General features: G+C 65.6%; 100 protein-coding genes and 1 riboswitch (1 of these 101 cut by a window edge). Of the genes, 37 read left to right on the plus strand and 63 right to left on the minus strand.

Translation table 11 applies throughout. The annotated features are described in order from the left end of the window. Positions 1 to 111 precede the first annotated feature (111 nt). The 14 genes from repB to hutI all read right to left on the minus strand — a co-directional run bounded on the left by repB (position 112) and on the right by hutI (position 15266). Complete coding sequence (repB, locus tag NOF55_RS08905) at positions 112 to 1095, minus strand: plasmid partitioning protein RepB (protein ID WP_306411015.1); 984 nt, start codon at positions 1093 to 1095, stop codon at positions 112 to 114. A gap of 74 nt (positions 1096 to 1169) precedes the next feature. Beyond that, entirely contained in the window at positions 1170 to 2357 is a 1188-nt protein-coding gene (repA, locus tag NOF55_RS08910; protein WP_306411016.1) for a plasmid partitioning protein RepA, read from the minus strand. 337 nt (positions 2358 to 2694) lie between these two features. Then, positions 2695 to 2943 (minus strand): WGR domain-containing protein, encoded by a 249-nt coding sequence (locus tag NOF55_RS08915; RefSeq protein ID WP_306411017.1) that lies wholly within the window; start codon positions 2941 to 2943, stop codon positions 2695 to 2697. A gap of 264 nt (positions 2944 to 3207) precedes the next feature. Further along, positions 3208 to 3789, minus strand: coding sequence for an IMPACT family protein (locus NOF55_RS08920; RefSeq protein ID WP_306411018.1), 582 nt, complete (start codon positions 3787 to 3789; stop codon positions 3208 to 3210). A 101-nt stretch (positions 3790 to 3890) separates the two neighbouring features. Beyond that, positions 3891 to 5750, minus strand: a complete 1860-nt coding sequence (gene recQ, locus NOF55_RS08925) for a DNA helicase RecQ (RefSeq protein ID WP_306411019.1) — start codon at positions 5748 to 5750, stop codon at positions 3891 to 3893. A gap of 81 nt (positions 5751 to 5831) precedes the next feature. Beyond that, a complete protein-coding gene (hutC, locus tag NOF55_RS08930; protein ID WP_306411020.1) occupies positions 5832 to 6593 on the minus strand; it encodes a histidine utilization transcriptional repressor HutC in 762 nt (253 codons plus the stop codon). 131 nt (positions 6594 to 6724) lie between these two features. Beyond that, entirely contained in the window at positions 6725 to 7513 is a 789-nt protein-coding gene (locus NOF55_RS08935) for an ABC transporter ATP-binding protein (RefSeq protein WP_306411021.1), read from the minus strand. Further along, positions 7510 to 8283 carry an ABC transporter permease gene (locus tag NOF55_RS08940; protein ID WP_306411022.1) on the minus strand — a complete coding sequence of 258 codons (774 nt, stop codon included), beginning with the start codon at positions 8281 to 8283 and terminating at the stop codon, positions 7510 to 7512. The genes NOF55_RS08935 and NOF55_RS08940 overlap by 4 nt, the downstream gene beginning before the upstream one ends. 72 nt (positions 8284 to 8355) lie before the next feature. Then, positions 8356 to 9300, minus strand: coding sequence for an ABC transporter substrate-binding protein (locus NOF55_RS08945; protein WP_306411023.1), 945 nt, complete (start codon positions 9298 to 9300; stop codon positions 8356 to 8358). A 105-nt stretch (positions 9301 to 9405) separates the two neighbouring features. Then, positions 9406 to 9960, minus strand: a complete 555-nt coding sequence (locus NOF55_RS08950) for a HutD/Ves family protein (protein ID WP_306411024.1) — start codon at positions 9958 to 9960, stop codon at positions 9406 to 9408. A gap of 32 nt (positions 9961 to 9992) precedes the next feature. Next, on the minus strand, positions 9993 to 11666 hold the full coding sequence (gene hutU, locus NOF55_RS08955; protein WP_306411025.1) for a urocanate hydratase: 1674 nt from the start codon (positions 11664 to 11666) through the stop codon (positions 9993 to 9995). Between the two features lie 12 nt (positions 11667 to 11678). Beyond that, positions 11679 to 12479 carry an N-formylglutamate deformylase gene (hutG, locus tag NOF55_RS08960; RefSeq protein WP_306411026.1) on the minus strand — a complete coding sequence of 267 codons (801 nt, stop codon included), beginning with the start codon at positions 12477 to 12479 and terminating at the stop codon, positions 11679 to 11681. A 1-nt stretch (position 12480) separates the two neighbouring features. Then, the gene (gene hutH / locus NOF55_RS08965; protein WP_306411027.1) at positions 12481 to 14016 is read right to left on the minus strand and encodes a histidine ammonia-lyase; all 1536 of its coding nucleotides are present in this window, start codon (positions 14014 to 14016) and stop codon (positions 12481 to 12483) included. Further along, entirely contained in the window at positions 14013 to 15266 is a 1254-nt protein-coding gene (gene hutI / locus NOF55_RS08970) for an imidazolonepropionase (protein ID WP_306411028.1), read from the minus strand. The genes hutH and hutI overlap by 4 nt, the downstream gene beginning before the upstream one ends. A gap of 80 nt (positions 15267 to 15346) precedes the next feature. On the opposite strand from hutI, the gene NOF55_RS08975 reads away from it, so the two are divergent. Next, entirely contained in the window at positions 15347 to 16693 is a 1347-nt protein-coding gene (locus NOF55_RS08975; RefSeq protein ID WP_306411029.1) for a formimidoylglutamate deiminase, read from the plus strand. A gap of 92 nt (positions 16694 to 16785) precedes the next feature. Then, positions 16786 to 17658: a glutathione-dependent disulfide-bond oxidoreductase gene (gene yghU / locus NOF55_RS08980; protein WP_306411030.1), complete on the plus strand. Its 873-nt coding sequence runs from the start codon at positions 16786 to 16788 to the stop codon at positions 17656 to 17658. 7 nt (positions 17659 to 17665) lie between these two features. On the opposite strand, the gene NOF55_RS08985 is transcribed toward yghU, so the two are convergent. After that, positions 17666 to 18586, minus strand: coding sequence for a LysR family transcriptional regulator (locus tag NOF55_RS08985; protein ID WP_306411031.1), 921 nt, complete (start codon positions 18584 to 18586; stop codon positions 17666 to 17668). Between the two features lie 74 nt (positions 18587 to 18660). On the opposite strand from NOF55_RS08985, the gene NOF55_RS08990 reads away from it, so the two are divergent. The 7 genes from NOF55_RS08990 to NOF55_RS09020 all read left to right on the plus strand — a co-directional run bounded on the left by NOF55_RS08990 (position 18661) and on the right by NOF55_RS09020 (position 26369). Then, entirely contained in the window at positions 18661 to 21501 is a 2841-nt protein-coding gene (locus NOF55_RS08990; protein ID WP_306411032.1) for an FAD-binding and (Fe-S)-binding domain-containing protein, read from the plus strand. Positions 21502 to 21815: 314 nt separating this feature from the next. Beyond that, positions 21816 to 22805, plus strand: coding sequence for a siderophore ABC transporter substrate-binding protein (locus NOF55_RS08995; RefSeq protein WP_306411033.1), 990 nt, complete (start codon positions 21816 to 21818; stop codon positions 22803 to 22805). 84 nt (positions 22806 to 22889) lie between these two features. Then, positions 22890 to 23846, plus strand: a complete 957-nt coding sequence (locus NOF55_RS09000; protein WP_370868961.1) for an ABC transporter permease — start codon at positions 22890 to 22892, stop codon at positions 23844 to 23846. Beyond that, positions 23836 to 24804, plus strand: coding sequence for an iron chelate uptake ABC transporter family permease subunit (locus tag NOF55_RS09005; protein WP_306411035.1), 969 nt, complete (start codon positions 23836 to 23838; stop codon positions 24802 to 24804). Before NOF55_RS09000 ends, NOF55_RS09005 begins: the two co-directional genes overlap by 11 nt. Beyond that, on the plus strand, positions 24801 to 25556 hold the full coding sequence (locus NOF55_RS09010) for an iron ABC transporter ATP-binding protein (RefSeq protein WP_306411036.1): 756 nt from the start codon (positions 24801 to 24803) through the stop codon (positions 25554 to 25556). Before NOF55_RS09005 ends, NOF55_RS09010 begins: the two co-directional genes overlap by 4 nt. A 154-nt stretch (positions 25557 to 25710) precedes the next feature. After that, positions 25711 to 25959: a type II toxin-antitoxin system VapB family antitoxin gene (locus tag NOF55_RS09015; RefSeq protein WP_306411037.1), complete on the plus strand. Its 249-nt coding sequence runs from the start codon at positions 25711 to 25713 to the stop codon at positions 25957 to 25959. Continuing rightward, on the plus strand, positions 25956 to 26369 hold the full coding sequence (locus NOF55_RS09020; protein WP_306411038.1) for a type II toxin-antitoxin system VapC family toxin: 414 nt from the start codon (positions 25956 to 25958) through the stop codon (positions 26367 to 26369). The genes NOF55_RS09015 and NOF55_RS09020 overlap by 4 nt, the downstream gene beginning before the upstream one ends. Before the next feature lie 87 nt (positions 26370 to 26456). Here the strand turns inward: NOF55_RS09020 and secD are convergent, their stop codons facing one another. Further along, positions 26457 to 28979, minus strand: a complete 2523-nt coding sequence (gene secD / locus NOF55_RS09025) for a protein translocase subunit SecD (RefSeq protein ID WP_306411039.1) — start codon at positions 28977 to 28979, stop codon at positions 26457 to 26459. A gap of 84 nt (positions 28980 to 29063) precedes the next feature. After that, positions 29064 to 29402 (minus strand): hypothetical protein, encoded by a 339-nt coding sequence (locus tag NOF55_RS09030; protein ID WP_306411040.1) that lies wholly within the window; start codon positions 29400 to 29402, stop codon positions 29064 to 29066. A 316-nt stretch (positions 29403 to 29718) separates the two neighbouring features. On the opposite strand from NOF55_RS09030, the gene hpxO reads away from it, so the two are divergent. Beyond that, entirely contained in the window at positions 29719 to 30876 is a 1158-nt protein-coding gene (gene hpxO / locus NOF55_RS09035; RefSeq protein ID WP_306411041.1) for an FAD-dependent urate hydroxylase HpxO, read from the plus strand. Positions 30877 to 30895: 19 nt separating this feature from the next. On the opposite strand, the gene NOF55_RS09040 is transcribed toward hpxO, so the two are convergent. From NOF55_RS09040 to NOF55_RS09075, 8 genes are all read right to left on the minus strand, one after another. Beyond that, positions 30896 to 31873 (minus strand): HesA/MoeB/ThiF family protein, encoded by a 978-nt coding sequence (locus NOF55_RS09040; RefSeq protein WP_306411042.1) that lies wholly within the window; start codon positions 31871 to 31873, stop codon positions 30896 to 30898. Further along, entirely contained in the window at positions 31870 to 32481 is a 612-nt protein-coding gene (locus NOF55_RS09045) for a thiamine phosphate synthase (RefSeq protein ID WP_306411674.1), read from the minus strand. Before NOF55_RS09045 ends, NOF55_RS09040 begins: the two co-directional genes overlap by 4 nt. Next, complete coding sequence (locus NOF55_RS09050) at positions 32478 to 33248, minus strand: thiazole synthase (RefSeq protein ID WP_306411043.1); 771 nt, start codon at positions 33246 to 33248, stop codon at positions 32478 to 32480. Before NOF55_RS09050 ends, NOF55_RS09045 begins: the two co-directional genes overlap by 4 nt. A 2-nt stretch (positions 33249 to 33250) precedes the next feature. Beyond that, complete coding sequence (thiS, locus tag NOF55_RS09055) at positions 33251 to 33448, minus strand: sulfur carrier protein ThiS (RefSeq protein ID WP_306411044.1); 198 nt, start codon at positions 33446 to 33448, stop codon at positions 33251 to 33253. Then, on the minus strand, positions 33445 to 34437 hold the full coding sequence (gene thiO, locus NOF55_RS09060; RefSeq protein ID WP_306411045.1) for a glycine oxidase ThiO: 993 nt from the start codon (positions 34435 to 34437) through the stop codon (positions 33445 to 33447). Before thiO ends, thiS begins: the two co-directional genes overlap by 4 nt. 168 nt (positions 34438 to 34605) lie before the next feature. Then, a riboswitch (TPP riboswitch) is annotated at positions 34606 to 34706 on the minus strand. An 88-nt stretch (positions 34707 to 34794) separates the two neighbouring features. Next, positions 34795 to 35559, minus strand: a complete 765-nt coding sequence (locus NOF55_RS09065) for an IclR family transcriptional regulator (RefSeq protein WP_306411046.1) — start codon at positions 35557 to 35559, stop codon at positions 34795 to 34797. Positions 35560 to 35732: 173 nt separating this feature from the next. Then, complete coding sequence (locus tag NOF55_RS09070; RefSeq protein ID WP_306411047.1) at positions 35733 to 37382, minus strand: hydantoinase B/oxoprolinase family protein; 1650 nt, start codon at positions 37380 to 37382, stop codon at positions 35733 to 35735. Next, positions 37382 to 39433 carry a hydantoinase/oxoprolinase family protein gene (locus NOF55_RS09075; RefSeq protein WP_306411048.1) on the minus strand — a complete coding sequence of 684 codons (2052 nt, stop codon included), beginning with the start codon at positions 39431 to 39433 and terminating at the stop codon, positions 37382 to 37384. Before NOF55_RS09075 ends, NOF55_RS09070 begins: the two co-directional genes overlap by 1 nt. Before the next feature lie 474 nt (positions 39434 to 39907). Between NOF55_RS09075 and NOF55_RS09080 the strand changes: the two genes are divergently transcribed. The 4 genes from NOF55_RS09080 to NOF55_RS09095 all read left to right on the plus strand — a co-directional run bounded on the left by NOF55_RS09080 (position 39908) and on the right by NOF55_RS09095 (position 45204). Continuing rightward, positions 39908 to 41437: an ABC transporter substrate-binding protein gene (locus NOF55_RS09080; RefSeq protein ID WP_306411049.1), complete on the plus strand. Its 1530-nt coding sequence runs from the start codon at positions 39908 to 39910 to the stop codon at positions 41435 to 41437. Between the two features lie 133 nt (positions 41438 to 41570). Next, positions 41571 to 42518 (plus strand): ABC transporter permease, encoded by a 948-nt coding sequence (locus NOF55_RS09085; RefSeq protein WP_306411050.1) that lies wholly within the window; start codon positions 41571 to 41573, stop codon positions 42516 to 42518. Continuing rightward, the gene (locus NOF55_RS09090; RefSeq protein ID WP_306411051.1) at positions 42515 to 43354 is read left to right on the plus strand and encodes an ABC transporter permease; all 840 of its coding nucleotides are present in this window, start codon (positions 42515 to 42517) and stop codon (positions 43352 to 43354) included. The genes NOF55_RS09085 and NOF55_RS09090 overlap by 4 nt, the downstream gene beginning before the upstream one ends. A gap of 17 nt (positions 43355 to 43371) precedes the next feature. After that, positions 43372 to 45204: an ABC transporter ATP-binding protein gene (locus NOF55_RS09095; protein WP_306411052.1), complete on the plus strand. Its 1833-nt coding sequence runs from the start codon at positions 43372 to 43374 to the stop codon at positions 45202 to 45204. Positions 45205 to 45207: 3 nt separating this feature from the next. Here NOF55_RS09095 and NOF55_RS09100 read toward each other — a convergent pair whose 3' ends face one another. The 9 genes from NOF55_RS09100 to NOF55_RS09140 all read right to left on the minus strand — a co-directional run bounded on the left by NOF55_RS09100 (position 45208) and on the right by NOF55_RS09140 (position 54164). Then, complete coding sequence (locus NOF55_RS09100) at positions 45208 to 46023, minus strand: DeoR/GlpR family DNA-binding transcription regulator (RefSeq protein WP_306411053.1); 816 nt, start codon at positions 46021 to 46023, stop codon at positions 45208 to 45210. Positions 46024 to 46214: 191 nt separating this feature from the next. After that, complete coding sequence (locus NOF55_RS09105; protein ID WP_306411054.1) at positions 46215 to 46640, minus strand: RidA family protein; 426 nt, start codon at positions 46638 to 46640, stop codon at positions 46215 to 46217. Between the two features lie 33 nt (positions 46641 to 46673). Then, on the minus strand, positions 46674 to 47990 hold the full coding sequence (locus tag NOF55_RS09110) for an NAD(P)/FAD-dependent oxidoreductase (RefSeq protein ID WP_306411055.1): 1317 nt from the start codon (positions 47988 to 47990) through the stop codon (positions 46674 to 46676). Positions 47991 to 48149: 159 nt separating this feature from the next. After that, positions 48150 to 49637 (minus strand): aspartate ammonia-lyase, encoded by a 1488-nt coding sequence (locus tag NOF55_RS09115; RefSeq protein WP_306411056.1) that lies wholly within the window; start codon positions 49635 to 49637, stop codon positions 48150 to 48152. Between the two features lies 1 nt (position 49638). Further along, on the minus strand, positions 49639 to 50955 hold the full coding sequence (locus tag NOF55_RS09120; RefSeq protein WP_306411057.1) for an NAD(P)/FAD-dependent oxidoreductase: 1317 nt from the start codon (positions 50953 to 50955) through the stop codon (positions 49639 to 49641). A gap of 124 nt (positions 50956 to 51079) precedes the next feature. Beyond that, positions 51080 to 51826: an amino acid ABC transporter ATP-binding protein gene (locus tag NOF55_RS09125; protein WP_306411058.1), complete on the minus strand. Its 747-nt coding sequence runs from the start codon at positions 51824 to 51826 to the stop codon at positions 51080 to 51082. Further along, positions 51823 to 52635 (minus strand): amino acid ABC transporter permease, encoded by an 813-nt coding sequence (locus NOF55_RS09130; protein WP_306411059.1) that lies wholly within the window; start codon positions 52633 to 52635, stop codon positions 51823 to 51825. The genes NOF55_RS09125 and NOF55_RS09130 overlap by 4 nt, the downstream gene beginning before the upstream one ends. A 2-nt stretch (positions 52636 to 52637) precedes the next feature. Beyond that, positions 52638 to 53354 (minus strand): amino acid ABC transporter permease, encoded by a 717-nt coding sequence (locus NOF55_RS09135; RefSeq protein WP_306411060.1) that lies wholly within the window; start codon positions 53352 to 53354, stop codon positions 52638 to 52640. Between the two features lie 18 nt (positions 53355 to 53372). Continuing rightward, on the minus strand, positions 53373 to 54164 hold the full coding sequence (locus NOF55_RS09140; protein WP_503128509.1) for a transporter substrate-binding domain-containing protein: 792 nt from the start codon (positions 54162 to 54164) through the stop codon (positions 53373 to 53375). 238 nt (positions 54165 to 54402) lie between these two features. Here NOF55_RS09140 and NOF55_RS09145 point away from each other — a divergent pair, with 238 nt between their 5' ends. After that, positions 54403 to 55173, plus strand: a complete 771-nt coding sequence (locus tag NOF55_RS09145) for an IclR family transcriptional regulator (protein WP_306411062.1) — start codon at positions 54403 to 54405, stop codon at positions 55171 to 55173. Here the strand turns inward: NOF55_RS09145 and NOF55_RS09150 are convergent. Then, complete coding sequence (locus NOF55_RS09150; RefSeq protein ID WP_306411063.1) at positions 55167 to 55868, minus strand: SDR family NAD(P)-dependent oxidoreductase; 702 nt, start codon at positions 55866 to 55868, stop codon at positions 55167 to 55169. The two genes, NOF55_RS09145 and NOF55_RS09150, sit on opposite strands and share 7 nt — an antisense overlap. Before the next feature lie 19 nt (positions 55869 to 55887). Next, positions 55888 to 57207, minus strand: coding sequence for an NAD(P)/FAD-dependent oxidoreductase (locus NOF55_RS09155; RefSeq protein ID WP_306411064.1), 1320 nt, complete (start codon positions 57205 to 57207; stop codon positions 55888 to 55890). A 509-nt stretch (positions 57208 to 57716) separates the two neighbouring features. Between NOF55_RS09155 and NOF55_RS09160 the strand changes: the two genes are divergently transcribed. The 4 genes from NOF55_RS09160 to NOF55_RS09175 all read left to right on the plus strand — a co-directional run bounded on the left by NOF55_RS09160 (position 57717) and on the right by NOF55_RS09175 (position 66637). Beyond that, positions 57717 to 63212, plus strand: a complete 5496-nt coding sequence (locus NOF55_RS09160) for a glutamate synthase-related protein (RefSeq protein ID WP_306411065.1) — start codon at positions 57717 to 57719, stop codon at positions 63210 to 63212. A 10-nt stretch (positions 63213 to 63222) separates the two neighbouring features. Then, on the plus strand, positions 63223 to 64983 hold the full coding sequence (locus NOF55_RS09165; protein ID WP_306411066.1) for a sulfite reductase subunit alpha: 1761 nt from the start codon (positions 63223 to 63225) through the stop codon (positions 64981 to 64983). Further along, entirely contained in the window at positions 64973 to 65623 is a 651-nt protein-coding gene (locus NOF55_RS09170; protein WP_306411067.1) for a hypothetical protein, read from the plus strand. Before NOF55_RS09165 ends, NOF55_RS09170 begins: the two co-directional genes overlap by 11 nt. Positions 65624 to 65815: 192 nt before the next feature. Further along, positions 65816 to 66637: a MetQ/NlpA family ABC transporter substrate-binding protein gene (locus NOF55_RS09175; RefSeq protein ID WP_306411068.1), complete on the plus strand. Its 822-nt coding sequence runs from the start codon at positions 65816 to 65818 to the stop codon at positions 66635 to 66637. A 7-nt stretch (positions 66638 to 66644) separates the two neighbouring features. Here NOF55_RS09175 and NOF55_RS09180 read toward each other — a convergent pair whose 3' ends face one another. Together NOF55_RS09180 and exaC are read right to left on the minus strand one after the other, a co-directional pair. Continuing rightward, the gene (locus tag NOF55_RS09180; protein ID WP_306411069.1) at positions 66645 to 67916 is read right to left on the minus strand and encodes an NAD(P)/FAD-dependent oxidoreductase; all 1272 of its coding nucleotides are present in this window, start codon (positions 67914 to 67916) and stop codon (positions 66645 to 66647) included. Positions 67917 to 68005: 89 nt separating this feature from the next. Beyond that, entirely contained in the window at positions 68006 to 69523 is a 1518-nt protein-coding gene (gene exaC / locus NOF55_RS09185; RefSeq protein ID WP_306411070.1) for an acetaldehyde dehydrogenase ExaC, read from the minus strand. A 431-nt stretch (positions 69524 to 69954) separates the two neighbouring features. On the opposite strand from exaC, the gene NOF55_RS09190 reads away from it, so the two are divergent. The 4 genes from NOF55_RS09190 to amyA all read left to right on the plus strand — a co-directional run bounded on the left by NOF55_RS09190 (position 69955) and on the right by amyA (position 75203). Beyond that, positions 69955 to 71136, plus strand: a complete 1182-nt coding sequence (locus NOF55_RS09190) for a cell surface protein (RefSeq protein ID WP_306411071.1) — start codon at positions 69955 to 69957, stop codon at positions 71134 to 71136. Between the two features lie 16 nt (positions 71137 to 71152). Next, the gene (locus NOF55_RS09195) at positions 71153 to 72094 is read left to right on the plus strand and encodes a DUF6384 family protein (RefSeq protein WP_306411072.1); all 942 of its coding nucleotides are present in this window, start codon (positions 71153 to 71155) and stop codon (positions 72092 to 72094) included. A 7-nt stretch (positions 72095 to 72101) separates the two neighbouring features. Next, a complete protein-coding gene (locus NOF55_RS09200; RefSeq protein WP_306411073.1) occupies positions 72102 to 73499 on the plus strand; it encodes a coiled-coil domain-containing protein in 1398 nt (465 codons plus the stop codon). 216 nt (positions 73500 to 73715) lie between these two features. Continuing rightward, positions 73716 to 75203, plus strand: a complete 1488-nt coding sequence (amyA, locus tag NOF55_RS09205) for an alpha-amylase (RefSeq protein WP_306411074.1) — start codon at positions 73716 to 73718, stop codon at positions 75201 to 75203. Positions 75204 to 75227: 24 nt separating this feature from the next. Here amyA and NOF55_RS09210 read toward each other — a convergent pair whose 3' ends face one another. After that, entirely contained in the window at positions 75228 to 76259 is a 1032-nt protein-coding gene (locus tag NOF55_RS09210; RefSeq protein WP_306411075.1) for an L-idonate 5-dehydrogenase, read from the minus strand. Between the two features lie 12 nt (positions 76260 to 76271). Then, positions 76272 to 77219, minus strand: a complete 948-nt coding sequence (locus NOF55_RS09215) for a 2-hydroxyacid dehydrogenase (RefSeq protein WP_306411076.1) — start codon at positions 77217 to 77219, stop codon at positions 76272 to 76274. 84 nt (positions 77220 to 77303) lie between these two features. Here NOF55_RS09215 and NOF55_RS09220 point away from each other — a divergent pair, with 84 nt between their 5' ends. Beyond that, positions 77304 to 78059 (plus strand): SDR family oxidoreductase, encoded by a 756-nt coding sequence (locus tag NOF55_RS09220; protein ID WP_306411077.1) that lies wholly within the window; start codon positions 77304 to 77306, stop codon positions 78057 to 78059. 89 nt (positions 78060 to 78148) lie between these two features. Continuing rightward, positions 78149 to 79159, plus strand: a complete 1011-nt coding sequence (locus NOF55_RS09225; RefSeq protein WP_306411078.1) for a LacI family DNA-binding transcriptional regulator — start codon at positions 78149 to 78151, stop codon at positions 79157 to 79159. 79 nt (positions 79160 to 79238) lie between these two features. On the opposite strand, the gene NOF55_RS09230 is transcribed toward NOF55_RS09225, so the two are convergent. The 6 genes from NOF55_RS09230 to NOF55_RS09255 form a co-directional block, all read right to left on the minus strand. Continuing rightward, on the minus strand, positions 79239 to 79913 hold the full coding sequence (locus NOF55_RS09230) for a 4-carboxy-4-hydroxy-2-oxoadipate aldolase/oxaloacetate decarboxylase (protein WP_306411079.1): 675 nt from the start codon (positions 79911 to 79913) through the stop codon (positions 79239 to 79241). 83 nt (positions 79914 to 79996) lie between these two features. After that, positions 79997 to 80833 carry an ABC transporter substrate-binding protein gene (locus NOF55_RS09235; protein WP_306411080.1) on the minus strand — a complete coding sequence of 279 codons (837 nt, stop codon included), beginning with the start codon at positions 80831 to 80833 and terminating at the stop codon, positions 79997 to 79999. Positions 80834 to 80879: 46 nt separating this feature from the next. After that, entirely contained in the window at positions 80880 to 81647 is a 768-nt protein-coding gene (locus NOF55_RS09240; protein WP_306411081.1) for an amino acid ABC transporter ATP-binding protein, read from the minus strand. Beyond that, on the minus strand, positions 81644 to 82402 hold the full coding sequence (locus NOF55_RS09245) for an amino acid ABC transporter permease (protein WP_306411082.1): 759 nt from the start codon (positions 82400 to 82402) through the stop codon (positions 81644 to 81646). The genes NOF55_RS09240 and NOF55_RS09245 overlap by 4 nt, the downstream gene beginning before the upstream one ends. After that, positions 82402 to 83106, minus strand: a complete 705-nt coding sequence (locus NOF55_RS09250; protein WP_306411083.1) for an amino acid ABC transporter permease — start codon at positions 83104 to 83106, stop codon at positions 82402 to 82404. Before NOF55_RS09250 ends, NOF55_RS09245 begins: the two co-directional genes overlap by 1 nt. After that, complete coding sequence (locus NOF55_RS09255; protein WP_306411084.1) at positions 83103 to 83870, minus strand: SDR family oxidoreductase; 768 nt, start codon at positions 83868 to 83870, stop codon at positions 83103 to 83105. The genes NOF55_RS09250 and NOF55_RS09255 overlap by 4 nt, the downstream gene beginning before the upstream one ends. 261 nt (positions 83871 to 84131) lie before the next feature. Here NOF55_RS09255 and nac point away from each other — a divergent pair, with 261 nt between their 5' ends. Continuing rightward, positions 84132 to 85037: a nitrogen assimilation transcriptional regulator NAC gene (gene nac / locus NOF55_RS09260; protein WP_306411085.1), complete on the plus strand. Its 906-nt coding sequence runs from the start codon at positions 84132 to 84134 to the stop codon at positions 85035 to 85037. Positions 85038 to 85050: 13 nt separating this feature from the next. Here the strand turns inward: nac and NOF55_RS09265 are convergent, their stop codons facing one another. The 14 genes from NOF55_RS09265 to NOF55_RS09330 form a co-directional block, all read right to left on the minus strand. Then, positions 85051 to 86253, minus strand: coding sequence for a pyridoxal phosphate-dependent aminotransferase (locus NOF55_RS09265; RefSeq protein WP_306411086.1), 1203 nt, complete (start codon positions 86251 to 86253; stop codon positions 85051 to 85053). Between the two features lie 52 nt (positions 86254 to 86305). Beyond that, on the minus strand, positions 86306 to 87073 hold the full coding sequence (locus tag NOF55_RS09270; protein WP_306411087.1) for a LamB/YcsF family protein: 768 nt from the start codon (positions 87071 to 87073) through the stop codon (positions 86306 to 86308). A gap of 29 nt (positions 87074 to 87102) precedes the next feature. Further along, complete coding sequence (locus NOF55_RS09275; RefSeq protein WP_306411088.1) at positions 87103 to 88095, minus strand: 5-oxoprolinase subunit C family protein; 993 nt, start codon at positions 88093 to 88095, stop codon at positions 87103 to 87105. Then, positions 88092 to 88802: a 5-oxoprolinase subunit PxpB gene (gene pxpB / locus NOF55_RS09280; RefSeq protein ID WP_306411089.1), complete on the minus strand. Its 711-nt coding sequence runs from the start codon at positions 88800 to 88802 to the stop codon at positions 88092 to 88094. Before pxpB ends, NOF55_RS09275 begins: the two co-directional genes overlap by 4 nt. Next, positions 88799 to 89269, minus strand: a complete 471-nt coding sequence (locus tag NOF55_RS09285; protein WP_306411090.1) for a hypothetical protein — start codon at positions 89267 to 89269, stop codon at positions 88799 to 88801. Before NOF55_RS09285 ends, pxpB begins: the two co-directional genes overlap by 4 nt. Further along, entirely contained in the window at positions 89256 to 90653 is a 1398-nt protein-coding gene (locus NOF55_RS09290) for an acetyl-CoA carboxylase biotin carboxylase subunit (RefSeq protein ID WP_306411091.1), read from the minus strand. Before NOF55_RS09290 ends, NOF55_RS09285 begins: the two co-directional genes overlap by 14 nt. Next, positions 90653 to 91030 carry an acetyl-CoA carboxylase biotin carboxyl carrier protein gene (locus NOF55_RS09295; protein ID WP_306411092.1) on the minus strand — a complete coding sequence of 126 codons (378 nt, stop codon included), beginning with the start codon at positions 91028 to 91030 and terminating at the stop codon, positions 90653 to 90655. Before NOF55_RS09295 ends, NOF55_RS09290 begins: the two co-directional genes overlap by 1 nt. A 276-nt stretch (positions 91031 to 91306) precedes the next feature. Next, complete coding sequence (locus NOF55_RS09300; RefSeq protein ID WP_306411093.1) at positions 91307 to 92812, minus strand: ABC transporter substrate-binding protein; 1506 nt, start codon at positions 92810 to 92812, stop codon at positions 91307 to 91309. Positions 92813 to 92843: 31 nt separating this feature from the next. Then, on the minus strand, positions 92844 to 93752 hold the full coding sequence (locus tag NOF55_RS09305) for an ABC transporter ATP-binding protein (RefSeq protein WP_306411094.1): 909 nt from the start codon (positions 93750 to 93752) through the stop codon (positions 92844 to 92846). Then, entirely contained in the window at positions 93749 to 94765 is a 1017-nt protein-coding gene (locus tag NOF55_RS09310) for an ABC transporter ATP-binding protein (protein ID WP_306411095.1), read from the minus strand. Before NOF55_RS09310 ends, NOF55_RS09305 begins: the two co-directional genes overlap by 4 nt. After that, positions 94765 to 95619: an ABC transporter permease gene (locus NOF55_RS09315; RefSeq protein WP_306411096.1), complete on the minus strand. Its 855-nt coding sequence runs from the start codon at positions 95617 to 95619 to the stop codon at positions 94765 to 94767. Before NOF55_RS09315 ends, NOF55_RS09310 begins: the two co-directional genes overlap by 1 nt. Positions 95620 to 95629: 10 nt before the next feature. Beyond that, on the minus strand, positions 95630 to 96550 hold the full coding sequence (locus tag NOF55_RS09320) for an ABC transporter permease (RefSeq protein ID WP_306411097.1): 921 nt from the start codon (positions 96548 to 96550) through the stop codon (positions 95630 to 95632). A 17-nt stretch (positions 96551 to 96567) separates the two neighbouring features. Beyond that, positions 96568 to 97407 (minus strand): alpha/beta fold hydrolase, encoded by an 840-nt coding sequence (locus NOF55_RS09325; protein WP_306411098.1) that lies wholly within the window; start codon positions 97405 to 97407, stop codon positions 96568 to 96570. A 177-nt stretch (positions 97408 to 97584) separates the two neighbouring features. After that, positions 97585 to 98217 (minus strand): GntR family transcriptional regulator, encoded by a 633-nt coding sequence (locus NOF55_RS09330; RefSeq protein ID WP_306411099.1) that lies wholly within the window; start codon positions 98215 to 98217, stop codon positions 97585 to 97587. A gap of 159 nt (positions 98218 to 98376) precedes the next feature. Here NOF55_RS09330 and NOF55_RS09335 point away from each other — a divergent pair, with 159 nt between their 5' ends. The 3 genes from NOF55_RS09335 to NOF55_RS09345 are packed head-to-tail and all read left to right on the plus strand — an operon-like array spanning position 98377 to position 103221. Then, positions 98377 to 100467 (plus strand): hydantoinase/oxoprolinase family protein, encoded by a 2091-nt coding sequence (locus NOF55_RS09335; protein ID WP_306411100.1) that lies wholly within the window; start codon positions 98377 to 98379, stop codon positions 100465 to 100467. Continuing rightward, a complete protein-coding gene (locus NOF55_RS09340; RefSeq protein WP_306411101.1) occupies positions 100464 to 102128 on the plus strand; it encodes a hydantoinase B/oxoprolinase family protein in 1665 nt (554 codons plus the stop codon). The genes NOF55_RS09335 and NOF55_RS09340 overlap by 4 nt, the downstream gene beginning before the upstream one ends. Positions 102129 to 102174: 46 nt before the next feature. After that, positions 102175 to 103221: an NAD/NADP octopine/nopaline dehydrogenase family protein gene (locus tag NOF55_RS09345; RefSeq protein WP_306411102.1), complete on the plus strand. Its 1047-nt coding sequence runs from the start codon at positions 102175 to 102177 to the stop codon at positions 103219 to 103221. 21 nt (positions 103222 to 103242) lie between these two features. Here NOF55_RS09345 and NOF55_RS09350 read toward each other — a convergent pair whose 3' ends face one another. Continuing rightward, positions 103243 to 104094 carry a GNAT family N-acetyltransferase gene (locus tag NOF55_RS09350; protein ID WP_306411675.1) on the minus strand — a complete coding sequence of 284 codons (852 nt, stop codon included), beginning with the start codon at positions 104092 to 104094 and terminating at the stop codon, positions 103243 to 103245. A gap of 281 nt (positions 104095 to 104375) precedes the next feature. Here NOF55_RS09350 and argE point away from each other — a divergent pair, with 281 nt between their 5' ends. From argE to NOF55_RS09370, 4 genes are all read left to right on the plus strand, one after another. After that, positions 104376 to 105500 (plus strand): acetylornithine deacetylase, encoded by a 1125-nt coding sequence (gene argE, locus NOF55_RS09355; RefSeq protein ID WP_306411103.1) that lies wholly within the window; start codon positions 104376 to 104378, stop codon positions 105498 to 105500. A 23-nt stretch (positions 105501 to 105523) separates the two neighbouring features. Further along, positions 105524 to 106450 (plus strand): 2-hydroxyacid dehydrogenase, encoded by a 927-nt coding sequence (locus NOF55_RS09360; RefSeq protein ID WP_306411104.1) that lies wholly within the window; start codon positions 105524 to 105526, stop codon positions 106448 to 106450. A 273-nt stretch (positions 106451 to 106723) separates the two neighbouring features. Further along, positions 106724 to 107764 carry a tartrate dehydrogenase gene (locus NOF55_RS09365; RefSeq protein WP_306411105.1) on the plus strand — a complete coding sequence of 347 codons (1041 nt, stop codon included), beginning with the start codon at positions 106724 to 106726 and terminating at the stop codon, positions 107762 to 107764. A 16-nt stretch (positions 107765 to 107780) separates the two neighbouring features. After that, positions 107781 to 109238, plus strand: coding sequence for an NAD-dependent succinate-semialdehyde dehydrogenase (locus tag NOF55_RS09370; protein WP_306411106.1), 1458 nt, complete (start codon positions 107781 to 107783; stop codon positions 109236 to 109238). A gap of 139 nt (positions 109239 to 109377) precedes the next feature. Here NOF55_RS09370 and NOF55_RS09375 read toward each other — a convergent pair whose 3' ends face one another. Both NOF55_RS09375 and NOF55_RS09380 read right to left on the minus strand, forming a co-directional pair. Further along, positions 109378 to 110652 carry an NAD(P)/FAD-dependent oxidoreductase gene (locus tag NOF55_RS09375; RefSeq protein WP_306411107.1) on the minus strand — a complete coding sequence of 425 codons (1275 nt, stop codon included), beginning with the start codon at positions 110650 to 110652 and terminating at the stop codon, positions 109378 to 109380. A 14-nt stretch (positions 110653 to 110666) separates the two neighbouring features. Beyond that, the gene (locus tag NOF55_RS09380) at positions 110667 to 111335 is read right to left on the minus strand and encodes a haloacid dehalogenase type II (RefSeq protein ID WP_306411108.1); all 669 of its coding nucleotides are present in this window, start codon (positions 111333 to 111335) and stop codon (positions 110667 to 110669) included. Between the two features lie 303 nt (positions 111336 to 111638). On the opposite strand from NOF55_RS09380, the gene NOF55_RS09385 reads away from it, so the two are divergent. The 4 genes from NOF55_RS09385 to NOF55_RS09400 form a co-directional block, all read left to right on the plus strand. Further along, positions 111639 to 112475: a GNAT family N-acetyltransferase gene (locus tag NOF55_RS09385; RefSeq protein WP_306411109.1), complete on the plus strand. Its 837-nt coding sequence runs from the start codon at positions 111639 to 111641 to the stop codon at positions 112473 to 112475. A gap of 15 nt (positions 112476 to 112490) precedes the next feature. Beyond that, complete coding sequence (locus tag NOF55_RS09390; protein WP_306411110.1) at positions 112491 to 113864, plus strand: aspartate aminotransferase family protein; 1374 nt, start codon at positions 112491 to 112493, stop codon at positions 113862 to 113864. Between the two features lie 277 nt (positions 113865 to 114141). Then, positions 114142 to 114825: an HAD-IA family hydrolase gene (locus NOF55_RS09395; protein WP_370868962.1), complete on the plus strand. Its 684-nt coding sequence runs from the start codon at positions 114142 to 114144 to the stop codon at positions 114823 to 114825. 81 nt (positions 114826 to 114906) lie between these two features. Continuing rightward, a protein-coding gene (locus tag NOF55_RS09400) for an ABC transporter substrate-binding protein (RefSeq protein ID WP_306411112.1) crosses the window boundary here: on the plus strand, positions 114907 to 115343 show its 5' end (the start). Its footprint extends 1177 nt past the window's final position; the window shows 437 of its 1614 coding nt (coding positions 1-437); it begins with the start codon at positions 114907 to 114909; its stop codon lies beyond the right edge, outside the window.

The following is a 115343-nucleotide window of genomic DNA, read 5'->3' on the forward strand; positions in this document are numbered from 1 at the left end:
AAACGATGCCAAAAACGCTTGACGGGGAATCCGGGAAATGCGATTCTCTAGCTGCTACACACGAGAAGGGCTTCCGGAACGGAAACGTTTTGGGGGCCTTTTCTTTTGCGTTCAGTCTCCTTGACGGTTGGTAGTCTTGAACTCTTCGTACAGCCGTTCGAGATTGGCGCTGATGTAGCGGCCGAACTTCACGGCATCCTTGGATTTCAACGCGATCGAATAGCTTTTCCCCGCGCCCTTGAACTCGGCGGCAACGGCCTGGTCCTCGGCCGCCCATGTGCCCGGGGCCGGCGAACGGCGAGCCGGCTTGCTCGCCTGCCTGACCTCCCTGACGAGGCACTCGAAGCGCGCATCCGAAGCCAGCGCGCCGAACCCCTCTTTCCCGATGGCGGCCAATGCCACTGCACGGTTGCCGGGGTGTTCGACCAGTTGCGCAAGCTCCGTCCAGCGATCGCGGCCGACGGTCTTGGCCGTGCCTATGGCCTCGATCACAGCCGCCGGAATGCGCGACGTGACCGAAAGCATGCGGGTCAGCATCGGCGCATCGACGGAAAGCGCCTGCTGGATGGTGCGCCGCTCATGGCCGAGGTCGGAAAGCCGCTGGGCGAAGGCCGCCCGCTCGATGAAGGAAAGATTCTCGCGGGCCGAGTTTTCCTGGCCTTGGGCGATGACGTGATCGACGTCGGAAACGGGTTTGATGACGGCACGGACAGGCCGTTCGAGCAGGGCGGCAGCCCGAACGCGACGATGGCCGAACACGATCTGGTAGCGCCCTTCCGCCCGCGGGTGCGGCCGGACCAGAACGGGTGTATCCTGCCCCCGTTCGCGGATCGCCTCCACCAGTGCGCCGAAGGCCTCGGGATCGTCTTCCATGCGATCGCTGACGAAGGATGCATCGATACTGGCCGGGTCGAGATCGACGACCGCCTCCCCGCTCAGCGCCTGATCGACCAGCGCCGCCTTCTCCGCCAGTTCGCTCAGCGAATTGATCATCGAGCGCGACGCACCGCGCGTCGCATAGCCCGGAATGGTCTTGCGTTCCGGCTGGGCATTGTCCGCCGAGGTAATATTCGCGAAAATACCCTTACGCGCCATCCCGTTGTCCTCCGTTACCCGTCAAGGCAATGAATTCATTCGAAAAAATTGCAATATGTACGGCTGACAACACCTCACGCATGGCGCCGCCCCCAGGCCTTCTGCATCAGCTCGATGACCTCCCCGTTGACGGCGTCCATCGCCTCGCGGGCGCGGTCGTAGGTCGCAGGGGTGAACTGGGCGCGCTCCACCTCATAAAGTGTCTGCTTGGTCAGGCCGGCGTCGGAAACCGCGGTCGACTTGACCATGTGGCTCTTCATCATCTGCTGCGCGAACATCGACTGCATGAAGCCGACCATCTGCTGCTGGGGAATATCCATCGGCTCATACCGCGTGATGAGATAGCGGAACCAGTCGAGGCTGACATTGATACCGGCGCCTTCGACGCTCTTCAGGATATCGCCGAGCATCAGCAGGAACTGCGACATGGACATGATATCGAGCATCTGCGGATGAACGGTGATGAGAACGGAGGTCGCCGCCGTCAAGGCCGTCAGCGTCAGATAGCCGAGCTGGGGAGGGCAATCGACGACGACGACATCATAGCGGTCGTCGACCTCGGCCAGCGCACTGCCGATGCGCGTGTAGAAAAGCTTGCCATCCGACGTATCCTTGCGCTGCATGGCGAGCGGCGTCTCGTATTCGTATTCCTGCAATTCGAGATTGGCCGGAATGACGTCGAGGTTCGGAAAATTCGTCGGCTGGATCACGGACGTGATCGACTTGCGCTGGTCGTCGTAGCGCAGCGATTCGTAGAGCGAGGGTTTTTCATCCAGCTCCGGTTGAATGCCGTAGAGTGCCGTCATCGACGCCTGCGGGTCGAGATCCACCGCCAGGACACGATAGCCTTTCAGCGCCATGAATTGCGCCAGATGCGCGGAGGTGGTCGTCTTGCCGGAGCCACCCTTGAAGTTGACGACGGCGATCACCTGCAATTTCTCGCCGGGCTTGCGGTGGGGCACGCGGTCGAGCAGATGGCGCAGTTCGTTCATCTGCTCGGCGGTGTAATACCGCCGGCCGGTGGAGGTGACGCTGGGCTCGACACCCTTGCCGGAAAGATGCAGCTTCTTCAGATAGCTCTGGGAGACCCCGACGAAATCGGCCACTTCGGCCAGCGAGAACTGCCGCAGCGTCTTCTGGGCATTGGGAGGGAACTTCTCGATCCGCAGCATGTCGAGCTTGGCCGAAATTTCGCCACCCTGTTCAAGGATGACGTCGGCAAAACTCACCACTGCCTCCGATACCGCCCTTTTCACGTTCATGCCCGCCAGAACCTCTTGTCACGATATTTTCCGCAAAACGGAATAATTATCGGGAATGTGCGCCGATTCCCGATGGCTGGCAAGAGAAATAGGGTTAACACAATGCTAATAGCCGGTCGCGAGCGTTGGCAAAATGACAATGAATTAGAATCGCTTAGCGAATCCAGACCCTTGCCCTGTGAATCATTCGCCGCCACTGCAAAAGGCGCGCTCCTCGCCGAATGAGCGTGCCCGGCAGCATGAACGTCCCGAACAGCCGAAAGGCGCCGAATCATCGGGTTGACGGCGGGGGAGGGGAGCGGCGCGATCATGTGAACATATTCACGGCGAGGCACGTTCACACCGTGTCGATATAACCACGCCCCCGCTTGATACGGGTCAGTCGCTCGAGCGCGTGCCGCGCCGCGCATTCGTCGGCAAACGTTTCCGTCATCGACCGGCCTTGCGTGCCGATGCGGCCCCAATGGCGGGTCAGCGACATTTCGCCGAAGAGCGTCGGCTGAAGTGTCAGCGTATAGAAGCGCCGCATGTTGAGCGAACGCTCGATGCGGCGCAGATGCAGGGGAGGGGAGACGTCGTTCGGCATGACCGGGAGTTTCCGATGTCCGGCCTCTCCCGTCCAACGACTATTGTGAATCGATCCCGGCCGACCGATTCACAAAGCTTATAGTTCCGTCCCCGCCGACAGTTGCGCCACCCAGGGCGGGTTTGCACCGGCCCGGGACACGATCACGGTGGCCACCTGCGCGCCGAAGGCCAGGGCGTCTTGCAGCTCCTTTATCAGCAGGCCCTGGCACAGCAGGCTTGTAAGCACGCCGCACGGCAAAGAAGGGGAAAGGCGGGCGACAAATCAGATCGAGACCCGGGCGCGGCCGCTCGTCATGTCCGCGACTGTGCGGAGGATCCGCTCGGCCTGTTCGGCGGGAAGGCGGAAGGAAAGCTCGGCGCCCGTTTCCGTGAAGGTCTCGCCCTCCGCCGTGACGTCCGGAAGAGCCAGAAGCCGGGCCTTGACCCGCGCCAGATCGGAGAAGACGCAGGCGATCCGCACCGCAACGGAAGGAACTATCGCCGTTTTCTCCGCTTGCGAAAGACAAGCGGCCGCCGCGCCGCCATAGGCGCGGACAAGGCCGCCGCTGCCCAGAAGAATGCCACCGAACCAGCGCGTGACGACGACCGCCACCCGATCCAGTTCCTGCCCGTCGATCGCCTGAAGGATGGGCCGTCCCGCCGTGCCCGAGGGCTCCCCGTCATCGCTGAAACGAAAGGCCTGCCCGATCCGCCACGCCCAGCAATTGTGATTGGCCGAAGGTTCCGATTGCGCCGTCAGGAAGGCCCGCACCTCGGCTTCGTCGGCCACGGCCGCGGCGGTCGCCCGAAAGCAGCTCTTCTTGATGTCCTGCGAAAAGGTCTCTGTACGGTTCAGGCTGAACATGCGCGGACCCTATGCCGGAACGCGGCAAGGAGCAATATATCGCACGGAACGAGGAAGCTTGTTCCATTTCCCCCAAGGGCGAAAGCTCGACCACCCCGGCCTCACCGTTCGTGTTGGCGGATGACCTCCAGAAACGCCTCGCCGAAGCGCTCCAGCTTGGAACGCCCGACGCCGGAAATGTCGAGCATCGCTTCGGGGCTCGTCGGACGCTCGGTGGCGAAGGCCACCAGCGTCGTGTCCGGAAAGACCATGTAGGGCGGGATCGAAAGCTCGCGCGCCAGCTCCAGGCGCACGGCGCGCAAGGCCTCGAACAGTTCCCCGTCAGCGGTTTCCAGCGCGGACCGGGTCTGGACAGCCCGGGCGGACGAGTTGCGGGAAGCCTTGCCCTTGGTCGGACGGTCCTTGCGGAAACGCACCTCGCGCTCGTGCTTGAACACCGCACGCGCTTCCGGCTCCAGTTTCAGCGCGCCATAGGCCTCGTGATCGACACGTACGAAACCGGCGGCGAGGAGCTGGCGGTAGACCGATTGCCACGTCTTGGCCGGCAGGTCGCGCCCCACGCCGAAGACCGGCATGTCGGCATGGCCGAAGCGCCGGGTCCGCTCGTTTTCATTGCCGAGCAGCACGTCGATCAGATGGCCGGCGCCGAAGCGCTCGCCGGTACGGTAGACCGCCGCCAGCGCCTTGATCGCCGCCTCGGTGCCGTCCCAGGTCTCGACGGGCTTGAGGCAGGTATCGCAATTGCCGCATTGTCCGGGATGCGCCTCGCCGAAATGGGCCAGAATCGCCTGCCTGCGGCACCCCGGCGTCTCGCAGATGGCGAGCAGCGCATTCAGCTTGGCGCGCTCGACGCGCTTCACGTCGTCGCTGGACGTGCCGCCGTCGATCATCCGCCCGCGCTGGATGACATCGGCCATGCCATAGGCCATCCACACCTCGGAAGGCAGGCCGTCGCGCCCGGCGCGGCCCGTTTCCTGATAATAGGCTTCCACCGACCCCGGCAGGTCGAGATGGGCGACATAGCGCACGTTCGGCTTGTCGATACCCATGCCGAAGGCCACCGTAGCGACGAGGCACAGCCCTTCCTCCTTCAGGAAGGCATCCTGGTTCGCGTCGCGCTTCTCGCGCTCCATGCCGGCATGATAGGGAAGGGCCCGCACGCCCTGCGCGTTCAGCCATTCTGCCGTGTCCTCCACCTTGGCGCGGGAGAGACAATAGACGATGCCGCTCTCGCCCTCATGGCGGGTCAGAAACCGCAGGAGCTGCTGGCGCGGCTGGTCCCGCTCGACGATCTCGTAGGAGATATTCGGACGGTCGAAGGAAGTGGTGAACACCGCCGCACCGTGCAGCCCCAGCCGGTCGATGATGTCGTCGCGGGTATGCGGATCGGCGGTCGCCGTCAGCGCCATGCGCGGCACACCCGGATAGAGGGTGGCCAGCTGGCCAAGCTCGCGATATTCGGGCCGGAAATCGTGCCCCCACTGGGAGACGCAATGCGCCTCGTCGATGGCGAAGAGCGCAAGCCGCGTATCGCCGATCATCTCTTTGAAAGCAGGCGTGACGATACGTTCCGGGGTGACATAGAGCAGGTCGAGTTCGCCGCGTGCCAGCGCCCGGCGTACCTCTGCGAATTCCTCCCGCGTCAGCGTGGAATTGAGCCCGGCGGCCCGCACACCGAGCTGTTTCAGCGCCTCGACCTGATCGCGCATCAGCGCGATGAGCGGCGAAACGACGATGCCGACGCCGGCGCGGCACAGGGCGGGGATCTGATAGCAGAGCGACTTGCCGGCCCCGGTCGGAAACAGCACCACCGCATCGCCGCCGCCGACCACCTGCTCGACCACCGCCGCCTGTTTGCCCCGGAAGGAGGAATAGCCGTAAACCCGCTTGAGAACGGCGAGCGGGTTCTCAGCGCCTTCGCTGTCGAAAAAGGGATCGATACGGTTCTGGTTCTGCGGCATGGAATCGCTTTCGTGGAATGGCCGGCATTATGCACGGATCGGCCAGCGACGGCGAGCCTTTACCGGCTCTTCGCCGCTTCCTCAGGATTGCGACGGCGTGAAGGCGGCCACGAGTTCATGCCTGTCGCCGGGATAGGTCAGGCGCACCTGCGTGACGTGCAGGTCGGAAATCCAGGTGCGGCGCTCGATGACGAGACAGGCCGTACCCGGCGCAATCCCCAGCAGGGCCGCCACGTCGGGCTCGGCGGCCACCGCCCGGATACGGTTCTCGGCGGCGTTCCACGGCACCTGCTGAAGAAGCCAGGTGCCCGGGCCGACATTATCGTCGAACGCCTGGTTTTCCGCATCGGGAACCGCCGTCAGGTTGATCAGCCTGTCTTCGTGGCAGAAGGGCTGGCGGCCGGCATAATGACAGCCGGTGATGGCAACCACGCGGGCGCGCGCCGGCAGATCGAGCCGCTTGCGGTCGTCGCTGCGCGCACCGCGCGCCGCGCGGCTTTCCGTCCGCCAGGCATAGGTGAGGCCGAGCGCTTCCACCTCCTGGCGGATATCGTGAACCTGAAGAACGGCGGACTGCACCTGCGGGTGGGCGACGAAGCTGCCGGAACGGCGGCGGCGCTCGATCAACCCTCGCCGGACCAGATCGCCCAGCGCCTTGCTGACCGTCATGCGCGAACAGCCATATTGGCGTGTCAACTCGTGCTCGAAGGGAATACGGTGCCCGGGCGGCCATTCGCCGGACAAGATATGACCTTCGATATCGGCGAGAATCCGCTGGTGCAGCGTTGCGTCCGGCGTCTTCTCCACCCGCTCGTCCATTGCTCGTCCTTTGCGTGACGCCATTCCGGACGGTTCTTCCCCTCCGGAATGGCTCTAGAGCATTTCCGCTTTTCCCCGAATCGCGGAAATGCTCTAACGATTTGTCTTACGCATTTCCGGACGCAAAACCGGTTCCCACTTTTGCTGGAAATGCTTTAGCCGTCCGTCGCCGCCGCTATCGCCTCGGACCGGATTTCCTCGGTCAGCTTCAACCGGAGGGCCGAGAATTCCGGGCTCGATTTCACCGTATAATGACGCGGATGCGGCAGGTCTACGGGCGTGATCGATTTGATGCGCCCCGGCCGCGCCGTCATGGTCACAACGCGCGAGGCCATGAACACCGCCTCCTCGATGTCGTGGGTGACGAAAATCACCGTCTTGACCTCGCGCTCCCAGATGCCGAGCAGCAGTTCCTGCATCAGGCCGCGCGTCTGATTGTCGAGGGCGCCGAAGGGTTCGTCGAGCAGCAGGATACGCGGATTGTTGGCGAGCGCGCGGGCGATCGCCGTTCGCTGCTGCATGCCGCCGGAAAGCTGCTTCGGCCAATGGTTCTCGAAACCGCGCAGGCCCACTTTGTCGATATAGCTGTTGACGATCTCCCGCTTTTCCTTCTCGGCCATGCCCTTTTCGCGCAGGCCGAAGGCGACGTTCTCGCGGATCGTCAGCCAGGGAAACAGCGTGTAGGACTGGAAGACCATGCCGCGGTCGGCCCCCGGGCCCGTAACCGGCTTGCCGGCGAGCGTCACGCTGCCGGTCGTCGGCTTATCGAGACCGGCGACGATGCGCAGCAGCGTCGATTTTCCGCAGCCGGAGGGGCCGAGGATCGTCACGAAATCGTTGCGCGGAATGTTGAGATCAGTCGGCTGGAGCGCCGTCACCGGCGCACCGCCGTTGACGCCGGGAAAAACGCGCGACACGTTGGAAATGACGAGTTCCGCGCTCATGCCAGCCTCCAGGCGAAGAGGCGGCGGTTGACCGCCTTGAACAGGAAATCGGAGACGAGGCCGATGAGGCCGATGACGATGATGCCGAAGATGATCTGGCCGGTGGCCATCAGCGCCTGCGAATTGATGATCATGTAGCCGATGCCCGACGACGCCCCGATCAGTTCGGCGACGATGACATAAGTCCAGGCCCAGCCGAGCACGAGGCGCAGCGTCTCGGCGATGTCCGGAGCGTTTGCCGGGATGAGCACGCGGCGGATGACGCCACTGTCCCCGGCGCCCAGCGTATAGGCGGCCTCGACCAGATCGCGGCGGGTGTGCGCGACGCCGACCGCGATCATCAGGATGATCTGGAAGACGGAGCCGATGAAGATGACGAGCAGCTTCTGCATTTCGCCTATGCCTGCCCAGAGAATGAGCAGCGGCACGAAGGCGGAGGCCGGCAGGTAGCGGGCAAAAGAGACGAAGGGTTCAAGCAGCGCCTCGACCGGCTTGTAGGCTCCCATCGCGATGCCGACCGGAACCGCCACAGCCGCCGCCAGCGCGAAGCCGCCGACCACGCGCCAGACGGTCATGCCGATATCGGTCAGAAAGCCCTGCTGCGTGAGCAGATATATGCCGTCCTTCACCATCGTGACCGGATCGGCCAGGAAGGTGGGCGATACGAAGCCGCCGAGCGTCGCGACGCTCCACGCTGCAAAAAAAAGCACGAAAAAGCTTATGCCGAGCACGATGCGCGTGCCGCGGCCGATGGGCTGCAAAGGATGCATATGTCCGGTCCGGTTCCGTTGATTCCGGTCAAGAAGGGGAGGGCGGCAGCAAACCGCCGCCCGCCGGGAACATTATTCGATGAAGGACGTATCCGCCAGCGCATCGAGGTCCGGCTTCTGCCGGATGACGCCGATTTCGAGCAGCAGATCGGCGGCTTCCGCCGTGAAGGTCTTGAACTCACCTTCGAAGAAGGCCTTGTTCGCAGCCTGGTCCTGCCATTCCAGGAACTTCGCGGAACCGGCGAAGGCCTCAGCCGACTGGTTCACGTCCGCGCCCATGATGCCGTAGGACTTTTCCGGCTCCGCCTTGATCAGCTCGAGCGCCTCGAAATAGGAGGCCGCAAGTGCCTTGGCCGCGTCCGGATTGTCGGCCAGGAAAGCCGGCGTGCAGCCGAACGTATCCATGACGGCCGGGTAATCGAGCGTGGTGGCGATGATCTTGCCCTTGTCGGCCGCCTCGCGAACCGTCGAAAGATAGGGCTCGTAGGTCATGGCGGCATCGTTCTGGCCGGCCACGAAGGCCTGCGCGGCCGGGCCGGGCTCCATGTTGACGACCGTGACGTCCTTGAGCGTCAGGCCGTTCTTCTTGAGAATCCAGGCGAGAAAGAAATAGGGCGAGGTGCCAGGCGCGGAGGCGGCGACCGTCTTGCCCTTCAGGTCCTCGATCTTCTCGACATCCGGACGGACGACCATGCCGTCGGCGCCGTGCGACTTGTCCATCTGGAAGATCTGCGTGGCGGCAACGCCATTGGCATTCCACACCACCCAGGTCTCGACCGTGGTGGCGGCACACTGGATGTCGCCGGAAGCGAGCGCCAGATGGCGGCTGGCCTGCGGAACCTTCTTGATATCGACGTCGAGGCCGTTCTTCTTGAAGATGCCGGCTTCCTTGGCGAGCGTCAGCGGCGCAAAGCCCGTCCACCCCGAAATGCCGATGGAAACGGCGGTCTCTGCCCTGGCCGCGCCGGTCGCGGCAAGAAGGGCACAGAGAGCACCGGCAAGAATGGATGATTTCATGGTCGTTCCCCTTATCGATCCGGTTGGTGTTTTTAACGCTGGATCGCGGTATACTAGGCAGCCTGTTTGTATTTGTCTATACAAAAAAGCCGCATAAAAAGGCAATCATCTCCGCTGCAAAAGAACAAGGCAGAAGGCAGCATCCCCCTCGATGGCTACGGCTCCGCGCTCCAGTCGCGCCACGTCGAATTTGGAAACGGTTTCGCCTCCGATGCGCGCCTCGCCGTGCCGGCAAAACAGCAGGCCGGTCTCCGTCTCGACGCCCACCTCGCGATGGCCGTTCACGGAAAACGGCTCGACACGATGGGAAAACCGTCCGCGCCGGGTCATGACGTTCAGGTCGCGGACCGGACCGTCGACCAGCGTGGCCCGCACCGCGACGTCGCCCGGAAAGGCCAGCGGCGGCGAGCCGGAATCGAGAACGATCCGCTCCCGCCCCTCGATATCCAGCGCCATACCGGCGCCGGACAGAAGGGTCAGCGTCCGGTCTATGCCCGAAAAGATCGAGAAGGGACCGTCGGAGACCACATCCGCCATGCTCAGCCGCCAATCGAAGCCGTCCATCGAGGCGCCTTCGGGAAAGGCGGCGATTTCAGCCGTCAGGCCGCCGCCGTTCTTCCACGGCACCTGCCTGTGTTCCGCCGCCCGGATGATCCTCATGCCTTCATGATCTCCGCAGGACCCTTGCCGGGTCAGTTTCCGAGAATACCGGGCAGGCGCAGGCCCATCTTCTTCGCGTGGTCGATGGCGATATCGTAACCCGCATCGGCATGGCGCATGACGCCGGTCGCCGGGTCGTTCCACAGCACCCGCTCGATGCGCCGTGCCGCGTCGTCCGTGCCGTCGCAGCAGATGACCATGCCGGAATGCTGCGAGAAGCCCATGCCGACGCCGCCGCCGTGGTGCAGCGACACCCAGGTCGCACCAGACGCGGTGTTGAGCAGCGCATTGAGCAGCGGCCAGTCGGACACGGCATCGGAACCGTCCTTCATCGCCTCCGTCTCTCGGTTCGGCGAGGCGACCGAGCCCGAGTCGAGATGATCGCGGCCGATGACGATCGGCGCCTTCAGCTCGCCGCTCGCCACCATTTCATTGAAGGCAAGGCCGAGGCGGTGGCGGTCGCCGAGACCGACCCAGCAGATGCGGGCGGGGAGCCCTTGGAAGGAAATGCGTTCCCTCGCCATATCCAGCCAGTTGTGCAGGTGGGCGTTGTCCGGCAGCAGTTCCTTCACCTTGGCGTCGGTCCTGTAGATGTCTTCCGGATCACCGGAAAGAGCGGCCCAGCGGAACGGGCCAACGCCGCGGCAGAACAGCGGACGGATATAGGCCGGCACGAAGCCGGGGAAGACGAAGGCGTCTTCCAGCCCCTCCTCAAGCGCCATCTGGCGGATATTGTTGCCGTAATCGAAGGTCGGAACGCCTGCGTTCCAGAAATCGACCATCGCCTGGACATGCACCTTCATCGAGGCGCGGGCGGCCTTTTCCACTGCCTTGGGGTCGGTATCCTGCTTCGCCCGCCATTCGGCGACCGTCCAGCCAGAAGGCAGGTAGCCGTGGATGGGATCGTGCGCAGAGGTCTGGTCGGTGACCATATCGGGGCGCACGCCGCGCTTCACCAGTTCCGGGAAGATATCAGCGGCATTGGCGATCAGCGCAATAGACTTGGCCTCGCCCGCCTTGGTCCATTCGGCTATCTTTTCCAGCGCCGCGTCGAGGCTGTGGGTCTTCTCATCCACATAGCGGGTGCGCAGGCGGAAATCGGCGCGCGTCTCGTCGCATTCGACGGCGAGGCAACAGGCCCCGGCCATCACCGCCGCCAGCGGCTGGGCGCCGCCCATGCCGCCGAGGCCGCCGGTGAGAATCCACTTGCCCTTGAGGTCGCCGCCATAATGCTGGCGGCCCGCTTCCACGAAGGTCTCGTAGGTGCCCTGCACGATGCCCTGCGCGCCGATATAGATCCACGAGCCGGCGGTCATCTGGCCATACATGGCCAGTCCCTTTTTATCCAGTTCGTTGAAGTGGTCCCAGGTCGCCCAGTGCGGCACGAGGTTGGAATTGGCGATCAGCACGCGCGGCGCATCCTTGTGGGTGCGGAACACGCCGACCGGCTTGCCGGATTGCACCAGCAGCGTCTCATCCTCGTTCAGGTCCTTCAGCGTCGCGACGATGCGGTCGAAATCGGCCCAGGTGCGGGCGGCGCGGCCGATGCCGCCATAGACGACCAGCTCGTGCGGGCGCTCGGCCACGTCCGGGTCGAGATTGTTCATCAGCATGCGCAGCGGTGCTTCGGTCAACCAGCTTTTCGCATTGAGTTCGCTGCCCGTCGGGGCATGGATTTCGCGGGCGTTATGGCGCGGATCGGACATCGGATTTTCCCCTTATTTCTTGTTGGAAAGCGCAAAGGCTTCGATACGGGTGAGAATGGCCTTGAGATGGGCGCGAAGCCTTTCCGCCTTCGCCTCGTCATAGGCAAACGGCAGGTCCTCGGTCGCAAGATGGGTGGATTGCGCCAGTTCCATCTGGATGGCATGGACGCCGGTTTCGGGCCTGCCGTAATGGCGCGTCGTCCAGCCGCCCTTGAAACGGCCGTTGAGGATGGACGTGTAGCCTTCGGCCTTCGCCGTCACGTCGACGGCAATCGCCTCGATCTCCGGCGCGCAGGTTCTGCCGCCATCCGTGCCGATGTTGAAATCCGGCAGCGTGCCCTCGAACAGGAAGGGGATATGCGAGCGAATGGAATGGCAGTCGTAGAGAACGACGAAGCCGTGCAGCGCCTTCACCCGCGCGATCTCGGCGGCCAGCGCCGCGTGATAGGGCGTGTGAAACGCCGCCAGCCGTTCGGCGATATCCGCCTCGTTCGGTTCGCTGCCGTCCTTCCAGATCGCCGCGCCGTCGAAATCGGTGTCCGGGATCAGGCCGGTGGTGTTCTGGCCGGGGTAAAGACTGCCGCCCGCCGGATCGCGGTTGGCGTCGATGACGTAGCGATGGAAGGTGGCGCGCACCGTGGTCGCATCGGAAAGCAACCCGTCATAGAGCCTGTGGATATGCCAGTCGGTATCGGCGAGCTTGCGGCCGTTGTCGTTCAGCCGCGCCCAGATTGCCGGCGGAACCTCGGTTCCGGTGTGCGGAAGGCCGAGAATGACGGGCGAGGTGCCCTGTTCGACTTCGAAGACAGCCATTTCACCCCTCCAGTTCGGGCAGAAGGCCGCCGGACACCGCACCCGTCAGCGCGCCGGACGAAACCAGCGCGGCGGCGCTCTTGAGATCATCCGCCATGTAGCGGTCTTCCTCCAGCGGCGGCACGGCGGCGCGGATCGTAGCAAGCGCCTTCAGAAGCTCCGTGCCGGTCTTCAGCGGACCGCGCAGTTCCACACCCTGCGCGCCGGCCAGAGCCTCGATGCCGAGAATGGCGAACAGGTTTTCCGTCATCGCCAGCAGGCGGCGCGCGCCGTGGCAGGCCATCGAAACGTGGTCCTCCTGGTTGGCGGAGGTCGGCGTCGAATCCACCGAGGCGGGATGCGCCATCTGCTTGTTCTCGCTCATCAGCGCCGCCGAGGTGACTTCGGCGATCATCAGGCCGGAATTCAGCCCCGGCTTCTTCGACAGGAAGGCAGGCAGGCCGTAGGAGAGCGCCGGATCGACCAGAAGCGCCACGCGCCGCTGGGCGATCGCGCCGATCTCGCAGACGGCAAGGGCGATCTGGTCGGCAGCGAAGGCGACCGGCTCGGCGTGGAAATTGCCGCCGGAAACGACCGAATTGTCGGACAGCACCAGCGGATTGTCCGTCACCGCATTGGCCTCGATTTGCAAGGTACGGGCCACCGAGCGCAGGAGATCGAGGCAGGCGCCGTCGACCTGCGGCTGGCAGCGGATGCAGTAGGGGTCCTGCACGCGCTCGTCGCCCTCGATGTGGCTCTTGCGGATTTCCGAGCCGTCCAGCAGCTCGCGCAGCGCCCGGGCCGTGTCGATCTGGCCCTGATGGCCGCGCAGCGTGTGGATATCCGGGTGAAACGGCGCGGAAGACCCCATCGCCGCATCGGTCGAAAGCGCACCGGTGACGAGCGCGGCCTGAAGCGCGCGGTGGGCGCGGAACAGCCCCGCCAGCGCCAGCGCCGTGGAGGTCTGCGTGCCGTTGATCAGCGCCAACCCCTCCTTGGCGGCAAGTACGACCGGCGTGAGCCCGGCCTTTTCGAGCGCTACCCGGCCGGAAAGGCGTTCGCCGGCGAAAAAGGCCTCGCCTTCGCCCATCATCACCGCCGCCATGTGGGCGAGCGGTGCGAGGTCGCCGGAGGCCCCGACCGAGCCCTTTTCCGGAATGACCGGAATGACGCCCTTTTCCAGCATCGCTTCGATCAGCCGCACCAGTTCGAGCCGCACCCCCGAGGCGCCGCGCCCGAGCGAGATCAGCTTCAGCGCCAGGATGAGCCGCACCACGTTTTCCGGCAGCGCCTCGCCCACGCCGCAGCAATGGGAAAGGATGAGGTTGCGCTGGAGGGTGGCCACATCCGCGGCGTCGATCCGGATCGAGGCGAGTTTGCCGAAGCCGGTGTTGATGCCGTAGACCGGCGCGTTTCCGGCGGCGATCTCCGCGATGCGCGCCGCGCCCTTTTCGATGGCGGCGTCGAAGGCCGGGTCGAGCCGGGCGGAACCATTGTTCCAGTAAAGATCGGCAAGGACCGAAAGCGGCACATGGCCGGGAGTGAGAAGCACGGTCATGCGGACACAATCTTTCCCTTGAAGATACGGGCATGCAGCGGGTTGAAGCCGATGCGATAGACAAGCTCGGCGGGGCGTTCGATGTCCCAGAGTGCGAAATCGGCGGATTTTCCGGCTTCCAGCGTGCCGGTCTCGCCGAGAAGGCCGAGTGCCCGGGCCGCCTCACGGGTCGCCCCGGCCAGGCATTCCTCGACGGTCAACCCGAACAGCGTCGCGCCCATGTTCAGCGTCAGAAGCAGCGAGGTGAGGGGCGAGGTGCCGGGATTGCAATCCGTCGAAAGCGCGATGCGGGTGCCCGCAGCGCGCAGCGCCGCGACCGGCGGCGCCTGCTTTTCCCGCAGGGTATAGAACGCGCCCGGCAGCAGGACGGCGACCGTTCCGGCCTCCGCCATGATCCTTGCACCCTCGGCATCGAGATATTCGAGATGATCGGCGGAGAGCGCACCATAGGAGGCGGCCATCTTCGCGCCACCGAGATCGGAAAGCTGTTCGGCATGCAGCTTCATCGGCAGGCCGAGCGCCAAAGCCCTGTCGAAGACGAGACGCATCTCCGTGACCGAGAAGGCGATGCCCTCGCAGAAGCCGTCCACCGCGTCCACAAGACCTTCGGCATGGGCCTTTTCCAGCCCCGGCAGGACGACCTCTTCGATGTAATCGCCGTTGCGGCCCTTGTATTCGGCCGGCGTCGCATGGGCGGCAAGGTAGCTCGTCACCACCCGCACCGGACGGATATCGCCCAGCCGCCGCGCAGCCCGCAACATGTTGAGTTCGGTCTCGATATCGAGGCCGTAGCCGGACTTGATTTCCACCGTCGCGACGCCCTCGGAAAGCAGCGTGTCGAGGCGCGGCAGGCTGGCGGCCACCAGTTCCTCCACCGACAGCGCCCGCGTCGCCGAAACCGTGGAGACGATGCCGCCACCGGCGCGGGCGATCTCCTCGTAGGTCGCGCCTTGAAGCCGCATTTCGAATTCCATTGCGCGGTCGCCGCCGAAGACGAGATGCGTGTGGCAATCGATCAGGGCTGGCGTCATCCAGCGCCCGCCGCAATCCGTCGCCGGCCAGCCGGCGAATTCCGGCGGCAGCGCATCCTGCGGCCCGACATAGGCGATCCGCCCATCCCGCACGGCGACGGCGCCGTCCTCTATCACGCCCATTCCAGTCGCCCCGGCGGCGAAAGTCGCAATACGCGCATTGCGCCAGAGGCCGAACGACGCTTCACTCGATCCGGACAAGGAATTGTTCCCGCTCATCGTCTTTTGCCTTTCCTTTGTCATCAATATGTATATACATAATAGCAAAGCTGACAAGTCCAAAAATGCGGGGAACGACGATGAAGACGACGCTTTACGCCAAGACGGCGCTCACCTCCGGGGGATGGCTGGCGGATGTGCTTCTGACCCTTGAGGGCGGGCGGATCGTAAGCATCCGCGCCGGTGTCGACGGCAGCCTTGCCGACGAGCGTCACGACGTCCTTCTTCCGGCCATGCCGAACCTGCACAGCCATGCCTTCCAGCGGGCGATGGCGGGGCTGACCGAGGTTCGCGGCGCGGGCGACGATTCATTTTGGAGCTGGCGCACGCTGATGTACCGCTTCGCACTGTCCATGACGCCCGATCAGGTCGAGGCCGTGGCGGCGCAGCTTTACATGGAAATGCTGGAGGCCGGTTTCGGCCGTGTCGGCGAGTTTCACTACCTGCATCACGACAAGGACGGCAAAGCCTACGCCAACATAGCCGAAATGGCGGAGCGGATCGCGGCGGCGGCCTCCGACACCGGCATCGGCCTGACGCTGCTGCCGGTTTTCTACGCCCATTCCGGTTTCGGCGCCGCCGCACCGGGCGAAGGCCAGCGCCGCTTCATCAATTCCACCGAAAGTTTCGGCCGGCTGATGGAAGGAGCCGCAAAAGCCATCGCCCCGCTGCCGCAAGGCCGGCTCGGCATCGCACCCCATTCGCTACGCGCCGCGACCATCGAGGAGATTACCGAAATCCTGCCGCTGGCAAAGGACGGCCCGGTTCACATCCACGTCGCCGAGCAGGTGAAGGAGGTGCAGGATTGCCTCGCCTTTTCCGGCGCCCGTCCCGTCGAATATCTCCAGGCGAACGCGCCGGTGAATGAGCGCTGGTGCCTGATCCATGCCACGCATATGACGGAGAGCGAAACCGTGGCAATGGCCAAAAGCGGCGCGGTGGCCGGTCTCTGCCCGGTCACGGAGGCCAATCTGGGCGACGGCATCTTTCCTGCCGCGGCATTTCTGAAGGCGGGCGGCGCTTTCGGCGTCGGCTCGGATTCGAACGTTCTGATCGGCCTTGGCGACGAACTGCGCCAGCTGGAATATTCACAGCGGCTGGAACAGCGCGCGCGCAACGTCATCGCCCCCGCCAACGCCTCCACGGGCCGGGCGCTGTTCGACGGCGCGCTGGCCGGTGGCAACCGGGCCCTGTCATCCGACGCGGGCCTCCGTGAAGGTGCCGCGGCCGATCTCGTCTCGCTCGATCTCTCCTCGCATCCCTGGCTCGCGGGCGATGCGATCCTCGACCACCTGATCTTCGCCGGCACGCCGAAGCCGGATTGCGTCTGGACGAACGGCATCCGGCAGGTCAGTGCCGGCCATCACCGCAACCGCGACCGGATCGAGGCGCGGTTCAGGGAAACGATGCGGGCGCTTCTGGCCTGACGGGCCGCGCCTCCGCGCCCAAAGAGAGCAATTGCGTTCTTGACAGGCGGCAAATCCTGACGAGATTACCGGAAGCAATCTGGAGATCCGACATGACAGAGACGCCCGAATACACGCCCCCGAAGGTCTGGACGTGGAACAAGCAGAGCGGCGGCCGGTTCGCGGCCATCAACCGGCCGATTGCCGGGCCGACCCACGAGAAAGAACTGCCGGTCGGCAAGCATCCCTTGCAGCTCTATTCGCTGGCGACGCCCAACGGCCAGAAGGTGACGATCCTGCTCGAGGAGTTGCTGGCACTCGGGCACGAAGGCGCGGAATACGATGCCTGGCTGATCAGGATCGGCGATGGCGACCAGTTCGGCAGCGGTTTCGTCGAGGTCAATCCCAATTCGAAGATTCCGGCCCTTCTCGACCGCTCCGGCCCGGAGCCGATCCGCGTGTTCGAGTCCGGTTCCATCCTGCTCTATCTCGCCGAGAAGTTCGCAGCCTTCCTGCCGACCGGCCTGAAGGAACGCACGGAGTGCCTGTCCTGGCTGTTCTGGCAGATGGGAAGCGCCCCCTATCTCGGCGGCGGCTTCGGCCATTTCTACGCCTATGCTCCGGTGAAGATCGAATATGCCATCGACCGCTTCGCAATGGAAGTGAAGCGCCAGCTCGACGTGCTCGACCGCCGGCTGGCCGAAACCGAGTATCTGGCCGGCAACGACTACACGATCGCCGATATCGCCGTCTTTCCGTGGTATGGCGGGCTGGTGAAGGGCTGGCAGTATGAGGCGGGGCAGTTCCTTTCCGTCGAGGATTATACAAACGTGCGGCGCTGGGCCGATACGATCCTGGCCCGTCCCGCCGTGGTGCGCGGACGCATGGTGAACCGCCTTTCCGGCGACCCGTCGGAGCAGCTTCACGAGCGCCATGATGCGAGCGACTTCGAGACGAAGACGCAGGACAAGCTCGCCGGGGGCTGAGCCGCGGCTACCCCTGCCCGGCGGGCGCGCCGTGGAGTAGCGCCACGAACCGCTCCGCCACATGCGACAGGGCCCGGCGGGCGGGCAGAAGCAGATAGAGATGCCGGTTCAGGCTGAGGTCGGCAATCTCCAGGAAGCTCAGTTGCGGATCGTTGAAAAGCAGAACGGCGTTGCGCGGCAGCAGGCCGACGCCGATGCCGGCACGGATGAGGCAGAGCTGCCCGACGGTCGAATGGGCCCGCAAGGTGCCGTTGCGCATCGCATCGGGCAAGGCGCTGCAACCGGCGAGAAGCCGCGCCGTGCCGGTATTGCCGTCGAGGTGGACGAGGTGCGACGGATCGATGTCCGCAAGCCGGACCGGCCGCCCGAGCCTCGCCAGCGGATGGTCGGCGCGGCATGCCAGCCCGAACGGATCGCTGCCGATCTCCGTCTGGCTGATATCGGGCGAAGTGCCAGCCCGGCCCGCAATGGCGATATCGAGCCGCCCTTCCGAAACCAGCGCCGCCAGCCGTTCGGCGATATCGTCGTGCAAGGTGATCGCTACGCCCGGATAGGACTGCCTGAACGCGGCGAGCGCCGGCGCGAGACGCCCGGAAATCGCAGAGGGAGACGCGCCGATGTTCAGCGCGCCGCGCGCCAGATCGCCATTTTCCCGCAATCTCCCGAACGCCCGGTCGAGCCCTTCGACCAGAGGCCGCGTCTCATCCAGGAATTCGAGGCCCAGCGGCGTGGGGCGCGGCGGCCTGAGACGCCTGTCGAACAGCGTCACGCCGGCGATCTCCTCGAGTTGCCGGATCGTTTCCGTCAGCGCGGAAGGAACCACGCCCAGCCGCTCGGCGGCGCGCGAAAACGACCCCTCCCGCCAGACGGCATGGGCGGCCCTGAGATGGCGCAGGTTCAGATTCGTATTTTCCGAATTTAATTTCATATCTTTCTAATTCTACGAATTTGAAAAACGTGGTTCAAGCAGAAAAGCAATCACGCCGCAGAGGACATCCGTTCATGCAGATCAAAGCCCCGGAAGCCATCCATCGCCTTGCCGATGCCCTCGCCGCGGAAGGTTTTGGCGGCGAGATCGAGACGAACAGCGCGTTGCGCGCCGCCATGTCGACCGACAATTCGGTCTACCAGATTTTCCCGGACCTGATCGTTTCACCGCGCGGCGCCGCCGATCTGGTGACGCTTCTCGCCGTGCTGGAACGGCCCGAATTCGACGGCATAGGCCTGACGGCGCGCGGCGGCGGCACCGGCACCAACGGCCAGAGCCTCAATCGCGGTGTCATCGTCGACATGCGCCGGCACATGAACCGGCTGATCGCCGTCGACGTCGCCGGGCAATGGGCTGAGGTAGAGCCGGGCATCGTCCTCGACGATCTCAACGAGCAGCTTCGCCCGCACGGGCTTTTCTTCGCCCCGGAAACCTCGACCTCCACGCGCTGCACGGTCGGCGGCATGGTCTCGACCGACGCGTCGGGGAAGGGGTCGCGCGTCTACGGCAAGACGTCCGACAACATCGCGGGCATGGAGATCGCCCGGCCCGAAGGCCTGCTTGCCAGTTTCGAACCCGCGCCCGCCTGGGCCGCGCCCATGCTGGAGGCCGCCGAAGCGTCGGCGCGGGCCGGGCGCGACGCCTTCATCGCCAATACGCCGAGGCTCAACCGCCGCTTCACCGGCTATGATCTGGAGCGCGCCTGTCGCGAGAACGGCGACTTCGAATGGTGGCGTCTCTTCCTCGGGGCCGAGGGCACGCTCGGCCTGATGAGCCGCATCCGCGTGAAGCTGCGTCGCATCGAGGCCGAAAAGCGGCTGATCGTCGCCGGCTTTTCCTCCTTCCGCGAGGCGCTCGCATCCGCCACCCCGCTTCTGGCCGACGGACCCACCGCCATCGAGGTAATGGACGAATGGGTGCAGAAGATCGCCGGAGAGGCCGGCATCCTCTCGCGCCTGCCGCCGGCCCTGCGTCCGGAAGGCGGCGCCCGTGTGGCCTATGTGTTCATCGAGTTCAACGGCGACGACGCAGCGCTTCTGGAACGCCGGCTCGCCGCCTGCCGCGACCGGCTGGCCACGCTTCCCGGCATCGGTGCGATCCATGTGGCGCAGGACCTTGCGGAAATCCGCGAGCTCTGGGCGATCCGCTCGGCCGGCGTCGGCCTGCTCGGCAAGGTGGACGGCCGGGCCCGGCCGGTCGCCTTCGTCGAGGATTGCGTGGTGCCGCCGGAAAACCTCCCGGCCTTTCTCGACGAATTCCTCGCGGTGCTGACGGCGCACGGGCTCGGCTTCGGCATCTACGGCCATGTGGATGTCGGCTGCCTGCATATCCGTCCGGCGCTCGACATCGATGCCGAGGCCGACCGGGCCAAGCTGGTCTCCGTATCCGATGCCGTCTACGGGCTGACGCGCAAGTATGGCGGCATCTTCTGGGGCGAGCACGGCAAGGGCGTGCGCGGCGCCTATCTGGCCGACTGGATCGGCCCGGACGCCTATCGCGCGCTTCAGGGCGTCAAGGCCGCCTTCGATCCCCGCGGCCGCTTCAACCCCGGCAAGCTGGTCAGCCCGCGCGACGACATCATGGGCATCGCCACCACGAATTTCCGGCCGTTCAATGGCGCTGCCGGCGATGCGCTGGAAAAGGCCTTTCGCTGCAACGGCAATGCGCAATGTCTGAGCTATGCGGCGGCCACGCCGATGTGCCCCTCCTTCAAGGCTTCGGCCGACGTGCGCCATTCGCCGAAAGGCCGCGCCGATGCGCTTCGCGCTTGGAAGGCCGAACGCGACGGGGGCACGGCGGGCGTGGACGAGGCCGACCTGCTCGGCACGCTCGACACCTGCCTCGGCTGCAAGGCCTGTGCCTCGACCTGTCCCGTGCAGGTGGACATTCCGCAGATGCGGACTGCCTTCTACGCCGATTACTATGCCCGCAACGCCCGTCCCTTCGCCGACCGCATCACGCTTCTGGCCGAGCGGTTGAGCCCGCTTCAGGTGATGCTCGCGCCGCTTGCCCGCCCGGTCTGGCCGCTGCTGCGCGCCCTGTCGCAATGGCTGATGGACGCGGTGGACCTGCCGGATGCGATCGCCCAGCCCCTGCCGGCCTCCGCCCGCATCGCCGCAGCCGACCTTGGCCGCGCACCCCTTCCGGACAATGCCGTGCTGGTCTGGCAGGACTGGTTCACCGCCCTGTTCGACGAGGCCGTGCAGCGCGACGCCCTGTCCGGCCTGACCGCGCTTGGCTACAGGCCGCTGTTCGTCGAGATGCTGCCCGCCGGAAAGGCAGCGCTGAACTTCGGCGACCTTGCCGGTTTCAGGCGACTGGCCACCCCGCTGGCCGACGCGCTGAAGCGCGGGGCGGCCACCGGCGCGCCGATGATCGGTCTCGACCCCGCCTTCGTCATGATGCTGCGGCAGGATTACCCGAAGGCCGGCCAGCCGGTGCCGGAGGTTCTGCTGCCGCAGGAATTCCTCGTCCGCGACCTGAAGAACGGCCGGACATGGCCCAAGGCCGGGAACGGCGTATCCGCACGGCTTCTCAGCCATTGCACCGAAGCGACGGCGCAGCCGAAGGCGGGTGCGATGTGGGCGGAGGTCTTCGCCGCGCTCGGCGTCACGCTTTCGACGCCGGCAACGGGATGTTGCGGAATGGCCGGTCTCTTCGGCCACCAGAAGCGGCACCAGACGGTGTCGCTCCGGCTGTTCGACCTGTCGTGGAAAAAGCATGCGGACGCAGGCGCGGAACCGCTCCTCGCCACCGGTTTTTCCTGCCGCTGCCAGACGGAACGCCTTGCGGACCGGGAGGCCCGCCATCCGCTCGGCCTGATCGGCAGCCTGCTGACAATCACGGAAAAATGAACCGGATAAATTCCCCGGGGTTTTCTTCACGGTTGAAGCAATTGTGGCAGATGTCCGAAGCGGCTTTCCGCCCCCAATTGCGTGAAAACAAAAGCATAGAGCTTTTTCGCAATTCGCGGCAATGCGCCATTGCTCCGCCGTGCCGCGACCGGCCCGCGACATGGCGCGGCGGCGGCGGCCGGAGCGGTTTCGAAGGTTGACGATGCGAAAACCTGCCAATAAGTATGGCGTCACACTCAGGTTTAGCCGTGGCCAGCGGGGTTTTCGCCCCGTCCAGACCCGGCGGATCGTCGTCAACAGGGACACCGTTCACCATGTTCACCACAGGAATGAAAGCCGCGCTCATCGGGTTTGCGGCAGCGCTCGTCACCTTGCCCGCGTTCGCCGCGGACATCACCGTCAGGCATGCCCAGGGTGAAACGGCCGTTCCGGAAAATCCGGCCAAGATCGTCGTTTTCGATCTCGCCTCCCTCGACACGCTGACCGCGCTTGGCGTCTCGGGCATCGTCGGCGTTCCCTCCGGCAACAAGCCGGACTATCTCGCCGATTTCGCGGGCGGCAAGGTGCAGGAAGTCGGCACGCTGTTCGAACCCGATTTCGAGGCGGTCGCAGCCGCTGAACCGGACCTGATCATCGTCGGTGGCCGCTCCTCGGCGAAATATGGCGACCTGTCCAAGATCGCCCCGACCATCGACATGTCGATCGACAATACCGACTTCCTGAAGAGCGCCGAGGGCAATGCCCGCACGCTGGCGACGCTGTTCGGCAAGCAGCACGAAGCCGATGCGCTGATCGAAAAGCTCAACACCACGACGGCCGAACTCAAGGAAAAGGCGCCCTCCGCCGGCAAGACGCTTTTCCTCCTGACGACCGGCGGGCGCATGAGCGCCTTCGGCCCCGGATCGCGCTTCGGCCTGATCTTCACCGATTTCGGCTTCGAGCCGGTGGCTCTGCCCGCACGCGGGGAGGGGGAACGCCCGCAGGGCGGGCAGCGTCCCCAAGGAGGTCAGCAGGCCGCGGGTGGCGCCCGCCCGGCGAACCACGGCCAGCCGATGTCCTTCGAATTCATCCTCGAAACCAACCCGGACACGATCGTTGTCCTCGACCGCGATGCCGCCATCGGCCAGCAGGCCGGCGAAGCCGCAGCCAAGCTTCTCGACAACGAGATCGTGCGCCAGACCGCGGCTTCGAAGAACGGCAAGATCGTCTATGTCGACAGCGTGCTCTGGTATATCGCTCCCGGCGGCCTGACGTCGATGCAGAAGACGGTCGACGAACTGACCGAAGCATTGAACGAGGGCTGATCGCGAAACGCATCGATTTTCCGGCCTGTTGCAGCCGCGCGAGACCCGCGTGGCTGCATTGCCGTTATGGAGACCCCAGAACCCGTGCGCCTCCTGCTGTTCATCGTCGTCGTCCTTCTGCCGCTGGCCGTCGCCAGCCTGTTTACCGGCGTCAGCAGCGTTTCGCTGTCGACGCTGCTGAACGGCGACGCCCGGGCGGCGATGATACTGGTGGAAAGCCGGGTGCCGCGCACCGTCGCGCTGATCTTCGCGGGTTCCGGCATGGCTGTCGCCGGAACGATCATGCAGATGCTCGCCCGCAACCGCTTCGTCGAGCCCTCGACCGCCGGCACGGTGGAATCGGCGGGCCTCGGCATCCTGACCGTCCTTCTCCTCGCTCCCGGCCTGCCGGTCTTTCTGAAAATGCTGGTCGCGGCCGCCTTCGCGCTGGCCGGCACGCTGCTGTTTCTCGCCATCCTCCGCCGCATTCCCCTGCGGTCGGTCCTCATGGTGCCGTTGATCGGCATCATGCTCGGCGGGGTCATTTCCGCCATCACGACCTTCTTCGCCTATCGCTACAACATGCAGCAATCGCTCGGCGCATGGATGACCGGGGACTTCTCCGCCGTGCTGCGCGGCCGCTACGAACTTCTCTGGTTCTCCTTCGCCATGACGGTGATGGCCTACATCGCCGCCGACCGCTTCACCGTCGCCGGTCTCGGCGAGGATTTCTCCACCAATCTCGGCCTGAACTACACGCGGGTCATGGCGCTCGGCCTCGGCATCGTCTCGATGGTCACGGCCTCCGTCGTCGTCAGCGCGGGCATGGTGCCCTTCCTCGGCCTGATCGTGCCCAATGTGGTCAGCATGATCATGGGCGACGCCCTGCGACGCACGCTGCCGTGGATCGCGCTTTCCGGCGCGGCCCTCGTGCTGGCCTGCGATATCGTCGGCCGCACGGTCAACGCGCCCTACGAGATTCCGGTGGGCACCGTGCTTGGCGTCATCGGCAGCGGCTTCTTCCTCTATCTGCTGTTGAGGAAACAATCCCGTGCGGCATGATGCGAAATCCCGGTCGCCGCTTTTCGTGCTGGCCCTGCTTGCCGTTCTGGCGCTGATTGCGATCGCCTGTTTCATGACGCTCGGCGCGCGGGGAAGCTGGAGCTTCGTGCTGTCCTTCCGCGGACAGAAACTGGCCGCTCTCGTCCTCATCGCAACGGCCATCGCCGTTTCGACGGTTCTGTTCCAGACCATCACCGGCAACCGCATCCTCACCCCCTCGATCATGGGGTTCGACGCGCTTTACGCGCTGGTGCAGACCGTCATCGTCTTCCTGATCGGGGCAGCAGCCGCATCCGCCGTCGATCCGCGCCTGATGTTCGCCGGCAACGTCGTCCTGATGGTGCTGTTCTCGCTCGTTCTCTACCGCCTCCTGTTTTCGGGAGGAACGCGCAGCCTTCATCTTCTCATGCTGGTCGGCGTCGTGTTCGGCGTCTTCTTCCGCAGCATCTCGGGCTTCCTCCAGCGCATCATCGATCCCAACGATTTCGTGGTGCTGCAAGACACGCTCTTCGCAAGCTTCAACGCGGTCGATACGAGCCTGCTCGGCATCGCCACGCTGGGAATGGCCGCCGTGGCGCTGGCCATGACGCGCTATTTCCATACGTTCGACGTCCTCTCGCTGGGACGCGAGGCGGCCATCGGCCTCGGGGTGGACTACAGGCACGTCACCACCGCCATCCTCGTCATGGTGGCCATTCTCGTCTCGATCTCCACGGCGCTGGTCGGGCCCGTCACGTTCTTCGGCCTGCTCGTCGCCAATCTCGCCTATCTCGTCATGCCCAGCGGCCGGCACCGGCATGTACTGCCCGCCGCCGTCCTGATCGCCGTCATCACCCTGGTCGGCGGCCAGGTCGTACTGGAGCGTGTCTTCGCCTTCGATACGGCCCTTTCCATCGTCATCGAATTCGCCGGCGGACTGTTCTTTATCCTCTACCTCATCAAGGGAGGGTCCCGATGATCGAAATCTCCAACGTCAGCAAGACCTACGGCAACAAGCCCGTTGTCGACGGCGTGACGCTGAACCTGCCCCGCGGCGGGCTGACCTCGATCGTCGGTCCGAACGGCGCCGGAAAGTCCACGCTGCTGTCGATGATCGCGCGCCTCATGCCGATGTCGGCCGGCAGCGTCACCGTCGACGGCCTCGACGTGACGAAGACGCCCGGCGACGTGCTGGCGCGGCGCCTGTCGATCCTCAGGCAGGACAATCACGTCGCCGCCCGGCTCACCGTCCGCGATCTCGTTTCCTTCGGGCGCTATCCGCATTCCAGGGGACGGCTGACCGCGCAGGACCTGCGCCACGTCGACGACGCCATCGACTATCTCGGCCTCGGCGCGCTTTCCGAACGCTTTCTCGACGAACTCTCCGGCGGCCAGCGGCAGCGGGCTTTCGTCGCGATGGTGCTCTGTCAGGATACGGATTACGTTCTGTTCGACGAACCGCTGAACAATCTCGACATGAAGCATGCCGTCTCGATGATGCGGCTTCTCGCCCGCGCCGCCAGCGATCTGGGCAAGACGGTGGTCGTGGTCATCCACGATATCAATTTCGCCGCCGTCTATTCCAACTACATCGTCGCCATGCAGGACGGCAAGGTGATCCGCCAGGGCGCTCCCGACGAAATCGTCCAGCCCGACGTGCTGGAGGAAATCTTCGGAACACCCTTCGAGGTCCACACCTTCGGTGGACGCCGCATCGCCACCTTCTACTAGAATCTGCGCCAGACCGTCTTGCGTCCGGAATGCTTTCGGCAGGCCGCGTAAAAATCCGCGGCGCTTTTCTATGTTTTCACACAAGCCATCACCTGCCATCTTGATGGCGCCGCATTCCCGGCCTATCTTGCCATGAAAAGCAAAGGAGGCCGGGATGGCAGAACCTCAACTTTCCGTCCGCAGCGCGCGTGCGCGCGATCTGGCCCATCGTCTCGCCCGGCGGGAAAACCGCTCGATCGCGGATATCGTCGAGAGGGCGCTTGAAGTCTACGAGGCGCGGGAAACGGGCCGCGAGCCCGCCGCCAGCTTCTACCGCCGCGTTTCGCGGAGCTTCGGCGAGGAAATCGATCTCGAAGCGGCGATTCGGGAAGGCAGAAAACCGCATTCGGGGCCGGACCTGTGATCTTCCTCGACACGAACGTCATTTCGGAAACCCTGAAGAAGGCGCCGTCCGAAAATGTCATTGCCTGGCTGGTCCGCTTCGACCCGGAGCTTGCGCTGTCGACTGTGGTCATCGCCGAAATCGCCTTCGGCATTCGCAAGATCCGCGCCGACCAGAGAGCCGTGCGGCTGGAGCAGGGTCTCGACGAATGGCGCCGACGCTTCGCCGGCCGGGTTTTCGGACTGACGGAAGAAGCGGCCCTGGCCTATGGCGACATCATGGGGAAAGCCGTTCTGGAAGGCCGCCCCATGTCGGCGCAGGATGGAATGATCGCCGCTGTCGCCCAAGTGAACGGCGGCCGGCTGGCCACCCGCAACATGAAGGATTTTGCCGGCACCGGATTGACGCTGATCGATCCGTGGGAGTTCTGATCCCGGATTCCGAAGGCCTGGTTCCCCGGCCGCCGGAATGGCCGGGACGGGCCGCAGCCCGTCCCTCCATCGTGCAATCCATCCGTCCTACCGGACCGCGGCATCGACCACCAGTTCGCCGTTCGCGGCCTGCTTCTTGCGGTGGCGTGCCCGCCAGTCGCCGAGGAACAACAGGATCGGCGCGGCGATGAAGACCGACGAGGAGGCCGCGATGAAGATGCCGAACACCATCGGAACGGCGAAGCTTTCCACCGCGCTTCCGCCCCAGATCGCCATCGGCAGCATGGCGAGGAAGGCGGTTGCCGATGTGTAGAGGCTTCGGGCCAGCGTTTCGTTGATCGACAGGTTGATCAGGTCGCGGAACGGCATGCTCTTGTAAAGACGCATGTTTTCCCGCATCCGGTCGTAGACCACCACCTTGTCGTTGACCGAATAGCCGACAAGCGTCAGCAGGGCCGCAATCGCGGTCAGGTTGAAGTCGAGCCCGGTCAGCGCGAAGAAGCCGATGGTTTTCGTCACGTCGAGAACAAGGGTCGCGATCGCGCCCACGGCGAAGGGCCAGTCGAAACGGAACCAGATGTAGGCGAGCATGGCAAGGCTTGCGAGCACGACGGACAGGATACCGGCGGTCGCCAGCTCACTGCTGACCTTCGGGCCGACCACTTCCGTGCGCTCGATCTTTGCGCTCGCGTCGATTTCCGCGATCTTGGCCCTGACCTTGGAGACGGCTTCGGTCTGGGCCGTTTCCGGACCCGGCTGCCGTTCGAGACGCAGCAGCATATGGCTGCTGTCGCCGAATTCCTGCAACGCGACCTCCCCGAGGCCGAGGCTTTCGAGGCCGGCGCGGAAACGGCCGAGATCGGCGGGCTCCCCGGTCGAAACCTCGATCTGGATGCCGCCCTTGAAATCGACCCCGTAATTCAGGCCGGGCGTGATGAACAGGATGATCGAGGAGATCGACAGGAAGGCCGAGACGCCGATGCCGAACATCCGGGCCTTCATGAAGTCGATCTTCGTTCCGTCGCGGATCAGGCTGAAGGGAAGAAGAGGGCGGATGTTGATGGTCTTCAGCCGGCGTCGTGTAGCGATGGCGACCATCGCCACGCGCACGACGGACACGGCGGTGAACATCGAGATCGCAATGCCGAGCCCCATCGTCACGGCAAAGCCGCGCACCGGACCGGAGCCGAACCAGAAGAGCAGGACCGTGGCGATGAGCGCGGTGACATTGCTGTCGATGATGGTCGAATAGGCCTTGTTGAAGCCGAGGTCGATGGCGGCGAACGCGCCCCTGCCTTTGCGGGTCTCCTCCCGGATGCGTTCGTTGATCAGCACGTTGGCGTCGACCGCCAACCCGATGCCGAGGACGATACCGGCGATGCCGGGCAGGGTCAGCGTCGCTCCGATCAGCGTCAGCCCGGCGAAGGTCAGGATGACGTTCAGGGTGAGCGCGATGACGGCCAGCGTTCCCCATGCGCCGTAAAGCGCGATGATGAAGACGACCACCAGCGCGAAGCCGACGAGGCCGGACATAATCCCCATCTCGATGGCGTCGCTGCCGAGATCGGCGCCGACGGTGCGTTCCTCGATGACCGTCAGCTTGGCGGGCAGGGCGCCGGCGCGCAGCAGGGCGGCCAGCGTGGTGGCCTCCTCGGCGGTGAAGGAGCCGGATATCTGCCCGGAGCCGCCGGTGATCGGCTCGCGGATGACCGGCGCGCTCAGCACTTTTCCGTCGAGGACGATGGCGAACGGCTGGCCGACATTTTCCCGCGTGATCTGGGCGAAGCGTGTCGCACCGGTCTGGTCGAAGCGGAAATTGACCACCGGCTGGCTGGTCTGCGGATCGAATGCGACGCGCGCATCCGTCAGCCGGTCGCCGGACAGCAGGACGCGGTCCTGGATCGGATAGGTGTGGCCCTGGTTATCCGGCAGGAGACGAACGCCGGGCTGGCCCTCCACGCCCAACATATGGAAGCTCATCTTCGCGGTGGAGCCGAGCAGCGCGCGCAGGCTGGAAGGGTCCTGCTCGCCCGGAAGCTGGACGAGAACGCGGTCTCCGCCGACACGCTGGATCGTGGGTTCCGCGACGCCGACCTGGTCGACGCGCTGGCGGATGATCTCGAGGCTCTGCTGGACGGCATTGCTCATGCGGTAGGTGATGCCCGCTTCGGAGGGACGCAGCGTGATCCTGTCGGCGGCCGGCGTTGCGATCGTCAGCTCGTTCGCCGTCGTCACGCCGGACTGGACCGGATTGCCGAGTTTTTCCAGTTCCAGCCGTGCGGCGTCGCGCTTGGCCGGGTCGATCACCGTCACCACGACCATGCCGCCCTGGCGCTGCACGGACCGGGTCTCGATGCCCGCCTCGCGCAGGCTCGAGCGCGCGTCCTGCGTCAGGCTTTGCAGCCATTCGTTCTCAAGCGACGGGCGGTCCACCTCGAGGACGAGATGCGATCCGCCGCGCAGGTCAAGGCCGAGCGAAACCTTCTGGTGCGGCAGCCAGCCGGGCAGGGCCTCCAGCGTCCGGTCGGAAAGGATATTGGGGAGCGCCACCAGCACTCCGACGAGGATGATGACCGCATAGGTCAGCACCTTCCAGGGGGAATTCTTCAATGTCGTTCATCCAAGTGGGCGGTGCCGGTGGACAGGCGCGCGAACCGGTCTGCCGCGTTGACTGCGGGCCGTAGGGGCCGGGTTTTATGTCAGGGCAGGCGGCGCCGGAGGGGCGCGGGGATGAAAGACACTGGAACTGGCGGCATGAACGATCTCGCCCGAGCGGGTGGCAACCGTGTTGCCCCACGCCGGCTCGGGCAATTCGGGGCCGCTGGCGCCGGCAAAGGCGTCGGGCATGTCGAAGGCCCGCACCTTGTTGCTCTGCTGCACTTCGGCGGTGAGAACCACCCGCACGGCATCGCGCGTTCCGAAGATGAGCGAGGAATTTGCGCCCGATGCGGCGGAGGCCGACTGCACGCGGGTCGTATCGGCGCTCTGCCATCCGCCATAGGATGCCAGAAGCATGAGGACGGCAAGCCACAATGAAAACACGCCCGAAGCGGCCGCAACCGTCAGGCTATACTGTCCTTCACCATGATTTTCCGGTGCGTTGCGGATTTTGCAGTCCTCTCGTTTCGACCATTATCGCACATCCGGTTGTAAAGCGCCATCCGGCATATGGTGCCGCGCACCATCCCTGCCTGTGGATGAGCGGTTCCAAAAGGGGATCGCACCGATACGGTCTTGTGCGACGCGAAAAATAACGGAAAACTGCGGGCATGAAACGGTTGCCGACATGGACGCCGGCCACCACGCCCTTTTCGGCGGATATCGTGTTTGGCAGCCAGGTTAGCGACACATGAAAGTGATCATCATCGGTGCGGGTATCGGCGGTCTCAGCGCGGGCATTGCCCTGAAGCGCATCGGTCACGAGGTGCGGATCTACGAGCAGGTCCGGGAGATCCGGCCGGTGGGCGCGGCCATTTCCGTCTGGTCCAACGGCATCAAGTGCCTGAACTATCTCGGGCTTGAAAAACAGGTGGCCAAAATCGGCGGATGGCTGGACGCGATGGCCTATGTCGACGGACTGAGCGGCGAAACCATGACCGGGTTCAGCCTCCGGCCGCTGATCGAGCAGGTCGGCCAGCGTCCCTATCCGGTGTCGCGTGCCGAGCTGCAACTGATGCTGATGCGCGAATTCGGCCTCGAGGACATCAGCCTCGGCACGAAGCTCGTCGATCTGGAGGACGACGGCGAACGGGTGACGGCGCGCTTCGAGGACGGCACGTCCGATACGGGCGCGCTGCTGATCGGCGCCGACGGGGCGCATTCCATCGTCCGCCGCCATATTCTCGGCGCGGCTCCCGAGCGTCGCTATGCAGGCTACGTCAACTGGAACGGCCTCGTCGCGATAGACGAGGCGCTGGCGCCGAAGGGCCAGTGGACGACCTTCGTGGGCGAGGGCAAGCGCGTCTCCCTCATGCCGATTGCGGGCAACCGCTTCTATTTCTTCTTCGACGTTCCCCTGCCGAGCGGGCTTCCCAACGAACGGGCGCACTACAAATCGCTTCTCGGCGGTTATTTCGCGGGATGGGCGCCGCCCGTCCATCGCCTGATCGAGCGGCTCGACCCGGACACCACCAACCGGGTGGAGATCCATGACATCGACCCGTTCATGACCTGGGCGAAGGGACGCGTGGCGCTGCTCGGCGATTCTGCCCACAACACCACGCCGGATATCGGGCAGGGCGGCTGCATGGCGATGGAGGATGCCGTGGTTCTGGCCATAACGCTCCAGACCAACACGCTTGGCATCGAGGATGCGCTGGTGCGCTACCAGAACCGCCGTAACGAGCGCGCCCGAGAACTGGTGCTGCGGGCCCGCAAGCGTTGCGACGTGACCCATGCGAAGGACATCGCGGCGACGCAGGCATGGTATGACGAGCTGCGCCGGGAAGATGGCAGCGGCATCATCCGCGGCATCGCCTCCAACATCGAATCCGGGCCCCTCGGCTGAGGCCTGCTAGCCGGGCCGTTCAGGCCGCGTCCCCGGCGGCGAGAAGGGCGAGGGGGCCGTCGCGATGGGGGCGGAGCGCCTTCGCCGCGCGCCAGGCGCGCAGCCCGGAGCGGCAGCAGAGCACGACCCGTTTTGCATCCGGCAGCGATACGGGACCGGCCTGGAAATCCGCGACCGTGAGCCGCAAGGCATCGGGGCGCAGGCTGTGCGGCGCTTCCCGTTCGTCCCGCAGCTCGATCAGAAGGTCGCCCGGCGAAAGCTCCGTCCGCGCGATGAAAGGAAATATGCCGTCTTCCGGCTCCTTCGCCCTGTCGAAGCGGAAGGAGCGGAAGCCATAACCTTCGAGGTCGAGCGTCACGAGCTGACCGAGCGGCGAGGGCGTCATGCCGGTGACGACGGCGACCGCCATCTGGGCCTGCAATGCGCCGAGCGTGCCGACGAGGGGGCCGAGCACGCCGGCCGTGGCACAGGTGGTGACATTGTTCGGCAGATCGGGAAAGATCGCCCGCACGGATGGCGCCGTGCCGCAATAGCCGCCGACATAGCCCGTCAGGCCAAGGGCGGATGCGGAAATCAGCGGCTTGCCGAGCGCCTTGCACGTATCGGACAGCGTGTAGGTGACGGCGAAGCTGTCGGCGCAATCCAGCACGACATCGGCATCGGCGACGAGCCGGGGTGCATTGGCCGCATCCAGCGCTTCCGCGACCGGAACGGTTTCCACGTCGGGGTTCAGGTCGCGCAGCCGGTCGCGGGCCGCTTCGGCCTTGAGGCGGCCGATATCGCTTTCGCCGTAGAGCGGCTGGCGGTGGAGATTGGAGCGCTCCACCCGGTCGGCATCGACCAGAACGATCCGTCCGGCGCCGGCACCGGCAAGATAGAGAAGGGCCGGGCAGCCGAGGCCGCCGAGACCGACGACGAGCAGGCGGGCCGAGCGCAGGGCGGCCTGGGCTTTTTCGCCCATCTGCGGGGCGAGCATCTGGCGGTCGTAACGGGTCATGTCGCATACTCCCGTGTTGCCGCGATCCACGCCCGGACGCGGGCTTCCGGATCGGTGTTCAGCGTGATGTCGGTGACGGCGGAGACGATGTCGGCACCGGCCGCCAGCACGCCCGCGGCGCGTTCGAGGCTGATGCCGCCGATCCCGACGAGCGGCACGTCGCCCACCCGCCGCTTCCATTCGCCGACACGCTCCAGACCCTGCGGCGCCCAGGGCATCTTCTTCAGGATCGTCGGATAGACGGGGCCGAGTGCCACATAGTCCGGCCCGACGGCGAGCGCGCGACTAAGTTCGCCGTCGTCATGGGTGCTGACGCCGAGTTTCAGCCCCGCCCGGCGGATCGCCCCGAGATCGGCCGCGTCCAGATCCTCCTGGCCGAGATGGATGAAGTCGCAGCCTTCCTCGATCGCGAGCCGCCAATAGTCGTTGACGACGAGCTGGCAGTCATGGGCGGCGCACAGATCGCGCGCCGTGCGGATGTCCGCCCGCAGGACCTCCTCCGGCCTGTCCTTGATGCGCAGTTGCACCAGACGGATGCCGAGCGGCACGAGGCGCTCCAGCCATGCGGCGGAATCGAGGATCGGATAGAAGGGATCGAGCCTCATCAGACGAAAGCCCTCCCGATGACCGGGGTCGACGGGGCGGCCATGTCCCGCGCCTCGATGGGATCGGCCTCGAACCCCTCACGGCCGGCCTCGATGGCCAGTGCGAAGGCCCGCGCCATGCGGGCCGGGTCGCCCGATTTGGCGACGGCGGTATTGACGAGAACGGCGTCATAGCCCAGTTCCATCGCCGCCGCCGCATGCGACGGCGTTCCGATTCCGGCATCGACGATCAGCGGCACGTCGGGAAAGTGGGCGCGCATGGTTTTCAGCGCATAGGGATTGTTGAGGCCGCGGCCCGAGCCGATCGGCGCGCCCCAGGGCATCAGCACCCTGCATCCCGCCGCCAGCAGCCTGTCGGCAACGACGAGATCGTCGTTCATATAGGGAAACACCTCGAACCCCTCGTCGCTCAGGACGCGGGCGGCCTCCACCAGCCCGAACGGATCGGGTTGCAGCGTATCGTGCTCGCCGATCACTTCCAGCTTGATCCAGTTGGTGGCGAACACCTCGCGCGCCATGCGGGCGGTGGTGATCGCCTCCCGGGCCGTATGACAGCCGGCGGTGTTGGGAAGAATGCGCGCGCCGAGATCCCTGATGAGTTCCCAGAAGTCCTGGCCCGCGCGGGCGCTGCCGCTTTCCCGGCGCAGCGAGACGGTGACGATCCCCGCGCCGGACGCTTTCACGCTTTCCGCGAGGATCGCCGGCGAGGGGTATTGCGCCGTGCCCAGCAGCAGGCGGCTTGCGAGCCTTTGGCCGTAAAGTTCGAGCATGGTCAGCCTCCCTGCATGGGGGCGAGAACCTCGATCTGGTCGCCCGGCTGGAGTGTCGTTTGCGGCCGCTCCTCGGCGGCCACGAATTCACCGTTCACGGCAGTGGCGACCACTGCATCGGCCAGGTCGATTTCGGCCAGCAGCGCGTCGAGCGCAGCTGCCGCGGTTTCGTGCGGGTCGCCGTTGAGGATCACTCTCATGCGGGCACCTCCATCAGTTCGGAAAGGGTTTCGGGTTGTTCGACGGCCTCCGCCACCATGCGGGCGAGCGCGGGCGAGAGCAGGAAGCCGTGACGATAAAGGCCGTTGGCATAAAGCGTCGAACCCCGCCGGATAAGGCGCGGCAGGTTGTCAGCGAAGGCGGGCCTGCGGTCGGCGGCGGTTTCGAGGATTTCGGCCTCCGCGAAGGCGGGATGCAGCGCATAGGCCGCATTGAGCAGTTCCAGCGTCGAGCGCACGCTGATGCCGCCTTTTTCGTCGCTTTCGATCATGGTCGCGCCAATCATGTGAACGCCGTCGCCGCGCGGAACGACATAAAGCGGAATCCGCGGATGCAGCAGACGGACGGGCCGGCTGAAGTGGATGTCGCGCGACCGCACCACGAGCATCTCCCCGCGCACGCCGCGCAGGCCGGCAACATCGCCGCGCGCCGCAAGACCGCGGCAATCGACCGTCATGTCCGCACCGGTCTCCACCGCACCGGCCTCCGTCCCGAGGTGAAAGACGGCGCCTTTCATGCGCAACCGTTCGGCAAGCCGTTTCAGGGCATGGCGGGGGTCGAGGTGGCCTTCGCCGGAGAAGAACAGCCCCTGTCGGAAACGGCCCTCCATATCCGGCTCGCACCCGGCGATCCCTTCGGCATCCAGCGTCTCGAAATGGCTCGTACGGCGGGCGAAACGGCGCAGTTCGGCGGCATCGCGGTCATGGGCGACGACCAGCGTGCCCTCGCGCACCACGCCGTCGATATGCCTGTCCCACCAGTCGAGCGCTTCCTGCCCCAGCCGGACGACGGGCTCTTCCGCGCTTTCGCCCTCGCACCAGGGCGCAAGCATGCCGCCCGCAAACCACGAGCAGGCATCCATGCCGATCTCCGGGCTGCGGGCGACGATCGTCACCGCATGGCCGCGGTCGGCAAGCTCGGTGGCAACCGCAAGCCCGGCCACGCCGGCGCCGACAACGGTGATGCGCATGGCTCAGCCTCCTTGCGAAAGCAGGAGGGCGGATGGGGTGAACGGGCGGGTTTCGTATCGATGGTTCGTCATGTCGTCTCTCTTTCCGAACGGAAATCGAAACGTCGCGAACGGGGGGAAGGCGAGGGGGCCTTCACGGGCCGGAACACGCTGGCGTGTCCCTTTCACAACGTACCAGATTCCGTTTCCTACGCAGGTATTACCCGGTTCAGGTTCAATGGGTTGACGCGCACGCATCTCTCAGCCGGAAGGCACCCCAACGAAATGGTCGCTTAAAGGCTTAGACCCTTTGGGCAGGGCCGGTCAAGGGCGGGGAGGGGAGAGTTGATCGCCCCGCCGGGCTTTACGGCGACGGCGTCACGCCTTGAAGCCGAACCACTTGTAGGGCAGGGCCTCGGTCATCAGCGTGAGGCACCGTTGCGATTCCTCGTCCGAAACGCTGTTGGCGAGCGCCAGAAGCGAAACGGCAGTCTCGCCGTAGCGGTTGTCGCCGGGAGCGGCCGCCAGGCACAGCGTCCACACCTCGTGGCCGGCCGCCTTTCGCGTGCCGATCACATGGCCCTTGTCCAGAAACATCTCGATCTCCGCGCGGATCGTGTCCTGTTCGACCTGCCATTGCTCGTAATGCGGCGCGTTGATCTCGATGATGCGCTCCCGCGATTCCTTGTCCATCCGCGCCATCATGCATACGCCGGCATGGCCGACGCCGAGCGGCAGACGTCCGCCGACGCCCGAAAGCAGCGGCTGGACCGGCGAGGCGCCGAGCTGAAAATCGAGGCAGACGGATTCGAAGCCCGAGCGCGCCATCAGGAAGCTGGAAATGCCGGTTCCCGCCGTGATCGAAATCAGCGCCGGCCGGAACAGATCGATCAGATCGCCGATGCCGGGCATGCGCTGTGCCAGCGCATAGATCGCGCTTCCGAGCCTGTAATTGCCGCGCCGGCCGCTCTGCTCGACAAAACCGTAATGGGCAAGGCCCGTCAGCGCCCGGTGCACGGCGGATTTGGCGTCGCCGATCGCCTCGGCGATGTCCGCAAGGCTCATGCCGCCCATGCCGGCATTGCCGAGCGCCAGAAGGATTTCCGCGCCGCGTTCGACATTGCTGGACGATTGTCTTGCCATGCTGCCCCCGTCGCCTGCGGTGAAACGCGGCATCCGAATTAATCCGATAATCGGAACCGCATTACGCAAGGCAGGTCCCACCGTCAAGAGGCCGTCACCGTCCGGCTCGCCCTGCGGACATACCCAAAAAAGGCCCGGCTTCCGTCATGCCGGAAACCGGGCCAGCTGGGGAATCAGGCACCGTAGACGGTTTTCGCCGCCTCGGCGGAAATACGCCCGTCGCGGATGTCTGCGGCAATGGCGGCCGGGTCGCGGTCCGCCGGCTTGCCGTAGCCACCCGCTCCGGGGGTGACGATTTCGAGAATATCGCCCTTGAAGATATCGCCGGCACCGTTCGCCAGCCGCTCGGGCGCACCGACAATGACGAAGGAACCGCGACCGCCCGGCAGGCCGCCGTCCAGCCCCCAGGGACGGGAGACGAAGCGCGAACCGCCGATGGAGACGCGGCAATCGGCCTCGGCGCGATAGACGCGGCGAAGCCCCATGCCGCCACGGAACCGTCCCGCCCCGCCGGAGCCGTCGACCAGCTCGTAGGCGATCAGCGTCAGCGGATATTCGGTTTCGAGCGATTCCAGCGGCAGGTTGGAGGTATTGGTCATATGCACATGCACGCCATCCAGCCCGTCCTTATTATATCGTGCGCCGAAACCGCCGCCGATGGTTTCGAGATAGACCCACAAGCCTCCGTCGGCCCGCGCGCCGGAGAAGCTGGCGACCGCCACCGAACCGTTGCTGGCCGCGGTGACGCGATGCGGCACGACCTGCGCCAGCGCGCCGTGGATCAGATCGACCACCCGCTGGCAGGCGGCGATGCGCCCGTCGACGGCGGCCGGATGGGCGCAATTCAGCAGCGTGCCCTTTTCCGCCGTCACATGGATCGGCCGGGCGAGACCGGCATTCGGCAGCACGGTCGGATCGACCACGGTCTTCACCGCATAGTAGACGGTGGACAGCAGCGCCGTATAGACGACGTTGAGGCCGGCGCGGACCTGTGGCGGACTGACGAAGTCCAGCGCCATCTCGTCGCCGCGCACGGTGATGGTGACAGAGAATTCCAGCTCCTGCGCCAGCGATTCCGCATCGAACAGGTCGGTGAAGGAATAGGTGCCATCCGGAATGGAGGCGATGCCGGCGCGCATCTTGCGCTCGGCATAGCCCATCAGCTCGCGGCCGGCGGCGAGAACCGTGTCGGTCGAATACTTGTCGCACAGTTCCTTGAGCCGGGTGACGCCGAGGCGGTTCGCCGCCATCTGGGCACGCAGGTCGGACAGGCGCTCATGCGGCACCTGGCAATTGAGCAGGAACAGCTTCTGGATATCCTCCTGGAGAATGCCCTTGCGGTAGAGCCTGACGGGCGGAATGCGCAGGCCCTCCTGATAGATATGGGCATGGCCGCGGTCGGCGAAGTCGGAATGGTGGGCGGTGTTGATCGCCCAGGCGATCAGCCGCCCGTCATGGAAGATCGGCTCGGCCAGAACGATGTCCGGCAGGTGGGTGCCGCCGCCCTCATAGGCGTCGTTGCCGATGAAGACGTCGCCCGCCGCGATGCTTTCGGCCCCCACATGTTCCAGTATATAAGGAATGAAGCCGATGAAGGAGCCGAGGTGCATCGGGATGTGCTCGGCCTGGCAGAGCATCGAGCCCGTGGCGTCGAACAGCGCCGTCGAGCAGTCGCGGCGCTCCTTGATGTTGGTGGAGTAGCTGGCGCGGACGAGTGCCTCGCCCATCTCCTCGACGGTGGAGGCGAAAGCGCTGCCGATGACCTCGACCGTGATCGGGTTGAGCGCCACGGCGGGGCCGGGTGCGATTGCGGCGTTGGTCATCACTTTTCCTCCACGATGAGGTTGAGATAGGCATCAACCGTCGCGACATGACCGGGCGGCAGAACGGTGGTCGAATCCATCTGGTCGATGATGGCCGGGCCGGCGACGACATTGCCCGGCTTTAGCAGATCGCGGTCATAGAGCGTCGCCGGGGTGAAGCCGCCGGCTTCCGCCATCCAGACATCGCGCTTGCCGGAGATGGCGGCGGACGAATCCTCGCCCTCGATTTCGCGCGCCTTGAAAGCGGCCTTTTCCACCACGCCGCTCGCCGTCAGGCGATAGGTGACGAGCTGCACCGGCTCGCCCTCGGCGATGAAGCCGTAGAGCTGGCGGTGCGCCTGTTCGAAGCTTTCCTTGACCACGCGGAAAGTTTCTTCCGTGACCGGGCCATCCGGCAGGGCGACGGCGATCTCGTAGTTCTGGCCGGCATAGCGGCAATCGACCGTGCGGGCCGTGACACGGGCCCCCGGTGCGATCTTCTCGCGCTCGAACCACACCGCCGCCTGTTCTTCCAGACCGGCATAGAGTACCGCGATGGTTTCCGGCGACACCTGATCGAGCCGGTGCAGCACGGTGGCGGAGAAATCGGTGCGCAGGTCGGTCATCAGCAGACCCAGCGCGCAGAGCACGCCCGGCGTCTTCGGCACGATGATGCGCTTCATGCCGAGTTCACGGGCAAGCCGCACGGCATGGACCGGGCCGGCGCCGCCGAAGGCGACGAGTGCGTAGTCGCGCGGGTCGTGGCCGCGCTGCACGGAAATCACCCGGATCGCCTTGGCCATGTTGGCGGTGACGATGTCGAGAATGCCGTTCGCGGTTTCCAGAACGCCCATGCCGAGCCTTTCGGCCAGCCGCTCCACCGCCTTGACGGACAGCGAACGGTCGATCTTCATGCGGCCGTTGAGCAGGTATTCCGGGTTCTGGGTCTGGAGCACGACATTGGCGTCGGTCACGGTCGGCTCCCCGTTGCCGAGGCCGTAGCAGGCCGGGCCGGGATTGGCGCCGGCCGAGCGCGGGCCGACCTTCAGGTGATTGCCCGAGTCGATATAGGCGATGGAGCCGCCGCCCGCACCGACCGTGTGGATATCGAGCATCGGCGCCTTGATCGGATAGCCATGCACGACCGATTCCGAAACAACGCGGCACTGGCCCTCGGCGAGCAGCGCGACGTCGGAGCTGGTGCCGCCCATGTCGAAGGTGATGAGGTTGTCGATGCCGGTCATGCGGCCGACCGCCTGCGCCGCGACGACGCCGGTGGAAGGGCCGGACAGCACGGTGCGCACCGGCATTTCCGCCGCCGCGTCGAAGCCGATCACCCCGCCGTTCGACTGGGTGAGCTGCGGCGCGACCGTGATGCCGAGATCGGTGAGCTTGGCCGAGAGCGCCTTGACATAGCCCTGCATGACCGGGCCGAGATAGGCGTTGACGACCGTGGTGGAAAGCCGTTCGAACTCGCGGAACTCCGGCGCGATGCGGTGCGACAGCGAATGGAAGGCTTCCGGGAATTCCTCTTCGAGGATGCGGGCGGCGATCTTCTCGTGCTCGGCGTGCATGAAGGAATAAAGGAAGCTGACCGCGACGGCCTTGACGCCCTCGGCCTTCAGCGCCCGCACCGCCTGCCGCAGCGCGTCCTCGTCCAGCGGCGTCTCCACCGTGCCGTTGGCGAGAACCCGCTCGTCCACGCCGAAACGCAGGTGGCGTTCCACCAGAAGCTCCGGCTTGTCGGCCTGAAGATCGTAGAGATCGGGGCGCTTCTGGCGGCCGATTTCGAGCAGGTCGCGGAAACCGCCGGTGGTCAGAAGCCCGGTCTTCACGCCGCGGCCCTGGATGAGCGCGTTGGTGGCGACCGTGGTGCCGTGGCCGACATAGGAAACCGCATCCGCCGTCGTGCCGACCCGCTCGATACCGTCGGCCACGCCCTGCGTGATGCCGCGCGACGGATCGTCGGGAGTCGAGGAAACCTTCCAGATCACGACCTCGCCGGTTTCATCCTCGAACAGGCAAACGTCGGTGAATGTGCCACCGGAATCCACGCCAATCCGCCATGCCATGACAGTTCCTTCCTAATCGATCTCGTTCGGGGAAGCGCAGCCGGCCGGAGGGGCAGCGCCACCTGATGCACAGGGCCGGCCCGCGGGAAAGCATCGCTTGCCGCTACGGGAACACGGCGGCCGGTCAATCCCGGCTGCTGGACGGACTGTATGACCGGCTTTGTCGGACTGTCAATCACAATTCCAATATTACGATCAAATTACATTTGATATTCTATTTATAAGAATAAAACAGCAAAAAGACGCAAATTTCCGCGAAATCGCTCATTTATTCCTATATTTGAAATTAAAATATTTCAATGGATCAATTAATGGAATTTTTCTTGACACCTGGAAAAAGCGCTCATTATTGTTTCGTGAGCGACGGGACAGCCCGTGCCCTTGCGAGGTGACGAAATCGTCTTCCGCAGCCGGCACGCCGGATCGTCCCTGCCGGCTGGCAAGCATGTATCAACACATAATGGGGAACAAACCATGATACTCGATCGCCGTACCCTTCTGAAACTGACTGCCGCCTCCGGCGCAGCGCTGGCGATGGGCGCGCGCGCTTCCTTCGCCCAGGCCCCGGCCGACACGCTGCGCATCGGGCTTTCCACCTACCCGCCGCACCTCAGGCCGTGGGTGAATGTCGGCTATGCCGGCCAGCTCGTCTCCTCCCTCATCAACCGCTCGCTGATGACCTACACGCCGGAAGGCGAACTTGTCGGCGAACTGGCCGAAAGCTTCGAGCGCGACGGCGATCTCGCCTGGGTCGTCAAGCTGAAGGACGCGAAGTTCTCCAACGACGCCCCCGTCACCGCCGCCGATGTCGAATGGAACATCGAGACAATCAAGGCCGAGGGCTCCGGCGCCTATACCCGCGACGCCATGCTGGAAGTCGAGAAGGTCGAGATCGTCGACGAGAAAACCCTCAAGCTTCTCACCAAATCGGCGAATGCTGCGTTGCCGGCGCTCTTCGCCAACCCCTTCCTGCCGATCGTCGCCAGGGATTCGACCGCCACGCAGGATCATGGCATCGGCGCCGGGCCGTTCACGCTCGCCAATGCCGAACGCGGCGTCGCGCTCGATTTCGAAGCCTCGCCCCACTATTTCAAGGAGGGTCTTCCGACATTCGCCAAGGTGCGCGTCGTCGCCTATGCCGACGAGAACCTGCGCGTGGCGGCGATCACCGCCGGCGATGTCGACGTGATCGACTACGTGCCGTGGAGCGCGATGGACCAGCTCGACCAGGATGCGAACGTGGCGCTCGAAACCGTCGCCAGCGGCGCCTTCATGTTCCTGTCCTTCAACGGGTCCGGCGCCTTCAAGGATCATCGCCTGCGCCGTGCGGTCTCGCTCGCCATCCGCCGCGAGGAGATCGTCAACGGTGTGTTCTTCGGCCGCGGCGCGCCGCTCGAAGGCGTTCCCCGCTCCGCGGCGACGCCCTATTACGACGCCGATCTCGCCAAGGGCCAGACCTACGATCCGGACCGCGCCAAGGCGCTGATCCAGGAAGCCGGGGCCGAGGGCGTGACCGTCAACCTGCTTTCGACCGCCCAGTACGGCATGCACCGCGACACCGCCGTCATCGTCCAGGGCCATCTCGCCGAAGTCGGCATCAACGTGACGCTGACCATGCCCGACTGGTCGACGCGCGTGACGATGGGCAATCGCGGCCAGGGCGATTTCGCCGTGCAGGGGCTCGGCCTCGACACGTTCGACCCGGATGCGGTCAGCGCCCTCATCGACCCGACGCTTTCGCCGTCCTTCTTCCGCTCGCGCGGCTTCGAGGTGCCTGGCCTGACGGAGCTGATCGCCAGGGGGCGCGCCGAGTTCGACCTCGAAAAGCGCAAGGCGATCTATACCGAGATCGACAAGCTCGTCATCGAATACACTCCCTTCTGCGGCCTGTCCTATCGCGCCACCGGCTTTGCCCGGCTCCAGCGCGTCGGCAACTTCCGCATGCTTCCGGATCAGATCTCACCCTTTTCTGGACGCCTTTTCGACGAACTGTCGCTGTCGTAACATCTGGAATTCACCCGGGTGGCAACCACACCGCCGCCCGGGTGCCCGTTTCTCGTCTTCCATGCGGAAGAGGCCTGAAAGGCGCTTGCTTTCAGGTTGACGATGCATGGCCGGCCGCCGGAGGGCTGTCTTCATGTTCTGGTTCCTGCAGCGAGTAGCCATTTCCCTCGCGCTGCTCTGGGTCGTCACCAGCCTCGTCTTTCTGTCCATCTACATGGTGCCCGGCGATCCGGCGGAACTTCTGCTTTCCGGCGAGGGCACGACGCCCGATCCCGCCTCCGTGGCGCAGCTGCGCGCCGAACTCGGCCTCGACCGCCCCGTTCTGGCGCAATATGCCGAGCGCATGGCCGGCCTCGCGCGCTTCGACCTCGGCAACTCGATGATCGACGGCTCCCCCGTCGCCTCCGAAATCGCCAGCCGCCTGCCGCGCACGCTGGAGCTGGTCGCCGCCGCCGCGATCCTCAGCCTCATCGCCGGCATTCCGGCCGGCGTCGTCGCCGCGCTGCGCCAGGGCGGCCGCTTCGACCGCGCCGCGAACTTTCTTGCCGGCTTCTCGCAGGGCATTCCCGTCTTCGTCGCCGGCACGCTGATCATTCTCCTCTTCGCGCAGATCTGGAGGCTGGTGCCGGCCGGCGGCTATGCCAATTTCACCGATGCCCCCGGCCGGCACCTGATCCTGCTTTCCATGCCGGCCGGCGCCATCGCCATCGGCCTTGCCGCCATCGTCTTCCGCATCGCGCGGGCCTCCGTGCTCGACGTGCTGCCGCTCGACTATGTCCGCACCGCCCGCGCCAAGGGGCTGCCGCAGGGCCGCATCGTCGCCCGCCACATCCTGCGCAATGCGCTGATGCCGGTCATTACCGTCTTCGCGCTCAATCTCGGCGGCCTGTTCGGCGGCACGGTGCTGGTCGAATACGTGTTCAACTGGCCGGGCCTCTCCGGCATGCTGGTCAGCGCCGTCAACTCGCGCGACTACCCGACCGTGACCGCCGTCATTCTGGTCATTTCGGCCCTGTTCATCACGCTCAACCTCGTCGTCGACATTCTCTACGGCATCACCGATCCGAGGGTCCGCAAATGAAGCTCTCGCTCCGCCTCCTCTGGCCGCTGCTGCTCGCCCTCATCGTGCTGGTCTGCCTGCTGGCGCCGGTCCTGCCGTTTGCCGAGCCGCTGAAGATGAACATGGGCCAGCGGTTTGCCGCACCGTCGGCCGCCTTCCCGCTCGGCCAGGACGAAATGGGCCGCGACATCCTCTCGCGCCTGGTCTTCGGTGTCCGCATCTCGCTGTTCATAGCGCTCTCGACCGCTGTCCTGTCCGCCCTCATCGGTACGGCGCTCGGCATCATCGGCGGTTATATGCGGGGTTTCAGCGAAATCCTGACGCTGAGGGCGATGGATGTCGTCCTGTGCTTCCCGCCGCTGCTGCTCGCCATGCTGGCCGTGACGCTCTACGGTCCCGGCCCGATGACGCTGATCCCGGTGCTGTCCGTGGTCTTCGTGCCCGGCTTCACCCGCATCGCCTATTCCAGCGTCCTGACCGTGCGGTCGCAGGATTACGTCGAGGCCGTCCGGGCGATGGGCGCGAGCAACGGCCGCATCATGCTCAGGACCATCCTGCCGAACATCATGGGGCCGCTTCTGGTGCAGGTCAGCTTCGTCACCGCCGCCGCCGTCGTGCTGGAATCGGGGCTCTCCTTCCTCGGCCTCGGCGTCGTTCCGCCCTCGCCTTCCCTCGGGCTGATGATCGGAACGGGCCGCGCGGCAATCGCGCATCAGCCCATGCTGCTCGTCTGGCCGTGCCTGGCGCTCGTGGCGATGATCCTCGTGCTGAACGGCGTCTGCGACCTCCTGCGCGACTGGCTCGACCCGCGCTCGGCGGCGGGGGCAGCACTTTCGAGAAGCAGCAGCGGCGCATGAGACAGGAAAGCGAAACGATGACAGAAACCGCTGAAACGTCCCGCACGCCGGTCGTCTCCATCCGCAACCTCAAGGTTTCCTTCCTGCGCGGCGGTACGTTCCACACCGTCGTGCGCGATCTGAACCTCGACATCCACGCCGGAGAGACGCTTGCCATCGTCGGCGAAAGCGGCTCCGGCAAAAGCGTCACCGCCCTGTCCGTCATGCAGCTTCTGCCGGACGGGACGAGCCGCATCGAAGGTTCGGTCAGGCTGAACGGCGAGGAGCTCATCGGCGCCTCGCCCGCCCGCATGCGCGAAATCCGCGGCGACCGCGTGGCGATGATCTTCCAGGAACCCATGACCAGCCTCAATCCGGTGCTGACCGTGGGCGAACAGATCGCGGAATCGCTGATCGCCCATCGCGGCATTTCGAAGCGCGAAGCGCGGGCGGAGACGCTGAAGCTGATGGAGAAGGTGCGCATTCCCGCCGCGACCACGCGTATCGACGATTATCCGCACCAGTTTTCCGGCGGCATGCGCCAGCGCGTGATGATCGCCATCGCCCTTGCCTGCCGCCCGGCCCTGCTGATCGCCGACGAGCCGACGACTGCGCTCGACGTGACCATACAGGCCCAGATCCTCGACCTCATCAAGACATTGCAGGAAGAGGAAGGCACCGCCGTCCTGTTCATCACCCACGACATGGGCGTCGTGGCCGAAATCGCCGACCGCACGCTGGTCATGTTCCGGGGCGACCCGATCGAAACCGGCGCGACGCCCGATATCTTCGCGCATCCCGAAAAGCCCTACACGCGCGCCCTGCTGTCGGCCGTGCCCGAACTCGGTTCGGCGGGCGAAGGCGGACCGCGCCCCTTCCCCGTGATCGACATGGAAACGGGCAAGCCCCTGCCCGTGCCGCCGCGCCGCGATACCGTCGACACGAGCGCAACGCCGCTTCTGGAGGTGAAGAACCTTTCCGCCCGCTTCGAGATCCGCTCGCCCTACACGCGGATGGTGCAGGCACGGGTGCATGCCGTCGAGGACATCAGCTTCTCGCTGGCGCGCGGCGAAACGCTGGCGCTGGTGGGCGAATCCGGCTGCGGAAAATCGACGACGGGCCGCCTGCTCGCCGGCCTCAACAAGCCGCATTCCGGCTCCATCCGCATTCACGGCACCGATGTCGGCGCCTTCGCCCGCGCGGATCTGGCCCGCCGGGTGCAGATGATCTTCCAGGATCCGTTCGCCAGCCTCAACCCGCGGCTGACGGTGGAAAACGCGATTGCCGAGCCGCTTCTGATCCACGGGCTGGAAAGTCCGAAGCGCGCGCGCAAGCTGGCCCGCGACCTGCTCGGCGAGGTCGGCCTTTCCGGCGAGATGGGCAGCCGTTATCCGCACGAGTTTTCCGGCGGGCAGCGCCAGCGCATCTGCATCGCCCGGGCGCTGGCGCTCGAACCCGGCCTCATCGTCGCCGACGAGGCGGTTTCGGCGCTCGACGTCTCGGTGAAGGCGCAAGTGGTGAACCTGATGCTGGATCTTCAGGAGCGGCTCAGGCTCGGCTTCCTGTTCATTTCCCACGACATGGCCGTGGTGGAGCGCATCAGCCACAGGATCGCCGTGATGTATCTCGGCGAAATCGTCGAAACGGGGCCGCGCGAGGCCGTCTTCGCCCATCCGCAGCATCCCTATACCCGCCGGCTGCTGTCGGCCGTGCCCCTGCCCGATCCGTCACGCCGGCGCCTGAAGCGGCAGTTCGCCGACACGGAACTGCGCAGCCCGGTCCGCGACCGGCATTTCACGCCGCCTGCGCGCGAATACCGCGAGGTGTCCCCCGGCCATGTCGTGCAGGTGTGGGGCGAGGAATGGGCGTGACGCTCAGGCTTCCGGCACGGGAACGGTGACGAGATTGGCGCCGCGATCGAGGAAGCGCTGGCGCTCCTCCTCGTCCAGCCCGTCATCCGTCAGGATCGTGTCGACCCGCTCCATAGACGCCACGCGATAAAGCGCACGGGCGCCGAAACGGCTCGAATCCGCCATCAGCACGGTGGAGGCCGCGGCCTCGATCATGGCGCGCTTCGCCTGCACCAGCTCCCAGGACGTGTCCGAAACGCATTCGCTGTCGATTGCCTGCGAACACAGGAAGAACCGGTCGCAGCGTATGTCCTTCAGGAAGGAAAGCCCCGGCTCGCCGAGCAGCGTGAAGGCCCCTGCCCGGCAATGGCCGCCCGGAACGATCAGCCGGATATGGCCCTTGTTCGCCAGCGTACCGGCGACGAAAAGATCGCTGGTGATCACGGTGAGCGGCAGGGTGAGCCCGGCCACGACCTGCGCGAACTGGTGCAGCGTGGAACCGGTATCGACCAGGATGCTCATCTCCGGTTCGAGAAGTCCGGCCGCCGCCTCGGCGATGGCGCGCTTTTCCTCCATCGCCGTCTGCCGGGCCTGATCGGTCGTCGGTTCGAATGCCGCCTTTCGCCGCGCCCTGACGGCACCGCCATGCGTGCGGCGCACCAGACCCTGGCTGTCGAGCTGGTCGAGATCGCGGCGGATGGTGGAGATCGAGGCGCCGACGAGCCGGGCAAGTTCCTGATTGCTCGCCGCGACGTTCGCATCGAACCAGTCGAGAATCCGCTGCCGCCGCTCGGCGGGCAGCATGTCCTCGCTGTTCTGGACCTCGGGTTCCTGCTGCATCGCTTCCTCCTGCCGCACGAAAAGCGCTTCACGTCTGCTGCACGATTTTATCGGCCGATCCGGGAAATCCTGCGGCAGCGGCTGTCATGCCATCGCGAACGGCCCGTGGCAACGCGGGCAAACGAAAAAGCGGGCGAAAATGCGCTTCGCCCGCTTCATCTCGCCAGTCGGCGAAAACGCCGGACATTCGATCAGATATCGATGCGAACGTATCTGGCCTGCGCCTTGCCGACGCCGCGATGGGCCGTAACCTCGATCTCGACGCGATACTCGCCGGCAAGCGGCGTCGCGGTGATGGTCGAGGCCGGATCGATGCCGCGGAACTTCTCGCCGAGCACCGCCATCACGGCCTCCCGGTCCTCGGCGCGGGGAATCGCGACGCGCGAACGGACGACATCTGCAAGTCCCGCCCCGACGGACGCCAGCGCCGCCTCGATGTTGCGGAAACACTGGAGCGTCTGCTCGCGCGGATCGGGCGACATGACGCGCGTCTTGTAATCGATGCCGGCGGTGTTGGCGACGAAGATCATGTCGCCGACCATCGTGACGCGGGAATAGCTCACCTTCTCCTCGTAAGGGCTGCCGGTCTTGATCTTGACGACCTCGAGTTCACTCATACTGCTTTCCTTTTGCTGGCGGGATCTTAAAAATCAGGCGGTCTTCCGCAGACGGCGGAAGCGGTCCATGCGGAAGGGAGCGGGATCGACGCACGGGGTCGTACCCGTAATGAGATCGGCCATCAGCGCGCCCGCACCGGGGCCGATGCCGAAACCGTGGCCGGAAAAGCCGGTGGCGAGATAGAAGCCGGGCACGGAGCCCACCGGCGCGATGACCGGCACGGCATCCGGCGTGACATCCATCAGCCCGGCCCACATATGCGTCAGCTTCGCCTCCCGGAACACCGGGAAGGCCTTGCGCAGATGGTCGATGCCGCCACGCACGAAACGCAGCGACGGATCGGGGTCGAGAATGCGGGTCTGCTCGAAGGGCGTGATCTCGTCGCTCTTCCAGCTTCGCGGCATCTTCCATTCGCGGACGAACTGACCGCCAATGCGCAGGGTCAGTTCCTTCCAGCTCTTGATCAGGGTCGGCGTGTAATCGGCGAAAAGACGGAAACTGTCGGGCGTGACCGGCGCGATATTGGCATTGCGCTGGGCAACGGTGAAGCCGCCGTCCAGCCGGCGCCGGAAGGAGAAGTTTCCGGCTCCCACGGCCATGTCGGGAACGCCTTGCACCGGCGACACGCGGGCGACGCTGCCCAGAATCTTCAGCACCGGCAGGTCGATTCCCATGTTGCCGGCAAACAGGCGCGACCAGGCGCCCCCGGCGAGAACGACCGAGGAGCAGCGAATTTCACCGCGTTCGGTGACGACAGCGCTCACCCGGCCCGCCGTGCGCTCGATGGCGCGGACCGCGCAGCCGGTCAGGATATGCGCGCCCCTGGCGGCGGCCCCGCGCGCAATCGCCGGGGCGGCGAGAAACGGCTCGGCCTTGGCGTCGCTCGGCGTGTAGAGCGCGGCACGGAAGGGCTTCGCCATGCCGGGAACGAGGGCCTGAAGCGCCTCGCCCGTCACCAGCCGGGAGTCGAGGCCGAGGGGTGCGGCATGCTTCAGCCAATCCTCGTAGAGGGCGACATCGGCGTCCGTGTCGCACAGATAGGTAATCCCCGTCTGCCTGAAACCGGTCTCGCCGCCAACACGCTCGTTCATGCCGTGCCACAGCCGCAGGCTTTCGATGGCCAGCGGCAGTTCCGCCGGGTCGCGTCCCATCTGGCGCACCCAGCCCCAGTTGCGGGCGGATTGTTCCGCCCCGATCAGGCCCTTCTCGCACAGCGCGACCCGCACGCCCCGCTCGACGAGCGACAGGGCCGTCGAGACGCCGACGATACCGCCGCCGATGACGACGACATCGACCTCGGCCGGCAGATCCTGCGGTGTGACGACCGGATCGGGAAGAATTCTGGACATGGCACTCTCCTGCGCGAGGGCGGTGGAACTTCATGAACGTTATTGACGTTTTTTGCGCCTCTATGCGCCGTTTTGCAATATGAAAAATCAGGAAATGGCAGAAATGGAGGCTTTGGCAGCAAAACATGCCATATCCGCGCAGGAACGAGCGGATACCACTCAAACGCGCGGCATGTGCCCGTTGCAGGCCGGCAGGTGTCTGCCCTGCTTCAGGACGCGGAACCGGGCGATCAGGTCCTCGGCCCGTGCCGGATCGGCAAAGGCTGCGATATCGGCGAAAAGGGCTTGCGCTTCATCGACCGTCATCAAACCTTGGGCCACGGCCGCATCGCGAACCGAGATTCCCTGCTCGGCCGCGTGTTTCGCGACGGCGGAAGCGGTGGGATAGTCGTAGAGCGCGGCGAGCACCGTCGACAGCGCCAGCGAGCCGGACGCATCGGCAAGGCATCGCTCGGCATTCGCGCGAATGCCGGCGACACAGTTCGCGGCAAAGAGCGGAATGGCCCGGGCCATCAGCCGGACGGATTCGCTGACCGCCTCGAGGATGATCGATTCCCAGACATTGAGATCGAGTTCGCCTTCCGCCGCCCGCGTGACCGTCGCATCGTTGCCGATGACCCGGAAGGCGACCTGCATCATCATCTCCGGCAAGACCGGATTGACCTTGCCGGGCATGATGGAGGAGCCCGGCTGCACCGCGGGCAATTCGATCTCGCCAAGGCCGGCGCGCGGACCGGACGACATCAGGCGCAGGTCCGCCGAAAACTTCGACAGCGTCAGTGCAACGCTTTTCAGCCCGGAGGAGACGCGCACCCAGAAATCGGCGTTCTGAAGCGCATCGAAAAGATTGTCTTCTGCGTGATAGGCCTTGCCGGTGATGGCGGAGAGTTCCTCGAACACCGCGCCCCGGTAATCGGCGGAGGCGCCGAAACAGGTTCCGACCGCGGTCGCGCCGAGCGGCAGGCCGAGGCAGGCAGCCTCGAGCGCGACCAGATCCGCGGCCTGACGCTCGAAAGCGGCCCGGTATCCGGAAAATTGCTGCGCAAGGGTGATCGGCAGCGCATCCTGCAGGCAGGTCCTTGCCAGCTTCACCACATCCGCAAACGCGGCTTCGCGCCCACGCAGCGCCTCGATCAGTTCGGCCAAGGCGGCGCGAAGCGTCGCAAGCTGGCCACCCACGGCCATCTTCATCGCCGACGGAATCACGTCGTTGGTGGATTGCCCCATGTTCACATGGGTATTCGGGTGAACGGGAGCCGGTCCGCGAATGCCGCACAGCAATTCGCTCGCCCGGTTCGCCAGCACCTCGTTGACGTTCATGTTGGCGGCCGTCCCGCCGCCGCCGTGATAGATGTCGACGGGGAAATCTCCCGCCGGCGGATCGCAGAGATAGTCCGATGCGGCCCAGTCAATGGCCCCGGCAATCGCCGCGTCGAGACCGCCGGTGCGCCGGTGGGCGCGGGCAGCCGCCTGCTTGATGGTGACGATCGCCGGCACAAACCCCTCGATGCCGGCGATGGTGCGGCCGGAAATCGAGAAGTTCTCGACCGCCCTCGCCGTCTGGATGCCGTAGGCGACATCCGCCGGCAGAAGCCGGGCGCCCAGCGCGTCCGTCTCTTCGCGGAAAGGAAGACCGGGCCCGCCCATGTCAGCGGCCCGGACGGTCGATGAAATCGCGCAGACGATACCAGGTCGTGAAGAACGGCAGGAACCACGGCTTGCCCGAATAGAAGGGAACGGCAGCGAACCGTTCCCGGTCGAAGGCGGACGGCATGTTCTGCTCGCCGAGGATCTTGCGGGCCGTCTGATAGCCGAGATAGGTCATCAGCGCGACGCCGTTGCCGTTGCAGCCGACGGCGAAATCCGTGCCGTCGCGTTCGCCCATATGGGCGATCTTGTCGACGGTCATGGCCACGCGCCCGCTCCAGGCGTGGGTGATCTTCACGCCGGCAAGCTGCGGCCAGATCGTGATCATGCGCGCATAAAGCCGTTTGGCGGCGAGCTTGTCGGGCATGTCGAACACGCCGGGGCGCGAGCCGAACAGCAGGCGGCTGCCATCCGGCGAAGGGCGCGCGTAGATGAGATCGCGGCGCGTATCGGACACCATGCGGGCCTGCGGAATGAGCTCGGCCAGAAGGTCCGCCGGCAGGGGCTCGGTGGCGATCTGGTAGCTTTTGACCGGCACCACGCGGCTGGCGAGACCCGGCGTCGCATCGGCGGCGGTGTAGCCGTTCGTCGCCGCCACGACATGCGCCGCGCGGATTTTGCCGCGCGCCGTCGGCACGATCTTCTCGCCGTTCACGCCGTCCTGCACGATGCCGGCGCGCGCGTGGGAGCGCAGCATGACGCCCGCCGCCCGCGCCCGGTCGCGCAGGGCCTTGTGATACTTGCCCGGATGCAGGCCGCCATATTCGTCGATGACCATGCCGCCGCGGTAGTAATCCGAACCGATGACCTCCCGCTGGCCGGCACGATCGAAGAAATGCACGTTCACGCCGGTCTTTTCGGCCAGAAGCGCGCCATGTCGCTTCAGCGTGTCGAAGTCGCCGGCGGCGTGGGCACCGAAGAAGCGGCCCGTGAGCGCGAGGCCGGCATCCAGATTTTCCGTCCGGACCAGCATCTTCAGATAGTCGAAGCTCTCGTTGCTCTCTCCGATCAGCCGCGAGAAGAGCTGCGGATCGATGCCCTTGATCGCCCCGCCGACCACCAGCTTCTGGCCGCTCGAAACCATGCCGCCGGAACGGGTCGAGCCGCCCTCGCCGATCCGGTCGCCATCGACGACCACGACCGAGCGGCCGGCGCGCGCCAGATGCGTCGCGGCGTTCAGCCCCGCATAGCCGGAGCCGATGACCACGACGTCGGCCCGCTCGGGCAGCGGATCGAGGTTGGTTTCCGGCTCGGCAGCTTCCCACCAGTAGGGCGCTTCCTTGAAGTCCCTTGCATAGATATCGTCAAAACGGGGCATGGCACCATCGAGCCTTGCGGCTCACCTTTCTGCAACGGGGGACTGCGGCGCCGCGCAGCGCACGGCCTGTCCCGGCAAGTCGAATGCGCCGGGCCGGGAACGACGCCCCGGCCCGGTGGCGCGATCAGAGAACCTGGCCGAGGAATTCGCGGGTGCGCGGATCCTGCGGATTATCGAACAGTTCGGCAGGCGGGGCGCTTTCGACGATCAGTCCGCGGTCGGTGAAGCAGACACGCTGCGAGACGTCGCGCGCGAACTTCATCTCATGGGTCACGAGAATGCAGGTCAGCCCGTCCTCCACCAGTTCGCGGATGGTGAAGAGCACCTCCTTCACCGTTTCCGGGTCAAGCGCCGCCGTCACCTCGTCGAACAGGATGACTTCCGGCTGCATGGCGAGCGCCCGGGCGATGGCCACGCGCTGCTGCTGGCCACCGGAAAGCTGGCCCGGATAGCTGTCGGCCTTTTCGGAGAGCCGCACCTTCTTCAGAAGCTTGCGGGCCCGGTCCTCGACCTCGGCCCGGTCATGCCCGAGCACCTGGACGGGCGCCATCATGATGTTCTCGAGCGCGGTACGGTGCGGAAAGAGATTGTACTGCTGGAACACCATCGCCACCTGGTGGCGCAGCGGCCGCATCTGCTTTTCGGTCTTCAGCTCGTGGACACGGTGTTCGCCCACGCGGATGAAGCCCTCGTCGATGGGGATCAGCCCGTTGATGCAGCGCAGGATGGTCGATTTTCCCGATCCCGAGGGGCCGATGATGCAGACCGCCTCGCCCTTCTGCACGGACAGCGAGATGCCCTTGAGAACCTGGAAGTCGCCGAAGGATTTGCGGATGGTGTCGATCTCGATCAGAGCGTCGGAACGGTTCATAGATTGTCTCCTTTGACTGCCCGCTCCAGACGGCGCGCGAAAAGCGCGATGGGATAGCAGTAGGCGAAGAACAGGAAGAGGATGGTGAGGTAGAAGTAGACGATGACCCGCTCGCTCTCCATCGCAAGCGATGTGTTGAGAATGGTCAGCACGTCCTGGATGCCGGTCACGGTGGCGAGCGCCGTGGCGATCATCAGCAGCGCGTAGAGGTTCATCCAGCCGGGAATCATCCGGCGCAGCGCCTGCGGCATGATCACATGGCGGTAGATCTGGCCGGTCGTGTAGCCGAGCGACCGGGCCGCCTCCCACTGGCCGCTGTGGATGGACTGCACCGCGCCGCGGATGACCTCGGAGAAATTCGCCGCGGTCGGCAGGGCGAGCCCGATCACCGCCTTCACGAAGGGCGGGAAAGGAACGACGAAGCCGAAGATCCGCATCTGGAACGGCAGGATGTAGAGCATCGCGAAGAGCAGCACGAGCCAGGGCGAATTGCGCAGGAAGTTCATCACCAGGAAGGCGGGCGTGCGCACGATTGCCGACCGGGCGAGCGTCGCCAGGCCCATGAGGGTGCCAAGCGCCGTGGCGAGCGCCATCGAGGCGATGGAAAGCAGAATATTGAGCGCAAAACCGCCGGTGATCGGCCAGCCCGAGCCTTCGCCGGTCAGAAGCAGCGGCAGGCGGACCAGAACCCGCTGCCAGTGCGCCGAACCGCCGGCGACCGCATCGACCGCCACCCAGACGGCGACGAGCAGGGCGATGAACAGCAGAACCACCCGTTTCTTGTCTTCATAAGTCAGCAGGGAACCCATGATCAGTGCCCCTTTCCATAGCCGGGGAAGGCCATGAAGGCCTCGAGCCTGGCCATCGCGAAGGTCAGGATGGACACGAGCGTCACATAGATGACCAGCACGAGGATCATGACCTCCAGCGTGCGGAACGTGTCGTTGTAGATCTGCCCGGCGTAGTACATCAGCTCCGGCACGGTGATGACCGAGGCCTGCGACGTCGTCTTGAACAGGTTCGACAGAATGTTCGTCAGCGCCGGCAGGCAGATGCGCGAGGCGATCGGCGCCTCGATGCGCCAGAACCGCGACCAGCGCCCGTAGCCGAGCGACCGCGCCGCCTCGATGATCGAGCGCGGCATGGTTTCGATCCCCGACCGGAAGGCCTCTATGGCAAGCGCGCCGCCGAACAGGCTGAGCGAGATCGCCGCGCAGGCAAATGCGCTGAGCAGCGGCACCGACAGGCCCGTGGAGGGATCGGTGACTTTCAGCCCGAGCGTCGACAGGGTGAAATAGGCGAACAGCATCTGCAAGAGCGGCGGCGTGTTGCGGAACACCTCGACGAAAAGCTCGATGAGGGCATCGAGCCAGAAGAGGCGCAGCGTCAGGCCGAGCGCACCCAGCAGGCCGATCAGCACGGCGGCGATCGAGGAGATCGCCGCCAGCTTCAACGTGTTGACGACACCGGTAAGCAGCCATTGCTGGTAGGCAGGGTCCGCTAGCCAGGAATAATCGAGACCAAACAAAGGCCGCTCCCGTGTCCGTTAGTTCTTCTTGGCGGCGGCCGCCTTGGCGCGCTCGGCGATGTAATCGGAGGCGGGCATGCCGAATTCGGCTTCCCATGCGATGAGCTTGCCTTCGCCTTCGGCCTTGGTGATGGCTTTGTCGACGGCCTCGCGGAATTCGGTGTCGCCCTCGCGGATGCCGCCGGCCATCGGCAGGAACTCGTAAGGGGCGACGGCGACCTTGTAGCCCGACCAGTCCGCTTCCTTGATCTTCTGCTGAAGGGTCATATCGTCGAAGACGAAACCGATGCAGCGGTTGTCCCTCAGCGCGCGATAGGCTTCCGGCTGCGTCTTGAAGGCGACGAGGTTGATGCCGAATTCCTCGGTCATCTTCTTGTTGTAGTAGGAGCCCTGGATACCGCAGACCGGCTTGCCCTTGAGTTCCTCCCACTCGGAGATCGTCGCTTCCTTGGCCATCAGGACCGAGGGACCGGCGGCGGAAACATATTCGGTCGTGAAGTCGATGACCTTGTCGCGTTCGGGGGTCACGCCGAGCGTGGCGAAGATCGCGTCGATGCGACCGGCGGTCAGGAACTCGATGCGGTTGGAAGCGACGACCGGAACGAGTTCGATCTTGTCCGGCGAGCCGAGCAGTTCGCCTGCGATATATTTGGCCAGCTCGATCTCGAAGCCGACGATCTCGCCCTTGTCGTTCAGATAGCCATAGGGTGCGTAGTCGTTCTTGACGCCGACGATCAGCTTGTCGCGCGCCTTGATGTCATCGAGCGTGCCGGCCATCGCGGATGTGCCGGCCATCAAGGCGGCCAGCATCAGGGCGGAAGCGGTCAGTTTTTTGACTATTGTCATTTTTGTTCCCCTGTCCAGGAATGCGCCTTCCGGCGCTGTTACACGAAGCAGCGTTGCTTCAGCTTTCGGTTTTTGCGGAAGCGAAGATCAAATCGACCAAAAAATGCACAAAGTGCTTTTTCGATCTAATTTTCAGCATTGATGCCGGAAATTTCTCATTATACAAGTTACCGAGAAACATTTTTTCATAATGTGAGATTATATGACCAAAACCATCCCATCACCGTCTGGCGGGGCGCAATTGCTGGACCGGGCCGTCATTCTCCTCGACCTGGTGGCCGATGGCCGCGTGGAGGGCGTGACGCTCAAGGAACTGACGGCGCGTTCCGGCCTCAACACCGCCACCTGCCACCGCATCCTCAACACCCTTGTCGGCCACAAGCTGCTGGCGCGCGACGACAGGAAGCGCTGCTACCGGCTGGGTGCGCGCATGACGATCTACGGAGCGCGCGCGGCGCGGGGGCCCGGCATCGTCAGCCGCTGCGAAATCGCGCTCACGCGCCTGCGCCGCCGCACCGGCGACACGGTGCATCTCATGGCGCGCTTCAACCACGATTCCGTCTGTCTCGACCGGCGCGACGGCGAATGCGTCGTGCCGACGCTGACCGGCTCGATCGGCGGGTCCGTGCCGCTGGGCGCCGGTCCCGGCTCGATCTCGATGCTCGCCTTTCTCGACGAGGACGAGCAGGATTTCATCATCCGCGCCAATCTCGAACGATACGCCCCCTATCGCAGCCTCACGCCCGACAAGGTGCGCCGGCTGCTCGCGGACACGCGCGAGCGCGGCTATGCCGTCGATGTCGGCGAACTCATACCCGGCATCGCCGGCGTGGCGATGCCGATCATCACCGACGGGGAAAAGCCCGGCGCCTCGCTGGGCTTCACCCTGCTCTGCGCCAAGCTGGCCCCCGGCGTGATCGAGCAGTACGCCGCCCTGCTGCGGGAGGAGATCGACGCGATCGTCGGTCAGTAGGAATCGTCGAGCAGGCAATTCACCCAGAATTCCGAAACGCTGGCGCGGTTCGGCAGATTGACGATGTGAACGATGGAACTGGCGACGTCCTCCGGCTGGGTCAGCGCATCCGCCGGCGTCGATGCCGCCAGCGGCAGGCCCATATCCGTGGCGACGAATCCGGGGCAGACGGCGGTGGCCCGCACGCCCTTGTCGAAGCCCGCATGGCGGATGGCATGGGAAAGGCCGAGCGCGGCGAATTTCGACACCGAGTAGGAACCCGACGCCGCCGATTTGACCCTCTTGCCGGATAGCGACGCGACGATGACGACCCGGCCGGAGCCGCAGGCGACCAGTTGCGCCCAGCAGGCCCTGACCAGCCGGCGGGGACCGTTGACGTTCACATCCATGAGGGACGCGAATTCCGCGTCAGTGGCCTCCACCGCGGTCTTGCGGATCGAGATTCCCGCATTGGCGACCACGGCGTCGATCCGTCCGAAGCGCTCGACAGCGGCCGCGGCCCATGCGTCGGGTGCTACGGGGTCCACCGCATCATAGGCATGGACGTGAACCGCCTCCGGCCTCGCCCAGTCCGGCATCGCCGGCGTGCGCATGCCGAGCGACACGCTCCAGCCGGCCTCCATGAAGGCTCGGGCGGTGGCGGCACCGATCCCCCGATTGCCGCCGGAAATCAGCACGGTCTTGTTGGTTGTCACGGATCAAACTCCTTGAGGTTCAGGCGTGCGGGGGAAGCACGGCGCCCTCCTTGCGGGCGGCGCGCGTGTCCTGGTAACGGAAATAGCGAAGCCTGAGCTTCGGGGCCACGGACATGAAAAAGGAAGCCCTGTGCAGCGGCTCCATTCGCAGCGAAAGATCCTTTTCCGGCGTGCCGAGCGCCCATTCCGAAAGAATGCCGCCCAGCATCGAGCCGGTCGGCACGCCGCGGCCGGACAGGCCGGTGCAGGCGATGACGCCGGGCGCTAGATCGTAGAGGCGCGGAATGGTGCGCATCTGCATGTCGAGTTCGCCGAACCAGAAATACTCCCAGCGCAGCGGCTCCCTGATCTGCGGATGCAGGAACGTCAGCCGGTCGGTCATGACCTGGCGGGTATAGGCAGGGTCCGCCCCGCGCCTGCCCATCGGAAACATCGAGGCGACGATGCGGCCTTCGCGATTGTACTTGTAGACGTAGATGTCGCCGCGCCCGTCGTGCATCGTGGTGTTGCGCGGCAGGACCTGCCGGCGGGTTTCCGGATCGAGCGGCTGCGTGGCCGCGACGAACACCCTCATGATGCGGAAGCTTTTGTCGAGGTTCTTCCAGCCGCCCACCGTATAGGCGCCGGTCGCGAAGATCACCTTCTCGGCCAGCACGCTGCCGGCCGGCGTGCGGACCGACCACCTGCCGCCTTCCGGCTGCACATCCTCCACCGGCGAACCGGTATAGACCTTGCCGCCTTCCTGCATCACGGCCCTCGCCAGTCCGCGCGCGTAGGACAGCGGGTTCATGTGGCCGCCTTCCTCGTGATACCAGGCGCCGTAGAAGCGCGGACTGCCCGTCATGGCCTCCACCTCGTGCCTGTCGATGATGCGGCAACGGGCGCCGGCGGCCGCATAGGCGTCGGCCTTGGCCTGAAGCACCGGCATGGCGCCCGGACGCAACGCACCCATGACATAACCGTTCTGCACCCATTCGCAGTCGATATCGTAGGCCGAGATCATTTCCTTGACGCGGTCATTGGCGCGCGTCTGGCGCCCGATGATCCGCTCCGCCCAGGGCTCGCCGAGCATCTTGCGCAGCGCCGGCAGGCCGTAATAGCTGAAGGTGGGCGTGCAATGGCCCGCATTGCGGCCCGAGCCGCCGAATCCGGCCTGCTGGGCCTCCAGCAAGACGACGCTGACGCCCTTGCGGGCAAGCTCGAGCGCCGTCGTCAGGCCGGTATAGCCCGCGCCGACCACGCAGACATCCGCCTCGATCCGGCCATCGAGCCGGTGCGTTTCGGGTGCCGGGGTCGCGGTCGCAAACCACAGCGTCGTATCGAACGGAGAAAATCGCATTACGGTTTCAAACCCACTGACGACCGGCATCACCCCGGAAATCGCGGATTTCCAGGTCTTCCCGGTCACGATTGCAATGAATGGACGGCGGTGTGCCGTTTTTTATGCGTGCCAGAATGTCTGGCAAATCGTCAATTCAAATCTCACAATACGACGATCAGGGAGAATGAATTTTACATAATGAGATTTTATCTACACCAAACGGCGAACCGCGCTACAACCTTGCCTATCCATCCTTTCGCAGCCCGTCGCCATCCGTCGACCAGATCGAGCATTGTGAACGGCCGATAAAGTCTCGAAAATATCGCAGGAAAATTGCCCGGATGCGACGATCCGTCCGGCCGCGTCTCTACCCCGCAAATAGCTGATCGGCATCATCTTTTCACCCATCCGGATGAAATCTCCGCTCAGACCGAGACATCGGAACGGCTCCTTTGGCGCGGATAAAACTTGACTTTTTTAATCTTGTTAATATAGGGCAGCATTACTGACTTTTTTCGGGAGGTTGCATGCGCGCTCACGACAAGCCTTTTGGTCTCTACGATCCCGCCGACGAGCGGAGCAGCTGCGGCGTCGGCTTCATCACGCGAAAGGACGGCGTGCAGACCCACGACGTCCTTCGCAGGGGCCATGAGGCGCTATGCGCCGTGCCGCACCGCGGCGGCATGTCGGCGGAGGGCGTGGGCGACGGGGCCGGCGTCTCGGTCGACCTGTCGCTGTCCTTCTTCCGCAAGCTCACGGGGCGGGAGGATCTGCGCGCCCGCCGCTTCGGTGTCGGCAACTTCTTCCTGCCGAACGATCCCGGCTTCCATGCCGAGGCGGAGCACGTCATCGCCCGGGCGCTGGCGGAACAGGGCTTTTCCATTCTCCTGAAGCGGGACGTGCCGGTGAACGATGCGGCCATCCGGCCGGCGGCGGCACGCTATCAGCTGCCGATCCGCCAGTGGGTTTTCGCCTGTCACGGCGAGACCGCCACCCAGGCGGAGTTCGATTTCCGCATCCACAAGGCCCTGCTCGCCATCGAGGCGCTGGCCTATACGCGGCCCGAACTGGCCGGCCTCTATCCGATATCGCTCAGCGCCCGGACGCAGGTCTTCAAGGGCCGGCTGAACTCGCACGAGGTCATCCCCTACTTCCGCGACCTCACGGACCCGGATCATGCGATCCACACCATGTATTTCCACACGCGGTTCTCGACCAACACCGACCCGCATCCCTCAATGGCGCAGCCCTTCCGGCTGATGGCCCATAACGGCGAACTCAACACCGACCGCAAGAACCGTCTTTCCGAGGCGGCCATCGCATCCGCGAAGAACGCCTCCATCGTCCGTCCCAAGGGCCAGTCGGACAGTTGCCGCCTCGACCAGACGCTGCAATCGCGCGTGCAGGAAGACGGCCTCGATCTGGTGACGGCGGTCGTCTCCATGATGCCGCCCGCCTGGGAGAACGACGATACGCTGTCGCCCGACGTCGTGGCGATGCTCGAATATTTCTCGCTCTACGAGGAGAAGAACGACGGTCCTGCCGCGCTGATCTTCGGCAATGGCGATCTCGTCGGCGCACGTCTCGACCGGCTTGGCCTCAGGCCGCTGCGCACCGTCGAGACGAAAGACTATCTTTGCGTCATGTCCGAGGCCGGGCAGATCGCCTTCCCGCCGGAAACCGTCCTGCGCCGCGGCCGCATCGAGGCAGGCGGCATGCTGGTTTACGACCATGTGGAAAAGCGGGCCTACGGCACCGTGGAGGCGCTGGAAATGCTCGCCGGCCGCCGCCCCTACCGCGATCTTCTCGAAGAGGCCCGGGTGAGGCTGGCCGACCTGCCGGACATTCCGGCGGAGGCGCAAGGCTCGCCGCTGCGCTACAACGGCGATCTGGAACGCCACCAGCGCTACGTCGCCTATTCGCTCAACCAGGAAAGCTTCAAGTTCCTGATGGACCCGATGCTGGCGACCGGCGCGGAGAAGATTTCCGCGATGGGTTACGGCAACGCCATCAACGCCCTGTCCGATCAGGAAGGCGGTGTCGCCAAGTATTTCTCGCAGCGTTTCGCGCAGGTGACGAACCCGCCGCTCGATTCCATCCGCGAGGCGGACGGCATGACGCTGCGCATCACGCTCGGGGCCAAGCCCAATATCGGTGCGAAGGCGGCCCGCCAGATCGTCGTCCCCTCGCCCGTCCTGACCCATCTCGACATGCTGAAGCTGCGCGAGCAGACGGAAACGCCGCTGCGGCGGTTCGAAATGCTCTACACGCCCGTCTTCGACGACGCGGACGCCAACGCGCAGGCGCTGGAAGCGGCCATCGACCGGCTTTGCGAGGCCGTCGCCGCCTTCGCCCGCGAGGAAGGCGGCATCGCGGTCGTCACCGACCGGCATGTGGCGCGCGACCGGGCGGCGCTGCCCATGATCCTGGTCGTTTCCGCCATCAACCAGAAGCTCATCGAGGAAGGCGCCCGCCTGCGGGCCTCGCTCGTCGTCGAAAGCGGGCAGATCACCTCGTCCCACCACGTCGCCGCCGCCCTCGGCTTCGGCGCCTCGGCCGTCTATCCGCTCGGCGTGCAGTTCCGCGCCGAGGAGAAGTTCGGCGCCGATGCCGACAAGGCCTTCAGGCGCTTCGCCAAGGCGGCGGAAAAGGCGCTGATGAAGACGATGGGCAAGGTCGGGCTGTGCACGGCGGAAAGCTATGTCGGCGGCGAGTTCTTCGAGCCCAACTTCCTCGATACGGACGATCCGGTCCTCCGGCGCTATTTCCCCAACGTCAGGACGCCGGTCGGCGGCGTCAACTTCAGGGTCATCGCGCAGGCGGTGGCCGACTGGCACGCCCGGGCGCTGACGGTGAAGGGCGAGAACGACATTCCCCTGCTCGGCCTGTTCAAGGAACGGGCGGAAGGTGCCGGCCATTCCTTCGGCACGACCGCCGTGCGCGGCTTTGTCGACATGACCGAGGAGAAGGTGGCCTTCACCGCCCCGGACGGCGAGGAGGACCCGTTCCTGCGCCTTCTCACCCTCAACCGGCTGGGCGACGCCTTCGGCATCGACGATGCCGCCTATGCCAACAGCGGCTACGACCGCCTGACGCCGGAAGCCATCGACCGCTTCACGATCACCCCCGGCTACCGCGCCTTCGTGCGGATGATGACGGAGGAGCGCGCCCGCCGCCCGGCCGCCCTGCGCGACGTGCTCGCCTTCCCGGCGGATGTGACGCACGCCGCCTCGCCGGAGGATTTCCGCAAGGAGATGCGCCGCTTCTCCCGCAAGGGCAACAACGGCTTCAGGGTGCGCGGGCTGACCTGCGAGCCCCTGCCCGACGACACGTTCCGGCTGACGCTCACCGGCGCCCCCGGCGGCGATCTGGCCCGGCTCGGGGCGCTCGGCCAATCGCTCGTCATGCGTTTCGGCAGCGATATTCTCGGCCACTGGCTGGAAGGCGGTGCCCTGCTCGTGCATGCGGCCGGCCAGGCACTCGCCTATCTGCGGCTCGTCCGCACGGCGCCGGATGGCATCCCGCTGGAAGAGGTGCAGAAGGCCAGCCAGATCACGCCGCTGCTCGCTTCCGGCGCCATGAGCCACGGCGCGCTGGTCGCCAACGCCCACGAGGCCGTCGCCCACGGCACCAACATGGTCGGCGGCATGTCGAATTCCGGCGAAGGCGGCGAGCACATCTCCCGCTACGGCACGATCCGCGCCTCGCGCATCAAGCAGTTCGCCTCCGGCCGCTTCGGCATCTGGGCCGGCTATCTGGCCGACCCGATGCTGGAGGAGCTGGAAATCAAGATCGGCCAGGGGGCGAAGCCCGGCGAAGGCGGCCAGCTTCCGGCGCAGAAGGTGACGGTGGAGATCGCCGCCGCCCGCGGCGGCACGCCGGGCGTCGAACTGGTCTCGCCGCCGCCGCACCACGACACCTATTCCATCGAGGATCTGGCCCAGCTCATCCACGACTGCAAGGCCGCAAGGGTGCGCGTCGTCGTCAAGCTGGTCTCCTCGGAAGGCATCGGCACCATCGCGGTCGGCGTCGCCAAGGCCGGCGCGGACGTCATCAACGTCGCCGGCAACACCGGCGGCACGGGGGCGGCGGCCGTCACCAGCCTGAAATATACCGGCCGCGCCGCCGAGATCGGCATCGCCGAGGTGCATCAGGCGCTGTGCGCCAACGGGTTGCGGCAGAAGGTGCTGCTGCGCTGCTCGGGCGCGCACCAGACGGCCAGCGACGTGGTGAAGTCGGCGCTTCTCGGCGGCGACAGCTTCGAATTCGGCACCACGGCGCTGATGATGCTGAAATGCGTGATGGCCAAGAACTGCAACGTCAAGTGCCCGGCGGGCCTCACGACGAACGCGGAAGTGTTCGACGGCGATCCGCGCGCACTGGCGCAATATCTTCTCAACATCGCCCATGAAACACGGGAAATCCTCGCATCGCTCGGTCTCCGGTCTCTCCGCGAGGCGCGGGGCCGCAGCGATCTCCTTCACCTTCTCGACCATCCTGCCAGCGTCGGGCAACTCGACCTCCGGGCGATGTTGCAGGTCGTCGAGGAGGTGAAGGTTGCCGACCCCGTCTACATGGAAAAGGATTACGGCCTCGATGACGCCTTCATCGACATGGTGCGTTCGGCCATCGTCGACGGCAGGCAGCCTTTCATCGAACTCGGGGCGAACCGCCACCTGAACAATTGCAACAAGAGCGTCGGCGGCCAGCTCGCCGTCGATATCGAGCGCATGCTGAACCACGAACTGACCGCGGAGCAGACTCGGCGCCTGCCCGCCGTGCGGCAGGACCATCGCGGCCGCCGCTTCCTCGATGCCGGCAGCGTGCGGATTTCCACCTCCGGCTCGGCGGGACAATCCTTCGGCGCCTTCTGCAACGACGGCATGATGCTGACCCACACCGGCACCTGCAACGACGGCGTCGGCAAGAGCGCCGGCGGCGGCACGATCACCGTGCGGTCGCCCGGCGGCGGCTCCGACGAGGCCGGCGGCAATGTGCTGATCGGCAATTTCGCCCTGTTCGGCGCGACCGGCGGGCGGCTGTTCGTGGAAGGACAGGCGGGCGACCGGTTCGCGGTGCGCAATTCCGGTTCGACCGCCGTGGTGGAAGGCGTCGGCGATTTCTGCTGCGAATACATGACCAACGGCGCGGTGCTGAACCTCGGAGCGTTCGGCAAGGGCTTCGGCAACGGCATGAGCGGCGGCTTCGCCTACCAGTACGATCCCTATGGCGACCTGCCGAAGAAGATGAGCCACGATTCCATCCTCATCGGCTCCATCGCCGACGAGGACGACCCGCACGCCGCCTTCCATGCCGACGCGATCCGCATGATGCTTTCGTGGCACCTCGAGGCGACCGGGTCGGAAAAGGCGCGATGGCTGCTCGAAAACTGGGAGAGCGAGCGGCAGAATTTCGTCTACGGCCTGCCCCGCGCCCTGCTGCTCTATCAGGACAGCGACGCCATCCTGAAGGCCAAAAGCCGCAAGGATCTGGTCGAGGAGCTTTCGACCGCGCTCGCCGCGCATCAGGTGCGCAAGTTCAAGCTCGCCTATCGCGACCGCCGTGCCATCCTCAACGGCAGCGTTCCGGGCTACGGCGAAACCGACACCGAGGACATGTTCGCGCTGCTGAACAACTACACCGTCCTGTCCATGGCGCAGTCGCTCGCCATGAGCCGCGTGCCCGGCGCGCGCGGCCCCTCCGATCCGGCGGTGGAAAAGGCGGTGCGCAACCTCGTCCTGACGGAGGATTTCGCCCTGATGCAGAGGCTTTCCCGCTATGCCCGCGACGCGATCGCCGATTACGACGACGAGGCGCTGGCGGTGATGGTTTCGGCCAAGCGGCTCGGCGACTACCGGCAGGCGCTTTCGGGCCGCAACACGCTCTCCATCGACAGTCCCGGCACCTATGGCTGGATCATCCAGCAGACCGCCCGGAACGTCGAGCGCATCGGCCGCATCCCGAGCTTCGAGGAACTTTTCGCGCGACAGGCCCTCTCCGGCCTCACCCCCGCCAGACAGTGAGACGCAGACGATGAAGATCCCCTATATTCCGGAGGACGCCCCCTTCAACGCCGACCAGCGGGCCTGGCTCGCCGGCTTTCTGGCCGGTCTCCACTCGCGCATCGCGATGGGCGGCGAAAGCACAGCCGCAACGGCGGCTGCCCCTTCGGCCGCGCCCGCGCAACCGCTTCACATTCTCTACGGCACGCAGACCGGCAATGCCGAGCGCGTGGCGATGGACGCAGCGGCCTCGGCCCGCGGGCTCGGCCTCGCCCCGGAGGTTCTCGGCCTCGACGATGTGAGCATGGAGCAGCTGGCCGCCATGCGCCATGTCGTCGTCGTCACCTCCACCTATGGCGAAGGCGAGATGCCGGACAATGCCCAGCTTTTCTGGGAAGCCCTTTCCGCCGGAGCAGCGCCGCGGCTGGAAGGCCTGCGCTTCGCCGTTCTGGCGCTCGGCGATACCGGCTATGACGGCTTCTGCCAGGCCGGCAAGCTGATCGACACGCGTCTCGAACAGCTCGGCGCGACGCGCATCGCCACCCGCCGCGACTGCGACATCGACTACGAGGACGCCGCCGCCGCATGGCTCGGCGAAACCCTGCCGCTGGCTGCCGAGAAGCAAGGCGACGGTGTGCCGCCTGCCGCCGTTCCCGCGCCCGTGACGACCTCCGTGACCGGCGGATGGAGCCGCAAGAACCCCTATTCCGCCATGCTTGCAGTCAACCGCCGCCTTTCCGGCCCGTCCTCGGCCAAGGAAATCCGCCATTACGAGTTCGATCTCGGCGACAGCGGCCTTGCCTACGAGGCCGGCGACGCGCTCGGCGTCATGCCCGTCAACGATCCGGCGCTCGTCGGCCTGTTCCTCGAAAGGCTGGGCGCCGGAGCGGAAACCGACGTCGGCGGCACCGCGCTCGGCACGCTTCTGACCACGGCGCTCGAAATCTCCACACCCTCCCGCGACCTGATCGCGGAAGTCGAGCGCCGCGCCGGCAACGAGGAATTGAGCCACGTCCTGCGCAACGGCGACAAGGAAGCGCTCGACGCCTTTCTGTGGGGCAAGGACAGTCTCGACCTTCTGGCGCTCGCGCCGCAAGGGGCGTTCACTGTGGCGGAATTCGTCGGCCTGCTGAAGCCGCTCCAGCACCGGGCCTATTCCATCTCGTCGAGCCCGAAGACGGCGGCCGGCCGGGTGCATCTGACGGTCGCGAGCGTGCGCTACAATGCCAGCGGCCGCGAACGCGGCGGCGTCTGCTCGACCTGGCTGGCGGATCGCGTGGCGGAGGGCGGCAAGGCCGGCATCTTCGTTTCCCAGAATAAAGCCTTCCGCGTGCCGGCCGATGACGATGCGCCGATGATCATGGTCGGGCCGGGCACGGGCATCGCGCCCTTCCGGGCCTTCCTTCAGGAACGCGGCGCGCGCGGCGCAAAGGGCCGCAACTGGCTGTTCTTCGGCGACCAGCGCCGCGAAAACGACTTCATCTACGAGGACGAGCTTTCGCGGATGAGCCGCGACGGGCTGCTGACGCGCCTCGACCTCGCCTTCTCCCGCGATCAGGAGGCGAAGATCTATGTGCAGACCCGCATGAAGGAAAACGGCAAGGCGCTCTACGCCTGGCTGGAGGAAGGCGCCTCCTTCTACGTCTGCGGCGACGCCAGCCGCATGGCGCGCGACGTCGATGCCGCGCTCGGCGACATCATCGCCGAACAGGGCGGCATGGACGCCGAGAAGGCCGCCGAATACATCGCCGGCCTGAAGCGCGAGAAGCGGTATCTGCGGGATGTCTACTAGCGAAATCGAAAGGCTGCTGGACATCGGGCGTCGGGCGCCCTCCGTTCCCGCGGGGCTTGCCGCCGGCTATCTGCCGTCCTTCGAAAGCGTGGTCGCCGTCACCTCCAGCACGGCGGCCGTCATGACGACGGTCGGCGTTTACGAAAGCGCCCGCCTTTCCCCGAAAACCGGCCAGCAACGGCGCGGGCTGCACGTCCATTTCAATCAGGACCGGACGGCGGAGGCGGTCATCGCCCATACCGACCGTGAAGCGCGGCTGCCCCCAGCCATCCGGTTTCTCGATCATGCCGGCGGCGTCGGGCACACGACCTATCTCACATCCCCGTCGGACCTGTGGGCGCTCGGCTGCCTCTCGCTCTCGGCAACGACGCCCCGTGCTCTTCCCCGCGAAACCGTCGCGATGCAAGTTCCACCGTCAGGCGCCCGCAAGGCGCCGCGGAGCGTGGACCGGCAGGTCGTTCCGCACGTGCTTGCCTATCTCGCGGCGCTCCGGTTTCCCCTGGCGATCGTTCTCAGCAACGCAAGCTGCATTCATTGCGACGACGGGCCGCTGGAAGACGTGTCGCAGGCCGGCGACCTCGTTTTCGTGCGCATGGCGAGGACCACGCTTTCCTTCGATCCCGTCCTGATCGGCGGGTGAAATATCCGCCGCTCGGAAACGGAAAGGGACCGCATGATCCTCGAAGCCGTATGCCCGCAAAACAGACGGCAATTCCATATAACCGGCGGGCCGCGGGATTGTGGTAATCTGCGCGAATCCTGGGAGGCCGTCTTGAGGTCGCTTCCCCTCACCCGCACGTCACACCCATAAGAATATCCAAAGGGACGAAACATGCCGCAGAGTGCAATACAGACCTGGAGCCGCCGCGCCGTTCTGGCCGCAGGCATCGCCGCGATGGTTCCGATGGCCGCTGGCCCGCTTTCGGCGCAATCGGACGAAGCGCCGCTGCGCATCGCGCTCGCCACCAGCATTTCCAACCAGGCGGCGGAAATCGCCGCCAGCGAAGCCGAGGCGCAGGGGCTGAAGGTCGAGCTGATCGAGTTCAACGACTGGAACACACCCAATATGGCGGTAGCCGACAAGGAAGTGGACGCGAACCTCTTCCAGCACATCCCCTTCCTCGAATTCACCAACCACAATCGCGGCTACGATCTGGTCGCCGTGGCGCCGGCCTTCAGCACGCCCTTCGGCCTCTATTCGAAAAAATACAGGACGCTGGAGGAACTGCCGGAAAACGCCCGCATCGTCTTTTCGGGAGATGCGGTGAACACGGCCCGGTCACTGCTTCTGCTGCAAAAGGCCGGCCTTGTCGAACTGAAGCCCGGCGCCGACCATCGCGCCACGCTCGAAGACGTGGTGACGTGGGTCAAACCCCTCGACATCATCCAGCTCGACGGGCCGCAGATCGCCCGGGCGCTGGAGGAGGTCGACGCCGCCGCGACCTACCCGACCTTCGCCAGGCTGGCCGGCCTCGACGCGTCCTCCGCGCTTATCTTCGAAAACGACCCCGTCTACGCTTTCCAGTTCGTCACCCGCCCCGAAATGCGCGACGATCCGCGTCTGACGCGCTTCATCGACATCTACCGCAATTCGCAGGCCGCGAAGGAAAAGCTGATAGAGCTTTACGGCGACATGGTTTCCTTCCCGCGCTGACGGGTTTTCAGGGCGCGCTGTCGTCCTTCAGCGTTTCCTTCTGGGTGATCAGCCGCGCGGAGTGCTGGCCGCTCAGGAAGATCCACAGCCAGCTCATCGCCACGGCGAGGCGGCTGCGCGTGCCGATCAGGAAATAGATGTGGGCAAGGCCCCACACCCACCAGGCCAGCGCCCCTTTCAGCTTGATCCGGCCGAGATCGACCACCGCCGCGCTGCGGCCGATGGTGGCCAGATTACCCTGATGCCTGTAGGAAAAGCCGGTCGGCGCCGGTTTCCCCGCCAGACGGCTGGCGACGACCTTCGCCACATACGCACCCTGCTGCTTGGCGGCAGGCGCGACGCCGGGCACCGGCTTTCCGTCTTCCGTCACGACCGCGGCCGTATCGCCGATCACGAAGATCTCCGGCGATCCCGGCACCGTCAGGTCCCTGCCGACGATGGCCCTGCCCGCCCGGTCCGCATCGGCGCCGAGCCACGCGGCGGCCTTCGACGCCTGCACGCCGGCCGCCCAGATCAGCGTGCGGGCCGCGACGAATTCCTCGCCGATCCTGACGCCTTCGGGGCCGCATTCCGTCACCGGCGTGCCGGTGCGAACCTCCACGCCGAGCTTCTCCAGCGCCTGCCTGCCGTAGTCCGACAATTCCTGCGTGAAGACCGGAAGAATGCGCGGGCCGGCCTCGATCAGCATGATCCGCGCGGCGCGGGTATCGATGGCGCGGAACTCGCTGACCAGCGTCCGGTGCGCCAGTTCCGCGATGATGCCGGCCAGTTCCACCCCGGTCGGGCCGCCGCCGATGATGGCGAAGGTCAGAAGCGCCTTGCGCGTTTCGGGATCGTCCTCCAGCTCCGCCCGCTCGAAGGCCAGCAGGATGCGCCGGCGGATGGTCGTCGCGTCCTCCAGCGTCTTGAGACCGGGGGCGACGCCTTCCCATTCGTCATGGCCGAAATAGGCATGCCGCGCGCCGGTGGCGAGCACCAGCGTATCGTAGGGGATCGACTGGCCGTCCTTCAGCGCCACGCTCTTCCGCTCGCGGTCGACGGCGACGGCCTCGCCGAGCAGGGTGCGGACTTCGGGACGGTTGCGGAACAGGCGGCGGATCGGCCAGGCGATCTCGGAGGTCGCCAGCAGCGTCGTGGCGACCTGATAGAGCAGCGGCTGGAAAAGGTGATGATTGCGCCGGTCGATGATGGTCACGTCGACGGGCTGGCCCTTGAGGTCGTGAACGAGCTGGAGACCGGCAAAGCCGGCACCGACGACAACCACGCGATGCTTGGACATGGCGTTTCTGGATCTTTCGAAAACGGGATCGTGTTGCAGGCCGGCGGTCTTCCCCGCCGGCCTGCACGACAGATATCAGGCTTTTCGCCTCAGAAGAAGCCGAGCGGCTTCGTGCCGTAGCTGACCAGAAGGTTCTTGGTCTGCTGGTAGTGGTCGAGTATCATCTTGTGCGTTTCGCGGCCGATACCGGACTGCTTGTAGCCGCCGAACGACGCATGCGCCGGATAGGCATGATAGCAATTCGTCCAGACCCGGCCCGCCTGAATGCCCCGTCCGGCGCGGTAGGCCGTGTTGGCATTGCGGGTCCACACGCCGGCGCCGAGGCCGAACTCCGTGTCGTTGGCGATCTCGATGGCTTCCTCGAAGGTCTTGAAGGTCGTGACGGCAAGCACCGGCCCGAAAATCTCTTCCTGGAAGATGCGCATCTTGTTGTGGCCCTGGAACACCGTCGGCTCGATGTAGAAGCCGGCGCCCAGATCGCCGGGAAGCTGGCCCTTGCCGCCGCCCGTCAGCACCTTGGCGCCCTCTTCGCGGCCGATGTCGATATAGCCGAGGATCTTCTCGAACTGCTGCTGCGAGGCCTGCGCACCGATCATGGTCGACAGATCGAAGGGGTCGCCGCGCTGGATCGACTGGACCCGCTTGACGGCCTTTTCCATGAACGTGTCGAAAATGTCCTCCTGCACCAGCGCCCGGCTCGGGCATGTGCAGATCTCGCCCTGGTTCAGGGCGAAGAAGGCGAAGCCTTCCAGCGCCTTCTCGAGATAATCGTCATCCTCGGCCATGACGTCCGAGAAGAAGACGTTCGGCGACTTGCCGCCCAGTTCCAGCGTGATGTTAGTGACGTTGTCGGCGGCATAGCGCATGATTTCCTTGCCGACCGCCGTGGAGCCGGTGAAGGCGATCTTGGCGATGCGCGGGCTCTGCGCCAGCGGCCTGCCGACCTCGACACCCGTGCCGCTCACGATGTTCAGCACGCCCGCCGGCAGAAGATCGGCGATCAGTTCGACAACGAAGAGAATGGAAGCGGGTGTCTGCTCGGCCGGCTTCATGACGATGGCATTGCCGGCGGCAAGCGCGGGCGCGATCTTCCATGCGGCCATCAGCAGCGGGAAGTTCCAGGGAATGATCTGGCCGACGACGCCGAGCGGCTCGTGGAAATGATAGGCGACCGTGTCGTGGTCGAGTTCGGAGAGCGTGCCCTCCTGGGCGCGGATGCAGCCGGCGAAATAGCGGAAATGATCGATGGCGAGCGGAATATCCGCATTCAGCGTCTCGCGCAGCGGCTTGCCGTTGTCCCAGGTTTCGGCCTCGGCGATCGCCTGGAGATTGTCCTCCAGACGCTGGGCCACGGCCAGCAGAACGCGCGAGCGCTCGACGGCGCTGGTCGTACCCCAGGCATCCTTGGCCTTGTGCGCCGCATCGAGAGCCAGTTCGACATCCGCCGCGCTGGAGCGGGCGACTTCGCAAAGCACCTGGCCGTTCACCGGCGAAATATTCTGGAAGTAACGGCCTTCGACAGGCGCGACCCAGGCACCGCCGATGAAGTTATCGTAGCGCGGCTTGAATTTCGGCTGAATGGAGCGAATGAATTCGGGTCTGGTCACGACGTTTTCCTTCTTTCTGTGGAAGCGCCGGTCCCGCAACCCCTAGATCCGGGGGACCGGCGCTTGCGGACAGTGAAGTGTACACATGAAGTAATCCATGCCTTAAGACCCGTGAGCGACCTTGAGTGGAAACCGGCTGATCCCCGTCATTTTTGCGCCGCAACGAATGGAGTGAAAATTGACGCATCGCAATATGTGCGAGGATTTGACGCTCCCCATGTGTCGCAGTTTCGCGACAGGCAACCGCCGGGCACCATCGGGCCGCACCCGTCTGGCGGCCCCCTCGTTCCCGCAGAAAAAACGGCTCCCGGCAGGAAACCGCCTTTTTCTTTTCCGGCGGCACGGCCTCGACTTGATTCGGACCCGCGACACCCGTATCTCCTGCATGTATCGTGCCGATACCAGGGCCGCCATTTCGAAAGGAAACGCCGATGAATGAGGTCGTTGTCAAATCCCCGCTGCAATATCTCGACAAGGCGATGGGCACCTTGCGCGATCTCGGACTGGTGAAGGACAAGGCGGAGGAAGCGCCCATCGTCGGGCTTCTGGAAAAGATCGCCGACATCGAGCCGGAGAAGATCGCCGTCATCACCCGCACGCTCCAGCAGATGAGCATCTTCAACGAGGTGGTGCGCGAGCAGGTCGCGGAAATGTCGATCGGCCAGCGCTACGAGCAGATTTCCAAGGCCTTCGATTCCATTCGCGACGATGCCAAGCGCATGGTCGATCAGGTCGAGGACGGCAAGATCGACGTGTTCGAGCGCGCCACCAACGTCTGGATGAAGATTGCGCGCGGTGACATCGCGGCGCGTTTCGACGAGATCAAGGAAACCTATCTCGCCGTCTCGAAGGACACCAAGGCCAATATCGAGCGCGAACAGACCATTCTGGAAGCCTATCGCGACTTCCGCGGCGCCCTGAAGCACGGCGAGGTGGCGGCGCTGGAAATCCTGCAGGCCGCCGCAGCGAAACTGGAAGCGGCCAAGGCCGGGCTGGCGGCCGCGGCCGAGGCCGTGGCAAGCTTCCCGGAAGGGGGCGAGGTTGCCGAGCGCGCGCGCCTCGAACTGGTGCGCGACGAGCATCTGCGCCGGGTGCAGAACGAGGAAGGCCGCTATCAGGTGGCCAAGGATCTCGCCGACAACCTGACGATCAGCTACAACACCTCGGAAGTGGTGATGGCCCGCCTCGTGCAGACCACCAACGCCAAGGAGCGCGTCTATCAGCAGGCTGTCTCCTTCTTCTCCACCAATGAATCGGTGCTGACGGCGCTGAAGGCCTCCTTTACCGGCCTGTTCGGCCTGCACGAGGCGACCCGGACGCTGAACGAGATGAAGGAAGGCGTTTCGAAATCGCTCGAAGTGCTGGCCGAGATCGGCGGCAAGGTGCAGGAAGAGGCGCTGAAGGCCGGCTACGGCCCGACCGTGCGCGCCGACGCCGTGAAGAAGCTGGTCGACAGCGTGGTGAACTTCCAGACCCGCTCGGTCGAGATCATCGCCGAAATGCGCGAGCTTTCCACGAAGAACAGCGAGGAAATCCGCAATGCCGTCGAGGACGGCAAGAAGCGGATCGCCCGCCTTGCCCAGGAGGGCAATGCACTGGTGATCGAGGGCTGAGGACCGGTTCGCGACCATGAGCGAAAGCACCGCCGCCACGCCGCCCGCGCCCGCCCTGGACGAGCTGATGCTCGCGATGGACGTGGTCGACACGTTGCGCCATCAGGAAAGCGTGGCGGTGCGGGAGCTGGCGCAGGACGGCCGCGACGAAACGCTGAAGGAACGGCTTCGCCGCATCTATGAAAGCCAGGGCCTCGAGGTCTCCGACCGCATCCTCGACGAGGGCATCAAGGCGCTGAAGGAAAGCCGTTTCACCTACGAGCCGACGCCGCCGGGCCTTCCCCGGACGCTCGCCGGCCTGTGGGTGCGGCGGGCCTCCTACGGCAAGGCCTTCGGCGCGCTGGCGCTGGTGGCCGTGCTGTGGGGCGGATGGTCGGTCTGGCAGGACATCAGGGCCGGGCAGGCCGAGGAGGCCGCCCGTATCGAGCTGGCTGAAACCCTGCCCGCACAGATCGTCGCCGCCGCGAAGGCCGTACAGGCGGAAGCGCGCACCCCGGACGCGCGCGAGCGGCTGACCGAACTGCAAACCGATGCCGTCACGGCGCTGGAGCGGTCGGATGCGGGCGCGGCGCGCGCCGCCGTCGCCGGTCTCGAACGGCTGCGCGGCCAGCTCGTCCAGACCTACGAGCTGCGGATCGTCTCCCGGCAGGGCGAGCAGAGCGGCGTATACCGCATTCCCGACGTCAACACCGGCGCGCGCAATTATTACCTGATCGTCGAGGCCGTGACGCCGGAGGGACGCGTTCTGTCGATGCCAATCATCAACGAGGAGAACGGCCGGACCGAAACCGTTTCCAGATGGGGCGTCCGCGTGCCGGAACAGACATACGAGGCCGTGCGGCGCGACAAGGTGGATGACGGCATTCTCCAGAACGCCGTTCTGGCCACCAAACCGCGCGGGGCGCTCGTTCCGGTCTATTCCATGACCGTTTCCGGCGGCGCGATAACGCAATGGTAGGGCGACGATGATCAGCGTATTCGATGCCTTGAACTCCGTCGAACGTGCCGGCCGCGGCCTGCGGGACGACGAGGAGCGTCTGGACCGGATCGTTCGGACGGCGGAGGCGGAAACCGCCCGCCTTCGGGCCGAGCAGGCCGATCTCTTCCGCTCGCTTGCCCGCCTTCGCCTCGACGCGCTGCGGCAGGATCAGGTGATCGGGCCGCTCGACGAGGCCGAACGCCGGGCGCTGGCCGCACTCAAGGACCGGCAGGCCAGACTGGACGCCATCGCGACCCGCCGGCAGGGACTTGCCGACGAACTCTCCGCCGCCCGGGCCGTCCGGGAGGAAAAGACGCGCCGCCTGACGCAGGCGGCCGATGCGATCGCCGAGCGCCGCGAAGCCACGGAACGCCGCATGGCCGACGATCTCGGCTGGCAGGCGCAGGCCGCAAGGCTTTCCGGCATACAGGCGCAGGCCGACGCCGCCGAGGAAAAGGCACGGCAGGCCGAGACCGACCGCGACGAGAAATCGAAGCCCTATCTGGCGGACCCGCTGTTCGTCTATCTCTGGGAGCGCGGCTACGGCACCGCCGCCTACAAGGGCAGCTCCCTCGCCCGGCTCGGCGATAACTATGTGGCGCGTGTCGTCCAGTACGAGCCGGCCCGGCAGAATTATTTCACGCTGACGGAAATTCCGAAGCGCCTGCGCGAGCATGCCGACCGCCTGAAGGCCGAGGCGGCCGCCGAGGAGGCGAAGCTGACGGCCATCGAGCGCGAAGCGCTGGAAGCCGACGGCATCGTCGCTCTGGAGGCGGCCCATCGCGACGCGGAAGCCGCGCTGAAGGAAGCCGGGCAGGTCATTGCCGATCTGGAGACCGAAACCGGCAGGCTGGAAGAAGAGCATGGCGGGCTGGAAGGCGAGACGGGCCCCTGGGGCATGGGCGGCGTGCTCGGCGATCTTGCCGCTTCCATGCAGCGGGAGGACCTGCGTTCGCTTCTGCGCGAGGCGCTGGACACGCCGACGCCGGACGACGAACGCATCGTGCGGCGGCTCCAGTCGATCGAGGACGAACTGGCCACGCAGGTCCGTGCCGCCGACGAGGCGCGGAGCGCCATCGTCGAACTGGCCCGCAAGAAAGCCGAACTGGATCGCTCCCGCGACGAATTCCGCCGCTACGAACGGCAGGGCGGCGGATTTTCCAACGACAAGCTGATCGGCGACGTGCTGGGCGGCATCATCGGCGGCGTACTGTCTTCGCGCGAACTGCGCGATGCGCTGCGCAGCGGCTACAGGCCGGGTGGCAGCCGCGCCGGCCTGCCGTCACGCCCCGGCGGCGGCGTGTTCGGCGGCGGCTCGCGCGGCGGCGGAAGCTCCTCCGGTTCCAAGGGCGGCGGCGGCTTCCGGACGGGTGGCAGTTTCTAGAGTCACGGAATCGCCAAACCGCTCCACCTCCTTGTTTTCACGCATGTCCGGACGCAGGACCGCGCTTCGCGCTTTTGCCGGAAACGCTTCATGGTCGGGCCCTGTCGCCATCCGCCGCGAACAATCGTCCGACCATACATGCAGCGCTGCAACCTTTTCTGGCCTGCCCCGTTTCTTCCGGCAGTTCGACAATCCGCGTTCCCACAGGGGTGACATATGGCCGGCCGCACGCTGCTTCAGTTTTTCCACTGGTACTATCCCGATGGCGGGCGACTATGGCAGGAAGTGGCGGAAAAGGCCGAAAGTCTGGCCGCGATGGGCATCACCGACGTCTGGCTGCCACCCGCCGGCAAAGGCGCTTCCGGCGGTTACTCGGTCGGATACGATGCCTACGATCTGTTCGATCTCGGCGAGTTCGAACAGAAGGGCAGCGTCGCCACCAAATATGGCGACCGAGCCGCGCTGGAACATGCCGCCGCCACCCTGCGCTCGAACGGCCTGCGGGTGATCCACGACGTGGTCTTCAATCACAAGATGGGAGCCGACGAGAAGGAACGGGTGCGGGTGCGCCGCGTCAATCCCGACGACCGGACGGAGATCGACGACGAGACGTTCGAAGCGCTCGCCTATACACGGTTCGATTTTCCAGGGCGGCAGGGCAAGCATTCGCAATTCGTCTGGGACGCGAAGTGCTTCAGCGGCGTCGATCACATCGAGGACCCCGACGAGAACGGCATCTTTCGCCTGGTCAACGAATATGGAGACGGCGAATGGAACACCGAGGTCGATGAGGAGAACGGCAATTTCGACTATCTCATGGGCGCCGATGTCGAATTCCGCAACCGGGCCGTCTACGAGGAGCTGAAATTCTGGGGCCGCTGGATGGCCGAGCAGGTTCCCGTTGACGGTTTTCGCCTGGATGCGGCCAAGCATATTCCCGCCTGGTTCTTCCGCGACTGGGTCGGCCATATGCGCGACACGGTCAGCCGCGAGCTTTTCGTCGTGGCCGAATACTGGCATCCGGACATGGATGCGCTGAAGACCTATCTCGATCTGGTCGACCAGCAGCTCATGCTTTTCGACGTCGCCCTGCACCACCGGTTCCACGATGCGGCGCGCGAGGGCGCCGGTTTCGACCTGCGGACGATCTTCGACGGCTCTCTGGTGTCCGCCGTGCCGGACCACGCCGTGACGCTGGTGGACAATCACGACACGCAGCCGCTGCAATCGCTGGAAGCGCCGGTGGAGCCCTGGTTCAAGTCGCTGGCCTATGCGCTCATCCTGCTGCGCGAACAGGGCGTCCCTTGCGTCTTCTACCCGGATCTTTACGGAGCCAGCTACACCGATACCGGCGGCGACGGCGGCGAACACACAATCGACATGCCGGCCATCGCCTGCCTGCCGAAGCTGATCGAGGCGCGCCGGCGTTTCGCCAACGGCCCGCAAACCGACCTGTTCGACGACCCGGATTGCATCGCCTTCGTCCGCCACGGCACGGAAGACCATCCGGGCTGCGTCGTCGTGCTGACGAACGGCGCCGAGACGGCCAAGCCCGTGGAACTGGGCGCCGGGCAGGCGCACACGACGTTCCGCGATTTCCTCGAACACCGCGCCGACGAGATCACGACCGACGACGCGGGCCGGGCGGATTTCCCGGTCGGCGGCGGCAGCGTCAGCGTCTGGGTGCGCACGGATGCGCTCTGACGCCGCGCAACTTCTGAGTATACACTAGAAGGCGAGTTGCACCTTCATCGAGCGGTTGCGGTCGCCGGCAGCCTCGAAGGCGGCCACCGCGTCCTCCAGCGGAAACACGCCGGTCAGCAGCGGCGTCAGGTCGACCCGACCGCGATTGATGAGATCGACGGCCAGCCCGAATTCCTCGTGGAAGCGGAACGTGCCCTTCATCTCGATTTCCTTCGCAACCACCATGTTCTGCGGGATCGCGACGTCGCCGCCGAGCCCGAGCTGCACGAGAACGGATCGCGGACGCAGAACCTCGAGGCCGGAACGCACGGCGCGCTCGTTGCCGGAGGCTTCGAACTGAACGTCGAAATAGCCCTTGCCCGCGGAATAGGCTGCGAGCTGCTCCGGGTTGGCGGCGACGTCGATAACGCGGTCGGCGCCGACGGCAAGGGCCTTTTCCAGCACGGCGCCCATCACATCGGTCGCGACGATCTCGCGCGCACCGGCGGCACGGGCGGCGATGATCGCAAGCGCGCCGATCGGGCCGCAACCGCTGACCAGCACCCGCTTGCCGAGCAGGGAGCCGGCTCGCGCCACCGCATGCAGCGTCACCGCGAAGGGTTCGGCCATCGCCGCCTCATGGATCGACACGCCCGTCTCCACCCTGTGGCACTGCCATTCCTCCGCGACGAGACGCTGGCGGAACGCTCCCTGGATGTGGGGCATGGGCATGGCGCTGCCGTAGAAGCGCATGTTCAGGCAATGATTCTGCTCGCCCCTCAGGCAATAGTCGCAGGCATTGCACGGGCGGCTCGGCGACACCGCCACGCGGTCGCCCACGGCCAGATGCGAAACGCCGGCGCCGAGCGCCGCGACCCTGCCCGCCACCTCGTGACCGAGGATCATCGGCTCGCGCAAGCGCACCGTGCCGAAACCGCCATGATTGTAATAATGCAGGTCGGACCCGCAGATCCCGCCCGCCTCGATGGCGACCTCGACCTGTCCGAGACCGGGCGGCTCGACGTCCCGCTCCTCGATGCGAAGATCCTTCGCGGCATGAATGACGACGGCTTTCATGGTCTCATCTCCTCACAATACGGACGTCGGAAGGGCCGACCCGGCGAAATGGGCGGTCAGATTGTCGCGAACGAGCCGGCCCATCGCCTTGCGCGTTTCCACCGTGCCGGAAGCGTGGTGCGGCTGAAGCAGGACGTTTTCCAGCGTCAGGAAGCGGGGATCGAGCTTCGGCTCGCCTTCGAACACGTCGAGCGCGGCAGACCCCAGCGCACCGCTTTCCAGCGCATCGACAAGCGCGTCCTCATCGATGTTCGAAGCGCGGGAAATGTTGATGAGCATGCCCTCCGGCCCGAGCGCGGCGATCACCTCCTTCGAGACAACGTGACGCGTAACGGCCGACGCGGCCAACGTGACGAACAGGAAATCGGACCGTTCGGCGAGCGCAACGGGATCGGCAATGAAAGTCATGCCTTCAGCATAGGGCTTTTCCACCACGTCGCTGTAGGCGATATCCATATCGAAGCCGCGCAGGCGCTTCGCCACTTCGAAACCGATGCGGCCGAGACCGAGCACGCCGGCCCTGCGGCCCCAGACGCGGCGCTTCAGCGGATAAAGACCCTTTTCCGCCCAGCTTCCGTCCCTCACCCAGCGTTCGGCCCCGACCATGCCACGCGACTGGCACAGCATCATCGCCACGCCGAGATCGGCGACGTCGCCGGTCAGGACGTCTGGGGTGTTGGTCACGCGGATGCTGCGCTCCCGGCAGGCGTCGAGATCCACCGCATCGTAGCCGACCCCGTAGACGGAGACGATTTCGAGATTGGGGCAGGCCGTAATCATTTCGCGGCTCGCACCCAGTTCCCCGCGCGTGGCGATGCCGCGGATCGATGAGCCGACCTGCTTCAGAAAGGCCGTCTTGTTCTCAACCTCGAAATACCGGTGCACGGCGAAGGCCTCGTCGAGGGGTTCCTGATCCCAGGCGGGATAGGGGCCGATCTGAAGAATATCCGGCTTTTTCAACTCTAAGTCTCCGTCCTTGACATTATATGTTATCGATAACATAAAAGACGCGACTTTTCCTGTCGAGAGCAAGACGAGAGAACTATGGGTACCCAATTATTCGATCTGACCGGCCGGCGCGCGCTCGTCACCGGTTCGTCGCAGGGCATCGGCCGGGCATTGGCGCGCGGCCTGAAGGAAGCCGGCGCCGCCGTCGTCCTCAACGGGCGCGACGAGACGAAACTCCGCAAGGCTGCGGACGCGCTGGGCGACGTGCATGTGCTGGCCTTCGACGTGACCGATCATGCCGCCACCCGCGCCGCCATCGACGGTTTCGAGGCCGAGGTCGGCCCCATCGACATTCTCGTCAACAATGCCGGCATGCAGCACCGCACGCCGCTCGAGGATTTTCCCGCCGACGCGTTCGAACGGCTCCTGCGCACCAACATCTCCTCGGTGTTCAACGCCGGGCAGGCGGTGGCCCGCCACATGATCGCGCGCGGTGCGGGCAAGATCATCAACATCGCCAGCGTGCAGACGGCGCTCGCCCGCCCCGGCATCGCGCCCTACACGGCGACGAAGGGGGCCGTCGGCAACCTGACGAAGGGCATGGCGACGGACTGGGCGAAATACGGGCTACAGTGCAACGCCATCGCCCCCGGCTACTTCGATACGCCGCTCAATGCCGCGCTGGTCGACGATCCCGCCTTTTCCGCCTGGCTCGAAAAGCGCACGCCGGCCGGTCGCTGGGGCAAGGTGGAGGAACTGGTCGGCGCCTGCATCTTCCTGTCCTCCGCGGCATCCTCCTTCGTGAACGGGCACGTTCTCTACGTCGACGGCGGGATCACGGCCAGCCTGTGAATCCGGCAGCGTCGGAGGGGCGCGCCTGCTTGCCAAACCCGGCGCGCGGATTGTAATGCCAAGCGTCGACAATCCCGGAGGCGTGTTCCATGACGAGCCGAAAACCGCCGGTCATGGCGGACATAGCCCGCATCGCCGGCGTCTCGTCCATGACGGTTTCGCGCGCCTTCCGGCGCGACAGCCGCATCAGCCCCGAAACCCGCGATGCGATCCTGAAGGTGGCGGAGGAGATGGGCTACGTCTTCGACGCGACGGCATCGAACCTGCGCTCGCAGAAAACGGATTTCGTCGCGGTCACGATCCCCTCGCTCAACAACGCCAACTTCGCCGACACAGTCGAGGGGCTGAGCCGCACGCTCGCGGAGCGCGGCATGCAGATCCTTCTCGGCCACACGAATTACGACATGCAGGCGGAAGAACAGCTCATCGGGCAATTGCTGCGGCGCAAACCGCAGGCCATCGTGCTGACCGGTGGCAAGCACACCGAACGCGGCCGCCGACTGCTCGTCAATTCCGGCATTCCGGTGATCGAGACCTGGGACGTTCCGGCCGACCCCATCGGCTATCATGTCGGCTTTTCGAATGCCGGCGCCGTGCAGCGCATGGTCGATCATTTCGTCGAGGCCGGCTATCGCCGCATCGCCTTCATCGGCGGAGACGCCAGCCGCGACACGCGCGGCGAGGACCGCCGCCTCGGCTTCATCCGGGCGATGGAACACCACGGGCTGGCTTCCTCCCGCCTGATCGCGGCCGGCCCGCCGCCCATTTCCATGCGCGAAGGCGCGAGCGCCATGATCAAGCTTCTGGAAACGCGGCCGGACACCGAAGCGGTGATCTGCGTCTCCGACCTTTCCGCCTTCGGCGCCCTGACGGAATGCCAGCGGCGCGGCATCGCCGTGCCGGAGCAGATCGCCATCGCCGGTTTCGGCAATTACGAGATCGCCGGAATCTGCGTGCCGTCGCTGACAACCATCGATGCCCGTGCCCGCGAGATCGGCGAGCATGCAGGCGCGCTCGTTCTCGATCTGCTCGACGGAAAGCGGCCGGCCGCCAGCGTTACGCTGGAGCCGCGCCTCTTGCGTCGCGCCAGCAGCCGATAGAGCGGCTCATATCCGGTCGGAACCGGGCAGCCACCCCATCTCTTCGTTTCGTCGCATTCGCGCGACGCCAGATGATTTCTCATTCCTCGACGACCAGCCCCTTGGCCTTCAGCACGGCTTCGAGCTTGCTGACCTCGACGACCGACTTGCCGGCCTTGTAGGCCGCAATATAGCCGGCCTCGGCATCCTCGCGCTCCTGGGACAGGCGGGCCACCTCCAGCGCCTCCTCGCGGCGAACGACGACCAGTCCGTCGGCATCGCCGACCACGATGTCGCCGGGATGGATCAGTTCGCCGCCGACCACGATGGAATCGTTGGTCGAGGTCAGCGTTTCCTTCACCGTGCCCTTGATGCAGAGGCTGAGCGAGAAGACCGGGAAGCCGAGTTCGCGCAATTGCAGCGAGTCGCGCACGCCGCTGTCCGTCACCAGCCCGCCGATACCCTTGGCGAGGCAGGCATTGGCGAGAACGTCGCCGAAGGAGCCGGCTTCCTCGTATTCGCCGGCCGAGACGACGATGATGTCGCCCGGCTGGGCATAATTGATGGCAAGCTGCAACATGATGTTGTCGCGCGGCGCACAGCGCACCGTGAAGGCCGGCCCGCACAGTTTCATGCGATAGTCGACCGGCTTGATGCGCGACGACAGGGCACCTCTGCGGCCCTGCGCCTCGTGGATCGTGGCCGGCGAGAAGCGGGCCAGCGCATCGATCTCGGCCTGCGACGGCCGGAACGGCATTTTCTTGATATGGGTCATGTTTCCTCCCACGGTCGTCTGCGGCGGGCACTGTGCCCGCCGACCGTTTGCCTGATGATTTCGAAAAGGACGTTCGTTTCCGGTCAGGGAATCGGATCGAATTCCAGTTCGGACAGCGACACGACCTTGTCGGTGCGGGTCATCTTGTATTCGGTGTCCTCGCCGAGCCACTTGTCCCAGATCTGGTTCAGTTCGCCCGACGTATCGAGCTTGCGTAGGATCTCGTTCACTTTCGTCGTCAGCGCCGGCTCGTCCTTCGCCATGCCGACGCCGATCGGCTGGTAGAGCATGGGTTCGGGGATCATGCGCATCTCCTTGCCCTTGGTCTTCGATTCGTTGACCAGCTTGGTGGTCGTCATCGTGTTGGCGACCATGCCGCGGGCCTTGCCCTGCTGCACGGCGAGATAGGCCGACGCCGTATCCTGGAAGGTCAGCGGTTCGGACTTGTTGAGCTTGATCGACATTTCGGAGGTCGAGCCCTTGGTGGAGGCCACGCGCTGGCCGACATAATCGGCCTTGGTCTGGCCGGCATCGTCGGCGGGTACGATCAGCATTTCCTTGGCGAGATAATAAGGATCGCTGAACTCGATCTGTTCGGCGCGGCCCTGGGTGTAGGCGAGGTTGGCGACGGTGATGTCCACCCGGCCGAGCTTGACTTCCGGAACGCGGGCTTCGACCGACACCGGCTTGATTTCCACCCTGACGCCCAGTTCCTTGGCGATGGCGCCGCACAGATCGACGTCGAAGCCGACCATCTCGCGGGTCTTCGGATCGGGCGCGGCAAACGGCGGCACGTCGGCGAAAGTTGCGCAACGCAGCACCTTGTTCGCCATGATGGTGTCGAGGACATCGGCTTTCGCCTGGGTGGACAGCGCTGCTCCTGCCAGCATGGCACCGAGAATGATATGTTTGCACTTCATGACTGTTCTCCTTCGTTCTGGTTGATTGGCTGCATGTTGATGACGATCAGTGACGCAGGTCCGCCAGGAACCGCTGCGCACGGGGATGTTTCGGATTGCGGAAGAAGTCCTCCGGGGTCGCCTCCTCGATGATCTCGCCGGCATCGATGAACCAGATGCGGTCGGCGACATCGCGGGCGAAGCCCATTTCATGGGTCACGCACATCATGGTCATGCCGTCGGCGGCGAGCGACTTCATGACGTTCAGCACCTCGCCCACCATCTCCGGGTCGAGCGCGCTCGTCGGCTCGTCGAACAGCATGACCGGCGGCTCCATCGCCAGCGCCCGGGCGATCGCCACGCGCTGCTGCTGGCCGCCCGAGAGCTGGCCCGGATAGGAAAAGGCCTTCTCCGCAAGGCCGACGCGGTCGAGAAGCTTCAGCGCCTTGTCGTGCGCCTCGGCCGGGTTCACCCCCTTGACGCGCACGGGCGACATCGCGACGTTATCGACCGCCGACAGATGCGGAAACAGGTTGAAGTTCTGGAAGACGAAACCGATACGGCTGCGCAGGCGGTTGAGCGCCCGCCCGCCCATCGGCGCGTGAATGTCCTGCCCCTCGAAGAAGATCGAGCCGCTGTTGATCTCCTCCAGCCGGTTGACGGTGCGGATCAGCGTCGACTTTCCCGAACCGGACGGGCCGCAGATGACCACCACCTCGCCGCGGGCGACCGATGCGTCGATTCCCTTGAGAACCGGATAGTCGCCATAGCTCTTGCAGACATTCGAAAGCCGGATCGCCTGCTCGGTCCCGGATGTTTCGTTCGAGGCGGTCATGGCTGCTCCGTCGCATTGGAAGTGAGAGGAAGAGGGGCGGCATTGCGGCGCGGACCGAGCCCGGCCCGGCGACGGGTGATGCGCCGCTCCACGAAATTGGTCAGCCAGGTGAGCGACCAGCACAGCACGTAGTAGGTCATCGCCAGAATCAGGAAGACCTGGAACGGCTGCGTCAGGAGCATGTTGTTGACCTGGTTCGCCGCGAAGGTGAGATCCGGCACGTTGATGACGTAGCCCAGCGTCGTGTCCTTGATCGTCGCCACGAAGGTCGAGAGCATGCTGGGGATCATGTTGTAGAGCGCCTGCGGCAGAATGACGAAGCGCATGGCCCCGAAATAGCCGTGGCCGAGGGCGCGGGCCGCATCCATCTGGCCCTGGCCGAGGGCGACGATGCCTCCCCGGACGACCTCGCTGAGAAAGGCGCCCTGATAGATCACCAGCGTTATCAGCATGGTGAAGAAGCTCGGCACGTCGGCACCGGTGAGCAGCGGCACGAGGAAGTAGCACCACAGCACCAGCATCAGCAGCGGCACGCCGCGCGTCACATAGACGAGCACCGTCGCCGGCCAGCGCACCAGCCGGAACTTGGACAGGCGGGCGAAGGCAAGCAGGATGGAGAAGGGAAAAGCCAGCACGATGGCGAGCGCGGACAGGATCAGCGTGTTGACGAGACCGCCTAGCGGGCCGTTCGGATATTGACCGATGAGCAGCAGAAGCCAGTATTCGTCGATGATGGAAATCATGTCGAAGATCATCACCGGCCTCCATGCGCCGGATCGGCGCGCCAGGTCAGATAGGCGCCGAAGCCCATGATGATCAGTGAGAAAAACAGGTAGAGCACCGTGCCCACGAGGTAGATCTCGAAGGTCCGGAAGCTCAGGTTCTCGATCTCCTTGACCGCATGGCTGAGTTCCGGAGCGCCGATCACGATGGCAAGGCTGCTGTTCTTGAAGAGCGAAACGCTGTGGTTGATCAGGGCCGGCAAGGCATTGCGCACGCCCTGCGGCACCAGCACGAAACGCATGGCGGAAATGTAGCCGTGGCCGAGCGCCCGCGCGGCCTCCATCTGGCCGGGGCTGACCGAACGCAGGCCGGAGCGCAGGTCCTCGCTGAAATAGGCCGCCTGACAGAGCCCGAGACCGATGACCGCGAACATCATCTCGGCGGAATGCATCGACAGCCAGGCGGAAACGGCGTCCGGCAGGATCGTGTAGATGCCGAAATACCAGAGCATGAGTTGCACCAGCGTCGGCACGTTGCGGTGATAGGACACGTAGGCCGCGACGACGGCATTGCCGATGCGCCCCGGCGAGAAGCGGATTGCCAGCAGCACGATGGCGAGGCTCATCGCCAGCAGCCAGGAGCCGATGGCGATGATGAAGGTCATCTCGATGCCATGCAGCAGCATGCCCACATATTCAGGATTGCCGAGAATGGCGCCGAGATCGAAACCTTTCACGACCGCCCCTCCCCCAAGCCGCCGGGCTGCGGCCGCGCCGTCTGGAGACCGCCCATCACCTGAAGAGTCGGCGTGATCTCCATATGGCCGATATTGACGGCGACCGGCGCGGCGATGGCGAAGGCGATGGCTTCCGCGATGTCTGCGGCCTGCGGCAGTTCGAAACCGTCGATGAAGCGCTCGCGGATCGAGGGATCGTCGCCGTGGACATGGTTGAAAATGTCGGTCGCCACGCGGCCCGGGCAGATCTCCGTCACCCGCACGCGCTTGCCGAACGTGTCGATGCGCAACTGGTTGGACAGCATGCTGACGGCGGCCTTGGTGGCGTGGTAGGTGGAATTGCCGCCGAAATTGTAGAGACCCGCGATCGAGGAGATGTTGACGACATGGCCGCGGTCGCGCGCCGCCATGCCGGGCACGATCAGCCGGCAGAGATGCAGCACCGCCCGCAGGTTGACGTCCACGAGAAGATCGATATCGCCGTCCTCGGCCTCGAGGAATTTCTTCGGGCGGTCGACGCCGGCATTGTTGACCAGAATGTCGAACTCGACCCGGCCGGCCAGCGCCGCCAGGGCGTCGCGGTCGGTGACGTCGATGACGTGGGGAATGCAGCCTGTCCGTGCCGCAAGCTCTTCCAGCGCGCTGGCGCTGCGGGCGACGGCATGCACCTCGATGTTCTCGCGGCGAAACCGCTCCACGATCGCAGCGCCGATGCCCCCGGATGCACCGGTCACAAGAGCCGTTTTATAATCGGAAAAAGACATTCTCACCTATCCCCTTATCGTTGACAGGCAGCTTAGCGAAGCTTTCCGCTTCTGCCTAAGACGGATTGAATCTGGATGGATAAGGAAGCCTTATGGAGCTTTTTTGCCTAAATTTACCAAGCGATAACAGGTAATTGGAGTATGATTCCAGAGTCGCGCCCAGGCGCGGAACAGGCTGCATGCGCCGCCGCTGCGCATCGGGATCGTTGCAAACCGGCCTTCGCCTTGTCACATTCGACCAAACAGCAAGGGCGGGCCCACATGGATATCAGGCGTCTCAGATCGTTCATCGTCATCGTGGATACGGGCAGCATCACCCGCGCCGCCGACGTGCTTCACATCGCCCAGCCCGCCCTCAGCCAGCAGCTCGCCACCCTTGAGGATCACTTCCAGCAGAAATTGCTCATCCGCAGCCAGCAGGGCGTGTCGATGACCGAGGCCGGGCGCGCGGTCTACCGCCACGCCCAGATCATCCTGAGGCAGATGGACCTGGCGCAGGCCGATGTGAAGGCGGCCGGGGCCTCGCTGGTCGGCCGGGTGTCGGTGGGCCTCGTGCCGTTCAGCAGTGCGGCAACCCTGTCCGCCGATCTGCTGATCGAGACCCGCAAGCGGCATCCGGGCATCCTGCTGCACCTTACGGAAAGCGTCGGGCAGACCTACAGCCAGATGATCATGAACGGCCGGCTGGAAATGGCGCTCATCCACGGTTCCGGCCCGATCAAGGGCGTCCGCTTCGAACCGCTCTTCGTCGAGGACTTCTATCTCGTGGCGCACAGCAGGTTCGGCATCGAGCCGGGCAGCCAGCCGCTGCCCATCGCCGCGATGGAGGACATGCCCCTGCTTCTGCCGCCACCCTACAATTTCGTGCGCCGGGCCGTCGATCTGGCGTTCACAAGGGCGCGCGTGTCTCTGAACGTCGTGGCGGAAGTGGAGATTGTCCGCACGTTGGCCCGCGTCGTCAGCGACGGCATGGGCGCGACGATCATGCCGAAGGCGATCACCGAGCGCCTTCTGGCCGAATCGGGCGAGCCTCTCGTCGCCCGTCCGATCACGCCCAAGATCGAGGAAACGCTTTCATTGTGCGTTTCCGACCAGAGCGAGCTGTCGGAACCGGCACTTGCGGTGAAATCCATTCTCATGGAACTCACCGCCCGCCTCAAGGCGTAAGCGCCGGCAGGTTTCAGTGCAGGTCGTTGCAGAACTGCGCGATGCGCGCGCAGGCTTCGTCGAGCCGGTCGAGGCTGGTGGCGTAGGAAATGCGGAAGAACGGGCTCATGCCATAGGCCGCGCCCTGCACGGTGGTGACGTGATGCTCGTCGAGCAGGGCCAGCACGAAATCCGTATCCGTCTCGATCCTGCGGCCGCCCTTGCTGGTCCTGCCGATCAGTTCCGCGATGTTCGGGAAAACGTAGAACGCGCCCTCCGGCTTGTGGCAGCGGATTCCCTCGATCTCGCCGAGCCGGGCCACCACGAAATCGCGGCGCTCCCGGTAGATCGCCGCCCGCTCCTTCAGGAGATCCTGCGGCCCGTCGAGCACGGCGGCGACGGCGGCCTGCGTGATCGTCGAGGTGCCGCCGCTGTTCTGGCCGTTAACGTTGCTGACGGCCTTGATCAGGTCCTTCGGACCGCCGCAGAAGCCGAGACGCCAGCCGGTCATCGCATAGGCCTTGGACGCGCCGTTGACGGTCAGCACACGGTCGTAAAGGCGCGGCTCGACCTCGGCGATGGTGCAGAATGCGAAGTCGTCATAGATCAGGTGCTCGTACATGTCGTCGGTCATGATCCAGACATGCGGATGGCGCAGCATCACCTCGGCGATGGCCTTCATCTCGTCGCGCGAGCAGGCGGCGCCGGTCGGATTGTTCGGAAAGTTCAGGAACAGCCACTTGGTCTTCGGCGTGATGGCCGCGTCGAGATCCTCGGCGCGCAGCTTGAAGCCGTTCTGTTGCGGGCAATCGACGGCAACGGGAACGGCGCCGGCAAACCTGACGATATCCGCATAGCTGATCCAGGACGGCGACGGAATGACCACCTCGTCGCCCGGATTGCAGGTGGCGAGCACGGCGTCGAAGATGATCTGCTTGCCGCCGCCGGCCACGACGATCTGCTCCGGCTGGTAATCCAGATTGTTGTCGCGCCTGAACTTGCGGGCGATGGCCTCGCGAAGCGCCATCGTTCCGTCCAGCGGCGGATATTTGGTGTCGCCGGCAAGCGCCGCCGCATGGGCCGCCTCGATGGCGTTGGCAGGTGTGGGGAAATCGGGTTCGCCGGACGACAGGCTGATGACCTTGACGCCCTTGGCCGCAAGATCGCGGGCACGTTGCGTCATGGCAGCGGAAGCGGAGATGGAAACGTTTTTCAGACGGTCGGCAATGGCGGGCATGAGCGTTGATCTCGGTTGAACGGGGTTGGACATACGGATGCGGGCGCGAAGCTCATCGCAGGATGCGGGAGACGGGCGCGACCTCGCCGCCGGCCGCCTCGATCTCGCTGCGGACGAGGCGCGCAAGGTCGAGCGAGCCGGGCGTGTCGCTATGGACCAGAATGGACCGCGCCCGCATCGGAATGATCGCACCGTCGATGGCGGCGACGGTGCCTTCGACGAGGAACCGGCGGACACGGGCGCGCACGGATGCCTCGTCCTTGACGAGCGCGCCCGGCTGGCCACGCGGGACAAGCGTGCCATCGGCCCGATAGGCGCGGTCGGCGAGGAACAGCGTCAGCGTCTTCAGCCCCGCCGCCTGCGCCTCGGCCTCGATGATGCTGCCGGCCGTGCCGAACACGATCAGTTCCGGATCGATCGTCCTGATCGCCGCCATCATCGAGGCGGCGAGCGCCGCATCGCGATTGACCATGTTACCCATCGCCGCGTGGAAGCTCACATGCGAGACCCGCACGCCCTCCGCCCGGGCAATCGCCGTCAGCGCGCCGAGCTGGTAGAGCATCTGCTGGCGCAGCTCGTCGGCGCCGAACGGCAGTTCGCGGCGCCCAAAGCCCTGCCGGTCCGGCAGGCCGGGATGCGCCCCGATGTCCACGCCGCGGTCGCGGGCCAGACGCACCATGCGCGCCATCGTATCGGCGTCGCCGGCATGGAAGCCGCAGGCGATGTTGGCCGAAGAGACGACATCCATCATCGCCTCGTCGTCGCAGAGCCGGTAGGGGCCGAAGCCCTCGCCCATGTCGGAATTCAGGTCGACTTTCATGACGCTTCTCCTTCCCCTGAAATCTCAGGTCATTGCATCGCGACGAGCGACTGGCGGACCAGACGCAGGGTTTCGCGCACATCCGCGACATAGCCGGCGACGGCTCGTTCGGCGGCCCGGGCCTCGGCATGCGTCACCGGCGTGAACCGCAGCATCGAACCGATGCGCGCCTGCCCCAGGCGCCAGAGATCCGCCTCCACGACGCCGGCGATCTTCGGATAGCCCCCGGCGGTATTGGCGTCGCTCATCTGGACGATCGGCTCGCCGGCCGGCGGCACCTGGATCACGCCGGGCACGACCCCGTGCGAGCGCATTTCGACCGGCGCCACCGGGCGGATCGGATCGCCGCTCAGGCGATAGCCCGTGCGGTCGCTGCGCGACGAGATCTTCCACGGCTGGTTCCAGAAACGGTCCGCATCCGCGCCGAAGAGATCGTGCTCACCGGCCGGCAGGGCGCGAATGAGCAGGGCCCCGTCCCCGGCGACCGGAAAGGCTTCTTTCAGGGAGATGGCCGGCGGCACGACGCCGATGCCGCCTTCGGGCACGAAACAGCCGGCGGACGCGCCGGCGTCGATCCTGTCGCCCGCTGCCAGGAACCGCCCGTCGACCCCGCCGAAGCCGCCGCGAAGCGAGGTGCTGCGCGAGCCCATGACCGGCGCGACATCGACGCCGCCGGCCGGGCACAGATAGGCCCTGGCCTCCTTCAGCGGCGGCGACAATTCCAGCACCTGCCCGGCCGCGACCGCAACCGCCCACCAGGGAGCCACGTCGACGCCGTCGAGCCGTGCCCGGCAATCCGCGCCCGTCAGCGCGAAGACACCCGGCGCCGTGAAGCGGACGCGGAACGGGAAGGTCTGGATTTCCAGACCGGCCATCCCCGGCTCGTTCCCAGCCAGCAGATTGCCGACGGTCAGCGCCAGCGGGTCCATCGCGCCGCTCGCCGTCACCCCGATATTGCGATAGCCGGGCCGCCCCAGATCCTGAACCGTGTTGAGCGGGCCGGTTTCGACGATCTCGATCACAGCTCGATCCTTTCGGGGCGGAAACGCACGATGTCGCCCGGCGCCATGACGGCAGGGGAAGCGGCGGCGGGATCGAACATCGTGAGATCGGCGAAGCCGATGGAGTTCCATCCGTTCGGCCCGGTCAGCACGGCCACGCCCGTCTGCATGCCGCCGATGGTGACGCATCCGCGCGCCATGTTGAGGGAGGGAACGGTCTTGCGCGGCATGTGGATGCGCGGATCGAGCCCGTGCAGATAGCCGAAGCCGGGCGCGCTTCCCAATGCGAACACGCGGTAGGTGCCTTCATGGTGGATGCGCACCACCTCCCGGTCGCTGAGGCCGCTCAGGTCGCAGAGCGCGGCGAGATCCGTGGCATGCTCGCCGCCATAGGTGACGGCGATCTCGATTTCCCGACCGGCCAGATCGATGCCCCGCGCGCGCCTCCATTCATCCTGAAGACCGGCGACGACGGCATCCGGCGCATCCGGCGTTTCCTTGAGGATCACCAGCAGGTTGGTCATGCCCGGCACGACTTCGGCGACATCCTCGCGCAGCGCCAGCAGGCGGGAAAGCGCCCATATGCGCCGCTGGTTCGGCAGATCGAACAGGCCCGGCGCTTCCAGCAGGAAGGCCCGTGCGCCGATGAAGGAAATCATGGCACGTTCGTCCGCATTCGGCACAACCGATGCCGGCGACGGAAAGACGGCTGTTTTCAATACGCTCATCTGGCTTGCTCCATAGTCAGGATGGTCTCGCCATAACCGACCAGATCGCCGGCCCGGACGTGCAGGTCCCCGGCGACGGCGTCCTCGCCGGCGACGACCGGCAGAAGCACCGGCCCGATCTCGATGAAGCCGACGACCGCGCCCCGGCCGAGCCGTTGCCCCTTGCGCGGCGGCGCCGCATCGACGGCGCCCGGATGCACATCCCTGAACCGGCCTGCCGCGGGCGCCTTCACGCTGCCCGCCGCCCGGGATGCCGGCTCGGCGGCCTGCGAAACGCCCGCTCGGCCCCCGGCCGTCGCAGCGACCACGCCTTCGAGAACGATTTTCAGCGTCTGCCCGTCGGCGGCGATGATTTCAAGCTCGCGCGCGCCGGACGTTTCGAGCCATCCACTCAGCAGGGAAACGACGGCGGGATCGGTCAGGTCGCCGATGGTGTTCCTGTCCTTCGAGCGGTCACGCCTCGGCATGGTCCACCTCCTTCAGCCGCTTTTCCAGATGGTGGATATCGACGCTTCCCGCACCGAAGTCGGGATCGGCGAAAATCCGCTCATGCAGGGGAATGTTGGTGGAGATCCCCTCGATCCGCGTTTCGGACAGCGCCACCCGCATGCGCCGGATGGCCTCGTCCCGCGTCGGCGCATGGACGATCAGCTTGGCGATCAGGGAATCGTAATAGGGCGAGACCCGGTAGCCGTCGGCAACATGCGTGTCGACACGAATGCCAGGACCGGCCGGGAAACGCGCCCGGGCGATGCGGCCGGGCGACGCGGCGAAGGACACCGGGTCCTCGGCATTGATCCGGCATTCGAAGGCATGGCCCGCGGCCACGCCGCCAAAGCGGGCGGCATCGAGAGGCTCGCCCTGCGCCGCGCGCAACTGCTCATGGACCAGATCGACGCCTGCCGTCATCTCCGTCACCGGGTGCTCGACCTGAAGGCGCGTGTTCATTTCGATGAAGAAGAATTCGCCGTTCTCATACAGGAACTCGAAGGTGCCGACGCCGCGATAGCCGATCTGGCGACAGGCTTCGGCACACCGTTCGCCGATCGCCTCCGCGAGCGCCGGGGCGATGCCGGGCGCGGGTGCTTCCTCCACCACCTTCTGGTGACGGCGCTGCACCGAACAGTCGCGATGGCCGACCCACACGGCATTGCCGTGCATATCGCACAGGACCTGAAACTCCACATGACGGGGCCGTTCCAGGAACTTTTCCATGTAGAGTTCCGGCTTGCCGAAGGCACGGCGCGCTTCCTCGCGGGTGATCGCGACGGCATCGGCGATCTCGCCGCCGCCGCGCACGACCCGCATGCCGCGACCGCCGCCGCCGCCGGCCGCCTTGACGATGACCGGATAACCGATGCCCTCGGCGATGGCCCGCACGGCATCCATGTCGTCCGGCAGAGGCTCGCCCGGACCCGGCACGCAGGGCACGCCGGCCGCCATCATCGCCCGCTTGGCGGCGATCTTGTCACCCATGATGCGGATAGCCCCGGCCGGCGGTCCCACGAAGACCAGACCGGCCTTTTCCACGGCCTCGGCGAAATCGGCGTTCTCGGAGAGAAAGCCGTAGCCCGGATGCACGGCCTCGGCACCCGTCACCCGCGCGGCGAGGAGGATCGCCGCCTGATTGAGATAGCTCCTGCCCGGGGCCGACGGGCCGATACACAACGGACCGCCATCGGCGGGCGCCGGCTGCTCAGCGCCGTCCGCCTCGGAAGCGATCAGGATCGGCCGCAGGCCGAGTTCGAGACAGGCGCGCCGCACGCGCAGGGCGATCTCGCCGCGATTGGCGATCAGCACGGAACCGAAGCGGCGTCCGGTCTGCTCGGCCGGGAAGGACGGTCCGGTCATCACCCAAGCTCCACGAGAGGCTGGCCGGCATCGACCTCCTGGCCGTCCTGAAAGAGGACCTGCCGGACGACGCCCGCAAAGGGCGCGGGAACCGTGGTGAAAACCTTCATCGCCTCGACGATGCAAAGCCCCTGCCCCGCCTCGACGGCATCTCCCGGCTTCACGAGCGGTTGGGCGCCGGGACTGTTCGACTGATGAGCGATGCCCGAAACGGGCGAGCGGACCAGCTTGCGATGCGCGTCGGCGTCTTCGGGTGCGTCGGCTTCGGCAGCAGCGATGTCCGCGACCGCCAGCGGCGATGCGGCGGCCGGTCCACCGGACGGCGCGTTGCGAATGATGACGGTCGTGCCATCCTGGCTGACCGTCAGTTCCGACACATTCGAACTCCCGACAAAGTCAAGAAGTGTTTTGATCTTTTGCAGATCCATGCCGCTCCCCAGGGACACAAGGAAAGCCGGATGGCCCTGCGGCGCGCGGCCGCCGTCCACCGGTTCGTCTGTGGAAAGACTTACACAACATGGCTTCTGATGGGGGCAGACAAAGTTTGCATATCACCCCTGTCCGGGCCGCTCCACCCATATGAAAATCCCCGGTGCGCGGGCGCACCGGGGACATCGTTCCCGACCTGAACGGCTTTCGTCAGCCTGAGCGGCTCACTGGACCGGCTTCATGTCGAAGGCCCTCACCCAGTCGTCGCCGCGCGCCGCCCATTCGATGCGCTTCGACACGCCATAGGTCGCGGGCATCAGATAGAGGAAGACCGCCGCCGCCTCGTCGCACATCAGCCTGGTCGCGTCGGCATAGAGCGCGTTGCGGGCGTCCTTGTCGGTCGTCACGCGGGCCTTGTCCAGAATCGCGCCGAATTCGGCATTGTTCCAGTAGTCGTAGACATTGCCCGGGGCGAACATCGTCAGCATGCCGTCGGCATCGATGGTCGGCCATGCGAGACCCTGCACGGCAAGCTGGGCGAGGTCGCGGGCGCGCAACTGCTTGTTCATGAAAGCGCCGAACTCGATCTCGGTGATCTTCACCTTCAGGCCGACCTCCTGCAATTGCGATGCGATGATCTGGGTGACTTCGTCGCCTTGCAGGTAGGTCGCCGTCGGAACCTCGATCTCGATCTCCTGGCTCAGGTCGACGCCGGATTCGGCGAGAAGCTCGCGCGCCTTTTCCGGATCGTAGGGATAGGGCTTCAAATCCGGATTGTAGCCCACATAGGGCTCGGAAAGGAGCTGGCAATTGGCCACCGTCGCCTTGCCGTCGAAGATCGCGGAAACGATGCCTTCCTTGTCGATGGCATAGTTCAGCGCCTGACGGAAGCTGCGATTTTCCATCGGCGTCTTCTGATGGTTGATCTTGGCCAGCATCATGCGGATGGAATCGATCGAATCTGCGCTGGCTTCGCCCGAGGCGTTGATCCGCGCGATCTCGGTGGTCGGAACGCCCGTCACCAGATCGATCTCGCCGGCCATCAGCGCGGCGATGCGGCTGCCGCTTTCCGGGATGGTGCGGAACGTGACCCTGCGGAAATCCGCCGCCTCGCCCCAGTAGTCCGGATTGGCTTCGAGGGTGATGTGATCGCCGGGCACGTTCTCGGCCACCTTGTAGGGACCGCCGGACATGGTTTCGGTCGCCGGATTGTGGCTCTTCGTCCATTCCGGCGGCAGCAGGAAGAACATCGAAAGCTGATCGGCGAAGGCCGGATAGGGCTCGGAGGTCTTCACGTCGAGGGTCAGGTCGTCGACGACGACCGCTTCCGAAACCAGCGAGAACCAGCCGGCGATACGGGCGCCGACATCCTTGTCCAGCACCCGGTCGAGGTTCCACTTCACCGCCGCCGCGTCGAGCTTCTCGCCGTTCGCGAAGGTTGCGCCGGGCGTGAGCTTGAAGCGCCAGGTGTTGTCGTCAACCATCTCCCAGGACTGCGCCAGCGACGGTTGCAGCTTGAGGTCGGGGCCGCGCAGGATCAGCGCCGGATAGATGTGGCTGATCACGCTCAGGTCCGAGCCGACCGAGGCCGACATGTGCGGATCGAGCGTATTCACGGCAACGCGCAGCGCAATCGTCACCGAATCCGCACTCTGCGCGTTCGCCATCGACGTCGCGAACATGAAGCTGGTGATGCCAGCCAGTAGGAATGCACGGGTATCATGAAGCATGGCATATCTCTCAGGTTGAGGATGGACGGACTTAAGACAGAACGAAGTGGTTCGGGCCGACCTCGCGCAATTCCTGCCCGGGCTTCGGGCCGTGAACCGACAGGTCGAAGGGCCTATGGCGCCGTTGCCGCTCGATGCGCGGATCGGGAACCGGAATGGCGGTCAGAAGCGCCTGCGTGTAGGGATGGCGCGCGTCCTCGAACAAGGCTTCGGCAGGCGCGATCTCGACGATGCGGCCGCGCAGCATGACCGCGACGCGGTGGCACAGGTAGCGCACCATCGACAGGTCGTGCGCCACGAAAAGATAGGCCAGCCCCATCTCCTCCTGCAAATCCTGGAAGAGGTTGATGATCTGCGCCTGGATCGACACGTCGAGCGCGGTGATCGGCTCGTCAGCAACGATGAAGCTGGGACGCAGGGCGACGGCCCGGGCGATGTTGATGCGCTGCCTTTGCCCGCCGGAGAACTCGTGCGGATAGCGCGACATGAACGACGGGTCGAGACCCACGAGGCGGAAGAGACCGGCGGCGCGCTCCCGCCGCTCGGCGGAAGACAGGCTTTCATGGACGAGGATCGGCTCGGCGACGAAATCGCCCACCGTCATGCGCGGGTCGAGCGCCGAATAGGGGTCCTGAAAGACGATCTGCATCTCGCGGCGGAATCGCTTCATCCGCGAGGATTTCAGACCGGAGATCGTCTCGCCCTTGAACAGGACCTCCCCCGACGTCGGCGGCTCCAGTTGCAGCAGCACCCGGCCGGTCGTGCTCTTGCCCGAGCCGGATTCGCCAACCAGACCCAGCGTTTCGCCGGGCGCAATGTCGAAGCTGACGTCGTCGACCGCCCGCAGGGAGAAACCTGCGCCGCCGAACAGCTTCTTCCTGCCGTCATATTGCTTGACGAGATTGCGGACCGAAACGAGGGGTGTGGAAACAGCGCTCATGCCTCGGCTCCGTCGCGGGCGGCCAGGGCCGCCGGAAGATCGTACCATGCCGCCACCAGATGGCCCTCGACGCTGCCCGGCACCGGCCGCAGCAGCGGCACCTCGTCGAAACAGCGCGGCGTCGCAAACTCGTTGCGCGGCGCGAAAGGGTCTCCTTTCGGCGGCACCAGCAGGTCGGGCGGCTGCCCGGGGATCTGATAGAGCCGCCGCTGGCTGCGCGCCTGCCCATGCGGAAGCGAACGCAGCAGGCCCCAGGTATAGGCGCTGTGCGGCTGGTGGAAGATCGCATCAACCGGGCCGCGCTCCATGATCCGGCCGCCATACATGACCTGAACGGTATCCGCGAGGCCGGCGACCACGCCCATGTCATGGGTGATCCAGATGACCGTGGTGCCGAACCTGTCCTTGAGATCGCGCACGAGATCGAGAACCTGCGCCTGCACGGTGACGTCGAGAGCGGTGGTGGCCTCGTCGGCGATCAGCAGGCGGGGATTGCAGGCGATGCCGATGGCGATCATCACCCGCTGCCGCATGCCGCCCGAAAACTGGAACAGATACTGGCCGATCCGTTCCTCGGGATGGGGAATGCCGACCAGCGCGAGCAGTTCGACGGCGCGCCTGCGGGCCGCGGAACGGGACAGTTTCTGATGCCGGATCAACGGTTCCGTGAGCTGACGCTCGACGGTCAACACCGGATTGAGCGCCGTCATCGGGTCCTGGAACACGAAGCCGATCCGGCTGCCGCGGATATCGCGCAGCTCGCGCTCGGACATCGCGAGCAGGTCGCGGCCCTGAAACAGCACCTGCCCGGCGACCACGCGTCCGGGCGGACAGGGCACCAGTCCCAGCATGGCCAGCGCGTGAACGCTCTTGCCGGAGCCGCTTTCACCGACGATCCCCAGGGTCTCGCCCTCGTGCAGCATGTAGGACACGTCGTTGACGGCGTGAACCGTGCCGGCCGGCGTGTCGAACACGACACTGAGATTGCGGACTTCCAGCAGAGGCGTGCCCATCACAGGTTCCTTTGGCGAGGGTCGAAGTAATCGCGAAGCCAGTCGCCGACCAGATTGACGCTCAGAACCGTCAGGACGATGGCAAGGCCCGGGAAGGTGACGACCCACCATGCGGTCGACATATAGGTCCGTCCGTCCGCGAGCATCCGGCCCCAGCTCGGCGCCGGCGGTTGCAGGCCGAGGCCCAGAAAGCTCAGCGCCGCATCCATGATGATGATGCGGGCCAGTTCCAGCGTGGCCACGACGACGGCCGGCGTCAGGATGTTCGGCAGGATGTGGCGGAACATGATCCGCGCGGTCGACGCGCCGATCGCCTGGGTCGAAAGCACGAATTCCCGCTCCCGGACCGACAGGACCTGGCCGCGCACGATGCGCGCATAGCGGATCCAGCTCGTCAGGGCGAGAACGATCACCAGATTGGTCATCGACGGCCCGAAGGAGGCGACGACCAGCAGCGCCAGCAGCATCAGCGGCAGCGCCAGCTGGATGTCGACCAGGCGCATCAGCAACGCATCCAGGAAGCCGCGGAAATAGCCGGCCACGATGCCGAGGACGACGCCGGCGATGCCGCCCAGGATCACAGCCATTCCGGCGATGGCGAGCGTCGCGCGGGAGCCGTATATGATCCGGCTGAGAATGTCGCGGCCGAGCTGATCGGTGCCGAGCGGATGGGGACCGGGGCTGAAAGGCCCGCTCCAGGTCGGCGGCAGCAGCCTCGCCGTCAGGCTGCCCCTGACCGGATCGGGAAGGCCGAGCCACGGGGCCGTCAGCGCCAGCGCGACGAACAGGATCAGCACGATCCAGCCAACGAGACCGGCACGGGAGCGAAGCACGCTTGAGAGAAAGTGTTTCACGTCCAAAATCCTACCGGCGCTCGCGAATACGCGGATCGAGGAAACCATAGGTGAGGTCGATCAGCAGGTTGATGGCGACGAAGATGAAGGCGATCAGCATCACGCCGGCCTGGATGACGGGGAAATCCTTGGCCTCGATGGCCTGGATGATGAGGCGCCCGATGCCCGGCCAGGCGAAGACCGTTTCCGTGACGACGGACCCGCCCAGCAACTCGCCCATGACGATCCCGATCATCGTGACGACCGGGATGAGCGCGTTGCGCGCCACATGCCAGACGAAGATCGTTCCCGGCAGGAGCCCCTTGGCCCGCGCCGTGCGCACATAGTCCTCGCGCAGCACGTCGAGCAGGCTGGAGCGCAGCAGGCGGGCGATCGAGGCGCAGACGAAGATCGCCAGCGTCATGGCCGGCAGGACGGTATGGGCCAGCGTGCCCCGTCCGCCGGTCGGCAGCCATCCAAGCTCGACCGAGAAGAACAGGATGAACATGATGCCCAGCCAGAACACCGGCGTCGCCTGCCCGAGAAGCGCGAAGACCATGACGATCAGTTCCGCCAGCCTGCCGCGGTTGAGCGCAGCGACCGTTCCCGCGACCAGCCCGAATATCGTGCCCAGCACGATGGCCGAGAACGCCAGTTCCAGCGTCGCCGGCATCCGTTCCAGCACCACTTCCATCGCCGGACGCTGGAACTGGAAGGACATGCCGAAATCGCCGCGCACGATCATGGTCAGGTAATGTATGTACTGCTCGACCACCGGCCGGTTGAGACCGAGCTGGTCGCGCAGGGCATCGAGCTGGTCGGCCGTCGCGCCGATCGGCAGAAGCAGCGTCGCCGGATCGCCCAGCACACGCGTGACGAAGAAGACGATGGTCAGGACACCCCACACCGCAATGATGGCCTCGGCAATCTTGGACAGGAGGTAGCGAACCATTCCGGTCTCTCCAGAGCTCAAGCCGTGCGGGCGAGGAAATCGCGGACTGCCGCGACGACGGTGGCATTCTTCTCGACGTGGACGGCATGGTTGGCGCCCTGCACTTCCAGCAGTTCCGCGTTCGGCACGCGCTCGGCGATCAGCCGGGAATGATTGGGGGTGCAGATCCAGTCCTCGGCGCCGACGATCACCAGCGTCGGCGCCTGGATTTCCGGCAGCCGGTCGCGCAGGTCGTAGCTGCGCTCCTTGAACAGCGCGTTATGGGTCTCGGCATGCAGGTGCATGGTGCGGGTGCGCTCGAGCGCCGCGTCGGCATCGAAATGCTCGAAATAGAGAGGTTGCAGGGCGAACCAGATCAGCCGCAACTCCGTATCGTCGACGACCGTATCCGAAAACAGCTTGCGCAGCATCGCCTCCGAGGCGTTCGGCGCCTTGTGCAGCCGCGCCCGGAAGGTCTCGAACGCATCGTCCTCGTTGTGATGGCTGGGCGCGGTGCCGCGCAGGATCAGCCGCGAAAGCCCCTGCGGATATTTCACCGCATAGGTCAGCGCGATCATGCCGCCGAAGGAACCGCCGAGAACCGTCACCTTGCGGCCGCCGCACAGGGCCTGGCGGAAGGCCTCGACGTCATCCGCCATCTGCTCGAACGTATAAGGCGGCGTCAGGCTGGTTTCGCCGCAACCGCGCTGGTCGTAGGCGATCAGGCGAAAACGGTCGGAAAGCGCCTGCCAGGCGTTGAATTCGCCCCGGCGATCACCGATCCCCCTCCCGCCATGCAGCGCGATGATCGGCTCCGCATCCGCGTTCCCGGCTTCGTCGTAAACGAATGTGGCGCCGTTCAGTTCGATCTGTGGCACGAGCTTTCCTTTCAAAAAGGCCGGGTGCAAGCCCCGCGATCAGAGCATTCCGGCTTGCCTGACCGATGCCCGAGCACATTTCCTAACTTAAATATGAAACTGATATGGCGCCAATTTCAAACAAAATTTTCCTCACAATGTCGAATTTTTAGGATAAGCACAACAATGCCCAAAAAATCAGCGCGAACCTTCGCTCGGATAGGTCACGTGACTTGCCGTGATCTCGCGAAGGCGCGCGGCATCACGCAGGCGCAGTGCCTCGACCATCTCGAAATGCTCGCGGGCCGAGCGCTCCAGCCTGGCGGGCGTGTTGTTGGCGCGCTGCACGGCAATCGGCACCCGCAAGCGCAGGTCCCAGATGATCTCGACCATCACCTCGTTCCTGCACGACCGCAACAGTTCGCGGTGGAACGCATGATTGGCCTCGTCCTGCTGAAACACCGTGCCGGCCTTGAGGGAATCGGCGAAAAGCGTTGCCAGATAAGACAATCTGGCCAGGGACTCGTCCCCAATGTTGGCGACGAGTTCCTCGCAGATCGAGGTTTCCACATAGGCGCGGGCCTGCATGATCTCCTGCACCGCCGCCTCGTCGACCGAAGGCACGTAATAGCCCCGGTTCGGCACATGCTGCACGATCTTGCGCATCTGCAACTGCTCCAGCGCATGCCTCAGCGACAGCCGGGTGCAACCGTAGCGGTCTTCCAGATCGATCTGCTTGAGCCACATTCCCGGGGCAAGGGCGCCCCTGTAGATATCGCGCTCGATGATGTCGGCAAGGCTGGTTTGCGCTGATGCGGCGTGCTGCTTCATGGGGGCCTCTTTGGTTATGCCGGCACTCTAGCACACCATCATCGGCTTGACATGACCGAATTTTGGCGCCAATTTTCGATTGAACGATGCCTCTCACCGCTTTCATCTGCACGAAACGCTAGGCCATAGGTCCCGTCCGGCCAACCCGAGGATGCTCCCTTGTCTCAAGAACAGCCCAAGCCGTCCCAAGCCCATCTGCGCGTCGGCGTGGATTCAGGCGGCACCTTCACCGATGTCTGCGTGTTCGACGAGACGACCGGCGACATTTTCGTCTGGAAGGTTTCGAGCACGCCGCACGATCCATCGGAAGGCATCGCGACGGGCATCGAACAGGCCCTGAAGGAATTGGGAGGCGGCATCGCCGCGTCCGGCTCCGTCTGCTATTTCGGCCACGGCACCACGGTCGGCACCAACGCCCTGATCACGGGCCGCGGGGCCGACACCGGGCTCCTGACCACTGCCGGCTTCCGCGACGTGCTCGAAATCCGCCGCCAGAAGCGGCCGGAACTATACGACCTGCAAACGGTGAAGCCGCCAATCCTCGCCAGCCGCGACAAGCGCCTCGAAGTGCGCGAGCGCATCCTGTTCGACGGCACCGTCGAAACGCCGCTGAACGAGGAGGACGTGCGTGAGGCCGTGCGCCGCCTCAGGGCCGAGGGTGTCGGGGCGATTGCCATCTGCACGCTGTTCTCCTTCATCGAGCCCCGGCACGAGGCGCGCATCCGCGCCATCGTCGAGGAGGAATATCCCGGCGTGTTCATCTCGGTCTCGCACGAGATCGCCCCCGAGTTCCGCGAATACGAGCGGCTTTCGACCACCGTCGTCAACGCCTATCTGGGGCCGATCATGCGCGCCTATCTGGAGCGGCTCTCGCCCCGGCTGGAAACCATCGGCGTTCAGGCCGAACCGCACCTGACCCAGAGCAATGGCGGCGTGATCTCGTGCGAGACCGCCAAGGCCCAGCCGGTGCGGACCGTCCTGTCCGGTCCCGCCGCCGGCGTGATGGCGGCTCTGACCATCGGCGAGGCGACCGGGCACCACAATCTCGTCACCTTCGACATGGGCGGCACGTCGAGCGACGTGTCGCTGATCGACCAGGGCCGGCCCCAGATGGCCAACGATATCGAGGTTCACGGCTATCCGCTCAAGGTGCCGATGCTCGACATCCACACGGTCGGCGCCGGTGGCGGCTCGATCGCCCATGTCGACAACGGCCTGCTGAAGGTCGGCCCGCGGTCGGCGGGTGCTGCACCGGGACCCGTCTGCTACGGGCTGGGCAACGACGAGCCCACCGTCACCGACGCAAACGTGGTTCTCGGCGTGCTGAACCAGACCCATCTGCTCAACGGCCGCATGGCGATCGACGCCTCGGCCTCGCGGGCGGCGATGGAGCGGCTGGCCGCAAAGCTCGGCATCGGCGTCATGGAGACGGCGCAGGGCATCATCCGCGTCGTGGTCGCCAACATGGCCAAGGCGATCCGGGTGATCTCCGTCGAGCGCGGCTACGATCCGCGCGACTACGTCATGCTGGCCTTCGGCGGCGCCGGCCCGATCCACGCCGCCCGCCTGGCGGCCGAACTGGACATTCCCCGGGTGATGATCCCGAAACATCCCGGCATCATGTGCGCGATGGGGCTGCTGCAATCCGATCTGCGCACCAATCTGGCCCTGACCAGAATGATGCGCCTCGGCGCGGATTCCCTGCAAACGCTCGAAGCCGGCTTCGCCCAGCTTGAGGCCAGGGCGGACGACTGGTTCGCCGCCGAACGCATCCCCGCCGACCATCGCCGTCTGCACCGCGCCGTCGACATGCGCTACGGCGGTCAGGGCTACGAACTGACGGTCGCCTGGCCGGAGCATGTTGCCCCCGGCAACGTCCTCGGCGCGCTGCGCAGGAACTTCGAGGACGCCCACCGCCAGCTCTACGGCTATGTGGCGGACGGCGAGCCCATCCAGATCACCACCCTGCGGGCTGAGGCGGTCGGCGTCGTCCCCAAGGCCGAGCTGAAATCCCACCCGCCGGCCACAATCGACGTATCGAACGCCGTCATCGGCACGCGCACCGTCTGGCTTCCCGAAACGGGCGACTTCGTGCCGGTGCCGCTCTACGACCGCGACCGCCTGCAACCGGGCCATGTCGTCGCCGGCCCGGCCGTGATCGAGCAGATGGATTCCACCACCCTCGTCCTGCCGGCCCAGACCGCGACCGTGGACGCCTATCTCAACCTGATGCTCGAGGCCCAAGGATGAACGAAGCTCTTTCCCGGCAGGATGCCGGTGCCGTGCGGATCGATCCCGTCACGACAGAGGTGATCGGCAGCGCGCTGATGACCATCGTAGAGGAAATGGGCAAGGCCATCGTCCGCGCCGCCTATTCGACCAACATCAAGGAACGGCAGGACTGCTCGACGGTGATCTTCGACACGCAGGGCCGCACATTGGCCCAGGCCGAGCGCATTCCCGTGCATCTCGGCTCGCTGCTGGGGATCGCCGAATGGGTCCTGAAAAACGTCGACCTTTCGACGGTGGAGCCGGGCGACGTCTTCATCGGCAACGACGCCCATACCGGCGGCGGCACGCACCTCAACGACATCGTCTTTCTCGAACCGGTGTTCTTCGAGGACCGGCTGGTGGCATGGGTCACGAACCTTGCGCACCATTCGGATTTCGTGGACCGCGGCCATGCCCATATCTATCAGGAAGGCCTGCGCATTCCGCCGATCAGGCTCTATCGCAAGGGCGTGCTGCAACAGGACATCATGGATCTCGTCCTGCTGAACTGCCAGGTGCCGCATGAGCGCATCAACGACTTCCGCGCCCAGATGGCGGCAAACCGGCTCGGCGTGCAGCGCTATCAGGCCCTGTGCGCGAAATATGGCGAGCAGGTCGTGCGCGCCGCCGGCGCCGAGGTACTGGACTATGCCGAACGCAAGACCCGCGCCGGCATCCGCACCATTCCCGATGGCGTCTACTTCAACGAATGCCGTTTCGACACGCCGTCCTACGACCGGATTCTCGACCTCAAGGTCAGGATCGAGGTCAGCGGCGACGAAATCACCGTCGACCTGCGCGACAACCCCGAACAGGTTCGCGCCGGCATCAACATGGTCTATACGGCCACGCTGGCCACGGTCTATTTTGCCGTGAAATCGCTCGTGGACCCGGATATTCCGGCCAATTCCGGCTTTCATCGGCCGATCCGGGTGATTGCGGACGAGGGCTCGGTGTTCCACGCCGTATCGCCCGCCGCCGTCTATACCCGCACCGACATCGGCCAGCGTCTGGTGGACATGATCTTCACCGCGCTGTCCGCCGCGATCCCCGAAAGGATCTGCGCCGCCTGCACCGGCGGCGGCCTGATGACCTTTTCGGGCATTCACCCGCGCACCGGGCGCTTCTATGTCTACAACGAGATGTGCGGCGGCGGCATGGGCGCCCGCGCGACGCTGGACGGGCTGGACGGCGTGCAGGTCCACACGACCAACACCGCCAATATTCCGATCGAGGCGCTCGAATTCGAACACCCCGTCATGGTCGAGCGCTACGAACTGGTGCAGGATTCCGGCGGCGCCGGCAAATGGCGCGGCGGCATGACGATGCGCCGGCAGATCCGCGTGCTGGACCATACGGCGACCGTCAACGCGGGCGGCACCAATTCGATCGTGCCGCCGTGGGGGCTTTTCGGCGCGCAGGGCGGACGCACCACCACCGTGGAGCTCGGCGAGGGCGTCGCGCCGCTCAAGAACCGCAACGGCCGCGTCGGACCGGGCCAGACGCTGGCGATGGTGGCCGCGTCGGGCGGCGGCTACGGCGATCCGAAGGAACGCGACCGGGATATGGTCCGGCGCGATCTGAAGGAAGAGCGCATCTCGCTTCAGGCCGCGCGCGACATCTACGGGCTCGACGTCTGACGCCGCCGCGCGCATCGCCGCCCGGCAATCGAAAGAGGAACAAGGGATGAAGGTCGCCATACTCGGAGCGGGCGGCGTCGCGCTGGCGACGGCGGCGATGCTGGACCGGGCAGGACACGAGACCATCGTCTGGTCGCCCTCCGGCGCCGGCACCCGCGGCCTTGAGGGAACGGATCTGGTCGCTTCGGGCGTGTTCGAGGCGCGCCTGCGCCCTGCCCTTGCCCGCACGGCCGGGGAGGCCGTTTCAGGCGCCGATACGGTGATCGTGGCCCTGCCCGCAAACGGCCATCGCCTCGTCTTCGATGCCGCCCTGCCGCATTTCCGCTCCGGCCAGACCATCATCATCAGCGCCCAGTTGTCGATGGGCACCCTCTATGTGGAACAGGGCCTGAAGGCGCGCGGCATCGACGCCACCGTGATCGCCCTTGCGACGACGGTGGTGATGGGGCGCCGCACAGGCCCGGCCAGCGTGGCGATCGGCGGCATTCGCACCCTTCTGGAAATCGCCGTCCTGCCTGCCGCCCGCGCCGCCGAGGGGCTGCAAATCTGCCGGCACCTGTTCGGCGACCGGTTTCGCCTGGCGCAAAACCTCACCGCCATCGCGCTCAGCAATCTCAATCCGCCGATCCATATGGCGAGCGCGCTGTGCAACTTCACCCGAATCGAAAAGGGCGAATACTGGGCCAATTACGACGGCATCACGCCGTCGGTCGCCCGGCTGATCGAGGCGCTCGACGCCGAACGTCTCGCCACCGCCGCAGCGCACGGCGTGCGCGTGCGCACCGTCCAGGAGCATTACAGGCTGACCTTCGGCTTTCCCGAGGGCATGACCCTCGCCGGCATGGCGGCAGCAGTGCATGAAAAACGGAAAGGGCCTCCGGGGCCGACATCGGTCGAGACGCGCTTCGTCACCGAGGACATTCCCTTCGGCATCATGCAGGTGATCGTTCTGGCGCGGGAAAAAGGCGTTCCCGTGCCCCTGCACGACGCGGGGGTGGCCCTGTTCTGCGCGCTTTACGGCCGGAACTTCATGGCCGAGAACGACCTGCTGCCGGCGGTCGGCTATTCCCTCGAACCGTCGTCGATGCCGTAGCGGCAATTGACATTTTCCCTGTCAGCCGAGGGCCGGGCTCGCCAGCGCGAAGGTTCGCGGCTGTCCCTGCGGGAACCGCCCCGGCATATCCGCCACCGCGCCCAGCGACATGGCCGCCAGCGTTTCGACGACCACCAGCCCGGCCTGCGCGAGCGCCGCGTTGAAGGACGGGCTTTCCTGCGGCGTATCGAGACGGACGAGCTGGCCTTCCAGATCGGCGAAATGCCGGTTGACGACCGCAATGGCATCCTCGTCGCTTTCCGCGACGACCGGACCGATCGCATGTCCCCGCCCGATGGCCCTGCGGATGGCGAAAGCCTTCAGCCGGCCACCCTCGAAAAGCCCGTAGCCGATATTGTCCGTCAGCAACCGTTGCAGGAGCCGGCCGCGCGAGGCGCCGAACGCCTTGCGATCGACCTCGATCACGGCCGCCAGTCTGCTGACGTCGAGGCGCCCGATCCGCGCGGGCCGGACAAGCACCGCCGCATCGGCAGGACAATGCACCCTTCCCCGGTTGCGATAAACGCGCTGCCCGGTCGGCTGGAAACCGAGACAGGAGAACAGCCGCCGCGAGACCTCCGTCGCGTTCAGCCGGTAAGACCGCGCCGGCGACGCTTCGACGAGTTGCCGGATCAGCCAGGGGGCGACGCCCTGCCGCTGGAATCGCGGCGAGACGATCACCGCGCCCAGCGTGGCCAGCCCGTCGCCGCAGGGCCTATCGCCATAAGGAAAGAGCATGGCCGTCGCGACTACCCGGTCGATTTCATCGAGCGCGGCGCGGCCATGCCCGCAATCGCGCAGGAAAAGCCATTCGTCCGCGCGGTAGGGCCATCGAACCGTCATCGACAGGGCATGCAGATGGCCGGGGTCCATGTCCGCGATATCCACGGTCCGCAACTCGAAGCTCTCGACCCTCAGGCGGTCCGGCGCAAACGGCTTCACTTCCTGCCCCCTTGCGTGAGACTGCGCCGATCATCGCAGCCAAGTCCACGGAAACAGACCGTAACGATTCCCGCCGGCACATGTTTCCCGAAAGCGCTGATGCTCCACAACAATCTACCGAAAGGCGCCACTTTTCGGCACACAAACACGCTTCGCCGTCGTAAGCTCCTTCCGGAAGATTCCTGACGGCGCGCCGAGGCGCGGAGACAGCCATGAACGCAATCGAGATCCTTGAACGACTGGTGGGCTTCCCCTCCGTGGCCGGCACGCCCAACGGCGCCATCGCCGGCTGGATCGGCGACTATCTGGAAGGTCACGGCGCAAGAGTCTCCCTGCTGCACGGCCCGGAAGGCGACCGGGCCAACCTCTTCGCCACGCTCGGCCCGGCCGAAGGCGCCGGCTACATCCTGTCCGGTCACATGGACGTCGTGCCGGCCGGCGAGCCGGAATGGTCATCCGATCCGTTCCGGCTGCGGGCGGACGGCGACCGGCTCTTCGGGCGCGGCACCGCCGACATGAAGGGTTTTCTCGCCGCCGTGCTGGCCGCCGTTCCGGCGCTCGCGGCCATGCCGCTGAAACGGCCGGTGCATATCGCCTTCTCCTACGACGAGGAGATCGGCTGCCGCGGCGTGCCGCACCTCATCGCACGCCTGCCGGACCTGTGTGCCCCGCCCGCCGGCGCCATCATCGGCGAACCGAGCAACATGCAGGCGGTGCGCGCCCACAAGGGCAAGGCCGCCGTGCGGATCACCGCGCGCGGTCGATCAGGCCATTCCTCGCGGCCCGACCTGGGCGTCAATGCGATCCACCTGATGACCGGCGTGCTGGCGAAGGCGGTCGAAACGGCGACGGCGCTGACGCAAGGCCCGTTCGATGCGACGTTCGAACCGCCCTATTCCTCGCTCCAGATCGGCACGGTGACGGGCGGGCAGGCGATCAACATCATTCCCGACACCTGTTCGGCCGACATCGAGGCGCGGGCGATTTCCGGTGTCTCGCCGGCAACGCTGCTGGAGTCGGTCCGCGCCGCCGTCGAGGCCCTTGCCGCCGCAGGCGCGGACATCGAATGGACGCCGCTCAGCGAATATCCGGCCCTTTCGCTGCCAGCGGACGCGCCGCTTGCAGCACTCCTGGAAGAACTGACCGGCATGCCGGCGCTTGCCGCCGTCAGCTACGGCACCGAAGCCGGACTGTTCCAGGGCGCGGGCATCGAGGCCATCATCTGCGGCCCCGGCGATATCGGCCGGGCCCACAGGCCGAACGAATTCATCCGCACGGGCGAGCTTGCCGCCTGCCAGGCGATGGCCGAGGCGCTCGGCGCACGCTGCACCCTCTGACCGCTCCCAAAAGGAAACCCCAGATGACCTTCCTCTTCAATTCCGATGCGAAGCGCGGCGCCATCTTTCAGGAGGCATTCGCCCGCGAACTGCCGCAGCTGCCCTTTTGCATGGACCCGGCCGATGTCGACCCGGACACGGTGCGTTACCTCATCACCTGGACCGTGCCGCAGGATATCGCCCGCTACCGCAATCTGGAGGTCCTGTTCTCGATCGGCGCGGGCGTCGACCAGTTCCACATCGACGCCGTGCCCGCGCATGTGAAGGTCGTGCGCATGGTGGACGAGAACATTGCCCTGATGATCCAGGAATATGTCACGCTCGGGGTTCTGGCCCTGCACCGCAACCTGCCGGCCTATATCGACCAGCAGCACCGCTCGGTCTGGCAGGCAATCCTGCCGCAGGCGCCCGCCGCCGAGCGGCGCGTCGGCGTTCTGGGCCTCGGCATGCTCGGCCTCGCCTCGCTGGAACGACTTCAGCCGTTCGGCTTTCCACTCGCCGGCTGGAGCCGTTCACCGCGCGGGATCGACGGCGTAACCTGCCATCACGGACCGGACGGGCTCGAGGCGCTGCTTTCGGCAAGCGACATCCTCGTCTGCCTGCTGCCGCTGACGGACGAAACGGCCGGCCTTCTCGATGCCCGCCGCCTTGGCCTGCTGCCGCAGGGCGCCGGACTGGTGCATGCAGGGCGCGGCAGGCAGCTCGACCATGACGCCCTGATCGCGGCACTCGACAGCGGCCACCTTTCCGGCGCGGTGATCGACGTGACCGAACCGGAGCCGCTGCCCGCGGACCATCCCTTCTGGTCGCATCCGAAAATCATCCTGACACCGCATGTCGCCAGCGTCACCCAGCCCCGCTCGGCGGCGCGCACCGTTATCGAGAACATCCGGCGCTACGAAGCCGGCCTGGAGCCGCACGGCCTCGTCGACCGCAGCCGCGGCTATTGAAAGACCTGCGTCCCACCATCGGCGGCCGGTGCCGAAGATTGCGCTGTCGGCCGGCCGCAAAACGGGATTTTCGTCCATCGTCCGCACCGCAGTCGGTCGATGCTGCTTGCCGTCGATGGCTACAATCCAGGCCTATCCAGGAAGGATGCCCATGACGCTCAGCTTCGACCCCGACAGCCTGCCGGCATCGGCAAGGATTTCGGCCGCGAGGCCTCTCTTGCCAACCGCAAAAGCCAAAGCGTCCTCATCGGACGATCATCGGGGAACCTCTTCATGAAGACCTACCGCATCGCACGCATGCCCGGAGACGGCATCGGCCGCAACGTGACGGACGCCGCCTGGGCGGTGCTCGAAGCCGCCGCCAAAGGTGACTTCAAGCTGGAAGGCACCGAATTTCCCTGGTCCTGCGCCTTCTACAAGCAAACAGGCGCGATGATGCCGGCCGATGGCATCGAGACGCTGCGCGGCTTCGACGCCATCCTGCTCGGCGCGGTCGGCTGGCCGGCGGAAGTGCCCGATTCGGTCTCTCTGCACGGCCTGCTGCTGCCGATCCGCAAGGCCTTCGTGCAATATGCCAATATCCGTCCGCACCGGCTGCTGCCCGGCGTGCAGGGACCGCTGAAGTCGGAAGGCTTCGATATCGTCTGCATTCGCGAGAACACCGAAGGCGAATATTCCGGCGCCGGCGGCCGCGTGCATCAGGGCACCGCCGACGAGGTGGCGGTCGAAACCTCGATCTTCACCCGCACCGGCGTCGAGCGCATCCTGCGCTTCGGCTTCGAGCAGGCCCGCAAGCGCCGCGGCAGGCTCGCCTCCGTGACCAAATCCAACGCCCAGAAATATTCGATGGTGTTCTGGGACGAGATCACCCACACGCTCGCGGCCGAATATCCCGATGTGGAGGTTTCGAGCTACCATATCGACGCGATGGCGGCGCGCATGGTCATGGCGCCCGAAAGCCTCGATGTGGTGGTCGCCTCCAACCTCTTCGGCGATATCCTGACCGACCTCGGCGCCGCCATCCAGGGCGGCCTCGGCTTTGCCGCTTCCGCCAACATCAACCCCGACCGCAGCGCGCCCTCGATGTTCGAGCCGGTGCATGGCTCCGCGCCCGACATCGCCCATCTCGGCATCGCCAATCCGATCGCCGCCATCTGGTCGGGCGCGATGATGCTCGACCATCTCGGCGAGGCCGAGGCCGCCCGCCGCGTGATGACCGCGCTGGAGAAGGCGACGGCGCAGGGCATCGGCACCGTGCCGGGCAGGGACAGGACGGACGCCATCACCGCCACGGTTCTCGCGGCGCTCGACTGATTTTTGGAGACGTATGATGCAGGCATTGAAGGACAGGGACCTCTTCCGGCAGACGGGGCTGATCGGCGGCAGATGGACCGCCGCCGCCCCGGGCGGGACCGTCGACGTGACCGATCCGGCAAGCGGCGCGGTGATCGGCACCGTGCCGGACATGGGCGGTGCGGAAACCCGCGCGGCCATCGAGGCCGCCGATGCCGCCTTCGGCCCGTGGCGGAAGAAGACGCATGCCGAGCGTGCGGCGCTGCTCGAAGCCTGGCATGCGCTGATGATCGAGCATGTCGACGATCTCGCCCTGATCCTGACGACGGAGCAGGGCAAGCCGCTGGACGAGGCGAAGGGCGAAATCCGCTACGGCGCCTCCTTCGTCAAATGGTTCGCCGAGGAAGCCCGCCGCATCGCCGGCGGCACGATCCCCTCCCCGACGCCGGACCGCCGCATCGTCGTGCTCAAGGAGCCGGTGGGCGTCTGCGGCATCGTCACCCCCTGGAATTTCCCGAACGCCATGATCACCCGCAAGGTGGCGCCGGCGCTCGCCGCCGGCTGCACCGTGGTCATCAAGCCATCGGAGTTCACGCCCTATTCGGCGCTGGCGCTCGGCGTTCTGGCCGAACGCGCCGGCATTCCGGCCGGCGTCGTCAACATCGTCACCGGCCTGCCGACCGGGATCGGCGAGGAGATCATGGCCAACGAGACCGTGCGCAAGATTTCCTTCACCGGCTCCACCCGCGTCGGCTCGCTGCTGATGCGCGGCGCCGCCGCCAGCGTGAAGCGGCTTTCGCTGGAACTTGGCGGCAACGCGCCGTTCATCGTCTTCGACGATGCCGACCTCGATCTCGCCGTCGAGGGCGGGCTCGTCTCGAAGTTCCGCAACGGCGGCCAGACCTGTGTCTGCGCCAACCGCATTCTGGTGCAGGCCGGCGTCTACGACGCCTTTGCCGAGAAGCTGGCGGCGAAAGTCAACGCCATGAAGGTCGGGCCGGGTACCGAGGCGGGCGTTTCCATCGGCCCGATGATCAACGAGCCGGCGATTGCCAAGATCCGCGCCCATGTCGAGGATGCGCTGGCGAAGGGCGCGACGATCATCACCCGCACGCACGCCTTGCCGGAAGGCCCGCAATACACCGCCCCGGTGGTGCTGACGGGGGCGACGACCGACATGCGGCTCGCCAGCGAGGAAACCTTCGGGCCGGTGGCGCCGCTCTTCCGCTTCGAAACGGAAGAGGAAGCGATTGCCATCGCCAACGGCACGCCCTTCGGCCTCGCCGCCTATTTCTATACGGAAAGCCTGAAACGCGCCTGGCGCGTGGGCGAAGCGCTCGAATTCGGCATGGTCGGCCTCAATACCGGCGCGATCTCCACGGAGGTCGCCCCTTTCGGCGGCATCAAGCAATCCGGCCTCGGCCGCGAGGGCGCGCAGGCCGGCATCGAGGAATATCTGGAGATCAAGACCTTCCACATCGGCGGACTGGCCTGACCCTCCCTCCCGTTTCCCCGGCAGACTGAAGGGCCGCGAAAGCAGCCCTTCCTTTTTGCCCGGTTTTCGTGGACGTGCAGAAGGCAGTTCCGCTGGTGGTGAGGGAATAACCGCTTCGTCCCGCAGCCCCCTCCTTCGATTACCGGATTCTGTCGAGCATCCTGTAATAGAGCCCGACGAGGGGCAGGAACCAGGGCTTGCCGAAATGGCCGGGCACCGGCGGCCAGTCCAGCCCCTTCAGCGGGTTGGTGTCCGCGCCGCCGAGGATGGCGTCGGCGAGGGCCATGCCGAGATGGGTGGAAAGCTGCGCGCCGTGGCCGGAATAGCCCATCGCGTACCAGACGCCGTCGTGATAGCCGGCGCGCGGATAGCGATCCTTGGTCATGTCGACGAGGCCGCCCCAGCAATACTCGATCGGCACATGCGCAAGCTGCGGGAAGATACAATGCAGGCTTTCCTTCAGGATCGCGCCGCTCTTCGCGTCGGAACTCTGGTCCGAAGTGGCGGAGAAGCGGGCCCGGCCGCCGAAGATCAGCCGGTTGTCCGGCGCGAGGCGGAAATAATTGCCGATGTTCATCGAATTGACATAGGTGCGGTTGCCCGGAACCGAGGCGCGCACCTCGTCCTCCGTCAGAGGCCGCGTGGCGATGATGAAGCTGCCGACGGCGATGATGCGGCGGCGGAAATAATGGAAGTTCGACGGCGTGTAGGCGCCGGTCGCGACCAGCACGTTGTCCGCCGTCACCCGGCCGCGACCGGTCTCCAGTTCGTGCCGGCCGTCCTTTTGCGCATGCCGCGTCACGGCGGCGTTTTCGAAGATCGTCGCGCCGTGGCGGCTGGCGGCCTCCGCCAGTCCGGCCGCATAGCGGCCCATGTGCATCATGGCGCTCTTCTTCGAAAGCATGGCGCCGTAAAAGGTCGATCCGATCTCGTCCTTGAGGTCGGCGGCGGACAACAGCGCCGTGTCGGGGTCGACCTCGGCATGCACCGCCTCGAAATTCTTCGCCAGCCCTGCGAAATGCTGCGGCTTCGAGGCGAGCTTCAGCTTGCCGGCCCGGCGGAAATCGCAATCGATTCCTTCCTCGGCGATCAGCGCTTCCAGCGTGTCGATGGAATCGTCGAACGCCTTGTAGACGGCAATCGCCCGCTCCCTGCCCAGCTCCGCCTTCGCGGCGAGATAGGAATGGGCAAGGCCGTTGTTGAGATGGCCGCCATTGCGGCCGGAAGCCCCCCAGCCGATGCGCTCCCCTTCGAGAACCACGACGCGCGCGCCGGCCTTCGCAAGCTGGCGCGCCGCGCCGAGACCCGTGAAGCCGCCGCCGATGACGGCCACGTCGTAGTGCCCTTCGACAGGACCCTCGACAGCGCCCTGAAAGACGGGCGCCGTGTCATGCCAATAGGAGACGAACTTCATGGCGCCGCCCTTCCTCAGAGGCCGCCGACGGCGGGCAGGCCGGAAATGTCGGCGATCTCGACATAGCCGTAATAGGGATTGGCCGGCTCGTGGCCGCGGTTGACCCATACCTTGTTCTTGATACCCAGATCGTGGGCGGACATCAGGTCGTAGCGGAAGGAGGACGAGCAATGCAGGACGTCTTCCGGACCGCAGCCCAGCATGTCGAACATGTATTCGAAGGCCCTGAAGCGCGGCTTGTAGGCCTGCGCCTGCTCGGCGGTGTAGACCGCATGGAACGGCGCGCCGAGCTTTTCGACGTTGGAACCGATCTGCGCATCCATCGCATTGGACAGGATGACGAGCGGGATCTCCTTCGCCACCCTGGCAAGCGCGACCGGAACGTCGGCATGCGGCCCCCAGGTCGGAACGCGGTCGTAGACGAGGCGCGCATCCTCGTCCGTGAAGGAAACGCCGTTGAGCCTGCACGTCCGCTCCAGCGCATTGTGAATGACCTCGGCATAGGGCTTCCAGTCGCCCAGGATCTCGTCGAGGCGGTAGGCCGAGAAATTCCGGATGAATTTCTGCATCTGCGCCTCGTCCAGACGCTCGCCATACAGATCGCGCGCGGCCTCGCCCATCTGGAAATGGATCAGCGTGCCGTAGCAATCGAAGGTAATGTATTTGGGGCGGAAGATGGTCATGTCGTCGTCATCCTTGCTGGGGGATCGAGGGTGGCCGCAGTCACCAGATCATAGGCTGCTTTACCCGGCCGGCTCACCGCAATTGCCGCCCGGCGAAGCAGATTGTTCCGTATCCGGCCGCCAGTTTGGCAGAGAGTTGCGCATGCCGCAGCCGACTGCGGTACGATGCGGGCCGCAGCCGGCATAAGATGCGGCAGCGGGCGAAAGCAACGGCGAAACATATCGAACCGGCACCATTGTCGGGACAATCTTCTTTCCCCGCCGGTCTATCACTGAAGCAGCAGACGAGAGAGGAGCTCCGGCATGCAGGCAGGCCAAATAGAGATCCAGGAATTCCGTCCCGAACACCTCGATGCCGCCGCCGGCCTGTCGCGCCAGGCCGACTGGCCGCACCGGAAGGAAGACTGGGCGTTCGTCCTGTCCCTGAGCCGGGGTTTCGTCGCCGTCGAAAACGGCCGCGTCGTCGGAACGACGATGGCGACGTTGTTTGCGGATGCCTGCGCCTGCATCAACATGGTCATCGTCGACCAGTCGATGCGGGGCCACGGCCTCGGCCGGACACTGATGAACACCGCTCTCGAAGCCGCCGGCCCGCGGGAATGCCGGCTGGTCGCCACGGACGAGGGCCGGCCTCTTTATGAAAAGATGGGCTTCGTCGCAACCGGCGAAGTGCTTCAGCATCACGGCCATGTCGCGCCGGTCGACAGGCCGGCCGGCGTCGAATGGGCGGATGCCACCATCGCCGCCGAACTCGCCGCGCTCGACCGGCAGGCCTTCGGCGCCGATCGCACCGCCCTGTTCGCGGAGCTTGCGCGACAGGGCCGTTTCGCCGTGCTGAGGAAAGACGGCGCCATCGCCGCTTTCGCGGGGCTTCGCGCCTTCGGACGCGGAGAAGTGGCCGGCCCCGTGGTCGCGACGGATATCGAAGCGGCCAAGGCCGTGCTTTCCTTCATCTTCGCCGAACGCACCGGCGCTTTCCTGCGGGTCGACACCGACGCCAAGACCGGGCTCGCCTCCTGGCTTGCCGGACACGGCCTTGCCCATGCCGGCGGCGGCCTGCCGATGCGCCGGGGCGGCGGAGCGCCATCCGCCGCCGCGCCGATGACAACCTTTGCCTTGACCAGCCAGGCGCTCGGCTGATTCCGGAGAGACCCCATGTTGAGCAATTCCCTGATCGAACTGGACCGCGCCCACCTGGTGCATCCCGTATCCTCGTTCCGCGGCCACGAGAAGCTCGGCGTCCGCGTGCTGAAATCCGCCGCCGGCGCCACCGTGACCGATACGACCGGCCACCAGCTCATCGACGGCTTTGCCGGCCTGTGGTGCGTCAACGCCGGTTACGGCCATGACAGCATCGTCGAGGCCGCGGCCCGCCAGATGCGCGAACTGCCCTACGCGACCGCCTATTTCGATCTCGGCAACGAGCCGGCCATCCGTCTGGCCTCCGAACTCGCTGACCGCGCACCGGGCGATCTCAACCACGTCTATTTCACCCTCGGCGGCTCGGATGCGGTCGACAGCACCATCCGCTTCATCCGCTATTACTGGCATGCGAAGGGTGAGCCGCAACGCGACCAGTTCATCTCCGTCGAGCAAGGCTATCACGGCTCGACCACCGCCGGCGCGGGCCTGACCGCCCTGCCCGCCTTTCATGCCGGCTTCGGCGTTCCCTATGACTGGCAGCACAGGATTCCGTCCCACTACGCCTATCGCAATCCGGCCGGCGAGGACGCGGCGGCGATCATCGCCGCCTCGTTGCAGGCCCTGAAGGACAAGATCGAGGCCATAGGCCCGAATCGGGTCGCCGCCTTCTACGTGGAGCCGATCCAGGGCTCCGGCGGCGTGCTGGTGCCGCCGGACGGCTGGGTCAAGGCCATGCGCGAACTCTGCCGCTCCCACGGCATCCTCTTCGTTGCCGACGAGGTCATCACCGGCTTCGGCCGCACCGGCCCGCTGTTCGCCTGCACGGACGAGGACATCGTTCCGGATTTCATGACCACGGCCAAGGGCCTGACCTCCGGCTACATTCCGATGGGCGCGGTGTTCATGGCCGATCACGTCTACGAGACCATTGCCGATGGCGCGGGCGAAGCGGCCGTCGGCCACGGCTACACCTATTCGGCCCACCCGGTCAGCGCAGCCGTCGGGCTTGAAGTGCTGAAACTCTACGAAGGCGGTCTTCTGGAAAACGGCCGCCGCACCGGCGCCCGCCTCATGGCCGGCCTTCGGGACCTGAAGGACCATCCGCTGGTCGGCGACGTTCGCGGCCGCGGTATGCTGGCCGCCATCGAACTCGTCACCGACAAGGAAAGGAAGACCCCGCTTCCGGCCGCCGCCGCCCCTTCCCGCAGGATCTTCGACCGCGCCTGGGAAAACGGCCTCGTCATCCGCGCTTTCGGCAACGGCGTGCTCGGCTATGCGCCGCCGCTCTGCTGCACGGATAGCGAAATCGACGCGATCGTCGAACGGACGCTGAAAACCCTCGATCAGACGCTGGAAGACCCGGCGGTTCGCGAAGTCATGGCCTGACCGCCCCCACGCCGCACCGCGCCATTCACCCGAAATGTCGCCGCACGCCGCATATTCGCAATTTTCTGCCGAAGACCCACTCCATTTCGGAGAATCCGGTGTCACGGAAGTGTCAAACTGAAACCCGGAAACGGCTCGAGCCCCCGGAAAACCGGCATTCTCACGCATATGAGGGGAAATATCCCCTCGCCAGCAGAATAATATGCCGCACGTCACGCATCGACATGTGGCGACCCGGAGACCGATATTGCCCAGGAACCTGAACGAATTCAGATATATGACCTTCGACGTCGTGGGGACGCTGATCGATTTCGAAAGCGGTCTGAGCGGCTGCCTGGCTGAAATCGCCGCAGAGGCCGGCGTCACGATCGACGCAGAAGAAGCGCTGGCCCTCTACCGCGCCGCCCGTTATTCCGATGCGACGGATCTCTTCCCGGACGATCTCGTGCGCGTCTATACGATCATCGCGCCGCAGCTCGGCCTGCCGGCGGAGAAGGCCTATGGCGAGCGCCTGCGCGATTCCGCCCGCAACTGGAAGGGGTTCGCAGACAGCCGCGCCGCCCTTGCCGAACTTGCCGGATCCTATCGCCTGATCGCCATGACGAATGCCCGCCGCTGGGCCTTCGACCATTTCTCGAAGGAACTGGGAGAGCCCTTCCATGCCGCCTTCACGGCGGATGACACGGGCACGGAAAAACCGGACCCGGCCTTCTTCGAGAAGGTCTTCGCCTTCGTCGAAAGCGAGGGGGCGTCGAAGGACGACATCCTGCACGTCGCCCAGAGCCAGTACCACGACATCGGCATTTCCCGGAAACTCGGCATGACCAATTGCTGGATAGAGCGCCGTCACGCCCAAAAGGGTTACGGCGGCACGATCGAGCCGGAAGCCTTCACCGAGCCGGACTATCACTTCACCTCGATGGCCGGCCTCGCAGACGCCGTGCGTCAGGCGCGCGGCTGAACCGCTTCAGCACCGGACAGGGCGTGAATCGGGACACGCCCTGCCGACATTACCGAACATCAAACAAAAAAGGGGAAAGACATGAGTGACGATCTGACGACCAACTGGACCCGGGCCGACGACGCTGCGGTCGAGCGGGCCATTCGCCGCGGCGCCACCCGGCGCGACCTGTTGCAGATGATGCTGGCCGGCGGTGTCGCCCTTTCCGCCGGCTCGGCGATTTTCGGCCGCGCCTCGCGCGCCGTGGCCGCCACCCCGGTTTCCGGCGGCACGCTCAAGGCCGCCGGCTGGTCGACCTCGACCGCCGACACGCTCGACCCGGCCAAGGCCTCGCTGTCGACGGACTATGTCCGCTGCTGCTCGCTCTACAACCGCCTGACCTTCCTCGACGCCAACGGCATTCCGCAGATGGAACTGGCCGAGTCCATCGAATCCGGCGATGCCCGGACCTGGACCGTCAAGCTGCGGTCGGGCGTGACCTTCCACGACGGCAAGGAACTGACGGCCGAGGACGTCGT

Source organism: Ectorhizobium quercum (assembly GCF_026552795.1).
In the GTDB taxonomy this organism is placed as follows: Bacteria; Pseudomonadota; Alphaproteobacteria; order Rhizobiales; family Rhizobiaceae; genus Ectorhizobium; species Ectorhizobium quercum.

Excerpts from the sequence above, each read along its gene's own strand:
- NOF55_RS09105 (WP_306411054.1), bottom strand. The coding sequence starts at position 46,640 with ATGAGTGAACTCGAGGTCGTCAAGATCAAGACCGGCAGCCCTTACGAG.
- NOF55_RS08915 (WP_306411017.1), bottom strand. The coding sequence starts at position 2,943 with ATGCCGAACGACGTCTCCCCTCCCCTGCATCTGCGCCGCATCGAGCGT.
- NOF55_RS09245 (WP_306411082.1), bottom strand. The coding sequence starts at position 82,402 with ATGATCTTCGACATGATTTCCATCATCGACGAATACTGGCTTCTGCTG.
- hutU (WP_306411025.1), bottom strand. The coding sequence starts at position 11,666 with ATGTCCGATCCGCGCCATAACGCCCGCGAAATCCATGCCCCGACGGGC.
- NOF55_RS09360 (WP_306411104.1), top strand. The coding sequence starts at position 105,524 with ATGACCTTCCTCTTCAATTCCGATGCGAAGCGCGGCGCCATCTTTCAG.
- NOF55_RS09390 (WP_306411110.1), top strand. The coding sequence starts at position 112,491 with ATGTTGAGCAATTCCCTGATCGAACTGGACCGCGCCCACCTGGTGCAT.
- NOF55_RS09040 (WP_306411042.1), bottom strand. The coding sequence starts at position 31,873 with ATGACCCGTTACGACCGCCAGATGCTCGCCCCGCAGATGGGCGAAAAA.
- NOF55_RS09125 (WP_306411058.1), bottom strand. The coding sequence starts at position 51,826 with ATGAACCGTTCCGACGCTCTGATCGAGATCGACACCATCCGCAAATCC.
- NOF55_RS09175 (WP_306411068.1), top strand. The coding sequence starts at position 65,816 with ATGCCGCAGAGTGCAATACAGACCTGGAGCCGCCGCGCCGTTCTGGCC.
- NOF55_RS09145 (WP_306411062.1), top strand. The coding sequence starts at position 54,403 with ATGACCAAAACCATCCCATCACCGTCTGGCGGGGCGCAATTGCTGGAC.
- NOF55_RS09130 (WP_306411059.1), bottom strand. The coding sequence starts at position 52,635 with ATGGGTTCCCTGCTGACTTATGAAGACAAGAAACGGGTGGTTCTGCTG.
- NOF55_RS09385 (WP_306411109.1), top strand. The coding sequence starts at position 111,639 with ATGCAGGCAGGCCAAATAGAGATCCAGGAATTCCGTCCCGAACACCTC.
- NOF55_RS09015 (WP_306411037.1), top strand. The coding sequence starts at position 25,711 with ATGGCAGAACCTCAACTTTCCGTCCGCAGCGCGCGTGCGCGCGATCTG.
- nac (WP_306411085.1), top strand. The coding sequence starts at position 84,132 with ATGGATATCAGGCGTCTCAGATCGTTCATCGTCATCGTGGATACGGGC.
- NOF55_RS09290 (WP_306411091.1), bottom strand. The coding sequence starts at position 90,653 with ATGACCGGACCGTCCTTCCCGGCCGAGCAGACCGGACGCCGCTTCGGT.
- NOF55_RS09340 (WP_306411101.1), top strand. The coding sequence starts at position 100,464 with ATGAACGAAGCTCTTTCCCGGCAGGATGCCGGTGCCGTGCGGATCGAT.
- repA (WP_306411016.1), bottom strand. The coding sequence starts at position 2,357 with ATGAACGTGAAAAGGGCGGTATCGGAGGCAGTGGTGAGTTTTGCCGAC.
- thiS (WP_306411044.1), bottom strand. The coding sequence starts at position 33,448 with ATGAGAGTGATCCTCAACGGCGACCCGCACGAAACCGCGGCAGCTGCG.
- NOF55_RS09190 (WP_306411071.1), top strand. The coding sequence starts at position 69,955 with ATGAATGAGGTCGTTGTCAAATCCCCGCTGCAATATCTCGACAAGGCG.
- NOF55_RS08935 (WP_306411021.1), bottom strand. The coding sequence starts at position 7,513 with ATGAGCGCGGAACTCGTCATTTCCAACGTGTCGCGCGTTTTTCCCGGC.
- NOF55_RS09085 (WP_306411050.1), top strand. The coding sequence starts at position 41,571 with ATGTTCTGGTTCCTGCAGCGAGTAGCCATTTCCCTCGCGCTGCTCTGG.
- NOF55_RS09305 (WP_306411094.1), bottom strand. The coding sequence starts at position 93,752 with ATGAGCGCTGTTTCCACACCCCTCGTTTCGGTCCGCAATCTCGTCAAG.
- repB (WP_306411015.1), bottom strand. The coding sequence starts at position 1,095 with ATGGCGCGTAAGGGTATTTTCGCGAATATTACCTCGGCGGACAATGCC.
- NOF55_RS09155 (WP_306411064.1), bottom strand. The coding sequence starts at position 57,207 with ATGCGATTTTCTCCGTTCGATACGACGCTGTGGTTTGCGACCGCGACC.
- NOF55_RS09065 (WP_306411046.1), bottom strand. The coding sequence starts at position 35,559 with ATGGCAAGACAATCGTCCAGCAATGTCGAACGCGGCGCGGAAATCCTT.
- NOF55_RS09200 (WP_306411073.1), top strand. The coding sequence starts at position 72,102 with ATGATCAGCGTATTCGATGCCTTGAACTCCGTCGAACGTGCCGGCCGC.
- NOF55_RS08920 (WP_306411018.1), bottom strand. The coding sequence starts at position 3,789 with ATGTTCAGCCTGAACCGTACAGAGACCTTTTCGCAGGACATCAAGAAG.
- NOF55_RS09095 (WP_306411052.1), top strand. The coding sequence starts at position 43,372 with ATGACAGAAACCGCTGAAACGTCCCGCACGCCGGTCGTCTCCATCCGC.
- NOF55_RS09240 (WP_306411081.1), bottom strand. The coding sequence starts at position 81,647 with ATGACCGCCTCGAACGAAACATCCGGGACCGAGCAGGCGATCCGGCTT.
- NOF55_RS09090 (WP_306411051.1), top strand. The coding sequence starts at position 42,515 with ATGAAGCTCTCGCTCCGCCTCCTCTGGCCGCTGCTGCTCGCCCTCATC.
- amyA (WP_306411074.1), top strand. The coding sequence starts at position 73,716 with ATGGCCGGCCGCACGCTGCTTCAGTTTTTCCACTGGTACTATCCCGAT.
- NOF55_RS09350 (WP_306411675.1), bottom strand. The coding sequence starts at position 104,094 with ATGGACCCCGGCCATCTGCATGCCCTGTCGATGACGGTTCGATGGCCC.
- NOF55_RS09110 (WP_306411055.1), bottom strand. The coding sequence starts at position 47,990 with ATGTCCAGAATTCTTCCCGATCCGGTCGTCACACCGCAGGATCTGCCG.
- NOF55_RS09140 (WP_503128509.1), bottom strand. The coding sequence starts at position 54,164 with ATGCTGGCCGCCTTGATGGCCGGCACATCCGCGATGGCCGGCACGCTC.
- NOF55_RS09225 (WP_306411078.1), top strand. The coding sequence starts at position 78,149 with ATGACGAGCCGAAAACCGCCGGTCATGGCGGACATAGCCCGCATCGCC.
- NOF55_RS09345 (WP_306411102.1), top strand. The coding sequence starts at position 102,175 with ATGAAGGTCGCCATACTCGGAGCGGGCGGCGTCGCGCTGGCGACGGCG.
- NOF55_RS09180 (WP_306411069.1), bottom strand. The coding sequence starts at position 67,916 with ATGTCCAAGCATCGCGTGGTTGTCGTCGGTGCCGGCTTTGCCGGTCTC.
- NOF55_RS09170 (WP_306411067.1), top strand. The coding sequence starts at position 64,973 with ATGTCTACTAGCGAAATCGAAAGGCTGCTGGACATCGGGCGTCGGGCG.
- NOF55_RS08940 (WP_306411022.1), bottom strand. The coding sequence starts at position 8,283 with ATGCATCCTTTGCAGCCCATCGGCCGCGGCACGCGCATCGTGCTCGGC.
- NOF55_RS08975 (WP_306411029.1), top strand. The coding sequence starts at position 15,347 with ATGAAGACGACGCTTTACGCCAAGACGGCGCTCACCTCCGGGGGATGG.
- NOF55_RS08985 (WP_306411031.1), bottom strand. The coding sequence starts at position 18,586 with ATGAAATTAAATTCGGAAAATACGAATCTGAACCTGCGCCATCTCAGG.
- NOF55_RS09300 (WP_306411093.1), bottom strand. The coding sequence starts at position 92,812 with ATGCTTCATGATACCCGTGCATTCCTACTGGCTGGCATCACCAGCTTC.
- NOF55_RS09235 (WP_306411080.1), bottom strand. The coding sequence starts at position 80,833 with ATGAAGTGCAAACATATCATTCTCGGTGCCATGCTGGCAGGAGCAGCG.
- NOF55_RS09255 (WP_306411084.1), bottom strand. The coding sequence starts at position 83,870 with ATGTCTTTTTCCGATTATAAAACGGCTCTTGTGACCGGTGCATCCGGG.
- hpxO (WP_306411041.1), top strand. The coding sequence starts at position 29,719 with ATGAAAGTGATCATCATCGGTGCGGGTATCGGCGGTCTCAGCGCGGGC.
- NOF55_RS09165 (WP_306411066.1), top strand. The coding sequence starts at position 63,223 with ATGAAGATCCCCTATATTCCGGAGGACGCCCCCTTCAACGCCGACCAG.
- NOF55_RS09370 (WP_306411106.1), top strand. The coding sequence starts at position 107,781 with ATGCAGGCATTGAAGGACAGGGACCTCTTCCGGCAGACGGGGCTGATC.
- NOF55_RS09395 (WP_370868962.1), top strand. The coding sequence starts at position 114,142 with ATGACCTTCGACGTCGTGGGGACGCTGATCGATTTCGAAAGCGGTCTG.
- NOF55_RS09265 (WP_306411086.1), bottom strand. The coding sequence starts at position 86,253 with ATGCCCGCCATTGCCGACCGTCTGAAAAACGTTTCCATCTCCGCTTCC.
- NOF55_RS09270 (WP_306411087.1), bottom strand. The coding sequence starts at position 87,073 with ATGAAAGTCGACCTGAATTCCGACATGGGCGAGGGCTTCGGCCCCTAC.
- NOF55_RS09210 (WP_306411075.1), bottom strand. The coding sequence starts at position 76,259 with ATGAAAGCCGTCGTCATTCATGCCGCGAAGGATCTTCGCATCGAGGAG.
- recQ (WP_306411019.1), bottom strand. The coding sequence starts at position 5,750 with ATGCCGCAGAACCAGAACCGTATCGATCCCTTTTTCGACAGCGAAGGC.
- NOF55_RS08990 (WP_306411032.1), top strand. The coding sequence starts at position 18,661 with ATGCAGATCAAAGCCCCGGAAGCCATCCATCGCCTTGCCGATGCCCTC.
- hutC (WP_306411020.1), bottom strand. The coding sequence starts at position 6,593 with ATGGCGTCACGCAAAGGACGAGCAATGGACGAGCGGGTGGAGAAGACG.
- NOF55_RS09330 (WP_306411099.1), bottom strand. The coding sequence starts at position 98,217 with ATGAAGCAGCACGCCGCATCAGCGCAAACCAGCCTTGCCGACATCATC.
- NOF55_RS09100 (WP_306411053.1), bottom strand. The coding sequence starts at position 46,023 with ATGCAGCAGGAACCCGAGGTCCAGAACAGCGAGGACATGCTGCCCGCC.
- argE (WP_306411103.1), top strand. The coding sequence starts at position 104,376 with ATGAACGCAATCGAGATCCTTGAACGACTGGTGGGCTTCCCCTCCGTG.
- NOF55_RS09380 (WP_306411108.1), bottom strand. The coding sequence starts at position 111,335 with ATGACCATCTTCCGCCCCAAATACATTACCTTCGATTGCTACGGCACG.
- NOF55_RS09075 (WP_306411048.1), bottom strand. The coding sequence starts at position 39,433 with ATGGCATGGCGGATTGGCGTGGATTCCGGTGGCACATTCACCGACGTT.
- thiO (WP_306411045.1), bottom strand. The coding sequence starts at position 34,437 with ATGCGCATCACCGTTGTCGGCGCCGGCGTGGCCGGGCTTGCGGTTGCC.
- pxpB (WP_306411089.1), bottom strand. The coding sequence starts at position 88,802 with ATGAGCGTATTGAAAACAGCCGTCTTTCCGTCGCCGGCATCGGTTGTG.
- NOF55_RS08945 (WP_306411023.1), bottom strand. The coding sequence starts at position 9,300 with ATGAAATCATCCATTCTTGCCGGTGCTCTCTGTGCCCTTCTTGCCGCG.
- NOF55_RS09080 (WP_306411049.1), top strand. The coding sequence starts at position 39,908 with ATGATACTCGATCGCCGTACCCTTCTGAAACTGACTGCCGCCTCCGGC.
- hutH (WP_306411027.1), bottom strand. The coding sequence starts at position 14,016 with ATGACCGTGCTTCTCACTCCCGGCCATGTGCCGCTTTCGGTCCTTGCC.
- NOF55_RS09070 (WP_306411047.1), bottom strand. The coding sequence starts at position 37,382 with ATGACCAACGCCGCAATCGCACCCGGCCCCGCCGTGGCGCTCAACCCG.
- NOF55_RS09010 (WP_306411036.1), top strand. The coding sequence starts at position 24,801 with ATGATCGAAATCTCCAACGTCAGCAAGACCTACGGCAACAAGCCCGTT.
- NOF55_RS09230 (WP_306411079.1), bottom strand. The coding sequence starts at position 79,913 with ATGACCCATATCAAGAAAATGCCGTTCCGGCCGTCGCAGGCCGAGATC.
- yghU (WP_306411030.1), top strand. The coding sequence starts at position 16,786 with ATGACAGAGACGCCCGAATACACGCCCCCGAAGGTCTGGACGTGGAAC.
- hutG (WP_306411026.1), bottom strand. The coding sequence starts at position 12,479 with ATGGCTGTCTTCGAAGTCGAACAGGGCACCTCGCCCGTCATTCTCGGC.
- NOF55_RS09375 (WP_306411107.1), bottom strand. The coding sequence starts at position 110,652 with ATGAAGTTCGTCTCCTATTGGCATGACACGGCGCCCGTCTTTCAGGGC.
- NOF55_RS09310 (WP_306411095.1), bottom strand. The coding sequence starts at position 94,765 with ATGGGCACGCCTCTGCTGGAAGTCCGCAATCTCAGTGTCGTGTTCGAC.
- NOF55_RS09120 (WP_306411057.1), bottom strand. The coding sequence starts at position 50,955 with ATGCCCCGTTTTGACGATATCTATGCAAGGGACTTCAAGGAAGCGCCC.
- NOF55_RS09050 (WP_306411043.1), bottom strand. The coding sequence starts at position 33,248 with ATGCTCGAACTTTACGGCCAAAGGCTCGCAAGCCGCCTGCTGCTGGGC.
- NOF55_RS09220 (WP_306411077.1), top strand. The coding sequence starts at position 77,304 with ATGGGTACCCAATTATTCGATCTGACCGGCCGGCGCGCGCTCGTCACC.
- NOF55_RS09195 (WP_306411072.1), top strand. The coding sequence starts at position 71,153 with ATGAGCGAAAGCACCGCCGCCACGCCGCCCGCGCCCGCCCTGGACGAG.
- hutI (WP_306411028.1), bottom strand. The coding sequence starts at position 15,266 with ATGAGCGGGAACAATTCCTTGTCCGGATCGAGTGAAGCGTCGTTCGGC.
- NOF55_RS09285 (WP_306411090.1), bottom strand. The coding sequence starts at position 89,269 with ATGCCGAGGCGTGACCGCTCGAAGGACAGGAACACCATCGGCGACCTG.
- NOF55_RS09115 (WP_306411056.1), bottom strand. The coding sequence starts at position 49,637 with ATGGGCGGGCCCGGTCTTCCTTTCCGCGAAGAGACGGACGCGCTGGGC.
- NOF55_RS09320 (WP_306411097.1), bottom strand. The coding sequence starts at position 96,550 with ATGGTTCGCTACCTCCTGTCCAAGATTGCCGAGGCCATCATTGCGGTG.
- NOF55_RS09365 (WP_306411105.1), top strand. The coding sequence starts at position 106,724 with ATGAAGACCTACCGCATCGCACGCATGCCCGGAGACGGCATCGGCCGC.
- NOF55_RS08995 (WP_306411033.1), top strand. The coding sequence starts at position 21,816 with ATGTTCACCACAGGAATGAAAGCCGCGCTCATCGGGTTTGCGGCAGCG.
- NOF55_RS08950 (WP_306411024.1), bottom strand. The coding sequence starts at position 9,960 with ATGAGGATCATCCGGGCGGCGGAACACAGGCAGGTGCCGTGGAAGAAC.
- NOF55_RS09160 (WP_306411065.1), top strand. The coding sequence starts at position 57,717 with ATGCGCGCTCACGACAAGCCTTTTGGTCTCTACGATCCCGCCGACGAG.